Genomic DNA, 115,343 nt, shown 5'->3' with positions numbered 1-115,343 from the left:
CCCTAAAGGGGAATGTGTAATGGATTTTACTAAAAAAAAGAGGATGATAGATGGGTTGATCCGGCTAGCTTTATTGCTGGGTATTGTATATTTCGGTTTTGTATTTCCTGATTCATTTTCGGATCATAACAAGATGGTCCATTTTGCCGCCCATGTGGGCATGAGTTTCCTGGTAGCTTCCTTCATGTATGTAGTCTGTAACCTCAAACTCCGGATCAGTAAAAAGAATTCCTATATTTTATTAGTAATCGTCACCCTTTTCATCGGGGCCGTCTATAAATATTTTGAGATCGCCGGACAGGGTCTCCTGCATACGTATAGCCTGACAACCTTACTGGAACTTACAGGTGTGTATACCTCCATGTCACAGAATACGGCAGGCATCCTGGCCGCCATCCTCCTGATTCAGTATTTTATCGAATATCAGCAATTGCTGTATTCGAAGTGGTTGAAAAGAAATCAGTCCTTTTAATACCTGCTTTTCCGGGTCAATATTTCCTACTCTATAAGAGGTCATTTTGCGGAAAAATTTCCACAATTATGTTTGGATTTCGATTGGTTTAAAATTTGCGAGATTGGTTTACGCAGATATACTGAACCCTGAATCGTTAACACAACATCATTGAAAAATGACAACAACATTACCCAAAACAGCTACCGGAATTTCCGGACTCGATGAGATAACCGGAGGAGGGCTTCCTGCCGGACGCCCTACCCTGGTCTGCGGAGAAGCAGGCAGCGGAAAGACCTTACTGTCGCTTGAATTTATCGTAAGAGGAGCGACGCTGTTCGATGAGCCCGGTGTTTTCATGGCCTTTGAAGAAAAAATGGAAGAACTGACCATGAACGTGGCTTCTATGGGCTTCGATCTGGAGAAATTACAGGACGATAAATTATTAAAGGTCGATCATGTTTATATCGAACGAAGTGAGATAGAAGAAACCGGGGAATATGATCTGGACGGCCTGTTTATCCGCCTGGGTCATGCTATTGACAGTATCGGGGCCAAACGCGTAGTATTAGACACGATCGAAACCCTTTTTGCAGGGCTTAACAATGAAAGTATACTCAGGTCTGAATTAAGAAGGCTTTTTCTCTGGCTGAAAGAAAAAAATGTTACGGCGATCATTACGGCCGAAAGGGGGGAGGGTTCATTGACCAGGCAAGGCCTTGAAGAATATGTTTCGGATTGTGTTATCCTGCTTGACCACCGCGTGAACAACCAGATCTCGACCAGGCGTCTGCGGGTGGTAAAATACAGGGGATCGATGCATGGCACCAATGAATATCCTTTTTTGATCGACGGGGATGGATTTTCCGTATTGCCTGTTACAGCACTGAAATTGGGGAATACGGTATCTTCCAAACGGAAATCGTCGGGTATTCCGGAATTGGATGGAATGTTGGGCGGGAAAGGATACTATGAAGGCAGCAGCATATTGATTTCCGGAACGGCGGGAACCGGTAAAACGAACATCGCTGCCTGTTTTGCCCACGAAGCCTGTCTGAACAACGAAAAATGTATTTTTTTCGCTTTCGAGGAATCTCCCAGCCAGATCATTCGTAATGTCCGCTCCATCGGCATAGATCTGGCAAAGGATGTGGACAATGGTTTGCTGAGGATCTATTCCTCCAGGCCCACCCTTTATGGATTGGAGATGCATCTGGTATCCATTTATAAAGAAGTAAAGAAATTCAAACCCAGAATAGTTATTCTGGATCCCATCACCAATCTTACCACCGTCGGTCAAATGAGCGAGGTAAAATCTATGCTTATGCGCCTGATCGACCTTTTCCAGGAAGAGCAGATCACCGTTTTGTTCACGGCATTGACGCTCAATAACACCGTGAATGAACAGGCGGATGAAGGAATATCTTCCCTGGTGGATACCTGGATAATGGTAAGGGATATGGAATGGAACGGGGAACGCAACAGGGGGTTGTATATCATGAAATCCAGGGGTATGAAACATTCCAACCAGGTAAGGGAATTTATGATAACCAATGCGGGTCTGACCCTTATGGACGTATACCTGGGGCCTGAAGGCGTATTGACGGGATCTGCACGGGAGGCTCAGAAATTGCAGGAGGAAACAGGAAAGGCTTTGCAGCACCAGGCGGTCGATCGTAAAGACAGAGAAATAGAACGCAAGCGTCAGATGCTGGAGAGCAAGATTTCAGGTTTGAAAGTGGAATTTGAATCCATGCAGGAGGAATTAAATAAAACCTACCAGGATGAAGAATTAAAAAGGGACATCATAGATAAGGCTAGGAATAAAATAACCGCATTCCGGAGAAACGTTGATCCGGATGACCGGAAATTAAATAAGTAAAGAAAAAGCGGGGGATTTATGGAAACGACTGAAGAAACCTGGGAATTGCGTTTATATGTTGCCGGCAAAACTGCCAGGTCGGTAACGGCATTACAGAATCTTAAAAAATATTGTGCAACGCATCTGGAAGGTAAATACCGCATCGAAATCGTTGATCTGCTGGTCCATCCCCAATTGGCAGAAGGAGACCAGATCCTGGCTATTCCCACCCTGGTGAGAAAAATGCCGGAGCCTATACGAAAGATAATAGGCGATCTGTCAAACGAAGAGAAAGTACTGGTAGGACTAAATATTCGCCCGGTAAATTAATTGGAAACCTGTAAACTAATTGGAAATGGAATTTGCTCAGAATGCCACTAAAGATTTATTTCCCGGAGATGCGGATGGACAACAACCTGTCAGGTGGGTTCTGCGGCTTTTTGTAACAGGTGCTTCTCCTAACTCGGTAAGGGCAATAAATAACCTGACGCGGATCTGTGAGTCCCATTTAAAAGGACAATATGAACTGGAGATCATCGATGTCTATCAGGAAAAATCAGCTGCGCAGACCGAGCAGGTCATTGCCTTGCCCCTGCTGATAAAAAAATCTCCCAATCCGCAAAAAAGGCTTATTGGCGATATGTCGGATATTCCCAAGGTATTGAAGGGACTTGGTTTAACCAATCGTGCATAACCAATGGAAATGCAAAAGAAAGCAACATATGATCAGCTGATCGGGGAAATCAACAGGTTGAAGCATGAACTGGAAGAAGCGAATGATACCCTTGACGCCATTCGTAACGGACAGGTGGATGCATTAATCGTACAAGGCAGCGCTGGCCCACAGATCTATTCGCTGAAAAATGCAGATCACACTTACCGTGTTTTCATCGAGACGATGAATGAAGGAGCTTTGACGCTTAATGCTGAAGGGATCATTCTCTACAGCAATTCCCGCTTTTCAGAAATAACGGGAATTTCGCTTGGCAAACTGATCGGTCTGCCTTTTTATATTTTCATTTCTCCGGAACAACAGGGCATATGGAGAGATTTATTCCGGAATGGATGGCGGGCAGAGAGCAAGGGTGAATTATTCATTATGGATAGGAACAAAATACCGGTTCCCCATTTACTGTCCATGAAGACCCTTGAATTGGATGAAGGAATTTGTCTGAGTGTCATCCTTACCGATCTGAGTTTACAGAAGGAGACCCAGCGTCAATTAAAACAAAATAATGAAGAATTGGAGCAGGCGCACCTGATCATGGCCGGTTTAAATGATGATTTGGAGGAGAAAGTCAGGCTGCGTACAAAGGACTTGCTGATGAGCCGCGAGTATTTCAAATTTTTAGCCGATAATATTCCGGTTCTGGTCTGGACGGCCGAGCCTGATGGAGGTCTGAATTATTTTAACAAGCGCTGGCAGGAATTTGCAGGTTTGGAACCACAGGAGTCGAAAGGAATGGAATGGTTGCAATATCTGCATCCGGATGATCTTCCTACGTTTTCAGAGGCTTGGGCCAAAGCGGTCAAGGCGGGTGAGCGGGTTGAAATGGAATACCGGATAAGAAGGGTGACAGACGGGAAATACCGTTGGCACATGGGATATGCCCAACCCTTGAAAGATCAGGACGGCAGGATAGCAGCCTGGTTCGGTACGAATATAGATATCGAGGATCAGAAAAAGGCGGTAGAGAAAAAAGACGAATTTATCGGCATCGCCAGTCATGAGTTGAGGACCCCGCTTACCAGCTTAAAGGCTTATATACAATTGATCGCGGTTGAAAAGGATGGTTTGCCCCCTGAAGTCAATCAATATGTAAGGAAGGCCAATGAATCGATCGGCAAACTGCAGAACCTGATCCGGGATCTGCTGGACGTGAGTAAGATCCATTCCGGAAAACTTGAATTCAGCAAAGGTCCTGTTCAACTTACTGAGCTGATCTGTGACTGTATGGAGAATGCAAGGTATATGAACCCTGCTTATAAGATCATCTTTTATGAAAAAGAGGATCTTATCGTGAATGGCAATAGTGAAAGACTGGAACAGGTCATCATGAACCTGCTGAATAATGCAGTAAAATATTCCCCTCATCACCCGGAGGTCCGTCTTGGAGTCAAAAAAGAAGGAAATGCAGCCCGCGTATCGGTTCGTGATTTTGGAATCGGTCTTTCCGAAGAGAATACAAGCCGGATATTCGAACGGTTTTACCGGGTAGATCATAATTTTGTGGCTGGAGGACTCGGAATGGGGCTTTATATCTCTTCTGAGATCATCAAGGCACACCATGGGTACATGGGTGTGAAAAGCAGGATTGGTGAAGGATCTACTTTTTATTTCGATCTGCCCTTAGGTTGATCTTTACATAGGTTGATCTTTAGGCTTCTCTCAAACTTTGATTTGATCTTCGCCGGAAGGATCTTTTGGAAGGGGAGGATCCTCTTTAATTTCTTCTTTTAAGGACTCCGGGTTTTTCTCATCTCTTTCATCCCCCAAAAGCATCCCCCAGGCCTTAAGGCTTTCTATCCTGTCAAAAACGATCTTGGTAATGGCAATGATGGGAATAGCCAGGAACATGCCGATAATACCCCAGATGCTTTCACCGATAATTACCGCCAGGATCGTGATGAGCGCATTGATACGGAGCCTGGATCCAACGATAAGGGGTAACAATACATTTGCGTCTACCAGGTGAATCCCCAGGATGGCAGCAATAACCAGCAGCACTTTTCCCGCAGCGGCTGCAGTGGCGAACGTGATCAGGGTGGAGAGCAGTAAGGCCGTTATAATCCCTATATAGGGGATGATATTAAAAAGACCGGTGAGGATGCCCAGCAGAATGGCATACTTGACACCCAGCAGCCATAAAGCCAGACAGGTTGCTGACGCTACAATAACCATTTCCAGCAGGAGACCCAAAATATAACTACGGATACTGGACTGTACCCTGGCGAGAATATCATAAACCGTAAGAGAGTTCTCTTCTTTAAAGACGGCCACCAGGAAGCGGGTGATCAGGCGCCGGTAGTACAACAGGAAAAAACTAAAAAACATCGTAAAAACGATAAAAATAATAGCGGAAGACAACGAAAGTACCGCGCTTCCGATTACCGAAGGGCCGGTAGTGAGGATGCGGCTGGTCGCACCGCCAAGGTAATCCATCTGTTGTTTGATGCGTACATGGAATTTGGCGGAGATCCAATGTTGCAATTCGTTCAGGGAGGAGGAGACCTGTTCTTTGAATAGCGGCCAGTCTTCCGAAAGCGTACTGATCTGGGAGCCTACCAGGTAGATCAGACCCAGCACCAAAAGCACAAGCAGGATCACAGACAGGGCAGATGCTGCGCTGCGATAAAACCCGAGCTTATTTTCCATGAAATTAGCCAGGGGCAAAAGTAACATGGCAAAAAGCAGGGCAAAGACAAGAGGTGCCAGTATTGTTTTACCCAAAATAGCAATATAGAACAGGGCAATAAGGCTGACAAGTATGGCCGCAAGCCTGAATAGAAAAGAAGAGGAAGGCACTTTTGAATAGTCCATGAACAATATATTTTAATGCGTACAATAATTTTTATTAATAAGCGGCAAAATACGGGATAAGATGGAGAAAAATCGCCCCACTATACCGGTTATTTCAGCCTGAAATCTGTATAAAAAACCGGTATACTATTTGAATAAAGTAATATAAACTATTCATACCATGAAACCAGCAAATTACAGACAATTGAAAACAAACCGGCTTAGTATACGTAAATCTATACTGCCTGTTGTATTAGTCCTGATAGCAACGTTTGGATCCGGCAAGCTAAAAGCCCAGCAATTTTCGTTAGGATTAAAAGCAGGGGCTAATTTCAGCAATTTTACCGGGGGAGATTTTCAACAGGCGAAAAAGTCAACCCTGGTAGGATTTATGGGTGGTGCCTATGTGGGGTTCCAGTTCGGGGATCATCTTTCCTTACAGCCAGAGGTCTTGTTTTCCACACAAGGTGCAAAGTTTGAAAATACCGGAGTGGGAAAACAGGATTACAAACTATCCTACATTAACGTACCGGTAATGGTCAAATACCGTTTTACCGGTGGGTTTTATTTGGAAATCGGTCCACAGGTGGGCTTTAAGGTCAGCGAGAGCACACCGGATAATACCATCAGCCATTTTGCCAAGGATCTTGATCTTTCCGCAGCGGGTGGTATTGGTTACCAGAGCCCGATCGGACTGGGTATCGGTGCACGATATACGGCGGGGCTTACCAAGGTGGGGGATTTCGATGCAAGTACCGCCAGCCCGAATTTTAAAAATGGAGTAGCCCAGGTATTCGTTTTTTATAATATTTTCAACAATAAAAAATAAGAGCGGGCAAAACTGACTTTATCAAAAAAAACGTTCTGCGCAGGGTTAACAAACTGGCAAAAAGCCATGCTAACTCAGCATAGAACGGTTTTTTATTTATTGTGGCAAACAATACTTAGACAGAATGTCCCATAACGCTGGTAAAGACTGCTCCAAAAAAAATCAGGACATATATCGTTTGGCAGTATTTATCAGTAGTTTGCTTTCCAGGAATTTGGCAACTTCTACAACGGCATCATTATCTTTCCTGGGCGCTTCGCGGAATTTGCGGGGGTAGATCGAGATACCTGTATAAATATTATAATGCAGGGTAAGGATGTGCCCTTTGTAATGAAAATCCCACATCAGGGAATCGAAATCATCTGTCTTTTGTGTGAATTTAATATCCAGGTCATCGGAAAGGATATTAGCCACTTCGTAAAAACGTTTAAGGCCGCAATCTTCGTCAATGACAGCTTCGGTGCACCCGAAATCGGTGCGTAATGTTAAGGGACTCATCGGGTTTAGGGTTTAGTTTTATATTAGGGTAAATGATCACTCTTGGTTGGGATTATAAGTTATGCTTGATTATGCTTTGAATTTTGCTGCCTTGGGAACCTTCTCACCACTTAATATTCGTTCGGCGCCCACATTTCTGCCATCAGATGGGCATCCGTATTTCGGTCCGAAAAGATTATGAACTACACCGCAGGAACTTGTGCTGCCGAGGAGGATGGCCAGAATAGCCGTATATAATATTGTTTTGCCTGTCTTCATGGGTTTTTGAGGGTATTAGCTTTTATCTATGCTAAACGTACAAAAACAATCCTGAATTTGCAAGCCGGTACCCCGGAAATCCTGCCCGGTATTTTCAGGAAAAGGATTTCAGGGGTATAAAACATTCATCTTTATTGCTTTCCGAAGGTCCTGTTATTTTCCAATGGCGTTGGAATCCTTGAACCAACCTGCATAAGTTGTATAGTTATGTGCGATCCGGTCGATCTGGCCGGTAATAAGATCTACGGGAATATCCTTTATTTTCCGTGCGGGAATACCGCCATAGATCGTGCCTGCTTCTATTTTGGTGCCTTCCAGGACCACGGCTCCGGCAGCGATGATGGAATTGCTCCCGATTTCGGCATTGTCCATGATAATGGCGCCCATGCCTACCAGGACTTTGTCACAAATCGTACATCCATGTACGATAGCATTATGTCCGATGGATACATTGTTGCCGATGGTCGTCTTCGTTTTCTGGTAAGTGCAATGGATAACGACGCCGTCCTGAATATTCACCTTGTCGCCGATCCGGATGCTATTGACGTCGCCGCGTACGACGGCATTGAACCAAACACTGCAATTATCTCCCATTACCACATCGCCCACAATGGTGGCATTGGGAGCTACAAAACAATCTTTGCCAAATTGGGGAGAAACGCCTTCTACGGGGAGAATGGTAGCCATGGTAAGTCTTTTTAGTTTAGACAAATATCATAAATAAAAGTTTACGACCTTTGCTATTAATGAGTTTTAATCACAATACAAAAAATGCCGCGGGAGGAATGGATGTCCGCAGGCTTTTTCTCCGGCATTTAGCCCAAACCTCCCCAGATCCTCTCGCCATTGAAATTGCCAGAGCTGAAGGAATCTATTTATACGACCCTTCCGGCAAGGAGTATATAGACCTGATCGGAGGCATAAGTGTGTGTAATACCGGGCATCGTCATCCACGGGTGGTACAGGCGATCAGGGATCAGGCTGACAAATACCTGCATGTGCTTGTATACGGGGAACTTATTCAGTCGCCCCAGGTGAACTATGCCACGTTGCTGGCAGAAAACCTCCCGGCTTCCCTGAACAGCATATATTTTACGAATTCAGGTGCCGAGGCAACAGAGGGTGCCATGAAACTGGCTAAAAGAGTAACGGGGCGCACGGAGATCGTTGCGTTCAACCAATCCTATCATGGATCGACACAGGGCGCATTGAGCGTTATGGGGGATGAATACTGGCGGAATGCTTACCGGCCTTTACTTCCGGGAGTGAAACATGTAGAATTTAATTCAATGGCTGCCCTGGAGGCCATTACGGAACGGACGGCTTGTGTAATTGCCGAGACGTTACAGGCCGAACGTGGTGTTTATGTACCTGACGCAGGCTGGCTGCAGGCTTTAAAACAACAGTGTGAAGACAAGGGAGCCCTGCTTATCCTCGATGAGATCCAGGCCGGATTTGGAAGGACCGGCACATTATGGGGGTTCCTGCAATACGGGGTGGTTCCGGATATATTATTATTGGGTAAAGCCCTGGGCGGTGGAATGCCATTAGGCGCGTTTATTGCAGACAGGGAAATGATGTGGGCACTGACCGGCGACCCTGTCCTTGGTCATATAACGACGTTTGGGGGTCATCCTGTTTGTTGTGCGGCAGGGCTGGCATCCCTGGAGGTGCTGCTGGAAGAAGACTGGATCGGTCAGGTGGCCCGTAAGGAGGCTCTTTTTCGCCAAAAGCTGGTGCATCCGGAGATACGTGCCGTTCGAAGCAGCGGATTATTGATGGCCGTAGCCTTCGATAGTTTTGAAAAGAATAAACAGGTGATCGATGCCTGTATCCAAAAAGGATTATTGACCGATTGGTATTTGTTTGCGCCGGAATGTATGCGGATCGCTCCGCCCCTGCTTATTACAGAAGAACAGATCGAAAAAGCCTGTTCGGTTATCCTGTCCTGCCTGGGGTAAACTAACGGAGGACAACCTCCGTGAAAATTTTTCTTTCTCCGGACCAATTAAAAGTAAGTGGTGCGCGTATTCTTATAAATGAATCGTTCAATGGGATCCTTTGTCCGGATCATCCTCCCCATTGGTATCACCTATTATGAAAAGCCACTCCCAAAAAAAAGATCCCGATACTATTTGTGCCCGGCTGCGTGAAGGCGATAGAAAAGCATTTGAAGAAATATACCGTTCTGCATTCAGGCTTATTTACTTTATATGCAAGACCATTGTACGTGATAAAACGGAGGCGGAGGATATAACTTCGAAGACTTTTCTTAAGTTATGGGAAACGAGATGGAAGTTCAGGAGCCAGGACCATATCCATGCCTTTTTGCTGGTTACCTCCCGTAATGCCAGCTTCGATTATTTGCGGGCCAGGCAAAGGCAAATGAAGGCCCGTGAGGAGATCCGGTACCTGTCGAATGAAACGGTGCTGTCCCATGATGAAGAAATAGTCAGGAAAGATCTTATCCGGGAATTGAAATTACGGTTGGAAAAATTATCCCCGAAATCCAGGGAGGTCATTAAATTCCTTTATTTCAAGGAGAAGGAGATCCGGGAGGTGGCAGCAGCACTGGGAATTAGTCCGGTTACCGTTTCGGGTCATAAGACAAATGCATTAAAAAAATTAAGAGAAGCCTTTTCCTTAAACAACCAGCCAGTTAAAATCTCCCCTGAATAGGTCGCTGGGATGAACCTCCAGACCACCTGCCAGTTCCACAAGGGTCGAAAGGGAAATATTAAACCTCCCGTCCTCTATCTTGGCGATCTTGCTGTTATCCAGGTTGCAGTTGGCGGCGAGCCCGCGCAACGTAAGTCCTTTTTCCTCCCTGAGTTTCCGGATCCTTGCGCCAAATCTTTTTTTCAGGATCTCTTTTTCTGCTGTATTCATAACCGGACTCAAAATTAATCCTTTTGGTCCGTTTTTTTTGCACATCTGTATTTCCGGAGTTCAATTTTCCCTACATTCACTCCTGTAATCTTCTCCTTAAGTTCTGTTCCATTTCATTTGGTCAAAGTGGGTAAGTAAAGTGTCCACTCCGGCAACAAAAGACCCTCGTAAAGGAAGGTCATTAGGTTGCTCACGACTTTTTTAAATAGTGTTTTACATCTGTCCTTTTTCGGAAGAAAAAGGAATTCGGCGAAGTGCAGGCAACCTGGTTTGCCTGGAGCGGGCAGCACTATTCACTTTTAAAATGATTGGATATGTCACAATTTTTAAAACAGGCGGAATTTTATGACCAGGTGATATTACTTAGCGGTAAAGAACGAAAGGATCCTTTTTTGGTAATTGAACGATTTTTCAGTGATTACCGTCTGCATGAATGCCGGCATTACTTATGGGCGATGGTGGAAGCCTGTCTTACTACCGACAATACAGGGTTCAGCGACCCTGACGAAAGAGGCGGCCTCTTGCTCCGGTATAAGGACCTGGAGGAATTGCTGGAAGCGGCCTTTCTTTTATTGAAGCATCGTCCGGTGCATCGTCCGGTGCGGACCGTTGCCACACCGAAGCCGGATTCGGATTAAAAGAGCGTAAAAGGTATATTTCTTCCGTTCAAGAACCAATCCGTTAAATATTTCGTATATGTAATTGAATGAGAAGAATAATTTTGGCTGAGAATTTGATTAGTCGTCCCTGCTTGATTCAGTAAGCAGGGTTTTTTTTGTTTATACCTATTTCCTGATATATTGTTCGTTCCTCCGGTTAGATAAGTTTGAATACAAATGCTGCAAGTACCGCTCCGATGAGTGGTCCAATTACGGGTACCCATGCATAACCCCAGTCACTATTCCTTTTTCCCGGGATGGGCAGCAGGGCATGCATGATGCGTGGCCCCAGATCCCTTGCCGGATTGATGGCATAACCGGTTGGTCCGCCCAGGGAAAGACCGATGCCCAACACCAATAAACCAACCGGTAATGCATCGAGTGCTCCGAGGCTGCTTGCCGGCGAGGCGATGAAGAGAACTCCCAGGATCAGGACAAAGGTTCCGATGATCTCTGTAAGGAGATTATTTCCATAACTACGAATAGCAGGACCGGTGCAGAAGACCGCTAATTTTGCTTCGGCATCGTCAGTGGCTGCAAAATGAAGACGATAACTCAACCATGCCAGCAGAGACCCGGCCATAGCCCCGAGCATTTGTCCGGCAAAATATACAGGAATCTGCTGCAGGGGAATTTTTTTAAGAACGGCAAAGGCCAGGGTAACGGCAGGATTCAGATGGGCGCCGCTGGCAACCGCCGAAGAGTAAACGCCTACAAAAACGGCGATAGCCCAGCCAAAGCTGATCACGATCCATCCGCCGTTCTGCCCTTTTGTTCGCTGCAGAACGACATTGGATACAACGCCCTGTCCCAGTATGACCAGCAATCCCGTTCCGATGAATTCGCCAAAAAAAGGCGTCATAGTGTAGTTTTTATTTGTGGAAAATCTGTAATGGAAACTCAATAGTAATAATAGTATGGCAGAACTGCAACCCGTTACGCTAAATACCCTTGTGCAAGTGCAGTGAACTCCTGCACCTGCGTAATTTCCCATTCTTTATTATTCCCCAGTTCCTTCGCCAGCAATTCCGCAACCACAGGTGCACATTCTATTGCGGCCTGTGCGTCCAGGAGCAAAGCGCGTGTCCTCCGGCTCAGTGCATCTTCAACGGTCATGCATAGTTCCTCCCGGGCAGCCCAAATAATCTCAGCCTTTACATAGGGCAGCCGTGGATGAAGATATTCCCCAAGGACCGGCTCCGAAGCGGCAAGTGAGTTTATCGCCATGGCATCGGTTCCGTAATAATAAAGCGGATCCCCGATGGCAACCGGACTGGTTGGCGTTGACCAGGCTTCCTGGCCGGGAAGAGTGGCTCCATGAATGGGCAGCGTAGCCGTTACACAGCTCTTTTTCATCAAACGGGCTCGTGTAATGGCCGTATTTACCGTGTCTTCAGCCATGCGCCGGTAAGTGGTCCATTTGCCGCCGGTAATAGTAATAAGGCCAGCAGCGGATATGGTAATCAGGTGATCCCGGGAAAGCTCGGCTGTTTTTTTGCTGCTGCTTTTAACCAGGGGACGAAGACCGGCAAAAGTACTTCGTATATCTTTCCGCCCGGGTATCTTGGTCAGGTAACGGCCGATCTGCTGCAGAATAAAATCAATCTCTTCCGGCTGGGGCCGGGGTTCAGACGATACCTCCGTTACCGGAGTATCGGTTGTGCCGATAATGATCTTATCATGCCAGGGAACGGCGAATAAAACACGTCCGTCATCGGTATGCGGTACCAGGATGGCTGCTTCACCAGGCAGGAATTCCTTATCCAATACGATATGAACGCCCTGGCTGGGGGCGATGATGGAATCGCTGGCCGGATCATCCATCCGCAATATCGTATCGGAAAAAACGCCGGTCGCATTGATAACCACTTTTGCACGGATCGCGTATTTTTTTCCGCTAATGGAATCGGTTACCTGAAGGCCACGGATCTGCTCATCTTCCCTGATCAAACCGGTTACCGGAAAATAATTCAGTAAGACGCCTCCTTCTGCGGCTGCGGTCTGTGCCAGGTTAATGGCCAGTCTTGCATCATCGAACTGCCCGTCATGGTACAGGACACCGCCCCGTAAGCCTTCTGCATCCAGGGTTGGGGCAAGGTCAAGCGTTTCTTCGCGGGACAGCAGCCGCGAAGGCCCCAGCCCAAGACTGCCGGCCATCCAATCGTAAACTTTCAGACCGATCCCGTAATAGGGGCCTTCCCACCATTTATAATTCGGTACGATAAACGATTGGTTCTTTACCAGGTGGGGGGCGTTCCTGCGAAGGATGCCTCTTTCATGAAGGGCTTCTGTCACCAGTTTGATGTTTCCCTGTTGCAGATAACGGACACCCCCATGTACTAATTTGGTAGATCGGGAGGATGTCCCTTTTGCAAAATCGTATTTTTCCAGCAGGATCGTTTTAAATCCCCTCGAAGCCGCGTCCACAGCCACTCCTAAACCTGTCGCTCCTCCGCCGATGATACAAAGGTCCCATTCGGGCGTGGATTCCAGGGACCGGATCATTTGTTCTCTCTTCATGCTTCTTTTTTATTATTTATCGCCTGCCCGGAATTATTTATCATCTGCCCAGGCAATGGACGCTTTTACCGCCCGTCGCCAGCCTTTTAGCAGCTCTGCTGTCCTTTCTGAAGGCATAGATGGGCTGAACCGTTTGTCTATCTGCCATTGTTGTTGTATGTCTTCCACGGAATTCCAGAAACCTACGCTCAGTCCCGCCAGATAAGCTGCGCCAAGTGCGGTCGTTTCAGTTACCGTCGGCCGGATGACGGGCACCTGTAAAATATCGGACTGGAACTGCATGAGCAGGTCGTTGGCGGTAGCGCCGCCGTCGACCCTTAGTTCTTTAATAAGGATCCCCGAATCGGCTTCCATGGCTTTGAGTACGTCATAGGTCTGATAAGCGATACTTTCTAAGGCAGCCCGCGCAATTTGCGCCTGACCGGTGCCCCTTGTCAAACCGAAAAAACTGCCACGCGCATATTGGTTCCAGTGAGGTGCGCCCAGTCCGGCAAAGGCTGGGATCATATATACCCCTCCCGTATCCTCTGCGGTTGAGGCCAGCGATTCTATTTCACCGGAGGAGCGGATCAGGTGGAGGCCATCCCGAAGCCATTGCACAACCGCCCCGGCAATGAAGATACTTCCTTCAAGGGCATATTCTATCTGTCCGTCGATCTTCCAGGCGATGGTGGTGAGCAGGTTGTTTTGAGAACGTACGGCTTGCCGGCCGGTATGCATCAGCATAAAACATCCGGTTCCGTAGGTATTCTTAACCATTCCCGGTTGTGTGCATAATTGCCCGAAGAGAGCGGCCTGCTGGTCGCCGGCAATACCGGCAATCGGAATTCCCGGACCGGGGGTGATCAGGCTGCCGGTGGTGCCGTAGATTTCACTGGAGCCTTTAACCACAGGGAGAATCGCAGCGGGAATATCGAAAAGACGCAAAAGCTCCGGATCCCATTCTCCCGTGTGAATATTCAACAAGAGCGTGCGGGAGGCATTCGTACTATCGGTGATATGCAATTTTCCCGAAGATAATTTCCAGATAAGCCAGCTATCCACCGTTCCAAAGGCCAATTCTCCTTTTTCGGCTCTTGCTCTTGCTCCGGGGACGTTATCCAGGATCCATTTCAGTTTGGTTGCAGAAAAATACGCGTCGGGGACAAGACCGGTACGCTCCTGTATCAGGCCGGCATGACCCTGAGCTTTCAATTGGTCGCACCAGGCCGCAGTGCGGCGGTCCTGCCAGACTATGGCCGGATGGATCGGCCTTCCGCTGATTTTGTCCCATACGATGGTTGTTTCACGTTGATTGGTAATCCCAATGGCGGCCACCTCCCTTGTTCCGATATTACTTTTTGCCAGTACTTCAGCCAGTACACCATACTGAGAAGACCAGATTTCTTCAGCATCATGTTCCACCCAGCCCGGTTGCGGGTAAAATTGCCGGAACTCTTTTTGCGCTAACTGGATGATCTTACCTGCATGATCGAATAGAATCGCCCTTGAACTGGTTGTGCCCTGGTCAAGGGCAAGAATATAGGAAGATGGCATGGAAACGTTATTTCCGGGAAATTAAGGAAAAATATCAGCTCTCAGCATTCCTCTCTGGAGAGTAACCGGTATCGGTCTTATCGCAATTTATTTTGGCAAACAGGAAATCTTTTATAAATTTACGTAAGTAATTACGTAATTAATATCATTATTTAATACCTAATACGAATTTTATGGATTTTTATGACCGAACTGGAAAAATGGCACTCGGTAGCCGGTTACGCAGGCTTAGCGAGCAAATGACGGAACAGGCTGCCGGGATCTATGAACTTTACCAGGTGGATCTTCAGCCAAAATGGTTTCCGGTTTTTTACTCCCTTTCGGCAGAAGAGGAGAAATCGATCACCGATATCGCCCGGGAGATCGGGCATACACATTCTTCCGTTAGCCAGATCGTCAGGGAAATGGCCGCAAAAGGATACGTGATCGAGAAAAAGGGAGAGACGGACGGACGTAAGAACTTTGTCTTGTTGTCTCAGGAGGGGAAAGAAGTTATGGACAGAATGCAGGTTCAATTGGGCGATGTTACTACTGCTATTGAAAAAGCGATGACCGAAACCCATCACGATCTTTGGCGGGCGATCGGTGAATGGGAATTTCTCCTGGAGCAAAAAAACCTGCTTCGCCGGGTTCAGGAAGCGAGAAAGAGCAGGGAGGCCGGTGAAGTGGAAATCGTTGATTGTTCACCTAATTATTATCCTGCCTTCAAACGATTGAACGAGGAATGGATCAGCCTCCATTTTACTTTGGAAGCGGGAGATTACAAGGTCCTGGACCATCCCAAAGAAAATATTTCCGACAAAGGGGGGCAAATCATGATGGCCCTTTATAGAGGGGAGGCGGTCGGCACCTGCGCTTTATTGCCCAGGGAAGACGGGAGTTTCGAACTGGCTAAAATGGCAGTCGCTCCGTCCGCTAAAGGCAAAGGGATCGGCTTTTTACTCGGTCTGGCCTGTATCGAAAGAGCCAGATCTGCAGGTGCGAAAAGACTCTACCTGGAAAGCAATACAAAGCTCAGACCTGCTATCAGCCTCTATCATAAACTGGGGTTCAAAAAGATTACCGGCCCGCCGTCACCCTATGAACGCTGTAATATCCAGATGGAGTTAAACCTGGGATAAACGTTCTCGGATTTGAATGCGGAACCACCGTATGTCAATCCGGGGGGAGCATTCAGAGGCTAAGCGGTAGCAATAGTTTAAATGTCGCTCCTTCATTGTCTTTGGACGTCGCCGTGATTTCACCATGATGATTTGCCACAATTTTCTTGCATAAGGCCAGCCCAATACCTGTTCCGAAATATTCCGACTGGCCGTGCAGCCGATGAAATACCAGAAAGATCTGATCTGCATACTGCTGCTTAAAACCGATTCCATTATCTTCAATGGCTATTTCACAATACGAAAGTTTAGGGTCAATATTTGCATGTTTTGCCAACTCCTCCATTCCTACTATTCTCGAGGTAATAGTTATAACAGGTGCTCTATCCGGCTTTGAAAATTTGATGGCATTGCTGATCAGGTTATAAAATAGCTGGTTGATTTGAAATGGAATCGCATCTATGATCGGCAACGGTTTCCGAGTTATTGTTACATTCTTTTCTTTTATCAGCAATTCAAAGTCCCCTATAACTAAATTAAGACTTTCGTCTAAGTTGGTCTGCTTAAAAACAGCTTGCCCGTGCAATAATTTTGAAAACTTATGCAGCTCGTTGATTAACGTCGACATGCGCTCCGAAGAATTGCTGATCTTTTTAACCAACAACTGTCCAGCATCGGGCAGATCCTGGTTGAATTTATCCTGAAGTATTCCGGAAAATGTTTTAATCTTACGCAGGGGTTCTTGTAAGTCGTGCGAAGCGATATATGAAAATTGCTCCAAATTTTCATTAGAAACCTTTAAATCGTTATTTGCTTGCTGTAGGGCGAAAGTTTTATCAAAGACTAATTTTTCCAGGTTTTGTGCAAACTGCTTCAGTTCGTTTTCTGCTTTTTTCTTTTCAGTAACATCTTCAATAGCGATCAGGATGGATGGTTCGTCATTATGTTCCGTGATGATCGGGCTGGCATTTAAAATCATAGTACGTTCACCCAATAAAGGGAAAATATGAACTACTTCAAAATCAACAATATTGATCTTTTGCGGAAGTACCTTATCGAGCATTTTTCTAAGGGCTGGCATATCCCATAATTTATCGCCCAGCTCAAATAGCGGTTTTCCTACTATTTCTTCTTCCGGAATCTGGAATTTTTCATAAAACGATTTGTTAACTGTCTTAACGGTCAGTTCTTTAGAAAGGATTATCAGCGGCTCCCGGATGGTAGAAACAATAGATTCTGCCAGCACGCGTGCGACATTTAACTGCTCGTTTCGTTCATACAGTTCGTGGTTCACCACGATTAATTCTTCATTACTCGTCTGCACTTCTTCTTTGGACGTCTCCAATTCTTCATTCACACTTTGCAATTCTTCACTCCCGGAAAGCAGTTCTTCATTGGCGCTTTGCAGTTCTTCGTTGGCCGCTTCCTGGTCTTCCGTTATATTTCTCATGTCTGCCCGCGCCTGTGCTAATTCTTTTTCCAATTGCTGGATACGATTTAGTTCTTTGCGCTGTTTTGAAATTGGTATTACCAGCTGCCCGTCAATTTTTGCCTGCGCTGGGTTTGGGTTTACTATCGTTTGCGTATCTCTGAAAAGCAGCAAAAAATATGGCTCATGGGTATTAGCCAAAGGGTGGACTTCAATTGTAACCAGTTTTTCTTTATCCCCAGATAGCATGGAGATGTTTTCCTTTATAAAACTTTCCTTACTTTTCTTTACCACGTGTAACGCCGACCGCAATTCAAAGGCTAAGCCTTCCCTAACCATTTTCAAGACATTCCGACTTGGTTTGCCGGGAGGTGCTTCCAGCCAGGCTCCCGTTGCTCCTCTGAATTGGACAATTTCCATGGCATCATTTACTATCACACCCGCAGGTACAAATTTTGTCAACAATAGCTCGTCGCCACTTTTCTCAAAGTCATCCTTATCAGATACTTTTTTCCCCGGCTTATCTTGAATCTCCTTAAATATACTTTCTTTTCGATCACTCAGGGCATGCAAAAAATTTCCTTTTACCGACTTCCTGGCATAAATTTTATTGGTTTTGTCCAAAGTATTATATACCTCTAATGCTTGTGCTGCTGTCTCAGATTTCCCCAACAGTAAATAACGGTTCTCCTTTAATGCATAATGAAAAGTAGTCAGTGCCTTCTTTTGTAAAAATGGTTCCAGATAGATGAGCGAGTTTCGGCAACTGATTAAATCTATTTTGGCAAAGGGTGGATCTTTGAGGTAATTGTGGTGGGCGAATATACAAGCGTCCCTTATATTCTTATTTATCCGGAACTTGCCGTCTATCTTGGTGAAGAACTGTTGTAACTGAACTACCGTAAGACCATTTACCTCATTTTTAGAATAAATGCCCATTCTTGCTTTGGTGATGGCAATTTCGGAAATATCTGTCGCAAATACCTGTATTTTCGCACTGGACGCTTTGTCCATTATGTACGCCTGGAAACACATGACCATCGAGTACGCTTCTTCCCCTGTCGAACAACCCGCAATCCAAATGCGAATCGGTTCGTTATCTGTCGCAATATTAACCAGATCAGGCAATACGGTATCCTTTAACCCCACAAAAACTTTCGGGTCCCTAAAAAACTGGGTGACGGGTATTAATAGATCTTGGAACAAAATGTCTTGCTCCCCCTTATTTTCCCTCAGATATAAAATGTACTCAGCCAAACCCGGCTTCATACTCAAAGCCATTCTTCGTTCGATCCATCGGCGAATCGTAGGCTGTTTGTAATAGGTAAAGTCGACGTTTTTCCTCACACGGAGCATGGCAATAATCTGCCTAAACTGTTCATCCTGATTCGGTCTTCCATTTCGATTTAAATGAGCAGGAACAGCCTGATAGGCATCCTTTAAACGTAATAGTTGCTGAGGAATCTGATCAGGCGGCAAGATGAAATCCACGACGCCCGCTTCAATGGCGCTTTTAGGCATTCCATCGTATGCTGCGGACTCTTGACTCTGCGCAATCGTAACGCCCCCATGGTCTTTAATAGCTTTCAATCCAATGGTTCCATCGGACGCAGTTCCCGATAAAACCACTCCAATAGCATGATTTTGATGAACTTCGGCTAACGATGAAAAGAAAAGGTCAATAGGCAGGTTTTTTTGCCCTTTTGGATGGCGTGCACTTAACTGAAGAATTCCGTCAGTCGCAGTCAACAACTTATTGGATGGAATAATATAAATATGATTAGCCTCCACTTTTATATTGTCAGTGATCTCCTGGACAGGAATTTTAGTGACTTTCTGCAATAGCTCCGATAAAATGCTCTCATGGGTAGGATCTAAATGTTGAACGAGGATATATGCCATCCCTGAATCTAATGGAATGGCCGAGACCAGTTTTTTAAAAGCTTCCAATCCACCTGCGGAAGCTCCCACACCGACTACGGGAAAGAGGTTGGTGGAGAGGGCTTTTACCCTGGTTTTATTTAATTTTTTCATTTAGAAATCATTTGGCGCAATGCATCTTATCCAATAATCCATGATTACCGTAATGGTTTTTTCCAACTCAGACATTGAACTTTCTTTTATAAAGAATCCCTGTACAGATAAGCTATAAGCCTCTAAGACTGTTGTATGATTTGCATTGGTTGAAAAAAACAAGTAAGGGATACATTTGGTATGGAGCTCGGAATCACTACGAATCTTATCCCTCAACGCAAAGCCATTTAATCTGGGCATGTTTACGTCAGAAATAATAAGGAAAGGGCTAACATCCGCCCTGTTCAAATAGACAAGTGCTTCTTCACTATCCCCAAAAAAAATGATTTCATTTGTATAGGGTAGTTTTTTAAATATTGCCATAAGTAATTCCTGATCATCTTCATCGTCTTCAATGATAACAACGGGTCCACCCCTATTCATATTCTCTCATATTTTGTGTAAGGTAGTTGAAATGCACAGTAGTAGCGGATTTCCCAGTTTTATTTTTATTTGGGGAACAAATTGCCCAATGCCCTATCACAATTATTTATTGTTCAACGGTAATGCAAAATAAAAAGTACTACCCTTTCCGGATTCGCTTTCTGCCCATAGCTTGCCTTGGTGACGTTGGACAATTTCATAAGCGATATATAACCCGATGCCCATTACATGGAATTGTTCGGCATTTTTCTTTTCTACATGTAATAAAATATTGTACGACTCGGGAGAATATTTGATGGCATTGCTTAGTAGGTTAATAATTACCTGCTCAAGTCGGTCTTTATCCCCGGTTACTTCATCATTTACCTTGCCGGTTCTTATAATTTTATGAGTGTTAGAAGTAAGTTGTATGTTCTCCACCGCACTATCTATCATCGTATCAATGTCATTTCGTGACTGGCGATGCTAATAAATTCGTCCTTTTTCTGTTCCTTCATTTTCTGTTCATGTATGTCTGTATAGGTACCCATCTAAACTGATATATGTCCGTTCTCATCCCTTTGCGCGACTCCCCGGCTTAGATATCACTGGTATAAACCATCGTACCGCAGGAATCTATGTTCCAAAGTGAAATATTCCCTCAATTGAATTGACTCGCTCCAAGTTTGCCGATTTTGGGCCCAATCATCCGGGTGTATAATTTCCTCCCATCTTAAATCCTTCAGCTCTTCAAAACTCTTAAGTGTTTTTATATTTTTTAGCCCAGCTGTTCCGTCCGATCCTGTACCTGATAATACCTTACAGGAATCTTTGTAACTCGTTGAAGAATTTCGGGCAGTGCGCTTTCATGTTCCGGATGCAAATGCTGAACAAGAATATAGGCCATTCCCGAATTTTGAGGGATTACTTTTATTAGTTGTTTAAAGGTTTCCAACCCCTCAGCCGATACGCCAATACCTATGACTGGGAAAAGGTTTTGAGAATGTAAGGTAGGTTTATCGATGTCGCGTTTCGGCATGGCTTATAGGGTGCATTAGTATCATATAGAAATGTTGGCCGTTCTGCCTTCTGGCATGATCGAAAGGAAGCCTTTGGAGATTTGAGCGTTTCTTACCATATCATCCGGCTGATCATGAACAAGGGAATTCCGGTAGAGACCCATATTACCTGGAATTGGGTGGACCTAAAGGACGTTGCCGAAGACTTTGAAATTTCAAAAGCAAGAACGGAATTGGGTTTTGATCTCAAAGACACTGTACTGACAGTCAAAGAAACGATGTTGTATTTACAGGTGCATAAAAAGGCATAGGATAAACCCGGTTTCCCTATCTTCGTCCCAGCTTATACTAATTGAATGGCCCTACCAGGACTCAGGGATGAGAAACAGCTCTTCTGTCAAATATCCGAAGGTGATCAGATTGCCTTCCGTACCTTTTTTGACATGTACCGAACTCGTATTTACGAATTTGTTTGCCGCATGACTAAGTCAGGGGACACTGCCGAAGAGATCACCCAGGAAATTTTTCTCAAGATTTGGACCCATCGCTCAAACCTCCGGGAAGTTCAAAACCCGCCGGGTTACCTTTTCACACTTGCCCGAAATAAGACCATCAATGCATTGAGTAAGATCGCCACCGACGAGAAACTTCGGCAAAACCTCTGGCGTCAGCTCAATGAGGTACAGAACACGCCGGAAGACCAGTTACAGTTTAAGGAAAGTAATCAACTTATCGAATCCGCCCTGGTGGAACTTTCCCCCCGCAAACAACGTATATTCCACATGAGCCGGCACCTGGGCTTGACCCATGAACAGATTGCTGAGGAATTACAGCTTTCAAAAAGCACCGTCAAAAACAATCTCGTCGATACCCTCAAATGGCTCCGGACCAGCCTGAAAGATCATATCGGGATCATCATAATCCTGCTGATGCTGGAAGAATTATATAAATAAACCGGATTTTCCCGGTCCTATTCTTTCACACGCCTGTCATATGGAATATAGACCTTCCTGTAGAACGCATTAAACCATCCTGTTAAGCCGTCTTAAATTTTATAACCATGACAGATCAGTCATCAAGGCTTCATTATTTATTGCAACAATACGCTGACGGCGACTGCACCCTTGAAGAATATGAAGAACTCTTCGACAATATCCGGGAGGCCACTGCCAATGAACCCTTGCAGCAATGGCTGGCTGAAGATTGGGAACGAATGCGTCCAGGTGAGCGCTACCCCTGGGTCCAATGGGATCGGATGTTCGACGAGATCATTGCCTCCACACAGACAGCCGAACCCATCATCACGGGTAATGGAGTCAAAATCTTCAATATGATCTGGTGGCGTATTGCCGCGGTGTTTATAGCAGCTATGCTGATCACCGCCCTGGCCATCAATCTGCACAAGAGCGCCGGAGCCCCCCCTGTTACCCGACCCGAACCCAATTACAATACAGTTATCAGGCCAGGCAGCAATAAAGCTACCCTGATCCTTGCTAATGGCTCGGCAATCCTCCTGGACAGCGCTGACAATGGAACGCTAGCTCAACAAGGCAATATCCGGATCATCAAAATGATCAACGGCCAATTGGCATACCAAACAGACAACGGAGGACCGCAGACAATCAAGGGTGGACCGCAGACAACCAGTTATAATATAGTTAATACTCCCGTGGGAGGGCAGTATCAGTTGCAATTGTCGGATGGTACTAAGGTATGGCTGAACGCCTCCTCTTCCCTGCGTTTCCCCGCCGCTTTCACCGGCAGTGACCGGCAGGTAGTACTCAGCGGCGAAGCTTATTTTGAAGTGGCCAAAGATCCTGCTAAACCATTCCGGGTCTCTATCGCACACAACCCTTCTTCCCTGCTGCCTGGGGATGGGGGAGAAGTGGAAGTATTGGGGACACAATTTAATGTCAATGCCTATGCGGATGAACCCTTTGTCAGGACCACCCTGCGGGAAGGGGCCGTAAGGGTCAGCAAAGGGAAGGAGCAAACGATCCTTCGTCCGGGTGAACAATCACAATTCAGTAAAGAAGGGCTAATAAAGACGATCCCCGATGCGGATGTCCCACAAGCCATCGCCTGGAAAGACGGGATGTTCTCCTTCAACAAGGCTGATCTGCCATCCGTCATGCGCCAGATCGCTCGTTGGTATAATGTGGAAATTACCTATGAAGGGCAGGTCCCTGCGATGCAATTCGGAGGAAAGATCTCCCGTAATAGTAATGTACAGGAAGTGCTCGAGATCCTGGCATTAAGCAAAGTGCATTTTAAAATAGAAGGAAGGAAAATCGTTGTGATGCCATAACGGTTTTTCATCAAAAATATAGATCGGCTGAGCGCAGGTGTAAAAAAACCGGAAGTGTTGATACCACTCCCGGCGAATAGACCCGGATTCGATCCGGACCCTGCCTGGGCTATCACATCAATACAATCACGTTAAGACTGCTTATTGTTTAACCCAAACTAAAACAAAGTTATGCTTTTTAAGGCTCTTTCCAGGCCTCCGTCGCGGAGACGGCAGGCTATTACCAAAACCTGGATGGTTATGAAGTTGACCTGCTTTTTATTATTCGCTGCATTTCTCCACGTCAGTGCACGGGGGCTTGCCCAGGAGATCACGCTTTCCGAAAAGAATGTTCCCCTTGAAAAAATATTCAAGGCCATAGAGAGGCAGACTGGTTATGCATTCTTCTTTAATTATTCCTGGATCGACCAGGCAAGACCGGTGACCATCGAAGCAAAAAAGGTCTCCCTCCGGCAAGCACTCGATCTGTGTTTCCGGGACCAGCCTTTTAGCTACGCGATAGTTGGAAAGACCATTGTAGTGCAACATCTTTTCCCCCCCGGCGCCCCACGGTCCGCTCCCCATCCGGCTCCTTCGCCCATCGATGTACATGGCCGGGTCACCGACAGTACTGGCAAACCTTTGGAAGCAACGACGATCGCCGTTAAGGGGAGCAACAGGATCACGACTACTGCTGGCAACGGAGAATTTTACCTGGCGGGTGTTGATAATAATGCGCTGCTGATCATTACGCATATCGGCTATGAGCGACAGGAAATCAGATTGAAGGGGCAGACGGAATTGAACATTTCCTTAAAGATCAGTACCGATCAATTAGGCGTCGTGTCGGTCATATTAAGTACCGGCTATCAAAACATTCCCAAAGAGCGGGCGACAGGTTCATTCGGGATCGTGACGGACAAAGACCTCGCGCAAAGACCGGATTTTAACCTGGTAGACCGTTTGGAAGGGATGGTTAGCGGAATGCTGGTAAACGCAGGGCCCCAGGATAGAAGCCTCACCTTGAATCATGATCAGTTCACCATTCGTGGAGTATCCACGATCATGTCCGATACCAAACCGCTGATCGTTCTCGATGGATTCCCTACGGAACTGGATCTGGTGAATATCAACCCCGCAGATATTGAGAAAGTGACCGTACTGAAAGATGCGGCCGCAACTTCTATCTGGGGTGTAAGGGCAGCCAATGGCGTATTAGTGATCGATACCAAAAAAGGCGCTTATGGCACGGCCGCCACGGTTAGTTTTTCCAGCACCTTGAAGACGACCGGCCGACCCAGGCTGAATGCCGTACCTTCCGCAAATTCATTACAGTTCCTCAGCCTGGAAAAAGAACTGGTGGATAAAGGGATACTGCCGGCTCCTTCCTCTCCACTGTTCTTGTCCGCACCGCCCACTCCTCAAGGGAGTGCCTTGTATCTTCAGTTCAAAAACGGCCAGATCAACCAGCAGCAGTTGGAGGAGGGGATCAATAGTCTGCAGCATTTAGATGTAAGGGACCAATACCAGCATTATCTGTTAAGATCACCTTTCAGCCAGCAATACAACCTGTCCGTTTCAGGCGGAAGTAATCAGATGCGTAATTTTCTGTCTGCTTCCTATTCCGACGAATATCCCGCGGCGATCGGAGACTACGGCAGACGAATTACCGTCAATTTCAACAATGAGACCAGGTTATCCAGGCAACTCAGTTTTACCGCAGAGAGTTTTCTGTCGCTGCTGCAACAGAAGAACAACGGCATTGGGATCACCGCTCTTCTACCTGGCTACAAGAGCGTGACCCCTTATGATCAGCTCGTTGACGCCACCGGCAAAGGAGTCAACTTTGCCTTTCAATACCCCGGAAAGATATTGGACTCTCTTCAGAATAATGGGTTCATTCCCTGGCGGTATAATTTCCTGGATGAACTCACCAATGCAGACAATACCTACCATTCATGGACTTATCGGCTCAACTTGGGCCTGAAATATGAGATTGTACCGACGCTGAGTGTCCAGGCGAAATATATGCTGGAGAAATCCCATGGTGAAAACCGCATGTATTACAACTCTCAAACCTATATGGCCAGGGAACTTATCAATTTATTTACTACCGTGGATACGCATGTGAATGGTATTCCCAATGGCGGCATACTCACCCTTTCTCCCAGCGAGCAGAACAATAATACACTCCGGGGGCAATTGAATTTTTCCCCGAATTTCAATGCTGATCATCGGTTGGATATCGTTGCGGGGGCCGAGATCAGGGAAACCCTGCTCACCGGCAACTCCTCCCAGGCATATGGGTACGACGATCGGTTGCTGATCGCCGGGACCGTAAACTATACCCAATTGTATAATACGGTAGCTGGTAACCAGACCATTCCCCTCCTCCAAAGCTATACCGATCATCGGGATCGCTATACCTCGCTGTTCGGTAATTTCACCTATACCTTCAGACGGAAATATTCCCTCTCCGGCAGCGCCCGTAAAGACGACTCCAATCTCTTCGGTGCTTCGAAACAATATCATGCGATCCCCCTGTGGTCGGTCGGAGCATTATGGCGCATCCTGGAAGAACCTTTTGTACGGGCCAGCTGGGTATCCCTGCTGAATTTCCGGACCACCTACGGGTATAATGGCAATGTGAACAAACAGACAAGCCCTTACCTGGTCACACAGGCTGGAAACTCCAATAATCCATATAATAACCTGCCATTTGCTTCCGTCTTCAATCCGGCAAACCCCCTGTTGCGTTGGGAGAAAGTCGGGGCCTTCAATGTGGCGCTCGATTATGGCCTGTTCAATAACCGGCTTACAGGAAGCATCGACCTGTACTGGAAGAAAAGCACCGATCTGCTGGGACCTGTAAATATAAATCCTACGTATGGATTCACCAGCCTGCTGACCAACCGCCTGGAAATGACCAATCATGGATTGGATATGGAGATCGCGGGGACAATTATTCCTGGGAAAATATTCAGCTGGAAGGCCACCGCTAATTTTTCCTATAATACCAATAAAGTCACCAAGGCTTATTTTCAGGAGAATACGACATACTATTTCGTGACCGGAGGTAACCCCGTCACCGGTAAACCGCTGAACAGTGTCTATACCTATCGGTTTGCAGGGCTTGATCAGTATGGCACCGCAATGATCTATACCGGTAAGGGAGAAAAGGTGGCTGCCGACCTGAATACCTTCGATGAGACGGATCTGCAATCGGTAGTCTATAAAGGAGTGAGTGTAGCTCCCTGGTTCGGAGGAATGACCCAAATTTTTCAGTACAGGGATTTTGTATTATCCACCCTCTTTACCTGGCAATTCGGCAATAAATTCATACGGCCAACTATATCCGATTATTATACCATTCCATATAGCCGCAATGGACATGCGGATATCGCAAAACGTTGGGAAAAGCCGGGCGATGAAGGGACGACCAATGTGCCTGCCGTCGATCCGGTGCATCTTTCTTATTACCGCTACCAGAAGAGCGATATTTTCGTCGAAAATGCGGGGTATGTGAGATGGAAACTACTCACTTTATCCTATCATCTGCCTGACCGCTTCTTCAGAAATGCCTTTGTCCGGGGAATCAATTGCAGCGCTACCGGGCAAAACCTGGCCATCTGGACCGTTAACAAGAGGGGGATCGATCCTGATTACATCCCCAATAACAATGGCATTTTACCACCTTCCAAATCATTCGTATTTAGCGTGAAGGCCGATTTCTAACCATTTCAAAGCTGTAATTATGTACATGAATAAAATAGGCTATCCAATTTGCCTGGCATCCTTACTCCTCCTGGCCGGCTGTCATAAATATTTGGATATTCAACCCAAAGGCAAGATCATCCCCACCACCCTCAATGACTTCCAGCTACTGATGAACAATAGTGCCGTCTTCAATCTGTGCGGGGGAACCACCGATCTGATGACCGACGACGTGGCTTTTACAGATACCTCGATGTTTACCAGCCTGCGGCCTTTGTCCCTGCTGAATATTTACACCTGGGCTTCCGGCATTTACCAGGCCAACGAAGATGACCCGGAATGGAACCTGTATTACCAGCAAGTTTATTATTGTAACGTCGTTATCACCGGCGTGCCTGACGCCAGTAATGGCACGGATCGGGATAAGGCTGCCCTGATCGCTCAGGCAAAAGTACACCGGGCCTATGCTTATCTGTGCCTGGTGAACCAATACGCCCGGCAATATGACACCGCCACCGCCGCACAGGATCCGGGCTTGCCCTTACTGCTCGAACCCATCTATTCACAATCGCTGAAAAGAGCCAGCGTAAAAGCCATTTACGATCAGATCATGGCAGACCTCCAATCCGCCGTTCCTGCATTACCCGGTCTGCCCCTGTCCAAAACTGCCCCCTCACAGGCGGCGGCTTATGCCATTTTAGCCCGGGCTTCTTTGTATATGGGAAACTATATAAATGCCCGCTTGTATGCGGACAGCAGCTTGAGCTTACAGTATACATTATTTGATCTTCGCCCTTATGCTGCCAGTACTACACCCTTTGATTTCCTGGGTATTCCCACCAGTAATAACAATCCCGAAGTGATCCTCATGAAGGCCGCGTATAATGAAGATGCGCCGATCCTTTTAAGCCAGGAATTGCTCGATCTCCTGGGGCCTGATGACCTGCGCGCCAAAGTATTTGCCATCGGAGGACAGTTATTGTTAAATTACAATGGGTATTTTTTCAGTTATATTTCACCCCTTGAAGGCAGGCACGAAGGACCCAGGGTGGGAGAGATATACCTGATCAAAGCAGAATGCCAGGCCAGGGCAGGCGACGGCCCGGGCGCCATGCAGACAGTGAACCTGTTGCGCCAACAACGTTTCGATCCATCCAAATATATTCCTTTGACCGCTTCTGATCCAACGGATGCCCTGGTAAAAGTATTACAGGAGCGGCGGCGGGAACTGATGGGAAGAGGGTTCCGGTTTATTGATCTGAGGCGCCTTAATAAAGACCCTGCATTTGCCCGGTCCATCGTGCATCCGCTGGCAAATGGCTCCATCACCCTCGATCCTAATAATAATCGATATGTCTATCCCATTGCTCCAAAAGTACTGGGCACTAATCCTGAGATCGGTCAAAACCCGAGATGAGGGATGACAAAAACATCAAATTAAACTTTTAAATACAACGATCATGATAGGCAAAGCATTGACTAACACCTTAGAAAATACAAGTGGTAAGATGGCCCGGGAATTGAAATTGTTTGTACTGGCAGCAGTATGCCTGTGCATATTCAAATCTTCCGTAACGGCGCAGGGAATTGAATTTACACATGGCGATTGGGCCACCATCAAGGCCCTGGCGAAAAAGGAGAATAAACTCATATTCGTCGATTTTTATACCGATTGGTGTGCACCCTGCAAGGTCATGGCCAGAGAAATTTTCCCCAGACAGGAGGTCGGAGATTTCTTTAATAAGAATTTCATCAACCTTAAAATGGACGCTGAGAAGGGGGAAGGACCAGCCATAGCCGCCAGGTATAACGTAGCCGGTTATCCTACCCTGCTATTTGCCAGCCCGGAAGGAGAACTGATCTATAAAGTGCTGGGCTCGACCCAGCCAAAGGAACTGATCGACCAGGGCACTATTGCACTGACCCCCCGTAATGATCTGAAGGAATTGCAGGAGCGATACAATAAGAATGAATTAAATAAGGAGGAGTGGTTTCGTTATCTGAACCTGGTAAAAGCCAAAGGAGATGACGAAGAGACCTTCAAAGTATTCGAAAAATATCTTGCCCTCTACCCGGAAATCAGCGCCGATATGTATAATAAGATTACCAGTTATGTGAATGCTCCCGGTAATCCCGCTTTCCAATATCTTCAGGTGCATAATAAGGAATTTGGAGCCCTGGTAGGGCAGGATACCGTGGACAATTATGTACGTACCATGTTGGTAGCTGACTTCCGGTATAAAAAATTCGCAGACGATCATGCCTATTTTGCGGCTAAAAAAGAGTTGAATGCCATAGTGCCATTGAGCGAAAAGGAAGCGTTAAGTCTTGACACAGACCACTATTGGCGTTTGAAGGACGAAGTTAATTATATGAAATACTCCATTCTTATGGTAGATCGTTACTATCACAATGATGATCATGAGCTCAGTAATTGTATCGGAGGAAGTTTAGGATTTGTATCGGAAAGAAAAAATTGGTTGATTATCCTGCAATGGGCACAGCGCGCCCTTGCGATCAAAGACAATTCACTCAATAATTGCTCCATGGCCTTGGTATATGATAAATTAAAAGACAAACCCGCCGCGCTAAAATATGCCAATACCTCCCTGGCCGTCTCCAAAAGAGACAATGACGGCTATGCCCCCAGAATAGAAATGTTTAAAAAACAAATTGAAGAAGGTAAATATTAGGTCTTTGCAGCCTGGAAAAGCTGCTATAATTTTTCCAAATATCTGGCCAGCATTTCCTATATATGAAGCTCTAGTACACAAGGAAATATCCCATGGAACCCAGGTATCTTTTGAACCTAATCCTCTTCAGCCGCAATTTTGTATATTCGTAATATGAAAACCGCCATTATCAAAACCGCTAATCGGAGATCCTCGCTAAACAGGGCAAAACTCCGCAGGGTTGTAAAAGCTGTCTATGCGAAAAATCCTGTTAGGTATACAGGAAAGGTGGATGCGACTGATTTTATCGATGTTATCGTTACCAGACGAGCTCTTTCAAAAGTTGAAGCAAAAAGGGCGAAAATTTAAAATTCGGAATATAGCCGGTTTCCGGCTTCTTAGTTTGCACGACAAAACTCATCAGATATTATTGCGTAAAAGGCCCAGGACACCGGCCACCTTTATGGGGGCGTCTATTAAGAAATAATCTACCTTCGTTTTAAAATTGAATGAGTTGATGCTATATATAAAAAATATGGTCTGTCCCCGGTGTATTACGGCAGTTGAACAGGTATTCTCGGATTTGAAGGTGGAACCACTGTATGTCAATCTGGGGGAAGTGCGGCTGGAAAAGCCTCTTTCCGCGCTTCAATTGGAGGGTCTTGCCATCCGGTTGAAGGAATTAGGATTTGAGCAACTGGATGATGCTCGAAAGCAACAGATTGAAAAGATAAAATCCGTTATCATTGAGCGGGTACATCATAAGGAGGATGAGAAGTTTTCTTTTTCGGAGATCCTATCCAAAGCGTTGCATAAAGACTATTCGCAATTAAGCAAGTTGTTCTCGGAAACGGAGGGTATAACCATAGAACAGTTTGTGATCCTTCAAAAAATCGAAAAAGTGAAGGAATTGCTGGCCTATAGGGAAATGAATCTCAGTGAGATTGCTGATAAGCTGTGCTATAGCAGTGTCGCTTATCTTTCGGCACAGTTCAAAAAAGTGACAGGCCTAACGCCTTCTCAATTCAAGACGCAGGATATTCATTTGCGCAAACCACTCGACGGTGTCCAAAAGCGATAAACCATAAATTATTTCCATAATTCCATAACAATGGCTTGATCGGTATAATCGACCTTTGTAGTATATAAAAACTACAAGATGACTGATTATATGAAGGAAATAAAGCCGGTGAAGCCCTTATCCAAGGTGGGAAAGCCAACCCGGGATCTAGTCTATAAGGGAGAGACCCTTAAAAAAACCCTTCCTGTTTTGAACATGACTTGCGCCTCCTGTGCCATTAGCGTGCAATCCATTTTACAAAATCAACCCGGAGTGGTGAGCGCAACGGTAAATTATGCCAATGGAACCGCCCAGGTGGAATACGTACCTGCGGCTATAAATGCAGCGGCGCTGAAGACTGCCGTACAGGCGGTCGGTTATGACCTGATGGTGGAAGAAACAGAGGATGCGCAGGAGGCACTAATAGATCTGCAAAGGCAGCAGTTTACTTCCTTAAAAAGAAGAGCGATGTGGGCAGTTCTATTGTCCATTCCGACGATAATCATCGGTATGTTCTTCATGCAAATGTCATATGCAAATTATTTCATGTGGGCTGTAACAACTCCGGTTGTATTATGGTTGGGGAGGCAGTTCTTTGTAAATGCCTGGAAACAGGCCCGGCACCGGGCTGCCAATATGGATACGCTGGTGGCGTTGAGCACGGGAGTTGCTTATTTATTCAGTGTGTTTAATACGTTGTTCCCGGGATTTTGGGAAAGCAGGGGGCTAATGGCGCATGTGTATTTTGAAGCTGCATCGGTAGTGATTGCTTTTATTCTTCTGGGAAAGTTATTGGAAGAAAGGGCGAAAGGGAATACGTCGTCTGCGATTAAAAAACTAATGGGCTTGCAGCCCAAAACTGTGATGGTTATCCGTGAAGGTGGTCCTCCCATGGAGGTGCCCATAACGAGTGTAAGCCCTGGTAATGTTTTGTTGGTAAGGCCGGGGGAAAGGGTCGCCGTGGATGGAACGGTGACTTCCGGTAGTTCTTTTGTGGAGGAAAGTATGCTTAGCGGGGAACCGCTTCCGGTGGAGAAGGGGCTGGGCTCGAACGTATTTGCAGGCACGATGAACGGGAACGGAAGTTTTCAATTCCGGGCGGAAAAAGTAGGCGGGGATACCCTCCTGGGGCAAATCATTAAAATGGTGCAGGAGGCGCAGGGAAGCAGGGCTCCTGTACAACGAATGGTGGACAAGATCGCGGGTATTTTTGTCCCTGTAGTATTAGGGATCGCCTTGCTGAGCTTTGTGATATGGTGGTTGGCAGGTGGCCCCAACGGGTTTACAGAAGGTTTGCTGGCGTTGGTGACGGTGCTGGTAATTGCTTGTCCCTGTGCGCTGGGATTGGCGACTCCTACGGCGATCATGGTAGGAGTGGGCAAGGCAGCGGAGAACGGGATCCTGATTAAGGATGCGGAGGGCCTGGAACTGGCCAGAAAGGTGAATGCTATTGTACTGGATAAGACAGGTACTGTCACGGAAGGAAAACCAGTGGTGACGGATATCCGTTATGTAATGGAGGAACCAAGGCTCCGGGACGTGCTGGCGTCGATAGAAAGGCGGTCGGAGCATCCCTTGGCAGAAGCCGTGGTCCGGTATTTGGGAGACACGTCAGACAGGCCGGTTACGCAATTTGAGAGTGTGCCAGGCGGCGGGGTGAAAGCAACCGTGGAGGGCATTTCCTATTATGTGGGCAATGAGGGGCTGTTAAAGCAATATGGGATCGCTGTTCCTGAGGCGCTGGCAAGCTCAGCGCGAGAGTGGTTGAAAGAGGCGAAGACGGTGGTGTTTTTCGCACAGGGGCGGAAAACATTGGCGGTGTTAGGGATTGCGGATAAAATAAAAGATAGTTCGGTCACTGCGGTGAAACAATTGCAGGCAATGGGGATAGAGGTTCATATGCTGACGGGCGATAATGAGCGTACTGCTCAGGCTATAGCCTCCCAGGCCGGGATTGCTCATTATACTGCAGAGGTTATGCCGGCAGGGAAAGTGGCTTATGTAAAGCAATTACAGCAGCAGGGGAAGGTGGTGGCGATGGTAGGGGATGGCATCAATGACAGCAGTGCACTGGCCCAGGCGGATGTGAGTATTGCCATGGGAAAGGGTTCGGATATTGCCATGGATGTGGCGAAGATGACGATCATTTCTTCGGACCTTATTAAGATACCAGCGGCAATTCGGTTGTCGAAATATACGGTATCGACGATCCGACAAAACCTTTTTTGGGCTTTTATTTATAACATGATCGGCATCCCATTAGCTGCGGGTATCCTTTACCCTGTGAATGGATTTTTATTAAATCCCATGATAGCGGGAGCGGCGATGGCGCTTAGTAGTGTGAGCGTGGTTAGTAACAGTTTACGATTAAAATATAAAAAAATATAAAAAAATATAAAAAACATAACATGGAAAAGTTACGGTTTACTACGAATATTAATTGCGGAGGTTGTGTGGCGAAGGTGACTCCGTTTTTGAATGCCGAAAAGGGAATAAAGGAGTGGGCAGTAGATACGGCTGACCCTAAGAAGATATTGACAGTACAGACTGATCAAATGACTGGCGACGAAGTGATGAAGTTATTGAACAAGGCGGGTTTTAAAGCGGAGAAGGTTTGAGCGGACCTTTGCTGATTCAATGGCATTTTTTTTGAAGAAGGGTGGCGCGACGAAGCTGCTTCCTGTTTTTGTTGAAGATGCCTGTTGCAAATGTGCGTAGGAATGTATGCATATGGCGGTTGCCTAAGGAAATGCTCTCTCGCGGTCGGTTCTGGTAAATTAAATGAAGGAAACGCTAACTGGTTTTTCCTTATTGATGACGCTGTTGTATGTAATTTGCTGAAATTCAAATTAATATAGACCCAATAGCCGCAACAGCGGCACAATTTTATAAAAAATTTCACTAATTCTATAAGGTTTGTCGGTGCAAACTATCTAGTTTTGATTTATCATTCATGAAGAAGTTCATCACAGCCATATTAGCGATTCTTTATCTTGGTACATCCATTGGAGCGCCATTACACCTGCACTATTGCATGGGAAAGTTGGTATCCTGGGGATTGATTGATCATGAAGCTAAGAACTGTGGGAATTGCGGAATGCTCAGAAAAATGAACGCTAAGCAGTGTGCAACGAAGATGAACTGCTGTAAGGATGATCATAAGTTGATCAAGTCTGATAAGGATCAAAAAGTATCGTCATCAGCGTATGAGCTTCTCAAAATCCACCCGGATGCATTGGTTCTCAACTACGGGTCATTGGCTGATACCGCAGTTAATTCTTTTAGCACAGAGCACCCAAATGCGAATGCGCCGCCACAACGCGGCAAAGTTCCCCTTTTCCTGCTTAACCGAAATTTCCGTATTTAATTTATTGCTCTTCTTGTATAGCCTGACGTTCTGTTAGGCTGCAATGCTTTAATTCTATAAAGCGCTCACAGTTTTACATCTTCTTCATTGTTAATAACTAAAAATTTATGTATGAAAACCATTAAAGCGTTATCCGTTATGGCGTTTGCTTTAACGATGACTTTTGCTGCAAAAGCGCAGCGGTATAATGACAAACTGGATGGCCCTTTTGCCGTCACTAAAGCATTTGGCGCTAGTGGCCAGTGCGAAATGTGCAAACACCGCATTGAAAATGCCATCAATCGCTTACCCGGTATCTGGTCTTCCAATTGGAATGTAGATACAAAAACGGTGTTGGTAAAATATGACAGATCAAAAATCAATGTGCAGAAAATTGAACAGGTGGTAGCGGCTGTTGGACATGACACCCACGAATTCAGGGCAAAGGATGAAGTATTTGCTGCGCTTCCTGAATGCTGCCATTATCAAAGAAAAAGTTAATTCCTGCAACTTCCTACCATTTATACTTGCCCTATGCATCCGGATGTAACCAGTAGAAAACAGGGGAAATGCCCAAAGTGCGGCATGAAGTTCCCACCGGCTAAGGAAATGAAGGATTCGAGTATGAGGATGTAATAACGTAATTCTTCTGAAAGTCATTTGTTGAGGCCAGACATGCCAGCCTAAGTGACGGTCAGAGACAATCCGCCTAGTTCCATTATCTTGCCCCGATTGCGGGGATGAAGATGTAGGCACGATAAATGGTATTGTTGTATGGGATATATGAATGAGTAAGCAGAATTATATAAATATTTGCCATAATTGTGTAACTTTTTTGGTGTAGTTTATGCTATATTTATGATAATCAATTAATTGAATAATTATATAAAACTTTAACTTTGTTAGGAAGGTAATGAAAACCACTCGATCCATACGACTCAAGGCAGCGTTCCTGTTGTTGGTATTCACTTTGAATACGGCCATCGGCTTCGCCTGTTCTATGGGGGTGGATATGGGTTTTAACAAACACCACTACGATCACGGGGAGGAAGCTTTACCTGGCGATGTTTCCCAGGAAGTGGAAGGCCATCAAAATGAAGGCCATCACAATGAAGCCAATGAGCATCATGAAGATATTGACCATCACCACGAGGCTGGTGACCATCACCATCTTAAAAAGGAGGGTTGCGGAGATCATGGCTGTTGTAACGATACGGTCGTTAAGTTTCAGCAATTGGACAAGAATCTTATTGCTACGGCCTTTGCTCTGTATGTACCGTTATTTGTGCCTGTTCCTGGCGTCGATTTCCATTGCTTACCTTTCGCTACGTTATCGATAGTATTTCAAAAACGAGTTATACGACACTATTATCCACCTCCTCCGGACATACGTGTGTCTATACAATCCTTCCAGATTTGAATTGATGTAATGCTTCGCATTTTGCATGGTTTATTACCGTGCAGATAGGTTTTTTTTAGACATCACATCAATAAATCTATAATGAAAAAGTCAATTCTCATTTTTGCACTATCGGCAATGGGCTTTGTACAGCCCAGCTTTGCCCAGGATAGTACCCGAACATCCCCGCTTTCCACTTTACTTACTTCTTACTATGCTATTAAAGATGCATTGGTGGCAGGGAATGCGAATGCAGCCTCTTCAAATGCGGCAGTATTTCTGTCAACGGCTAAGGACATGGATGATAAAACGATGCCTTCTGCCAGCCGCGATGCGCTGGTGCAGGACGCGGGTAATATTGCATCAGCCAAAGATCTTAATCGTAAACGGGAGTATTTTGCCCGTTTCAGTACCGATCTATTTGCGGTGGCCAAAACAGTTAAGCTCACGGCTCAACCTGTGTACGAAATGTATTGTCCCATGAAGAAGGCTTATTGGCTCAGCAACGTACAGGCGGTGAAAAACCCATATTTTGGCAATGCCATGCTTACCTGTGGTAAGGTGGTGGAAACCCTTCCATAAATAATAATGATTACAGCGCCTGATTGTAATGTAACCGTTGGTTATATTCATATCAATAATTTTTTTATAAAAAACATACAACAATGAAACAGATATTTTTTGGCCTGGCAATAACCGCTACTTTTCTTACAGCTTGTAACAATACGCCTACTAACGATCAGGATAATAAAACAACTGCTCCGGCAACTGATACGACAGCCACGGCGACAACCTCGGATGTGGTGGGGAAGAAGGGTTCGGTAAAAGAAATTCTGGCAGGCTACCTGCAAATGAAGAACGCTTTTACCAAGGACGATGATAAGGGCGCGGCTGAAGCCGGCAAGGTCATGGTAAAGGCGTTTTCGACCTTCGATACGACGAGGTTGACGGCTGAACAATCTAAGATCTATAAGGACGTGCAGGATGATGCAAAGGAACACGCGGAACATATTGGCACGAATGCGGGCAATATTAAGCATCAGCGCGAACATTTTGATATGTTGAGTAAGGACATGCACCAACTGGTAAAAACATTTGGTGCTGGTCAGGCTTTGTATTATGATCATTGCCCGATGTACAATAATAACAAGGGAGCAGATTGGCTCAGTGAAACGAAGGACATTCAAAACCCGTATTTGGGCAAGGCTATGCCGACTTGCGGTTCTGTTAAGGAAGAATTAAAATGAGATCGCATGAGCCGCTTGAAAATAACATTGTTAGTCATAGGAGTAGGCTTCCTTTTAATACAGCTTTTCCAACCTGCCCGTAATAGCAACGGGCAGGTTTTGCCGGCGGATGTTACGAAAGTTTATACTGTACCGAATAAGGTCCTGGCACTATTTCAAAAGTCCTGTTATGACTGCCATAGCAACAACACTCGCTACCCATGGTACGCACATATTCAACCAGGTGGTTGGTGGCTGGCCTCGCATATCTGGGATGGAAAGGCAGGGCTTAATTTTAGTGAATTCGGCCATTATTTACCACACCGACAGCAAAGTAAATTACAATCTATTATTAACAGCATGAATGACAAGACAATGCCTTTAGGTACCTACACTCTCCTTCACAGGGACGCGAGACTATCAAAGGAGGATATGGTCCTGATAGTGGATTGGGCCCAAAGAACGAAAGACAGTCTTTCTTTAAGAAATTGATTTTATGAAATAAAAATTAAAGGAAATGAAACGATCACTTTTATTGTTCTCTTTATTTTACAATACGGTTTTTGCTCAGCAGGATATGAAAAATATGCCTGGCATGGATAAGTCGACTAAAATCACCAAAGAACAGGACCAGTCCGTGTATTACACCTGTGTTATGCATCCGGAAATTCACGCAAAAAAGCCCGGCAATTGCCCTAAATGCGGAATGAAGCTAATAAAAAAGATGTCCGCTGCAAAAATGCGACCTAACCTCCATCAACAGGATGAAAAGGGAATGGCCGCGGATTCTTCAATGAAGGGGAAAATGGATATGGACAATAAGCCGGCGGATTCCAGTAAAATGGATCATAGCAAGGCGATGGTGATGGCTATGCCAATGAACAATATGAAGGATATTGACACGGCGAAGGCTCACTTAGGTCCGGTGAAAACGATAGCCAGTGAAACGCCTCCCCATACCGTGAGATACGACTTGTATATCAAAGATACCATCGTTACTTACGGAAAAAAGGCAAAAAGGGCTATTGCTGTAAATGGTCAAATACCTATGCCAACCCTTACATTTACGGAAGGTGATACAGCAGAAATTTATGTCCATAACGACTTAAATGAAGAAACCTCCCTTCACTGGCATGGGTTGTTTTTGCCCAACCGGATGGATGGGGTGCCTTTCCTAACGCAAATGCCCATAAAACCGCATTCCACTTATCTCTACAAATTTCCAATTGTTCAGCATGGTACCCATTGGTACCATAGCCATAGTAAATTGCAAGAACAAATTGGGATGTATGGTTCTTTTATTATGAATAAACGAAAGGAGTGGAACATACAGACAATACCTATTCTGTTAAGTGAGTGGACAGATATGAAACCGGAAGAGGTTCACCGCAGCCTTCGTAGTGCCACAGACTGGTTTGCTATTCAGAAGAAAACAACACAAAGTTATGCTGAAGCTATAAAGTCGGGTAATTTCAAAACTAAAGTCACTAATGAATGGAAGCGCATGAATGCTATGGACGTAAGCGATGTTTACTACGACAATTTTTTGATCAATGGTAAAAACCAAAACGAGCAATCTCAGTTTAAAGCGGGTGACAAAGTAAGGCTCCGGATAGCGAACGGAGGGGCATCCGATTATTTTTGGCTAAAATACGCAGGCGGTAAGATAACCGTGGTAGCGACAGATGGCAATGATGTGGAGCCAGTGGAGGTGGACCGATTGATTATTGCCGTTTCTGAAACCTACGATGTGGTAGTAACGATTCCTGAAAATAAGAGTTATGAATTTTTAGTTACCCCTGAAGACCGTACCAAATCGGCTTCGCTGTGGTTGGGCAAAGGAGAAAGAGTGCCTGCAACCCAATTACCTAAGTTAAAATATTTTGCCGGTATGAAAATGATGAATGACATGATGGATATGAAAGGCAATATGATAGAAATGGAAGGGATGCAAATGGCCAACCAGGTTATGGACATGAACACCGTTATGTACCCGGAAATTACTGGTGCGGAAAAGACGGACGGTGAAATGAACAAGCATGACATGAATGATATGCAAATGCCCAATAACAACAGTATGCAGGGAATGAACATGGCGCCTGAAAGTTCCGATATTGTTACGCTTAATTATGGCATGCTGCGTTCTACCGACAAAACAGTCTTGCCGGAGGGTCCATGGCGGGAATTAAAATTTGATTTGACTGGGAACATGAATCGTTACGTTTGGAGTCTCGATAATAAAGTAGTCTCGGAAAGTGATAAGATCCTTATCAAAAGAGGGGAAAAACTTCGAATCATTTTTTTCAACAATAGCATGATGCGACACCCGATGCATCTGCATGGCCATGACTTCAGGGTATTGAATGGGCAAGGTGATTATTCACCCTTGAAAAACATCATTGACATCATGCCTATGGAAAGAGATACGATTGAATTTTATGCCGGTGAGCCGGGGGGCGATTGGTTTTTTCATTGCCATATTTTATACCATATGATGAGTGGAATGGGAAGAGTTTTCAGCTATGAGAATTCGCCGGCAAATCCGGAACTTCCGGATCCAAAAGCGGCTAAAAGGGGTTTAAATGCAGATGATCGAAGGTTTCATCCCATGGGCCGGGTTGGCCTGGAAAGCAACGGCAGTGATGGACAATTTATGTTATCGCAGACACGGTGGATGGCAAGTACAATGTGGCACTTGGGCTTTCACAATATGCACGGGTATGAAAGCGAAACAATGGTAGGTAGATATTTGGGCAGAATGCAATGGTGGTATCCGTATGTAGGATTTGATTATCATTTTAAAAAAGAAGGTGGTCCAAAAAATATTTTCGGAAATGAAAGTAAAACGTGGTTCGGGCAGGTCAGCAATAAACTGGACCGCCATACAGCCGTAGCTGGTATTGCATACACGCTGCCAACATTGACGATTGCGGATTTAAGAATTGATGGGAATGGGAAACTTAGATTTCAATTGTCCCGGCAAGATATCTCTATGACTCCCCGTCTTCGTTTTAGCTGGATGATCAATACGGATAAGGAGTATATGGCGGCCTTCAGATATATTGCTACCAAATATATTTCACTTTCTACCCATTATGATAGTGATATGGGATTAGGAGCAGGGTTGACTTTTACGTATTAAGAATGCTGAACTTTTTTAAATCGGGTGTAATGAAAAGGGGTAATAAAAAGAACGATCCTAAAGATGAAGATATGGATGTTAGCAAAAATGTGGAACAGTTTGTGGCGCTTTTTGATTATGCTACGATCGGGATTATTCTAACGGATGGTAAGGGAAGGATTATCAATTTTAACAAATATGCGGAGCGTCAGTTTGGTTATTCAAAGGAAGAAGTACTTGGGAATACTATAGAAATTCTTTTGCCGGAAAGTGTCCATCGTAAGCATGTCGCCTTAAGAAACGGGTTTTATCAACATGCGGAGAATAGGGAAATGGGGATTGGCAGGGATTTATATGCTAAAAATAAGAATGGGACGGAATTTCCTGTAGAAGTAAGCCTGAGTCATTATAAATTAAATAATGAAGAGTACGTTATCGCTTTTGTGATCGATATCACGCTTCGTAAAAAAAGTCAGGATTTGGTGTTGAGGCAAAAACTTGAATTGGAGCAAATTTCTTCTGAGATGAAACAGCTCAATATAGATCTGGAACAAAAGATCCAGGAGAGAACGCTGGCCCTAAAGGAAACGTTGGTGGAGTTGGAAAATTCCAAAGAGGTGTTAAACGAGGCTTTTCAAAAGGAAAAGGAACTGGGTGATCTGAAGTCCCGTTTTGTGTCTATGGCCTCTCATGAGTTCAGAACCCCGTTGAGTACGATCTTATCATCTACTTACTTAATGGCTCAATACAACGATGCCGGCGACCGGCCAAAACGCGAAAAACATATTGAACGTATTGTATCATCGGTGAACATGCTGACGAACATCCTGAATGACTTTCTTTCTCTTGGTAAAATTGAAGAAGGGAAAATACAAGTTAGGTTTGGCGAATTCGATATCCAGGACCACTTGACATCTATCATCCAGGAAATGAAAAATAATATTAAAAAGGGGCAATCTATTAGGTATGAGCACAAGGGTGCCACTATGATATCGCTGGATCATTCCTTGTTGAAACATATTGTTTTGAATTTATTGTCCAATGCCAGTAAGTTTTCTCCTGTCACGGAAGTTATTCAACTGAGTACAACCGTATCGGATAAAGAAGTTATACTGGTAGTAAGAGATCGGGGGATCGGTATTTCTGAAGAAGACAGGGTGCATTTGTTTGAACGTTTTTTCCGGGCGACTAATGCGGCTAATATTCAAGGGACCGGTCTTGGATTGCACATTGTCGGAAAGTATGTGGAGTTGATGAAGGGCCGGATTGAATGTACGAGTGAATTCAACAATGGAACGGTATTTACGATTACTTTTTTAAAACCAACAGTAAATGAAAACAATTTTAATTATTGAGGATAACGAACATATCCGGGATAATACGGCGGAAATCCTCCAGTTGGCGAAGTATAATGTACTGACTGCCGCTGATGGGCAGCAGGGGGTCGATTTGGCGGTTAGGCACAATCCGGACCTGATCGTCTGCGATATTATGATGCCGGTATTGGATGGGTATGGTGTGTTGAATATTCTGCATAATACCCCGGAAACGCAGCAAATTCCTTTTATTTTCTTAACAGCAAGGACAGAGCGATCCGACTTTAGAAAGGGTATGGAAATGGGGGCGGATGATTTTATCACTAAACCCTTTAACGGTAAAGAATTACTAGCTGCTATCGATAGCCGCCTAAAGAAGGCGGCCTTATTAAGGCAGGTTTTGCCACCGGGGATAATTGGATTCAACAGCCTTTTGGAAACAGTGGGTAATCATCATTTATTACAATCGCTGTCGGAAGGTAGAAATAGTAACCGGTATAAGAAGAAACAGAGTATATATATAGAGGGAACTTATCCGCATTGCTTATATTATGTACAGAAAGGGAAGGTGAAAACTTATAAAAGCAATGAAGAGGGTAAAGAACTCATTATAGGATTGTACAATGCGGGGGATTTTCTCGGGTATATTGCGATGCTGGAAGGATCTGCTTATAAGGAAACGGCGGAGGCGATGGAGGAGTGTGAACTGGCGCTTATTCCAAGGGAAAACTTTGAGGAATTGGTGAACAATAACAAAGAAGTGGCGCATCAGTTTATACGGTTGCTGGCAAAAGATATCACGGAAAAGGAGCAGCAATTATTAGGCTTGGCGTATAACTCCCTTCGTAAAAAGGTGGCGGAAACGATTATTATGTTGAAAAAGAAGTATAAGGCTCCCGACGGGAATTTCTTTAACGATATAAGCCGGGAAAATTTAGCCACGCTGGCTGGCATAGCCACTGAATCATTGATCAGGACATTGAGCGATTTTCGCCGGGAAAAATTAATCGATATAGAAAGGGGTAATTTTACCATTTTAGACGAAAAAAGGCTTGAAAGCCTTGCCAATTGAATCCGACAAAGGAACTTTGAAATTCGGCTGAAATGGGCAATAGCCCAGAACTAGCTATATAAAGACAGGTAGGCATTGAATTCCTTTTTGAGCCAATTATATTCCGCCTCTATGTAATCTATGTTCTTTTTAAGCTGGTCTCTTTTTTTTGCTACTTCTACCGGCAAAACCATACTCCTCTTGCCCTCATTCTTAATTTGCAATTGTATTTCCTGTTCGTGTACATCATGGCGAAGTGTATCTATCGCTTCCTCTTTTTGAATGAACTGGGATTGAAAGTGTTCCATTTGTACGAGCGAACCTTTATCCATATCTTTCTCCTTCAATACGGTGACCAGACGGTGTTTTAGAAAGCTCGTTTCCTGTTTTAAAAATTCCAACATTCGCTCCCATGACTCATTCTCATGCCTGTATTGCTCAATCGTCATTATTATCTCCGTTTAGCTATCCATGAATGTATAAATTACCGCTCAACCCGGGTCAAAATATTGTGGTATTGCCACAAAATTCAAATTCCGCTGGCTTTATTCAATGATTATCGTCAGGAAAAAATATGATTCCCGTCATATATTAAGGTTAGGATGAGTACAATCATAAAATATCCTGATGGCGGTCATACACGCCCATTTTTGGTATCCTTATTTTTAGTGAATATTTATTGATGGTATTTTAAACTTATAATTATGAAACATTCATTGCTTATTACTTCTCTTTTTCTTGCTTTTTTTTCTATGAATGCTATTGCCCAGAAAGATAGTAGCGGAATCTATAAAACGGCGGCTGATTTTGAAAAGGGTAAATTATACCTGGCTATTGATTGCCGGACGGAGTCGCATAAGATAAAACTAAACGAATTCTTTGATAAGGATTTTATAACTGTCAAACATGAAGGCGGCTCTTATGACTTGAAGAAAAACGAAATTTACGCATATAAATTATGTGACGGCAAGATTTATCGATTCCAGGGAAAGGAAAATTACCTGATGCTAAATTCTTCTGAGAAGATCATCCTGTATACAGTGGAAGTTCCCAACATCGGAAAAGGTGCGATCCCTGCAAAGGTAGCGTATTATTATAGTAAGGATCTGGATTCCCCCATCCAGGAGCTTTCAAAAGAAAGCCTAAAGGCAGCATTTCCTACTAATCATAAATTCCATGATGCATTGGATGAAAGTTTCAAAAATGATGCTGATCTCGCATCCTACGATAGTTTTCATAAGATGTATAAGGTGAATCATGTGATGGAAATGAATGGTAATTAGGGTGGCGAAGTCGGTAAACTTTAAAATCTATACTGTATGGCTTGCGGAAACAACTGTTCATGTGCTGGGAATGAGTCGGGGAGTGGAGATGATTCCAGGAGAAGTTTTCTTAAATCATCTGTGGCCACCCTGGCAACGGGACTGCTAGGCGGAACGCTGCTCAGTTCAATAAGTTCCTGCAATGACAAAGCCAAGCCAATAGGAGAAAAGATAAACGTCTTGACACATGATGGCAAACTCGTTAGGGTAGATAAATCACAGGTGGCTGATTTTAAGCCTTTTATCTCAGAGATTGATGTTCGAAAGGGGATACCAGGTAAAAAATTTGTAATGGTGATCGACCTGGCAAAATGCGATGGCTGCGGTAAATGCACAAAAGCCTGCAATAAGATGCATTACCTGCCTTCCAATAAGGAATGGATTGAAGTACTGGAAATGCAAGATACCCCGGAAACGGCTCCCTATTATTTTCCTAAGCCCTGCTATCATTGTGACGAACCACCCTGCGTACCAGTATGCCCCGTCGATGCCACCTTTAAAAGGGAAGACGGCATCGTGGCCATTGATACCGATCGCTGTATAGGGTGCCGTTTCTGTATGGCCGCTTGTCCTTATTCTGTTCGGATTTTTAATTGGACAGAACCAGTCAAACCAACTTTTGTAGAACAGACACCGGCAGCGGAGAATGTCTTTCAAAGTAAAAAAGGGTGCGTGGAAAAATGTGATTTCTGCCCTCATATGGCACGAGAAGGGAAGTTGCCCGCTTGCGTAACCGGATGCCCGATGAACGCCATCTATTTTGGTGATGAAAACGAGGATGCAGTAACATGCATGGACGGGACAACGGAGAAATTATCTCAATTGCTGGAGGATAGGGCCGCCTATCGCTTCATGGAAGAATTAGGTACTAAACCACGGGTCTTTTACTTACCCCCTAACAATCGCACCTATTCCCCCAAAGATATTAAAATAGAAAACCCAGACTCCTAAAAAACCTTTGCGATTATGGAAAAACTTGATCTAAATATCAAGAGCCAAATTCAGGATGAATTGCTAGGTACAGTTGGTCGAAGGTATCGGCAAGAGACTTTCTGGGTGATATTTCTTGCATTGGTTTGCGCCGGGGGTACTATTGCGTGGATCATTCAATTAAGAAAGGGATTAGGTGTAACAGCCATGCGGGATTATGTCTCCTGGGGGCTGTATATCGCATTACTATTTTTCTTTGTTGGAGTAAGTTTAATTGGAGCGTTAGTTTCCTGTGTTTTGCGTTTTACCGGCGCAAAATGGCGTTACCCCCTGATTAGAATTGCTGAAGCGGTGACTGTATCGGCGGTATTTTTCGCAGGATTTATGCCGGTATTGGATATGGGCCGGCCGGAGAGACTGTATTTCCTGGTTACCCATGGGAGAATTCAATCCCCCATTCTTTGGGATGTGCTGGCAATTGCTACTTATTTTTTTGGAAGCCTACTCTTTTTCTACCTGCCTTTAATTCCAGACTTGGCTATCATGCGGGATAAGTTAATTAACGTTCCTCCATGGCGAAAGAAAATTTATCGTCGCTTAGCAATGGGTTGGGAAGATAGTGTAGCCCAAAAGGCCATTTTAAAAAAAGCAATGAGCCTTATGTCTATCATCATTTTACCATTGGCTGTATCGGTGCATACGGTAAGCGCCTGGTTGATTGCTATGACACTACGCGCAGGATGGAATACAAGCATCATGGGCCCTTATTTTGTTTTTGGAGCGCTGGTCGCAGGATGCGCAATTATGATCCTTATTATCGCCATATTACGACATGGTTACAAATTGGAACGGTACTTAACCGCTACGCACTTTAGCAAACTATCGACCTGTCTATTAGCGCTTACCGTGTTTTACTTGTACCTGAATGTCAATAAATACGGCGTGCCTGCCTATAAAATGGCGAATGATGAGAAGTATTTGTTAAATGACTTATTCACGGGCAAGCATGCATTCCTGTTTTGGTTCACCCAGATAGTCGGCTTAGTAATACCCGTTATTCTTTTGTCCTTTAAAGCAATTAGAAACTCTATTCGTGGTGTTGTTATTGTATCTGTAATGGTTTTATTGGGTGCTTTATTAAACCGTTATCTCATTGTAATACCCAATATGCTGCATCCATTTGTCCCTATTCAACATGCTCAGCCAGGATATGCTTCCTATAATCCCACATTAATAGAATGGATGATCACTGCTTCTTCCTTAGCGGGCTTTGTATTACTAATTATTTTGTTATTCAAGCCATTTCCTGTTATTACAATGTGGGAGGTAATCGAGGGGGTAGAAGAGAGCGGGGAAAAAGAAGTGGGCGTGGAAAATTTGTCAAAACTTCAACTCATACAAGGGAATGTCAAGTAAATTATTCATATCAGCGATGATATTGTTGGCTGGAATGGATTCGATCGCCCAACAACCGAAAAAAGACGGAATGATATCTCTTAGGATGAGTGCCAACGATAGCATGCATATCGTGACTGCAACAGTTGCGGATCTCAGCACGAAGGCTCCATTGAAAGGTGTTGAAATTACATTTTATGTTAAGCGGATGTTTGGCATACTGAAAATTGGCAATGGCACTACAGATACGATGGGGATTACTTCTGCGGAGTTTCCGTTGACGATGCCTCCCAGCGATACGCTAAGGGGTCTAATAGTTTTGGCAAAAGTGGAAGATAATGCCATTATCAACGATACTTCGTTTCAGATAATGGCTGTATCAAAAACATCTATTCCCATACATACGCCGGTAAGATTGGGTTTAGGTAGTTCAAATGCGCCTATTTGGCTAAAGATAACCTTTTGGTTAATTGTGGCCGTTGTATGGGGCTCTTTTGCCTATACGCTGTATTTAATATATCTAATTAAATTAAAGTCTTCTCGTAAAGTATTAATTAACCATTAAAAACAAGAAGGTATGGAAACACGTAACCATCGTCTATTCAATTCAAAGCATTTTGTAATTGTCACAGGTTTTTTTTTACTGATTACCGTTTCGTCGTTTATTGTATATCAGCAAACGCCATGGAAAGCCCCTGCGGTTGCGGATGCCAAGAAAAACCCTCTTGCCGCCGATGCTAAGTCCATGGCTGGCGGTAAAACATCCTACGTAAAAGAATGTCAATCTTGCCACGGGAAAAAGGGAAAAGGGGACGGCCCAGCTGCTACCAGCCTGGACATACCTGCTGGAAACTTTTCAACGGCGGCTACTCAAAGTCAAAGCGATGGAGCCCTTTTCTGGAAAATTTCAGAGGGCCGTAAACCGATGCCCTCTTTCAAGAAAAAATTATCCGAAGAAGAGATTTGGCAATCGATCATTTATATGAGGACCCTCAAGCAATAATATATGAATAAAAGGACAAGGATATATTTATTGACGCTGGGTTTAACTGCCTTAGGTGTCCAGGCTTTTGCGCAACAATTCACTGAGGCTTACCTGGATAGCTTAATACAAGTCAAAACACAAGCACTAGTGGCACGTAACAGCAAATTTATGCTGACCGGTTATATGTCTGCAGGCATAACATTTGTCAAAAACGGTAGTTCTTATTCAGGCGTAGGATTAAGCCCTATTTTTTTATGGAAGCCGGCTGATCGCATTTTTTTTGAAGCGGAGTTTGAGACGGGGTTACAGGGGTCACAGACGATGATTAACCTGGAGTATGCGGATGTATCTTTTTATCTGAATAAATACATGACGATCCGGGCGGGGAAATTTTTATCGCCCTTCGGTATTTATGAGGATAGGTTGCATCCCGGATGGATCAATAAATTACCGAGTATTCCTTTGGGCTTGGACCACGATAATTCTCCGGTGGGTCCCACTTCTGAAATAGGGGTGGATGTGGGCGGAGGTATTCCCCTTGGCACGGCTACAATGAATTATAGCGTTTACGTGACGAACGGGCCTACACTGAATACGACGGCGGGTGATCCCACACTGATGGGACAATTAAATTATGCGAATGCAGATGATAATAATAAGAGCAAGTCCACGGGTGGGCGAATTGGCCTGCTGCCTTTTTCAAACTCCTCTCTTGAAATCGGTGCCTCTGCGCAGTTTGGAAAAGTGGGCGATAAGGGAACGCAATACGAAAATGTGGGAACCCATCAATATGCACTGGACCTAAGTTACGGCAAGCAATTGGAATTTATCAAAGGATATATCGATTTTAAAGGACAATGGAATTGGGTGAATGTTGACAACGCTGTTTATAAAGACCCGAGTGATTCGACCGGTAATTCTACCCTTTCATTTAGTAATAAGCGGAATGCCGTTTTTGGCCAGGTGGCCTATAGGCCAAGCATGTCTCAAAATAAATTATTAAAGAAGACGGAACTTGTGTTCCGGTATTCAGGGTTCAATCCACCAAAGGCGATGGCGGGAACGGAAAAGCAAATGCAATATACCTATGGTCTGACGTATTGGTATACCTGGAGGACTGCTTTTAAATTGGCCTGGCAGTCACAGTCTAACAACAATGCATTTTACATGCAGGTAGCTGTGGGATTCTGATGAATCGCTTTTAAAATATATTCGTATGAAAAGGAATACAATCATTATCGTATTGGCGTTTATGCTATTCTTGGGAGCATTTATTCAGAGTTGTGTATCGGCAAAAATTGCGGATAAGGGCGGAAGCCAGCTTTGGACGGAGAATTGTCAACGATGCCATAATGCACCATCGTCTGCGGCGTTTTCGAATATGCAATGGGAATTGGTGATGGCTCATATGAAGACGAGGGCAACGCTGACGGACGATCAGTATAAGAAAATTCTGGAATTTTTGAAGGCGGGCGATTGAGTATGTTTTCTTTCTCTTAAACGGCCATTCTGTCATCTACCGGGCCACTGCAACGATTGCTGGGTTATGAAATACAATCTCCATTTTAAAATTCGGCAGAATGTATAGGAGGCGAATGGCATCTGACCGCCTCATTTTCATTTTCCTGAAAATATTAAAATTACGGCTACTGCTGCTTTCACTGACCCACAGAAAGCGGTGGCTTCCTTTTCAAGGCATTCCTTGTCGAAATATTCTACGAGTGTTTTTACTGGAACATTTCTGATCAGTAATTCGTTTTAATCTTAACAAGAGACGATCATGGTAGAAAAGTTAATTGAGTTTTCGCTGCGTAACCGGTTTATTGTGCTCGTAATCGCCGTAGGTTTGTTGATATGGGGATGGTTCTCTATACAAAGAAATCCAATCGACGCGATTCCCGATCTGTCGGAGAACCAGGTCATTGTCTTTAGCGAGTGGATGGGCCGGAGCCCGCAATTAATAGAGGACCAGATTACCTATCCGCTGGTATCCAACCTACAGGGCATCCCGAAGGTGAATCGGGTCCGAGGGACTTCGATGTTCGGAATGAGCTTCGTGTATGTGATCTTTGATGATAAAGTAGATACGTATTGGGCCCGGACCCGGGTGTTAGAGCGGCTGAATTATGCGCAGCGTTTGCTGCCACAAGGGGTGACACCAGCTCTTGGCCCGGATGGCACCGGGGTCGGTCATGTTTTCTGGTACACACTGGATGCTAAAAATATGGACTTGGGCGAGCAACGGGCTTTGCAGGACTGGTATATAAAATTTGCTTTGCAGACGGTATCGGGCGTGGCAGAGGTGGCCTCTTTCGGGGGTTTTGAAAAACAATACCAGCTGGTAGTGGACCCGATGAAGTTGCAATACTATAATGTTTCCCTGATGGACATTATGAATAAGGTGAAGGCTAACAACAATGATGTGGGAGGGCGTAAATTTGAGATGAGCGACATGGGCTATATTATCCGGGGGCTGGGTTATGTACAGAAAAAAGAAGACCTCGAAGAGATCTCCCTGGGCGTGTACAACGGCATTCCGGTAAGAGTCAAAGATGTGGCGTATGTACAGATGGGCGGCGATCTGCGATTGGGTATTGTAGACCAGAATGGGGAGGGTGAAGTAGTAGGCGGAATTATAGTGATGCGATACGGGGAAAATGCGGATAAGGTGATAAAGGCAGTAAAAGAAAAAATGGGGGATGTTCAGAAGGGCTTGCCGGGTGGAGTCACTTTCAAAATGGCGTATGATCGCAGTACGTTAATAGAAGCCACGCTCGAAACCATTAAAGGAAAGTTAAAAGAGGAAATTATTGTGGTATGCATCATCGTACTGATTTTTCTCTTTCATTGGCGCAGCGCATTAAGTATCATCATTCAATTACCCATCACCATCGCCATCAGCTTCATTCTGCTGGATTCATTCGGTCTTTCGTCCAATCTCATGTCGCTGACCGGTATTGCGTTGGCAATTGGGGTGGTGGTTGATAACGGTATCATCATGTCGGAAAACTCTTACCGTAATTTATCGGAGTGGCAAAACAAACCGGATCCGGGAACATAAACTATTCAATCATGAAGCGGTTATTCTCATTTATAGGCCGATTGTTCAAAAAAAAGGCAGCCCCGGAAAAGAGCGGAAAAAAAGGATACCGGAAAATACCGGAGGATGTCCGTCTGGCCATTATTGAAAAGGCATCCAAGCAGGTATCGCGGGGCGTGTTTTTTTCAACGATTATTATTATTTCCTCTTTTTTGCCGGTTTTCCTGCTGACGGGTCAGGAAGGGAAGTTGTTTGGCCCGCTGGCATGGACGAAATCATTTATCCTGGCGGTGGACGCGATATTGGTGGTGACCCTGGCGCCGGTGCTGATCTCTTTTTTTATGAAGGGCCGTTTTCTGCCGGATACGGCCAATCCTGTGAACCGGGTGCTGGAAAGGATATACGAGCCGTTGATACGTATCTGTCTGAAATGGCGTAAAACGACGATCGGGATCAATTTAATAGCATTGGCCATCGGGGTGGTATTGGTTACCCGGTTAGGGTCTGAATTTATGCCGCCGTTGGACGAAGGCTCCTTATTGTTTATGCCAATCGCCATGCCGGACATTTCCAATTCAGAAGTGAAAAACCTGTTGCAGGTGCAGGATAAGATCATTAAATCGCTACCCGAAGTGGATAATGTGTTGGGGAAAGCGGGCCGGGCATATACGGCCACTGATAATTCCCCCATCAGTATGATTGAAACGGTGGTATTACTGAAACCCCAAAAACAATGGCGGCACGGGTTTACAAAAGACAGCATTATTAAGGAGCTAAATGATAAACTGCAGATTCCCGGTATTACCAATGCGTGGACCCAGCCAATCATCAACCGGATCAATATGCTGTCAACCGGCATCCGCACAGACGTGGGGCTAAAATTATATGGGCAGAATCTGGATACCATTTATGCTTTTGCCCAAATGCTGAAAAAAGAATTGGAGGGTGTTCCCGGGGTAAAGGATCTTTATGTAGAGCCTATTACAGGGGGGAAATACGTCGATATTGTCATTAAGAGAGACGAAATAAGCCGGTATGGATTAAGCATTGATGACGTGAATGCTGTCGTGGAAAGTGCTTTGGGGGGAATGCAGCTGACGACTACTATTGAAGGGCGCCGACGCTTTTCCGTGAATGCACGTTTCGGACAGGATTTTCGCAATAACCTGGCCGCACTTAGGCGTTTGCAGGTACAAACCATGAATTACGGGCCTATTCCTCTGGAAGCAGTAGCGGATGTCCGCTTAAGTGATGGGCCGCCCATGATCAATTCGGAAAACGCCATGCTTCGGGGAACTGTATTGTTCAATGTCAGGGACCGGGATCTGGCGAGCACGGTCCAAGCTGCCAAGGTAAAATTGGATAAAATGCTGGCAACGATGCCGAAGGGGTATTTCCTGGAATGGAGCGGGCAGTATGAAAACCTCGTCCGGAGCGAAAAGACGTTGAAGATGATTTTACCGGTAGTATTGATCATTATTTTTATGTGTATGTACTTTGCCTTCCATTCAGCCAAAGAGGCGCTGATCAGTCTCATATCTATTCCTTTTGCTTTGATTGGAGGCGCCTTTATCGTTTATTTCTGGGGGGTGAATCTTTCCGTAGCGGTGTCAGTAGGTTTTATCGCTTTATTTGGCCTGGCGGTGGAAACCAATATCGTAATGGTCATTTATTTGAACGATGCGATGCAGCAATTGGTGGCAGCAAAAGGTAATTCGAAAGAAACCATAACCAAGGACGATCTCAAAGAATATGTTATCCAAGGAGCGGCCAAACGGTTAAGGCCAAAATTGATGACGGTAAGCGTGTCTCTTTTCGGACTGGTTCCGATTTTATGGAGCACGGGTGTGGGGAGTGATGTGATGATCCCTATTGTACTGCCGATGGTAGGGGGTGTATTAACATCTTCTACTTATATTCTATTGGTTACGCCACTGACTTTCCTGATTACAAAAGAACATGAACTCAGAAAAAAGGGTAAAATCGAAGTGCTGGAGGCTAAACAATAATACTATGAGCCGGATATTAATAGTTATCGCAATTGTTATTGGTCCTCTTTCAGTGGAAGCGCAACGCCTTGGGTTGGACAGTATTTTGAATAACATTCAAAGGGCCAATCCCCTCGGGAAAATGTACGATAATGACATCCGTTCTATGGATGAGACTGCTAAAGGCGCCCGAAGCTGGATGGCCCCCGAATTAGGCACAGGTTTTTGGATGACGCCGTATAATCCTTCTTTATGGAAAAAAGCACCGGATGGCACAAGCGGAATGGGGCAGTATATGGTCTCGGCGCAGCAGATGTTCCCCAATCGGAAAAGGCAGGATGCCGATGCTGCGTATATGGGGGCGATGTCGTCCGTGGAAAAAGAAAAAAAGAAGGCCTCACTAAATGAATTGTATGCGGTCGCCAAAAGAAATTATTATGACTGGATGACTCTGCGAAGGAAATTGGGCGTCATAGACCGGGACGAGCACCTGCTGGAGTTTATGATCCAAAATGCCGAGATCCGGTATAAGAATGGCATGGGAAAACTCAGTGCCTATTACAAGGCTAAAGCTGCCTTAGCCAATCTCGGGAATATGCGGAGTATGCTGGAAAATGAAATAAAACAAAAACGGATTGCACTGAATACCCTGATGAACCGGGATAAGTTACGTGAATTCGATATAGATACCTCCTATACGATCAGGGATTATACTGCACTCCGTTTTGATAGCACGCTGCTGGCCGGAGCTCGTAGCGATATAAAAGCCATCGATAGAAATATTACCCTGACACAACTGCAGCGAAACGCGGAGTTAGCCAAACTGAAGCCGGAATATGGGGTTCGCTATGAGCACATGTTCGGGTTTGGCGGGTTACCTATGCAATTCACCTTAATGGGTATGGTAAAGATTCCGTTTGCCAGATGGTCGTCGAAAATGTATAGAGCCAATGCGGAAAGCCTGAAATGGAAGACAGAATCACTGGTCCAGCAAAAGCAAATGATGATCAATGAGGCCTCTGGCATGGCGTATGGAATGCAGACGGATATCGAGACAAAAAAGAAGCAGGTGGGCATGTTCCAAAACAATATTATCCCGGCCCTGGAAAGAAATTACCAGGCCATGCAATTGGGATATGAGCAGAATACCGAGGAATTGTTTATGCTGCTGGACGCATGGGAGACTTTGAATATGACACAGTTGGAATACCTGAATCAGTTGCAGGAGTTATTGGAAATGCAGGTGGAATTGGAAAGGATACTGGAAATAAAATAAAAAATTGGTTACTATGATGAGCTATAAAAGTCGTCTATTGTTAATCCTATTTTTGCTGGCGATGGGAGGGCCCATTGCCCTGAATTCCTGTAAAGAAAAGAAATCCGGCGAAAAGACCGCAGCGGCCGTTTATACCTGCGCGATGCACCCGCAAATTATCAGAGATCAACCCGGTAAATGCCCTATTTGCGGGATGGAATTGATCAAAAAAGGGGCTGAAAATAAAAAGATTGACAGCATGGATCTGGGTACGCTATTGAAACCAACGAATGCTTTCGTTATTTCATCCCTTCCGGTGACAACCCTACAGAGAAATACGGAGAATATGGAAGTGAATGCGTTGGGTTTTGTTACCTATGACACCCGTGAGGTAGGGACGGTGGCGGCGAGGGTATCCGGCCGTATTGAAAAATTATATGTTCGTTTCCGTTTCCAGAAGGTAAAGGCGGGGCAGAAGATCATGGATATTTACAGCCCCGAATTGTTGACTGCCGAGCAAAACCTGCTGTTCCTTTTACGGAGTGACCCTACTAATATGGGTATTATCACCGCGGCAAAGGAAAAATTACTATTGCTGGGCATGAGTAATGAACAGTTGCTGCAGGTAATCAGCACGAAAAAGCCCTCCTTTACTATTTCGGTAAATAGCCGCTACAGCGGGCATATTCATGAGGCCGGGGGGATGGGAAATAACTCCGGCAGCAGTTCCGCAGGTATGAAAGACATCGCGGTAGTAACGGAAGAATTGCCGTTAAAAGAAGGAATGTATGTGCAAAAAGGGCAAACCGTTTTCTATGTATACAATCCATCCAGGGTATGGGCATTATTGAACATCTACGCTGATAAGGAAGAGTTGGTAAAGAACGGAACCAGGGTGGAACTGACCTCGGAAATGGCTCCCGGTAAGTCCTTTAGCGGAAAGGTTGATTTTATTGAACCTTTTTTCCGGAAGGAAAATAAGACACTTTCCGTAAGGGTGTATTTTGATAACTCCAAAATGCAATTGCCGGTAGGCAGCCAGGTAAAGGCAAAGGTGTTAGTGGCTCCTCAGGCGGTTGATGTGTTACCGGATGAGTCTATTGTTTCCCTGGGTTTGGATAAAGTGGTTTTTGTAAAAGTACAGGGTGGCTTTATACCGCATATTGTCGAAACGGGATTTACCAATAACGGAAAAACACAAATCCTGAAAGGACTCGCCACAACGGATACCGTTGCACAGAATCCACAGTTCCTGATGGATAGTGAAAGCTTTATAAAGGTTAAATAATATGGTATGAGAATAACTTGGATAACAATGATTGCCTTCTTTTTGGCTTGCAATGGTAAAAAGCAGCCATCGGGCGGGGCTACCGATACGATGAAAGATATGAAGATGGATAAAAACAGCGCGGAGCAAGGTACGGATAGCATGAAAGGTATGGATATGACCACTGGCACGGACACCATGAAGGGCATGCGCAATCCGGAGAAGTCGACCATTAATAAAAAAGGGAATCTGGACACAACCGGAATCAAACTGAGTGAGCAGCAGATACAATTGGGAAATATACAGACAGACACGATCAACTTCGGTATGATGGGAGATAGGATTGTTTTAACTGCCACTATCAACATGGATGAGAGGAAGACCACTTCCGTTAGCGCCCGGGTAATGGGAAGAGTTGAAAAATTATATTTTAAAAATACGGGCGACTATGTAAAAAAGGGAGAGAAACTGTATGATCTGTACAGCGAGGATCTGAACAATGCCAAACAGGAATTGATAGCGACTTTGCAACAAAAGCAGGTGCTGGATAGTGCCCTCATTGACTTTGATCGGCTTATTGAAAGTGCGAAATATAAATTGAAGTTATGGGGTATGAGCGAGGTCCAGATTGGGGAATTGGTGAAAACGCAGACAACATCGCCGTTGACGGCTTTTTACAGCGGAACAAGCGGGTACATCACAACGCTGGACATAAAGGAAGGGGGTTATACGATGGAAGGGGGCACCCTGATGCGTCTGGCAGATCTATCTACCGTGTGGGCGGAGGCCCAGGTATATGCCTCCCAACTAGCTCAGGTTGACAGGAATGGAATGGCCGAGGTGCAGATACCCGATTTGGGCGGAAAACGGGTAACCGGTAAAATAGAATTTGTCAATCCTGAAATCAATCCGGACACCCGGATCAACCTGGTCCGGGTAAGCATTCCTAATCCGGGCAACCAGTTAAAACCCGGTATGCCGGCCTATGTATTCCTGCGTAACCCCAGACACGATATGTTTTCATTACCCATTGATGCCGTATTGCGCGACGGTAAAGGCGCCACAGTATGGTTACAAAGCGGTAAAAATAGGTTTATCAGCAGGATGGTGGAGGTAGGTATGGAAACCGGCGACCGGATAGCGATAAAATCCGGCCTTACGGCTGGCGATATAGTGGTGATAAGAGGGGCTTACCTGATAAATAGTGAATATATATTTAAACAAGGTGCCAGTCCGATGGGTGGGATGAAGATGTAGAATCAAATGATTTTTTATTAATCAACGTTGCCAGAGGATTCGATTATTTTCCAGAGGCACGGAAATACCTTCATGATCCGGTATTATCCTCGCTGTAAAATCTGTTTCAGGCCGCGACGAGGAAACTTTTCCGGTGTATATAACACTTCCAGAAGGCGCTTTAGAATGATTATTGACTTGCAGGCGCTCACATGCAGGAGTTGATCCATTGATGCCATCAGCATAGAGTTCTACTGACACAGTTTTGGGATCAAGATCATTAAGAAATACTTGAACGGTAAAAATATGGTGCGTCCCGTCTGTTTCATTTCTTATTTCTTCAAAACGCAGCCCAGCCCATTTCTGATCAATGCCATGCAACCAATTAACGATTTGAATACCTGCTAATCCGTTTTCAGCGGCCCGCTTCCGGTAGGCAATTACGGCAGGCAGATAATATAATTCCGTATATTCTGTGATGCTACGGTTGGTGGAAAACATTGGCGTTAGCTTAGCCATGCTTCTGCGCATTTTGGACGTCCAGGCCACCGGTATTCCTTTCTCGTCAGGGCTATAGAATTCAGGTATCAATTCATCTTCAAGTAACGTGTAAAGTTGATTGGCTTCTACGGCATCCCATGCCACATTGTCTTCATGTTCCTTGCCATCCCCCAATGCCCATCCGACACCCGGTTCATAAGCTTCAGCCCACCAGCCATCCAACTCTGAAAAATTGATCCCCCCATTTACCAGCGTTTTCATCCCGCTTGTTCCGGAAGCCTCCCATGGACGCCTGGGAGTGTTTAACCAAACATCAACGCCCTGCACCATTTGCTCTGATAAAAACATATCATAGTCGCTCAAAAAAACGACCCTTGATTTTATTTCAGGCCTTCTGCTGAAGTTAACCCATTCCTTGACGATGGCCTGCCCTTCCAAGTCTGCCGGGTGGGCTTTACCGGCTATAGCAAGTTGTACTGGCCACGGGGAATTGTTCAATATACGGATCAGTCGGTCTTTGTCATGCAACAGTAGGCCGGGTCTTTTATAGGTGGCAAAACGGCGGGCAAAACCCAATGTTAGTGTGTTTGGATCAAAAAGGTATTTTGCATGTTCAACGTCTTCCGCGGAAGCACCTGAAGCAGCTAAATCAAAGGGAACACGTTTGCGGATATATTCGATAAAAGTCTTTCGGGCAGAAGTACGCATTTCCCATAGCTTTTTATCCGATACAGCTTGTATATGTTCATCAAGTGCTGCTATAGCACCCATCCAACGATCCTTTCCGCAGGCCTCCGTCCATAAATCATCTGCTGCTTTCGAGTCCCAGCTGCGCATATGAACACCATTCGTAACATGTCCTATCGGTATTTCAGTTTTTGGCCAGCGTGGGAAAAGTGGTTGAAATAACTCCCGGCTCACCTCCCTATGTAAACGACTCACCCCGTTCACAGCTCCTGAGCCACGAACAGCGAGATAAGCCATGTTGAAAGGCTCCGAGGCATCTAATGAATTTATACGTCCAAGTGCCAGAAGCCCATCTAAAGAAATCCCCAATTCGTTTTCCGCATATTTTTTTAAATATTGCGCTACCAGGTCAGGAGGGAAACGATCAAATCCTGCTGATACTGCCGTATGTGTGGTGAAAAGGTTACCCACTCTGGTTACAGCTAATGCTACGTCGAAAGATTGACCGGTTTGCAGCATAAAATGGCGGGCGCGTTCAAGTACCGCGAAAGCTGCGTGCCCTTCATTGAGATGACAGACTTCAGGTTCAATATTCAATTCTTTCAGAAGCCGCCATCCACCTATACCAAGTATCAATTCTTGTTGAAGCCGCAGTTCAGGACCACCCCCATATAATTCGCTGGTAATCCCTCTATGAGCCGGATAGTTGGCCGCATCATTACTGTCCAAAAGGTATAATTTTACATTGCCAACCCTTACTTCCCAGGCGCGCAGCCAAACTGAATATCCGGGTAACCCAATCTGCAATCGCAACCATTCGCCATTTGGTTTTCTGAGTGGCGTAATCGGCAACTGCCCGGGATCGTTGTAGGGATAAAGCGCTTCCTGTCCTCCGTCCTTGCCTATTACCTGGCGGAAATATCCTTGTTGGTATAACAATCCTACAGCAACTACCGGAACACCCATATCATTGGCACCTTTGAGTTGGTCCCCGGCTACATTGCCCAGACCACCGGAATAGATAGGAAGGCCTTCACTTAACATATATTCCATGCTGAAATAAGCTATTCGGATAAGGGAAGCGTCAGAATATTTCTCCTGAAACCAATTGCTTGCGCCAGGCCTTGCTTTTTTTGACTGCAATTCGTCCATTTTACTTTTCACAGCAGGGTCAGCTAATAAAAGTTTAATTTTATCAAATGAAACGGTTTGCAGAACGATCCACGGATTATGCGTCAGCTCCCAAAGAGGCATATCTAATTTTTTCCATATTTCATCAACGGCATGGTTCCATGACCAGCTTAAATCAAGGGTAAGTTCTATTAGAAATTTTAATCCTGGCAGATCTGATTCAGGGAATCTGTTTATCAATTCTTCAATTTCTGTTTTTTTCTCCATGATTGTTTATTGTTCTTTCAATATTACTTTTTTTGAATCTTGCCATGCTCTTGCCTTTCCATCATGGGGCTGTATTCACCACGACGGGCAGCTTGGTCGCATCTTGCCCGACAATATAGCGCATGCTGTGCCGCCGGAACATTAGCCTCTTTCCCCTGCCAAATCTCCAATGCCGGTTGCTGGATGGCGCGGGCAAACGAAAATGCCAAAGCCCAGGGCAGTCGCGATTTGAATCTAACATTCATAGCATTCAAACGAGCTGAAGCCAATTCGCCGGTTTGGCCGCCCGATAAGAATGCAATTCCCGGAACGGCAGCAGGGACGGCTCGCAGGAGACACCGCACCGTCGCGTCGGCTACCTCGTCCACCGTTTGTTGCTTGGGGCTGGCCGACCCCGGGAGAACCATATTGGGTTTCAGGAGCATGCCCTCCAATGACACCTTTTGCGTGTAAAGCTCGTTGAAAACCGTTTTCAGTACTTTCTCACTTACTTCGAAGCATCGCTCCAGGGTATGATCGCCGTCCATGAGTACCTCCGGCTCGACGACGGGTACCAATCCACCCTCCTGGCACAATGCGGCATATCTGGCCAATGCCTGTGCGTTGGCCTCGATGCAACCCCTGCTCGGAATGCCATCGCCTATGACAATCACCGCGCGCCACTTGGCAAAACGGGCGCCCATTTGAGCGTATTCAGCCAAGCGCTCCCGCAGGCCGTCCAGTCCTTCGGTTATTTTCTCTCCGGGATAGTTCGCCATAAACTTTGCACCGGCATCCACTTTGATGCCGGGAATGATTCCCGCGTCGGTGATGGCTTTGACGAAGGGCGTTCCATCTTTGGTATGCTGACGGATCGTCTCGTCATAGAGGATCGCTCCACTAATGCACTCGCCGAGACCGGGCGTGGTTACAATCATCTCCCGATAGGCTCTCCGGGCCTCTTCTGTCAGGGGAATGCCCACTTTGGCAAATCGTTTATTGCAAGTTGGATTACTTTCATCCATTGCCAACAGGCCCTTATCACCCGCGACCAGCATTTTCGCTGTATCAATTAACTCTTGTACTTTCATTTGGATTTACCCCATTTCCAGTTCCGGATTTCCGGCATATCCTCGCCGTATTTGTCAATGTACTGCTTGTGTTCGATGAGTTTCTCATTGAGCTGCCGCTTCAGGTAAATGCCCTTGTCGCCAGTCTGCGGTAGACGGTCGATGGCGTCCATCACGAGGTGGAACCGGTCCAGATCATTCAGCACTGTCATATCGAAGGGCGTGGTGATGGTGCCCTCTTCCTTGTACCCACGGACATGGATGTTGCCGTGATTGGTGCGGCGGTAGGTCAGTCGGTGAATCAACCAGGGGTAGCCATGAAAAGCGAAGATGACCGGCTTATTTTTGGTGAACAATTCGTCGAAATCTACGTCGCTTAACCCGTGAGGGTGCTCGGAGGCCGGCTGCAGTTTGAAAAGGTCGATCACGTTGACCACCCGGATTTTAAGATCAGGTAAATACTCGTGCATGATGGAAACGGCAGCGAGCATCTCCAGCGTAGGTACGTCGCCACTACAGGCCATAATTACATCGGGGGAAACGTCCTGGTCGTTGCTGGCCCACTGCCAGATGCCGATGCCCGCAGTACAATGCTTGACAGCAGCGTCCATCGTCAGCCATTGTGGCGCCGGGTGCTTGCCTGCGATCACGACGTTTACGTAATGCCGACTTCGCAAACAGTGATCCATTACTGAGAGAAGGCAGTTTGCATCCGGAGGAAGATACACGCGCACAATCTCTGCCTTTTTATTGACAACCAGGTCGATGAAACCGGGATCCTGATGCGTAAAACCGTTATGATCCTGTCGCCAGACATGGGACGCCAATAAGTAGTTGAGCGAGGCGATCTTCCTGCGCCATGGCAGGTGTGAAGTGACCTTAAGCCATTTGGCGTGCTGGTTGAACATCGAATCGATGATATGGATGAACGCTTCGTAGCAGTTGAATACCCCGTGACGACCAGTGAGGAGATACCCCTCCAGCCAGCCTTCGCATTGGTGCTCGCTGAGCATCTCTAAGACCCTTCCGGCTGGAGCCAGGAATTCGTCATTTGGCAGGGTTCGGCCGTCCCATTGGCGTTTGGTAACCTCAAAGAGGGCTTCCAGACCGTTGGAGAGCGTCTCGTCAGGGCCAAAGACCCGAAAATTCCGCTGCTCACTGTTTAACTTCGCCACATCGCGCAAGAAACGCCCGAGTACGTGTGTGTCGCCGATGCCTTTTATCCCAGGCGAAGGGACGTCAGCGGCGTAGTCACGAAAATCCGGCATCCTTAGATCACGGAGCAGCATACCGCCGTTGGCGTGCGGATTCGCACCCATGCGTCGTTCACCTTTGGGTGCCAGTTCAGCCAGTTCCGGTTTCAGGCGACCCTGGTCATCGAAGAGTTCTTCAGGCCGGTAGCTCCTGAGCCAGTCTTCCAGCAGTTGGAGGTGCTCGGGATGGGTAGCCGGGTCAGAAAGCGGCACCTGATGAGACCGGAAGTTGCCTTCAATAGGCAGGCCATCGACGACTTTAGGTCCGGTCCAGCCTTTTGGCGACTTGAGGACGATCATGGGCCAGCGGGGCCGCGTGGTGTCGCTGTTATTCCGGGCATTTCGCTGGATGTGCCGGATATTCTCTATGACCAAGTCCAGGGTCGCAGCCATGAGCTGGTGCATCTCAATCGGATTGTCTCCCTCGACGAAATAGGGTGTCCAACCGCAGCCGCGCAGAAATTGCTCCAGTTCCTCAGGCTCAATACGAGCTAGAATGGTCGGATTGCTGATCTTGTAGCCATTCAGGTGCAGCACCGGCAGCACGGCGCCGTCACTGATCGGGTTTAAGAACTTATTGGATTGCCATGCAGTAGCCAGCGGACCCGTTTCCGCTTCACCGTCTCCCACCACACAGGCGACGATAAGATTAGGATTGTCGAATACAGCCCCAAACGAATGGCTGAGCGAATAACCTAATTCACCGCCCTCGTGGATGGATCCCGGGCATTCCGGTGATGCATGGCTTGGGATGCCTCCGGGAAACGAAAACTGGCAAAAGAGCTTTTGAAGGCCTGCCTCATCCTGGCTGATATTGGGATATACCTCGCTGTAAGTGCCCTCGAGATAAGTATTGCCCACGACTGCTGGGCCGCCGTGCCCCGGGCCGGAGACGTAAATCATATCCAAGTCGTATTTCTTGATGACCCGGTTCAGGTGCGCGTAAATGAAGTTCTGACCTGGAGTCGTGCCCCAGTGTCCCAACAGCATTTTTTTTATATCCGCGATCCTCAGCGGCCGTTTTAACAGTGGATTGTCGTAGAGATAGATTTGTCCGACTGATATGTAATTTGCGGCGCGCCAATAGGCATCGATCTTTCGCAACAGTTCCGGGTTGAGAGTTTGCTTAATCTGAAGTTCCGGAACAAGTGTATTCATGTTCATAATTTTCGCTTTTTGAATTGCTATGACTTATTTCCATTTTTTTTTAACAACTGAGCGTTTATTGCTACTATTTTTGTACTTAAACTCATAAACACAGCCCCGACAGCAGGGCCTAAAAACACCCGGATTTATATATTGGCGCTGGAAACGTGATTGTTATCAGCAAGTCGGATATTTCTCGGCCCCTTACTTTATAGCCAACCCCCTCTAAACTGCGCTCGCCGCAAGCCTGCAGTGATATATGGGCAGTTGCGCATCAATTGCCACAACATGCCTGTACGGTAGTTCTCAATCATCAAAACAATTGGACCTTGATTGAGCCCGAAGTGCCACGGCGATACCCACCATCCATAAGGATTGCCCGATGCTCCCGGGTGATTCGGATTAAAGGACGCCTTAAAGCCGTAGGAATTGAACGCTGTCAACTTGGCCTGGTAAATGCAATACTCAAGGGCGGACAACACGATCTCTGGTGCGAACGGCAGGGATGCTACGACAGCCCAAGGGGCAAGAGTTCCGTCATCTGGGCCATATGGCACGCCGCGCCCTGCATAATCGAAAAACTGGCGCTCAATGCCTTGAATTTTAATGGTCTCAGGACCGGGACCTTCGCTCGCAGTAAGTCCCCAACAATGGGGCCCATAGGCCTCAAACTTGAGCGGATTGTCGATCGCATACCTTTGTTGCACATAGGTAGCGCGGCGACTGTTCTCGAAATAGTCGATGCCCTTGGCGCGCATGAAGTCATCCTGAATACCACGAAAGTCGATCCATACATGCGATAGTTGATGTGTGAACAATGGCCCGGCGTATAAATATTCATATCCATAAGATTTTTCCCATCGGTAAGATGAAGCCCACGCTGTATAGCTGCTCTCAGGCAAGGGATAGGTCGATGAGCCAAGTCCCAACATATACAGCAGCATCGCCTCATCATAGCCTTCCCATCTGTATTTTAAAAATCCGCTTTCCGGCTTCCAGCCGTGTGTTACAGTCTCGGCTTGGTTCTGAGCCCACTGCCAGTCAGCGCGGCGATAGAGCGCGTCTGCCAGAGTCCGTATTTCATGTTCGTCCGCAGTGTCGGCGTCGAAATAGAGCCCGGCAGTTAGGGCTCCCGCCAGCAGAAAAGCGCTATCAATCGTGGACAATTCACATTCCCAAGCACGCCGACCAGTCTGGATATCAAGAAAATGATAATAGAAACCTTTGTAGCCGGTTGCATCGGGCCCAGTACCTTGCGGGCTGTTCCAGAAAAAACGCAGTGTATTCAGCGTTCGTTCTACCGCGGCGGAACGTGACATATATCCCCGCTCAACACCTACCGGATACACCGCTAATGCAAGACCAGTGGCTGCAATACTTGCCGGCCAATCCGCCGCAGTTTTGTCGATTACCAATCCGTTAGCTGGATTCGATTCGTACAAAAAGTAGTTGAAAGATTCATGTTGAAGCTTTATTAGTTCCTCATCTGTCGATAGTTTTTTACTGTTCATGAATTTTAATTTTATTTCCTTTGCGCGCTAACAACCTCTATACTTATTATGCTGCGGGAAATATATATCAATTTTCTTTTTTGTTTTCATCTTTTTTAGCAACCGATTTCACTTTCAACAATTTCGCATTGATGGCAACTACGATTGTACTTATACTCATGAACACCGCACCAACTGCAGGAGTTAACAGAATCCCCCATTTGTAAAGCACACCAGCAGCAAGGGGTATTGCCACTACATTGTAACCGGTTGCCCAAATTAAATTCTGAATCATTTTGCGATACGTTGCTTTGCCGAATAAAATCAAACTAGCGATGTCTTTTGGGTTGCTGTTTACTAAAATTATTCCTGCTGTTTCGGCTGCTATGTCGCTTCCGCTTCCTACTGCAATTCCAATATCGGCTTGTGCCAAAGCGGGTGCATCGTTTACACCGTCACCGGTCATGGCAATAAATTCTCCTTTCGCTTGCAGTTCTTTGATCTTTTCTAATTTTTGTTCCGGTAACACTTCCGCAAAGTATCCATCCATCTTTAATTCATCACTTACACTTTTTGCAACGTTTTCATTATCACCAGTGAGCAAAATGGATTTTATTTTATTATCGTGAAGCGTTTGGATTGCCTCAGCAGATTCGGGTCTTATTTTATCTCCCAATGAAATGAACCCTGCCAATTTACCATCCACGATAATGAAAACAATTGTTTCGGCATTATTTCCTGCATAATTTTCGGGTAATGAGATATTATTTTCTTTGAGATAACCGGGGCTTACTACTTTGATATTTTTTCCTTCTACTTCTGCTTCAATTCCCTTTCCGGTAATGGCTTTGAAATTGGTTGCAGTAGGACTTGTAACAGAAAGTTCTTTCGCTTTTGCAAGTATTCCGGTTGCAATTGGATGTTCGGAATTTTGTTCCAGTGCCGATGCAATTCGAATGATTTCCTTTTCATCAAAACCCGATTGCAGGGATTTAATTTTTGACACTTCAAATTTTCCAATGGTGAGTGTTCCTGTTTTATCAAAGATGATGGTGGTTATTTTTCGGGAGTTCTCAAATGCCGTTCTGTTCTTAATGAGCAATCCGTTTTTGGCCGATAACGCTGTGGAGATAGCAACCACTAGTGGCACAGCTAACCCAAGTGCATGAGGACAACTTATAATAATCACTGTTACCATTCTTTCCAATGCAAATTGCAGAGTCTCCCCGTATATCAGCCAAAACGCAAATGTTCCAAAGCCGAGCGTTAATGCAACGATGGTAAGAACGAGTGCTGCTCTATCAGCAAGCAGTTGTGTTTTCGATTTTGATTTTTGTGCATCATCCACCAGCTTGATTACTTTGGAGAGATAAGAATCTTTTGCAGCATGTGTAACGGTAACTTTTATGGAGCCATTGCCATTGATAGCACCTGCTATTACTTTCTGGCCTTTTGTTTTTTTTACCGGAACTGATTCACCGGTGAGCATTGATTCGTTTAAATAACTTTCTCCTTCAGCAATTAATCCATCGGCTGCAATTTTTTCTCCAGGCTTTATAAGAATGATGTCTGCTTCTTTAAGTGAATCTGTTTTTACATCAGTAATTTTATCGCCGGCTACAAGATGCGCCTGGTCGGGCATTAACTGGACAAGCAATTCCAGTTCACGGGATGCACCTGCAATGGATTTCATTTCGAGCCAATGGCCAAGCAGCATGATAGTAATTAATGTTGCCAGCTCCCAAAAAAAATCTTCTCCCTTTAAACCAAACACAGTTGCTGCACTGTATATGTACGCAGTTGAAATGGCCACTGCAATGAGTATCATCATTCCCGGGGCACGGTTTTTTATTTCATTCCAAAATCCTTTCAGAAAAGGAAATCCACCATAGAAAAAAACAGCAGTGGACAGTGCAAAGGCAACATATTGCGAACCCGGAAATTGCCAGTTTATGCCAACGAGCTTTTGAAGCATTGGAGATAATATCATTATCGGAATGGAAATCCCAAGACAAATAAAGAACCTTAGCCTAAAATCTGCAATCATTTTGTGATGGTCGTGCCCCTGCATTCCCATAGGTGCATTGCCGTGTTGCATTTTTGCATGCTCATCTTCAGTCATGTCCATTTTTTTCGAGTCGTCTTTATCAGAAGATTTATCCTTGGTGGATTCTTTTCCCGAAGTAGTTTCTTCTTTCTTTTCTTCCTTCGGAGATTCCTCTTTTGAGGTTGCTTCCTTCGGATGCTCGTTCGGAATATCCTCTTTTGGCGGCTCTGCTTTTGGAATATCAGCGTTAGGATTTTCCGTTGTAGCCGTAACCTTCGGCTCGTCGCCTTCCGTATCGATATTGATGGTAATCTTTGTCATAATGGTCAATTTTATTCAGTTTAGACTTTTTGGAGAACCATTTTTTTTGAACCAGATATTTCTTTTTTTTAAATATCTTAATGATTTATTTTTACTATCCATCGGAAATCACATTTCTCGGCTCCACCTGCAATGCTTCCAGTTCTTTTTAATTGTCCGCCCCATTCTTCGGCTAAAGGAAAATCCAGCTTGCACCAGGTATGAGAGCAAACATCTCCAAGTTCAAATTTTTTAAAATATTCAGCGACATGGCAGCGTGTACAATTGAATGCAATTATGTTTTTATCTGAACTTATTTCTTCCCAGCCATAATCAGGAGAGGTAAAAGGGAACATCCTGAATACTTGCGTAGCCAACTCCATTTTTTTATTTGGATTATCAGAAAATATTCCTGCAATCACCATTGGTATTTTAGCCATTTTGGTATATATTTATCATGCAATTTTATAAATTAATGGGGTTGCTTCTTCTTTGGTTTTTCCTGACTTAATCAGCGTATTATACAACGAAAGAGTAGCGCATGCAAGATGTATGGTGATTGTAGCTCCAAGAGTTTGTTGTTTAGGTAAATCAATTTCTAACCTCGAATATTCCTGCCATGTTTCTTCTAATAGTTTCCTTGTTGTGTTTTCATTAAATTCTTTTCCTAAAACTTCTTGTGCCGATGGATTAGTTATAGCTTTAAAAGCACCGGCATTTGTTTCCCACTTTGTTAAGTTCCGGATGATTTGATCATAAACAGCTTTCCAGATATGAGGATTGTTTGCAATTCCCTGCAAGGATGATGGAATTATTTCCCCTGTAAGTAAAAATTCGGGTAATGCTTTTTCTATTCTTTTTTTTATTTGTTCACCATTGAAGGTTAAATTGGCAAACTCTCTTGCTATAATCGGTTTGGTAATTTCTTCAAACCGTGCATCCGGAGCAAGTCGAAATGTCAGGGCTTCAGCAGTAGTAAGAGCCTTGGCGTGTAATAATAAGTTCTCAGGAAAAATGTATCCGTACCTGTAACCGGCACTGATCATATTTAAATACACCTTCGTAATGGAAACATCTTTTAACCTGCTTTTATAAAAATCATCAGCTAAGTTTTTAAATACTTCATAAAAAACTTTTTCATTTGCTTTAGGTAACTCTTTACACTGCTTTTTAAAATGGTAAAATGCCCGTTTAATATCATTTTGCACCACAGCTAACCAGTAAAGTACAAACCGGTTCCTTTCTTCTTTTGTTAATTCGCCATACATTCCAAAATCAAGCAGTTCAATCTCTCCGCTTTCTTTAAAAAATATATTTCCCGGATGAAGATCAGCATGGAATAATCCGTCTGAGATGAACATTTTTAATTCCATTTCTACAAGCCTGATGTTCATTTTTTCTTTTTCATTCTTCGATAGGTTTTGCTCAACTTCTTTTAGGCGAAGACCTGAAACCCGTTCCATGGTAAGCAGTTTCTCACTACTATAATCCAAATAGACCCTTGGAAATATTATATCATTCCAACCCTTGAAGTTATTCCTGAAACGCTCTATGGTTTCTCCTTCATGCGCAAAGTCCAACTCTTGTATTGTGTATCTTTTAAATTCCCGGAATCCATTGATTAAATTCGCTCTTTTTACCTTTCGGGAAAATAAGAAGTTCAATATTGATATAATCCCATCTAATGCATGCAGATCATCTAAAATTCTAGACTTTACATCAGGCCGTTGAACTTTTAGGGCAACTTGTTCGCCTGATTTTAGTATTGCAAAGTGAACCTGGGATATAGAGGCGGATGCTACCGGTTTTTCTTCAATGGATTGGAAAAGCTCCTGCAAGGATTGTCCTAACTCCGCTTCAATGATTTGCTTTGCTATATAAAAATCAAATGGGGGAACATTCTCCTGAAGCTTTTCAAGAGCAGTAATATATTGTGCTGGCAACAAATCAGGCCTGGTACTTATTATCTGTCCAAGTTTAATAAACGCAGGCCCCAAAGCAAGAATATCCGCTACCAATTGTTCTGGCAGCAGTGAATTATTTTTTTTGAGGTCACTTAGGCGTGAAAACCTTTTAAAATTCCTATATTGCCTAATGCCTTTTTTAAATATATTCCACTTTGTGTTCATACTAATTTATTGTTCTTAAATTGTCAGTGGTTATTTTTTAGACCCCATTTTTGCATGCTCCTCTTCAGTCATGTCCATTTTTTTTGAGTCACCTTTCTTTACAATTTCGTCCTTTGGAGTTTCATTTTCCGAAGTAATTTCTTCCTTCGTTTCTTTCTTCGGAGTTTCCACCTTTGGCGATTCTACTTTTGGAACAACAGTCGTAGCTTTGTCTGTAGTAGTTGTAATCTTCGGTTCGCTATTCTCCGAACCGGTTTTAATGTTGATAGTGATGTCTGTCATGATCGCAAATTTTATTGTTTAAAATTTATTTCGGATACTTTATCTCTTTATTTGTATCTGACTTTTTAATATTGTCAGGGGCATTCGTTGATATGTAGTTTATGGTTTTCAATTTTATTATTTGTGTATTTGGTATAAAATTAAAGAGACTATCCACGGAATTGTAAAAGCCAGCAACAGCCACCTAAAATCTGACTGAAGAATAAAATTTACAATCGCCATAGAACTAATTGAGGTGATTCCTGCAATTGATACTATGATATATGTTCCTTGTGTTCTTGTGCGAAAAGATGTTTGGGCAATATACATAGTAAGCAGCCCTGCGGTAAAAATATAGCACCCCATTACCCAAAAAACCTTTTGAATCCATCCAGATAAAGCAGGAATATTATTTTGAATAGCCGATATGGATAAACCAATGTATTTTGAATCTTCGGGTAATAAAGGTGGCCGAAAAAAAACAAAATAAATTCCCATTCCTGCGAGGAGAAATCCTTCAAGTGTGAGAAATGATGCAGAGTATGGTTTTAATTTTATCATTTAATATTTTTATTTGCTTCACCTGGGGCGGATGAAATACCAAGGCGGATTTGATACCTGCCGGGAATAATCATTCATCTGTATGATAATTTCCTTTTGAAGATTTTTCAATTCCTAATATTTTTCAAATGAAGAAATTTTAATCTGAATGAAGGAACCGCTATACAAGCTGTGAGTAATAATAGGATTGAAATAATAAAATAAGGAAGATGAACAAAACTAATCATCATTACTGAACCAATTACTACGCCCAAAACCTGCCCCAAACTATTTACAGAACTAAAAATGCCTAAGGCAGTTCCGTAATTTTTACCGGATTCTTTTGTAACCAATGAAGCGAGGCAAGGAGTAAGGATAGCCATTCCAACAGAAATAATGGAAACAAAGAATAAAATGAATTCCATCTTATTTGACAGCATTAGCAATGACATGCCAATGCTTAAAATGACAAGCCCATAAGGGAGCAAGGCATTTTCTCCTTCTTTTTTAATTAACCATGCAACAGGCCCTAATTGCAATAAGCCCATCACTGAACCGCATACAATAAATACAATACTCATTTGCTTTGGGCCAAATGAAAAAAGGCGTTGTGAGTGTAATGCGAAAGTGCCCTCGAACATTGCTAACGAAAGCTGGCTTATAAAGGAAAGAAAGAGTAGGAGCAGAAATGTTTTATTGAGTTTTTTTACAAATACAAATACTTTTTCAGTTGTCTTGAGTTTAATAATTTCAGCAGCATTGTCTTTTTTTGATTCTGATAATGCAAATACTAAAAAGAAAAAAACCATCAACACCAAAACTGCTGATATAGAAAAAGGTATAGAGAATTTGTCTAACGTAAATTGACCTATCGTGATATTGACCTTAGAAAATAAATTACCAACCAATGGCCCTGCCACTGCACCAAGACCTGCAACACTCACTAATAATGCCATGCCGCCACCTCTTTTCTTTTCAGTTGAATTGTCGGCTATGTAAGCACTGGAAGCCGTTAAAATTGCTGCGGAAAATAAACCTGCCAACAAACGAAAGACATAAAGGAATAATAAACTTCCGCTTATGGAAAACAAAAACATAGTAATTGAATATCCTGCAAGACCGTATAATATAAGCGGCCTTCTGCCAATTTTATCAGACAATGAACCGAGGAATGGTGAAAACAAAAATTGCATGAGTGGATAACTGCCTGTTATCAAGCCAACATGCAACCACAGCTTCTCTGGAGAAATACCTTTGGCCAAAGAAAGTTTTTGAATATAAAAGGGAAGTACAGGAAGTGTTATACCAAACCCTATCATTACTAAAAACAGTCCCACTAATAATACTGCTATGTTTTTATTAAACGGCATTATTCAAATTATTTTGTGTTGAGCCTTCAGTAATTTTATTCTTAAAGTATCCGTAGATTATTATGCTCAATTTGACACATGTGGCTGCAACGTAAAAACCCATTACAGTATAAATGTAAAAATGCGGGGAAAAATAAACAATATGTTGATTTGGCCACAGTACGTGAGAGAAGACAGAATATATGAATGTCATAACTATCTTTAACTCCGGTGTATTATTGTGGAACGTGAGCCAAATTATTCCTTCCCCAATTTGCTGGATACCGAACAGCAATGGAATAGAAGCAAAAGGAAATCCTGATTTTTTTTCAGTTTTCTTTATTAATAGTACTCCTACTGCGGAAAGTACCCCTCCGGATATAAAACTTGCTGTTGCTGAAAAGCACATATCCTTTCTATTTTAAAACAAGTATGTACTACTTAATTTCTTTACTCATTTTGTCAATGGATGCCTGATATATTAATGCAAACGTTTCATCCTTCAAAAACTCAGTAAGTTCCGGTTTAAAACCTTCTGCCTTTTTTGATAATAGCATTATTAATTTTTGATGTTCGCGGTTACCCGGTTTAACCTGCTTTTTTCGTATAACATCAATAAAATCATCCATCCATTTTCCATAACGAAGCATAAACTCCTTCTGTTTTGGATTTAACTTACGAACTTCTGCCTGATTAATAAATTCAGAAAACGCATTGGTACTTACCAAACCAGCACCAGCAGTTGCGGCAGTAATGATTCCTGATTTGAGGAACTTTCTTCGGGAGTTTTTTTCTTCTTTTTCCATTTTTAAATTGTGAGTAAAATAATTTTCTTTGTTTTTCATTCCGTTACATTTCTAGGTAGCATTTCTAAGGCACAATTAATCATAAGAAATAATGGTTCCTGTATTTGCTAGTTTACTGGAGCCTCTTACATCTTTTGAAGATGTAGCTTTCACCTGATTTACAGCACTACGTTCCACAGAAGCAGGATCGAATGCAGATGATTTCTTCGATTGTGTTTTTTTCTTTTTTTCCTCAACCTTACTTGGCGCGATACTTTTTTTGTTAACTTGATTCACACCTGATTTACTTTCCTTATTGCTTTCTTTTTTAATTACTGTTTTGTTTGTCATTTTTTAAAATTTAAATTGTTATTTAATTTTAATTATTTAATTTTTATTGCTGTACCAAGTACCCTTAACTTATTTTAACGTTAAGCTCTGAAATGGTATAATTTGTATTACTGAAAGCACTCCGGAGCATATCTGTTTTAATCTCTTCAGATGAAGTGATTTCCGCTTCTTTCTTTTCCAAGTTAACTGTTACGGATGTTACACCAGGCACACTAGATAATTTCTGTTTAACTGTTGAAACACAGCCGCCGCAGCTCATGCCACCGATATGATAAGTATGTGCAATTGATTTTTCCATAACTCTTTATTTCTAATTGGTAATAATTTTTTATTCAACTCTTCTCTTGCCTCGGTTAGATGTTTTTTTTTACTAAAACCATTCCGTATTTTGGGCATTTACCTGCTTTATTACTGATAGCTTCGGGGAGCATTGGGCAAGTGTAAACAATTGCCGGATTTTAGCTTTTCTTCGGCGTTGAGCTTTTCATGCTTTTATTCATCATCGAACATTTACCCATTTTTCCACTCATTTCCATACAATCACCTTCTTTCATCATCATCTTTTTACCATCTTTCATAGTACACTCACCATTAGTCATACATTTTGTACCGTTTTTCATCGTCATTTCTTTATCCATGGGCATTGATTTACCGTCCTTCATTAACATCATTTTACCGTCTTTCTTCATACAGCAATCTTTAATTATTGCTTGTTTTGTTTTAGTTTGTCCAAAAGAATTAATTACTGTAAAGCATAATACCAGCATTAGCATTGAAGCAAATACTTTTGCAATTGTTTTTTGAATTTTCATTTTTATTATTTTTTAAATTTTCGTCAGATGCGCTGTTGCCCGTTCTTCAGTTTCTCTGTTGCCCGATTTATTTTTTTTCATTCCTTACAATTTATACAGAACATTTTGCATGTAGCGCCACAGCCTGAGAGACCGAACCAAGCAGAAAACTGGCGACAGCTCCATGGCCATGGGAACCCACAACTATTAAATCGGCATTGAATTGTTTTGCTTGTTCCAGGATAATGCTTTTGGGAGAACCTTCTATGGCAGCAGTAGATATTGAAAGCTTGGGATGGTTTTTATGCACCATCATCGCTGCATTTTCAATTGCTTTCTCTGCTAATTTTAATGAATATTTTAAGGAAATACCATAATAGTCATTTGATATTCCTACTGGATCAAGATACATTACAGTCGAAGGCTTTTCATAGGCAGAGATAATTCTTAATTTAGTGTTGGACGCTAACGTTCTGATCGCAAATTTTTTAACCATTGCTTTGCTATGCGTTGACCCATCGGTAGCTAGTAATATTTTCATAAATTCTATTCTTTTTAACGAAAAGAGAACTCGTAATTTACTTTGTAAATATCTAATGATATTACCTCCATTCCAATGATGACCGTCAGGGAAAAATATGATTGTCATCAGTAAACCTCAATTCAAGAAGAAATTTAACTGCCATGAGATAATTGGAGTTGAATGCTTGTGGGAGTCTAATAAGCTTAAATTCAACGTACTAGGTATTCGGGTTTACACGAAATGAAAGTTAGTACAAGTTAAGTCCCTCATTACCTACTCTGATGCATATTTGATTACCGGTATTCAGTTGAAAACCTTTTATAGTAAATATAATTATTTAATTGTTAAATTATGGCTTATAATGACTTTCATTGCTTTTTCTTTGAGGCGTTACCAAATACCTGGTAAGCGCGAAGGATGTCATTAAATTTAGAATGATGAGAGATCAATTCCTGGAGATTCAAATGCCCGGATAAAACTGTTTTAATAGCTTAGAAGTGGTATTGGTATTTATCAACCCCATGGTTATAGTGATATTGCGAGTCCACAGATCCTGGATTTGCAGATCTACGGGATGCCTATGAACGCCGATGTTGGCAATGTGGCCTCCTCCGGGGCGGACGATTTTCTGGCATGTTTCGAAGGTCGCGGGAAGACCCACTGCTTCAATGGCGACATCAACCCCGTCCTTCGTTTCTGAAAACACTCTTTTTACAACATTTTCTCTGGCGTATAGGTGGCGCCGAATTTTTACCCAGTGCCAGGCGGTTTTCATCGCTGTCGATGAGAAAATTACAGATTTATAAATGTGAAGGAAACTTTGTATTTTAATGCTCTTTTTGGTATTTTAAAACTAATCTGAGCTCGTAAAGATGAACAATAATCTCCCCCAAATTATTCGGCAATACAAAGAGGATAACCAATCCGTATTCAATACATGGTTTATTAACAATGAAGACCGTTTAAAAGCCTTCCGGTCTATAAGAAGAGGCGTAATGCAGGTGGTAGATGACATAAAGAATAAAAGATACCCCAACGACTTTAAAGGTTCATCTCTTGAGTTTGTTTTAACTTGTATCACAGAACAAAAACAGGTATTCGAAGGTGCATCACATCCCTTTTACTGGAAACCTAAATTGCGAATACCGGACATTTATGAGAACGAGGCCAACAAACAATATTTTGGACAATTCTTGGAAAACTGCCTTAACGCAAAAGCGGAAGATCAGGTTATAAAAAAAATTTTTAAGTTAGATGGTTACAAGATAAAAGGGCTTGGGCCCGCTGTAGCCAATATTCTCTATTTTCTGCATCCTACCATCATCCCACCTTTTAATACCGCCATTATTAACGGATTCAATTTCTTATTTAGGGACAAGAAAAAGTTGGGAAGTTGGAGTGAGTATTTAAAAATAAGAGAAGTGGTGATAGACATAAATGGTCAGCACCGTTCTCAGCTTTCATTAGATCTGGGCGCTATTGCAGGATTGTTGTTTGAAATTGGAACACAAAAATTGATTTTAGGAACTGATGTATATTTATCAGAGCCGGAACGGAAGAAATTAGCAAAGCTTATTGAAAGGCGGCGTGAAGATTTACACCAGGAAAAGCAGGAAGACAATTTGCATACCAAAATGCAATATCATTTATTGAAAATAGGAGATGCGTTAGGATATGATATTATTGCGGCATCAAACGATCGCTCCAAATCATATTGCGGAAACAGTTTTTCATTTATGAGTTTACAAGTATTCCCACAAATTAATGTAGACAAGGAAATATTGAATACAATAAAATTGATTGATGTATTGTGGTTTCTAAAAGGAACCAATACGGTAATTGCGGCATTTGAAGTTGAAAAAAGCACAAGTATTTATTCTGGGATATTAAGATTAACTGATTTAAGTTGTACAATAGCCGATGATAATAAAGTCTTTTACCTCGCAGTTCCGGATAGCAGAGAAAAGGATGTCATATTGCAGTTGTCGCGTCCTGCAATAAGGAAAAATAATATACTTATCAAGTATATATTATTCTCTGAATTAAGGCAGCACTGTGATGCCCTCTGTAAATTTGGGGAAAGCCATCATATTATGGAAAAGATTGCGAAAACGGTATAATTTTATCAACGGATGAACTAAATAACTTTAAAAAAATGAAGATATGAAGGATATGTATATTTTAACACTCATTTTTGTAGTCAGTCTATTTGTCGCTTGTAAAGGCAAGGAGACGGGTCCCATCCCTGCTACGGTGATTGGACATGGACAAATGCCAGCCATTGTAACGGATGGTAGCCATACGATTCATCTGGTGTACGGTAAGGGGGACAGTATACTATATATGTATTCAACTGATAAAGGTCGAACTTTTTCTGATCCTTTATTGGTAGATACGATGGGAAAATTGTATGCTTTTTCCATGCGGGGGCCTCAAATTGCCTTGACTGATCAGGGCGTTGCGATCGTTGCTGTCAATCAACAAGGCAACATCTTTTCTTATGTAAAGGAAGCATCTGGAAAATGGGCGCAAACTGCTCGTCTTAATGACGCGGATTCGGTGGCTAAAGAAGGGTTTTTGGGCGTTTGCGGGGATGGGAAGAATAACCTTTTTGCCATATGGCTGGATCTTCGTGCCGATAAGCACAACAAAATATACGGCTCCCGGTCCATGGACGGTGGCAAAACATGGTCGAAGAATACGATGATCTATACGTCTCCTGATGGAACAGTTTGCGAATGTTGCAAGCCGTCCGTTGCGATGCACGGAAACAATGTATATGTCATGTTTAGAAATTGGCTGAAGGGAAATCGTGATCTCTACCTTTTACAATCCACTGACGGCGGGAACACCTTTAACCAGGCGCAGGAATTAGGGAATGGCCATTGGCAGTTGAACGGCTGTCCGATGGATGGAGGAGGGTTGGCTATTAACGATAAAGGGACTCCGCAAACTATCTGGCGGAGAAAGGGGATGCTTTATACGTGTGAGCCGGGCAAGGATGAAACCGAAATCGCAGAAGGGAAAAGCTGCTCGATGGAAACGATAAAGGGTAAGAATATATATACCTGGACGGATAAGGGGAATGTCATCTGTTTATTGCCGGATGGCAAAAAACTGGTGATAGGTCAGGGGAATCTTCCCATAGTGAAGGCTATAAATGAGGAGGAAGCGATTTGTATTTGGGAGCAGGATACGGAAATTAAACGTTCCATATTACACTTATAAGAACCGATAACCTTGTATAATGCCTGGTAATTTAGCTGATACTGAGCGCCGCCAGTTTTCTTTTAATCCTGGTTTAACGAGGGGCATGGCGGAGGCTGTTTTCTGGGAGAAGTATTTGGAGTACGTAGGAGACAAGATTCAATGTGTCGATGCTCCCGGACTGTTCGCCTTTTTCAAAGTCGCCTGCTGTCTGGGCCATGGAATTGGTAAGGTGTGCAAAACAAATGATGTCGTATTGTTTTGCTGATGCGAGGGCGTATAGTGCGGCGGCTTCCATTTCTACACAGGTAATATGCTGCTGTTTCATGACTTCGATGGCGGAGAGGGTTTCCCGGTAGGGGGCGTCGGTTGTCCAGCTTATTCCGTTGAAATAGGGGCAATCTGGCTGGCCTTCTGTTGCGTTAAGGGATTGAAACAAGGTCGGGTGTAACCGGGAGGATTGGTCGGGGGGTAAATAATGGTAGCTGGTGCCTTCGTCGCGGATGGCGGAGGTTATTAAGGCAAATTTTTTGTGGGTATCTGGCGGATTAATGATGCCGGCGGATGTTACGCTGATTAAAAACTGACAGCCGGAGACAAATAATTGTTCGGCAACGAGCACGGCGTAGGATGATCCTACGACGAATGGGATAATACCTATTTCGTGATCGTCTGAGCGGAAGGTATATAGTGAAGAATGATAGCAGGCCCAGCAATCGCTTTTTTGAGATATATTTTCTCTTAAAAGATAGTTTGTTAAATCACCATCGGGATCAAGCAGGCAAATGGAGGGGATATTGCATTCCGGTTTATTCAGTTGTCGCCTTGCTTCTCTTAAAAGATTTTCGGGAAGGAATACGGATTTTTCGTCGAAGAATTTGTTGGAAAGAATATAGGCCATTGGTTGGGCTTTGGGGCGTTTATTTTGTTACCGGGAAACCTTTGTCTATCCAGTCTGTCTTGATGTTGTGGGGGAGGTTTAAGAGTTGTGGATGGGTAAATTTCATTTCATTGAGTAAGGTAAATGCGGGTCGGATGTTTGGGCAATGCTCGAACGGGCAGCAACCGCAATAGATAACGATAGGGGCGTCTTTTGGGAGGGTACTGAGTTGCTGGCTGAACTTGTTAAGGTTTTCTTTTTCTTTTCCAGGGCCGATGTCAATGGAGCCTTTGATGATGCTTCCAGGGCCGACGCAAAAAATATACGGCTGTTTGGCCTGAGGGTTGGTAATGGTATTGGCTAGTGCTGCGGGGTCGAGTAGTTGTTTTTCGGTCCAGGGTTCACCGGTGGTTTCCTGTTTAAAACTGCTAACGGCAAGGGCAATCAGGGCAAGGGGTACAAGGAAAGCGAAAAGAGGTTTGATTGTCATGTTGTTGGTGTTTTTGTTGGGTGTAATGATCGTGTAAATGGTTGAAGATATGGCGCTCTCGCCTGTTACTAGTGATGGTCGGTTTATGTGGCATACCATTATTGATTAAATTAGTTCAATGACTGTCTCAACGGGGCGACCCTTGTGTTATAGGAAGCAGCAGTGGATCGAAACAATACATCAATGTAAGCTCTTCAGCGGTTTTCTTCCGGGTCTCTTCCAAGAATAATAGTGTCTCTTTTTACCATGATCCTTTTTTACAAAATATATCTTTCAATAACTTCTTTAAATGAGGCAATGTCAAATGGCTTTTCTATAAATCCGTCAGCTTTGGATCTTTTGGAAATCTCCTTTATTTCCGCAATAGCGGAAAATAGAATAATTGGAATATGCTTGGTTTCTGGATTTCCCTTCACCAAAACAGTGGCCTTCTCTCCTCCAGTCTGAGGTATCCATAGATCCATCAAAATAATATGGGGTTTAATGATATCAATATCACTTAAAATATTATCACAAGTTGAAATGGTTTCTATTAAATATTTGCTTTCCTTTAAAATTGCCCGGCAAAGCAATAGCATCTCCTGATCATCATCATAAATTATAATGGTTTTACTCATTTTAAAATTATTGCATAAAAAAACACTGAAAACATGCTCACTTTAAGGTTTAGCAAATTCTTCATACTGGTAATGAGAAATAAAAGATACTCCCTTTTCCCAGGTCACTTTCTACCCAAATTTTACCATGATGCCGTTGTATGATTTCGAAGGAAATAAACAAACCGATACCTAAACCCTGAGATTGGTTGGCATGGTTTTCAACTCTATAATACTTATCAAATATTTTCCCAATATTTTGCTTGGAAATTCCTACCCCGCTATCTTTTATCGATACTAGAATCTCGTCCTTATTTTCCATTACATGTATAAATACCTTTTCTCCCAGCGGCGAGTACTTTATGGCATTAGATACCAGATTAATTACCACTTGCCCTAATCTGTCTCTATCTCCTTTAACTTCCTGCTTTACCTGGCCTGTTTTTATTATGGGATGCTGTGGAGAAGAATATTGCATGTTTTCAATGGTACTGTCCAGTAAATCATTGAAATTAAAAGTAGTAATATTATAATTTAATTTACCATATTGAATTTTACTAACATCTAATAATTCATTTATCAGATTATTAAGTCTGTTAACTGATTCACTCGCCTTCTTTGTATAGATATTTGAATCGGTATCGTTCTTGTCAAGGCACCGTTCAAGCAATTGAAGGTAGGCTTTAGCAATAGAAAGAGGGGTTTTCATTTCATGGCTTGCAATGCTAATAAATTCATCCTTAGTCTGTTCTTTCACTTTCTGTTCATTAATGTCCGTGTTGGTTCCTATCCACATCATTAATTTTCCATTTCCATCCCGTTGTGGTAAACCACGGCTTAAATGCCAGCGGTATACTCCGTCATGTCGGAGTAATCGATGTTCCAATTGAAAATCATCGCCAGTATTAATGGAGTGTTGCCATATTTTCAAATTGGCCTCCCAATCCTCTGGATGGATGATCCCCTTCCATCCCCAGCCCCTCAATTCCTCAAAGCTCCAATGTGTATATTCCAGCCACTGATTATTAAAATAGTCCATATTTCCATTCTCATCTGCCGTCCAAACTTTCTGCGGCATTGCTTCAGCGATAAAACGAAAATGTTTGGCACTATCTTCTGTCTGCTTATTAATTTTTATATTTTTTTCCTTTACTTCTTCGAAAGCTAATTCTAGTTTTTTTTCTGCTGTTTTTCTTTCCGTAATATCTTCAATAGCCAATAGGATTAAGGGTGCCTTATTTCTTTCATTAAGAATTTGCCTTGCGTTTAAAAGCATCGTTCGCTCACCCTGTGGATAAAATGGAAGAATAATTTCAAAGTCGTTTAAGTGAGTTCGTTGAGGAAGCACCTTTTCCAAAAGTGCCCGCAATACATTATCATCCCACTGATGATTTTGTAATTCATAGAGTAGCTTCCCTTCAGTTTCCCGCTCGGAAATATTAAATTGTTTATAAAAAGCAGGGTTAGCTGATTTTATGCGCAACGCTTTATCAAGAACCAGCAGTGGCCCCCGAATCGTAGCTACAATGCTTTCAGAATAGAGGCGTTCTGCATACAGTTGATCCTGCTTGTCTAATAATTCCTGATTTACAATAATCAATTCTTCGTTAGTAGATTGCAACTCTTCCTTGGATGTTTCCATCTCCTCATTTAGGCTTTGCAATTCTTCACCACTACTAAGTAGTTCTTCATTCGCACTTTGCAATTCCTCATTGTTTGCTTCCTGTTCTTCGGTGATACTGCGCATGTCTTCCCGTGTTTGGGCCATTTCCATTTCTAAATCTTGAATTCGCTGCAGGGCTTCCTTCAATTTTAGTTGAGCTGGTGACTCATCTCCTTCTGGTTCAATAACATCTTCAACATTGGGAAGAATAAACTCCCGAAAAAGAATTAAAAAATGTGGCTCAGGAATGTTCCTAAGGGGAATAATTTCAATGGTTACGGAAGTTGGCTTTCCATTACTCTTAATAGGGATTCCTTCTTTAATAACTGTGACATTACCCTCCTTCGCTTTGTGCAACGCATTACGCAATTCGAAACCTAATCCTTCATGGGCCATTTTAAGAAGGTTGAAAGTAGGCTTTCCAGGAGAAGGTTCAAGAAAGGGAGCTACAGTTCTATGAATATGAACGATATCCATTTGTTCATTCACGATCACACCGGCAGGAGTGTATTTAGACAGTAAAACACTTTCGGCATTCTTTCGAAAATCGGATATCAATATTTCAGGTTTTGAAGTCGATTTTATTTTTCCTGCGACCGCCATTTTTTCATTTTCGCCTTCAGAAAACATATGTCGTCCAGCCACCGATTTTCGGGAATAAATTTTTTCATGTTTGAATATTGGCGAATATATTTCCGAAACAACGCCAATGGTCTCAGATTTGCCCAGTAAAAGAAATCTATTTTCCTTAAGGGCATAATGGAAGGTGGTAAGTGCTTTCTTCTGCAAAAATGAATCCATGTAAATAAGCACATTACGACAGCTTATCAAATCCAGCCGGGGAAATGGGGGGTCTTTTAAGAAATTCTGGACTGCAAAAACACACTTATCCCGAATCACTTTATTAATCTGATAACTGCCATTGGTTTTTGTAAAATACTTTAGTAACCGTGCTTCTGAAAGGGATAGTACATCTCCTTTAGTGTAAATGCCTGCTCTCGCCTTCGCAATAGCATTCTCGGATATATCTGTAGCGAATATTTGAATTTGATTTCCTGAAAACCTGTCTCCTAAATATTCGTGCAAGCAAATAGCGATAGAATAGGCTTCTTCCCCCGTAGAGCAACCTGCAACCCAAATTCGAATGGGTTCAGTACTGAATGTATTTCTGAAAAGCTCCGGCAAAACACTTTCACATATTATTTTGAAAGTTTTTGGGTCACGGAAGAAAGAAGTTACAGGAATAAGCACATCTTTAAATAGGGCATCTTGTTCGGATAAATCACTTTTTAGCAGTTTTAAATAGCTTGAAAGGTTTTCACTTTTGCGCAATCCAATTCTTCTTGCAATACGCCTTCGAATGGTAGGTTGTTTGTAATAGGAAAAATCAACCCCGTTTCTCTGACGAAGCAGCGAAAGAATTTGCCTGAAAATGAATTCTTCGTCTTTATTTACATTTTCTTCATGAACTTGTGTATCGGTGATTCTGAAGTTATTTTTAATTTGGAGTAAATGTTCCGTTATTTTTTCCGGAGGTAAAACAAAGTCAACCAATCCGGCATTGATTGCACTTTGTGGCATGTCTCCATAAGCCGCCGATTCCTGATCCTGCACATAAGTAATTCCTCCATGCTCCTTAATGGCCTTTAATCCTAATGTTCCATCGGAACCAATACCTGAAAGCACTACACCCACCGCAAAACTCCGATGGACTTCAGCCAGCGAAATAAAGAAAACATCAATGGCATGATTGGCTATTGTTTTATTTCGGGGAGCGAGCTTAAGAACCCCATCCACCGCAGTAAGAATTTTATTTTCTGGAATGATATAGATTATATCGGGAGCCAGATTAATATTATCTGTAATCTCATAAACGGGTATATTCGTTACCCTGGAAAGAATATCAGGTAAAAGGCTGTCATGCGAAGGGTTCAAATGCTGTACTAGTACATAGGCCATTCCAGTGTATTCCGGGATAGCCTTCAGGAACCTTTTGAAAGCTTCAAGCCCTCCTGCTGATCCTCCTATTCCTACAACGGGGAAATCCTGAGCAAAGGTTGAAGGAACCTTATCTTTTTTTTTGGGTGATAGCATAATTTATAAAGTCACTAAATATACTGAAATTTTATTGAAAATTAGGGGATGCCTCCTTACACATAGTAAATAATAATATATATAATTAATTTATTTATATAATATTATCTGCTTCACCACCTAACTTATCCTTTCGATTCTTTCCGCCAATCCCATAATCAGGGTTACACAGATAAAAAACGAATTGCCCGAACATTTCCATTCGATTAATATAGTCGGATTAAAAAAGTTATTTGATTCAACAAAATTGTTAATCATTCGGGATTCGTCTATGAATAAGAGTACTTCCTTGGTCATAGCATAATAATTTATCTTATATGAAGGAATATATAATTTACTACCTCATTTAAACAGCATTTAACGATGTTCCAAGAATAACCTTCCCCAATCCGGGAATTTAATGGGATGTAAGGCGCCTACCTTTCATTATTTGAGAAGACTATTGCCGGACCCTTTATCAAACCTTAATTTTTTATTGTTTCCTTACTACTTAATGCCGGAATTTTTGCGCAGGACAACAAAATGGACTCGATGGCCCATAAAATGAAAGATTGTGTGATGATGAAGGATGGTATGATGATGGAAATGAAAGCCGGAAAAACAAAGGTTATGGATCATGACATGACCATGACAAATGGCACGATGGTCATGAAAGATGGCACTTGTAAAATGAAATACAACCATTCAACCAATAATTCCTAATGATACAGAAGCAAAAACTTAGACAACTATAGATTTTAAACAAAGAAAGATCGGAAAACAGTAATGCTAAAAAAAGGAGAGTTGCAGTTGCAAAAATGAAAGTAAAAAAACAGGTATAAAACGAATTACTAAGGGCAGGTATGGTTTGGTTTTAATAGAGGAAAAGAAAAGTCTTCAGCGTAATCTGGAGGCTTTCTTTTTTGAAGAATCTATTTAAATGATTTGAAATAGGTTATAATATGTAAAAGTAGGAATCAAATGTAAAAAGTGCCCACGGGGTCTGTAAAATGAATTTTGTCAGATCATAATTTCATTTTGTAATCAATTATACATTGATAATACAATCCAAAGAGCAAAAATAAAACTAAGCTATAAGCTAGTGAATAAACAAATCCCCTATATATTTCAAGCCTGCTATGTCGCTTAGAGATTACGATTCCTTTTGTAGTTAGAATGTCCAGCATTACTGTATGTGTTCCCAGGAATATCGGGAAGAATTTAATACTTACTCCCATGTCGATAAGAGCGTCACCGTCATGTATTTTTTCTTCTCAATCTGCGGTATTGAATAGGAAAATACTTCCAAAGTCAGTCGGAAAAAAAAGGCTAAAAGCTCTTAAAATTTTTCAGGACCTTTGACAACAAGGAGGTTAGGTTTTGAAGTTCATTAGCAGTAAGGATGCTGCCAATTTGCAAGGTCACATATTTTTTTATGGTCTTTAGCACTTTAAATTATGCAAGACTCTGGTGGCAACGGGCGATCACCATAAAAATTGAAACGGGTTACAAAGTAAAAATCTAGGAACATGTCAACTATTGACGTTAATTTGAATTCAGTGATTACCTGCCCAATCTGCGGATATAAAAAGGAAGAAACTATGCCTGCGGATGCATGTCAATACTTTTATGAATGTGAAAACTGTCATCAGCTCTTGAAACCAAAACAAGGGGACTGTTGTGTATATTGTAGCTATGGAACGATAAAATGCCCGCCGATTCAGCAAGGTAATTGTCACTGTTAAAATCATCAATATACTCGACCAGGAATGGCACCCTGTAATCGTACCATGTTTAAAAAAATCCCTGACGACGGAACGAGTGCTTCAAAAGCACCTTTTGGAACGATTTTTCAAATTTTATGGGACTATAAAGATTCGTACCTTTAAGCCCGTCAATGACAAGGAAGTATGTATCCATAGCATTCGTATTTGTAGCCTACAGTATTTTACTGTTGCACAGTGTCGTTCCGCATCACCATCACGGGGAAGGAACTCCTGCCGGTTTACATCGCAATGCCGACCAGGATGATGATGACGACGATCATGATGACCATAACGCTGTAGACCATAATTTTCTAAGTCATGCGTTTGCACATTTTCACCATGGTCAGGGCATTATAATAACCTATACCCATTTTTCTCCTGAGAAGTTCGGAACAACCATAAATTGGGCGGTGGAGTATACCCCTTCTTCTGCTCATTTCATATTACTTCCGCTTCCACTTCCGCCCCTGATTCCGCCGCTTTCCCGATCATTGTTGTTTGTTCCTATTCCCATTCCCCTACATCATTCTTTACGGGGTCCTCCCACTGTTGTTGCTTAAATAAGCATTCCCTTCCTGTCTAATTGCTTTCGGATACCCATTCTGCCGTAATGCCTCGGTAGCATTGCTATTCTTTATGTTATCATATCCTCTTTATGTTAGATAAGATTATTCATTTTTCCATCCGAAATAAGTTCATCATTGGCCTGTTTACGTTGGCGCTTGTTATCTGGGGTATTTATTCCTTGCGAAAATTGCCCATCGATGCCGTGCCGGATATTACCGACAATCAGGTCATGGTAATTACTATTACTCCAACGTTAGCGGCCCAGGAGTGTGAGCGACTGATCACTTTTCCGGTGGAACAGACCATGGCCAGTATCCCGGATATTGAACAGATACGCTCTTTTTCCCGCTTTGGGCTTTCCATTGTCACCATCGTTTTCAAAGAAAGTGTGGATATTTATTGGGCACGTCAGCAAATCAGCGAACGCCTTGCGCTTGCCGCCAAACAAATCCCGCAGGGGGTAGGCACCCCGGAAATGGCGCCGGTAACCACCGGTCTGGGAGAAATCTATCAATATGTGCTTCATCCTAAAAAAGGGTACGAAACCAAATACGATGCCATGCAACTGCGCACCATCCAGGATTGGATCATCCGAAGGCAGTTAATGGGTACGCCCGGAGTGGCAGAGGTAAGCGGTTTCGGGGGGTATGTGAAGCAATACGAGATCGCTGTGGACCCCGATAGGCTTCACAGCATGGATATTAGTATTTCAGATGTTTTTAATGCCCTCGAAAAAAACAACCAGAATACCGGAGGCGCCTATATTGAAAAAAGCCCTAATGCCTATTTTATCCGTAGTGAGGGATTGGTTAAAAACCTGGAAGACCTGGAAAAGATCGTTGTAAAGATCAATAAAGCTAAAGTGCCTGTACTGATCCGCGATATTGCTAAAGTGCAGTTCGGATCAGCGATCCGGTATGGGGCATCCACCCGCAATGGGCAGGGCGAGGTGGTTTCTGGCATCGTTATGATGCTGAAAGGAGCCAATTCTTCGGAAGTGATCAATAATGTCAAGGCCCGCATGGAACAGATCAAGAAGACCCTGCCGGAAGGAGTGGAGGTCGAGCCTTTCCTGGATCGGAAAAAGCTGGTGGACAACGCCATCGATACGGTCGCTCATAACTTGCTGGAAGGGGCTTTGATCGTACTTTTCATCTTGGTACTGTTTTTAGGCAATCTGCGGGCCGGACTAGTAGTAGCTTCCGTCATCCCGTTGTCCATGCTTTTTGCCATTTGCATGATGAACCTTTTCGGGGTCTCCGGCAACCTGATGAGCCTGGGAGCCATTGACTTCGGGTTGATCGTAGACGGGGCTGTCATCATTGTAGAAGCGGTATTACACCATATCGGCGCATCCAAACAATTGGCGGAAACGCCGGAGCTGTCCAAAGAACAGATGGATGGTGAGGTCTATCAGGCGGCGGCAGCCATCCGGAGTTCAGCCGCGTTTGGGGAGATCATCATTTTGATTGTTTACCTGCCCATCCTGACCCTGGTAGGCATTGAAGGAAAAATGTTCCGGCCAATGGCGCAAACGGTATCTTTTGCCATTTTAGGTGCCTTTCTCTTGTCTTTGACCTACGTGCCCATGATGTCAGCGTTAGCACTTAGCCGGAAAACACAACATAAACGGAACATTTCTGACCGTATGATGGATTTCTTTCACCGGCTTTATACTCCTGTCATTAAAGTTGCCCTTCATCAAAAATTATTAGTGGTCGCCATCGCAGTGGGGCTCTTTGTCATCAGCTTATTTACCTTTTCCCGGCTAGGTGGTGAATTTATCCCTCAACTCGACGAAGGCGATTTTGCCGTGGAGACCAGGGTACTTGCTGGCAGTTCTATGGACCAGATTATCGATGTGTCTACGAAAGCGCAAAAAATTCTTTTACAAAAATTTCCGGAAGTGAAACAAATCGTCAATAAGGTCGGCTCCGGGGAAGTCCCGACTGACCCCATGCCATTGGAGGCCAGTGACATGATGGTCATTCTAAAAAATAAAAAGGAATGGACCAGTGCCCATACCCGGGAAGAGCTGGCCGAAAAAATGCAGCAAGCCTTATCCGTCATCCCGAATGCTACCTTCGGATTTCAACAGCCTATCCAGATGCGGTTCAATGAACTGATCACCGGCGCCAAACAGGACGTCGTAATTAAGGTGTATGGAGAAGACCTTGACGCTTTATCGGATATCGCTTCAGATATTGGCAGACGCATACGATCCATTCCCGGAGTGCAAGACCTGTACATAGAAAAAATAACGGGTCTTCCCCAAATACAAATAGACTTTGTCCGGGACAAGATCGCTCAATATGGTCTGGATATTTCTGCCATCAACCAGGCCATTGAGACTGCATTTGCAGGTCAAACCACGGGCCTTGTTTATGAAGGAGAGAAGAGATTTGAACTGGTAGTACGCCTGGAAAAAGGGAATCGAAAAGGCCTGGATGACGTTCGCAATTTATATATCAGCACCCCTACAGGCCAGCAGATTCCTTTACAGGAAGTCGCCAATGTAAATTATAAGATAGGCCCCAATCAGATACAGCGCGATGATGCTAAGCGCCGTATTATGGTGGGGTTTAATGTCCGTAGCCGGGATGTCGAAAGCATTGTAAAAGATATTCAGCAGGTCATTAACAACAAAATCAAGCTGCCAGTAGGTTATTATGCCACCTATGGCGGGCAGTTTGAAAACCTGGTGGCAGCCAAACAACGATTAGCAGTGGCCGTGCCTGCAGCCTTATTGCTGATCCTCCTGTTATTGTATTTCACGTTTGGTTCTATCAAGCAAAGCTTGCTCATCTTTACCGCAATCCCTTTATCGGCAATCGGAGGAATATATGCCCTCTATTTCAGAGATATGCCTTTTAGTATCTCCGCCGGCGTGGGTTTTATAGCGTTGTTCGGCGTCGCCGTTTTAAATGGGATTGTACTCATCGGCGAATTTAACCGGTTGGAAAAACAAGGCATTACCGATATTTATCAACGTGTTTTACAAGGCACGATGGTGCGGTTGAGGCCCGTGCTGATGACGGCAACTGTAGCTTCCCTTGGCTTTCTACCCATGGCTTTATCCAATAGTTCCGGGGCAGAAGTGCAACGTCCTTTGGCGACGGTAGTGATTGGGGGCCTGATCACTGCCACCTTGCTGACCCTGGTGGTTCTGCCGGTCTTGTACATTTTCTTTGGCTCCCTGAAAAAAACAAAAATGACAACGAAAACCCTCATTTCGGGAGCGTTTATTACAATTTTCCTGATAGGCAGTTCGCCTTTGAAGGCCCAGGTTAGTACACATGCAGCTGTAACAACCCTTACCTTGGAGCAGGCTTTGGAGAAGGCGCTTAAAAATAACGGCAGCATCGAGATTGCCCGCCAGGACATCCGTTTACAACAGCAATTAAAGAAGGGTTCCTGGAATATGCCCAAAACTGAATTATTATTTGCGGATGGCCAGATCAGCAGCCTTGAAACCGACAACTCCTTTACCATCATGCAGAGAATGGAGTTTCCAACCGTATATTATAGTCAATCGAAACTCGCAGACGCCCGTATCAATAGCAGCATGCAGCAACTGGCAGTCAGGCAGAACGACCTTATCCGCAATGTAAAACTTGCCTATCTTCAAAATGTTTATTTGCTGGCCAAACGTCAATTATTACTGCATCAGGATAGTTTATACCGGAACCTGCAAAAATCAAGCGCGGCGCGGTATAAGACCGGCGAAACCAATAAACTGGAAAGCGTGACCTCCGAAGCGCAGGCCATGGAGGTTAATAATCAATTGGTACAAAACAGGGCAGATATTTTCATAGCAGAACAACAGTTACAAACTTTGTTACATACAAAAGATTCCGTTGAAGTCAGTGATAAGGATCTGCATAAAAACGTTTTGAGTTTGCCAACGGATAGTACTGCCAAGCGTAATAATCCTTACCTCAAATATCTCCAACAACAAATTACTGTCAACCAACGGCAAATTGAGGTGCAGAAACAAAAACGACTGCCTGATATTATGGCAGGATATGTCAATCAATCTTTTAAGGGATTCCAGGGGGTAAGCGGCACAGAAAAGTATTTTAGCGGAAGCGATCGTTTTTCCAGTTTTCAGATTGGGATTGCCGTACCCATTGCTCCCGGAAGTTATCGTTCAAGCATAAAAGCTGCCCTGATCAGCGAACAAATGGCCCGGAGCCAATTGGATTATGTGCAAACCAATTTAACCGGGGAATTACAAACACGCTTGCAGCAGTTGTATAAGCACCTGGCTTCGGTAGATTATTATGAGAAGACGGCATTGCCGCAAGCGGCACTAATAGCAGTAAATGCGACAAAAGGTTTTCAAGGTGGCGATACTTCCTATATGCAGTATCTTCAAAGTCTGGCCTTAGCCGTCAAAATTCAGTCCGATTACCTGGACAATCTGTATTTATACAACCAAACCATTATTGAAATAGAAACCCTTGCCGGTATCAAATAATTTTTAAAATAACAATATGCGTTCCATCTATAAAATTCTATTGAGTTGCATGGTAACTTCCCTTGTGCTGCTCTCCTGTAAAGACAATAAGGAGGAAAAAAAGGTTGAAACAGCCTCCACCTCAAAACAGAGCGCCGATACGGTATTTTTTACGAACGATCAGTTCAGGTTATCCGGCATAGAAATCGGATTGATAGAAAAGCGTACCATGAACGGCTTGATTAAGGTAAATGGGCAGCTCGATGTAGAACCGCATAACCTGGTTACTATTTCGGCGCCATTGGGCGGCTATATCAAAACAGCCGGTTTATTACCAGGTCAGCGTATCCAAAAGGGGCAGTTGATCGCCTCCCTGGAGAATCCTGAATTTATTACGCTGCAACAGGATTACCTGGAAACCAAAAGTAAACTGGAATACCTGGAACAGGAGTATAAGCGCCAGCAGGAACTCAGAAAGGAAGAGGTGAATTCAGCTAAGACCTTCCAACAGGTAACCGCAGATTACCATTCCATGCAGGCCCGGATCAGTGCCCTGGATCAAAAGCTGCATATGGCCGGTATAAATATGAATCAGTTAGAATCAGGCCAAATCAGCCGTTCCGGTAATCTGTACGCTCCCATTAGCGGCTATGTCAAGACAAGCAATGTGAATATGGGCAAATATGTTAATCCAACCGATGTATTATTTGAACTGACCAATACCAATGATATTCACCTGGCCCTGAATGTCTTTGAAAAGGACGTTGCTCAACTCCAGGTTGGCCAGATCGTAAAATTCTCCTTAGCCAATGAAACGGGGTTTAACCGCACTGCAACTGTCTTCCTGATTGGCAAGGCTACCGGGGAGGATCGCACGGTACCTGTTCATTGTCACCTGTCAAATGGAAAAGATAGCAAGCTGTTACCCGGCATGTACGTGAAAGCTTTCATTGAAACTAACCCGCAACAAGTGCCTGTTTTACCGGTGGATGCCGTGGTACAGTCAGAAGGGAAAGACTATATCCTTATAAAGGTTAGTAAAAATGATAAAGGATTTAAGTTTAGATTAGAACCCGTTAAAAAAGGCATGGAAAAAGAAGGCTATACGGAGATAACCCTTCCTGCCGGAATCGACGCAACCACCATCCAGGTTGTTTTTAAAGGAGCTTATACCTTGCTTTCGGCCTTAAAGAACACGGGAGAGGAGTAATCTTCTAAAAAATCAAGGCATGTCCATACAAAAAACAGTACATACGGCTTTTGTGCCATTTTACACTTTAAAGAATAGGGTGTTTGCAAAATTATATCTGGCGGAAACCATCAGTCTGCTGGGGGATGCTTTTACCTGGGTAGGATTGGCATTATTAGCCTACCAGTTTGGAAAGGGGCGTTCTGCTATCATTTTATCCACTGCATTAACCTTACGTGTAGTCGCTTTTATAATTTTCTCACCCTTTGCTGGTGTTTTGGCAGATAAAGTAGATCGCAAGAAGATCCTGTATATTACCCATTTTTTCAGAATGGCCATCGTCGCTTGTTTTCCTTTTATAACCGCTGAATGGCAAATTTTTGTACTGGTGTTTTTCTTAAATGTCTTTAATGCTTTTTTTACGCCTACTTATCGTGCAGTGATTCCCCAGGTAGTTGATAGAGCCATTTACCGGCAGGCCATTGGCCTATCGAATGCCACTTACCAGCTATTGGGCGTATTGGGTCCGGGCCTGGCGGGTATTCTGGCAGTGTGGCTTGGTGCCAGAGAAATATTTTTTGTGGATGCGGCTTCTTTTGTAATTGCTGCCATTCTCATTTTATTGCTGCCGGGCAAATTAATAACACCGGAAAGAAAACAGGAAAAAGGGCCAGAAAAATCCACCTGGATGGATGTAGCCAAAGGAGCTAAGTTGCTATTTGGAAATAAATATGTTCGCTTTTCCTTAGCCATTGAATTTGTGTCCGCCATAGCAGGCGCCCAAATCCTTGTCAATACAGTCGGTCATATTAAAGCGGGATTTGGGCAGGGTGACAGGCAGTATGGTTGGGCTATGTCCGCTTTTGCCATAGGGGCTGCTATTTCTGCTTTCATATCCGGTGCCATTGACAAAACGAAAAGCAGAAGAAAATCCTTGATTATTGGAGCGCTGCTGCTTGGCCTGGCCATAAGCGGCGCTAATTATGTCAATTATATTGGATTATTAGCGCTTTGGATGCTAGCTGGGTTGGGGCAAAGCCTGGCGGAAATCCCTTCCGAAACACTGATCGGTGAAAATATTTCTAGTGAGGAACAGGGTAAAGTATATGGCTCTCATTTTGCTTTTTCGCACTTGTGGTGGGCCATTGGCTATCCAATAGCGGGTTTTACGGGGGCACAATTTAACAATAATACTTTTTTAATCGGAGGAGTGATATCCTTATTACTACTCGTTATTATTTTACTTATGAACAGACGATGGTGAAGGCTAATGGTCAATTTTCGGTGCCTCCGCAAAATAAGAATGCAGGGAATGGCAATGCTGGAAAATTGCGATTCAGGAAAACGGAGGTAGTCACTAAGGGTGCCTTTTATCTGCAATCGAAAGGAGTAGGAAGTACCTGAAGAACAATAAGGTTGCTAGAAGCGCAGGTCGTTGGAAAAACAGAAACATTTAATAATATTGACAATTGTAACTATGGAAAATTAAAGAAAATCTACGGGACCGACAAAGCCGGAGCTGAATGATGATAAGGAAGAGAAAACCTTAGATTTGGACAGGTCGGAGGAGGATGCCACCTGGCAGACCCATTGGTCTTTACTCACTTCGCTGGCTATATTAGTGGTGATGCTGGTTTTAGAGTTTGGATTTAAATTGCAACCTCTCTTTCCTGTCAACCTATGTATTTTCTTGATTGCTTTTCTGTTAGCCGGATATAAGGTGGTAGGGATGGCCTTTTTGCGCTTTGGCCGAATCGAAGACGAACCGCAGGGCTCTATATAGATCTTTTATCATCAGACTATGGATCTACGGCTTCCCTTTGGGGGTGAGATCCTCGTCCAGGAGCAGTTGAGTCTCCGTATCCATAAATGTTGTCCCCTCTATGCTGGCCGCATTATATAAAACTGAAAATTCATTGAATTTGTCGTAATGGAGCACTTCCTGCAATTTCACCTCCTCATAACGAGTACGCAATTTGGAGAGATCATGCGACATTGACTCGTTGGTAATTTTTGTACAATTTAATGATTGAACAGGCTGCATCGGAAATTAAAAGTACTCGCTTTCTGCAATTAAATACTTTTCAACAATCTAATCAATTGTTAATCAATTTGGTATAGCATGATGAGGATTTAAGTAGGGCCTGCTTTATAAAATTTGGTTGCACAAGATCTCCTATGTGGCAGAGGGTTACAGATCTCTTTATTGGTATAGTCGGAATAATGGGTCGGCATTAAAAAACTTTATTATTCTTTGACCCAATTCTTGGAGGAAAGAGAAAAATACTATTACTTTGTACTTCAAAGTGCTTTTTATGGATAGCCCGAGCCAGACCCAACAATCATTAGAAACACTGCAGGATATCCGGCGTATGATGGACCGTTCCTCCCGGTTTATATCGCTTAGCGGGTTGAGCGGGTTGAGTGCCGGGATCTGTGCTTTAGCCGGGGCCTGGATTGCCTACGGCTGGTTGCAGGAGTATTATGCCAGCAGTGGGTATATGGGCAGGCATGGTTATATGACCGCTCAGGATCATGATCTGAAATGGAGATTGATTGCGCTGGCTGGAGTGGTTTTGATCGCGGCCCTTGTTTCTTCCACCTGGTTCACCTGGAGAAAGGCACGCAAAAGCAATCTGCCCGTATGGGATCATACGTCGAAAAAATTGCTGATCAATGTAGCCATTCCAATGACAGCAGGGGGTTTGTTCGTCCTGGGTCTGATCTACCGTTCCCAATGGGATATTGTGGCACCGGCCTGCCTGGTTTTCTACGGATTGGCGCTGGTGAATGCCAGTAAATATACCCTGAGCGATATCCGTTATCTGGGCCTGTTTGAAGTATTACTGGGTTGTATCAATATGTATTATGGAGAATGGGGCCTGTATTTCTGGGCCATTGGATTTGGTCTCCTGCATATTGTATACGGGTTGATCATGTGGTGGAAATATGAAAAGAACGGGTAAAAATAAATCAAGGGTTAACCCTGAACGGAATGAAGAATCCCATTGGAAATCTCAATAAAGTGTTCGACAGCCGCATCCGGATGGGGGTGATGAGCATCCTGTTGGTGAATGAGGAGATCAGCTTTAACGACCTGAAACAATTATTGGAGCTCACGGATGGTAATCTGGCCTCCCACCTGATCAACCTGGAAGAGAATGGATTCATAAAGGTGCACAAGGGGTTTATCGGAAGGAAAACGAATACGACCTATTCGATCACCAGGGCAGGCGAAAAGGCGTTCAAGGAACATATAGAGGCCTTGGAAAAAATGATAAGAGGAGTAAAATAATTTTTTTTGCCCTAACACTTTGAAATACAAAGCACTTTTATAAAATTAATACAGACAAAAGAAAAAAACAAACCACATGCAACAAGCAAACTCTGAAAGGAGAACGGCACCCTTCTCTCCCTTTTTATCCGGTTTATTAGGCATCACCCTGCTGTTACCCGGAACCTATTTTATCCTGGCTCTGCTGGTCAGGATCTGTTTTGGTTCCACCACGCTGTATTATACCATGGCCCCTTCCTTTCTCCAATCCCCCTTTAACCTTTTTGCCTGGCATAAGGCCCAGGTAATATTTGGCAGCCTGCTACTGGCCATTCTGCTCAATGTATTGGCTATCCTGCGTTTCCGGCTTCAACGCGGGAATAAAGGAATGGAGGTGCAGGTGTCGTACAAACGTAACTGGCTGAATACGGCCATTGCCCTGCAAAGCGGGTTGCTTTTATTGGTGCTGGTGATCTATATGCTGATACAGCATGTGCGGTATTAGGTTTGCCATGCTTTAGGGTGAAAATGTCGCATGTCAAACCTAATACTTTATGCGTCGCGGAACAGCCGGAAGATGCAGTGAGTTTTCTTAAATTGGTCAACTTTCCGTCGTTACCAGCGATAGTCTAAAATAAACAAATTATTGCCAAATATGAAGCAGCAAAAATTTTCAATAAACAGCCGTGCAAAAAGTTTCACCTATGCCGGAGCGGGCATCGTCCAATTTCTTCGCATGGAACATAATGCCTGGATCCATCTGGCGGCTACGATATTGGTGGCGATCGCCGCCTGGTTTTTTAAAGTGACGGGTTTGGAAGCAATAGCGCTTGTTTTCGCGGTGGGCCTGGTTTGGGTGACAGAGATGCTGAATACCTGCCTGGAGAAAATGGCTGACCTCATTACGGCAGAAGAACGACCCGAAATAAAATTTATAAAGGATCTTGCTGCCGGTGCTGTACTGGTCGCAGCAATCACCTCGGTGATCATAGGCCTTATCATATTTATTCCCAGGATGGCGGAATTTTTAAGCAAGCTCCGTTGAAAATAAATCATCCATATAAACCATCCGTTGAGACTAAAATAACGAAATCTAAAAAACAGATCCTATGCGTACTGCAGGCAGTTTATCCTTAAAATCCCTTAAAGAAAAAAAGCTGGTTTTGTTCCGCACGGAAATGGATCGCCTGCTGGCCCTCTCCATTTTATTCAGCTGTCTGCTGGTGGCTGCCAGGATGATACATACGGGAAGATCAAATTTTTTATTCCTGACCTGGAATCTTTTTTTGGCTTATGTGCCTTATTTTATTTCCACACGTCTTTCCTATTGGAATTTTACAAAGAAAGGCAAACCGCTGCTGGCCTTTTTCTTCCTGGTCTGGCTTTTGTTTATTCCTAATTCTTTTTACATTACTACCGATCTTTTTCATCTGGCCGATCATCTCAATGACCGGCAGGCTCCCCAATGGTTTGATCTCGCGCTAATCCTTTCCTTTGTCTGGAATGGCCTCTTCCTGGGTATTTTGTCCATCCGGCAAATGGAGAAAATCGTGCATCCTACCCTGCCTGCTCACAATGAATTATTTTTTCTATATCCGGTCATGTGGCTGAATGCCCTCGGGATTTATATCGGCAGATATCTTCGGTATAACAGCTGGGATGTGATCACGAGCCCATTCCAATTGTTCGGCGATATCACCCAGCTCATTTTACATCCGTTGCGCAATCAATATGCCTGGGACATGATCTTTTGTTTTTCCATATTGATGACCATCATGTATCTGATGCTTAGAAAGATAAGCAAGGCACTTGCCTGAAAGGCAAGCATGAGGCCGATTTGCTATCCTAACCAACGCCTCAAACCTGATCCATAAATAGGTAACTCCAATTCTTAAACTCTTACACCTTAACCGACATGGAAAATATACTCACTAACTTCTGGGACCGCAACAAGATCATCCTGAAAAGCTTTTTGATCGGGTTCCTGATTCTGTTATTGCTGATACCCACTTTTTTTATTCAAAGCCTGGTTTCTGAAAGACGGGACAGACAACGGGAGGCTGTAAATGATATCAGCTCCAAATGGGGAGCTGCTCAAACCATCACCGGACCGGTGATCGGCATCCCGTATACCGAACCGGTTACTGAACTGGGAAATACCAAAGAAGTAAAGAAATGGGCTTATATCCTTCCTGAAAAATTAGGAATCCATGCCCATATTGTTCCGGAAAGACGATACCGCGGGATTTACCAGGTGATCGTCTATTCGACGGAATTGGAGATCAAAGGCGCATTCGACAGTCTCCGGTTGGGCGAATTAAATATTCCTGCCGACCATCTGTTATGGAATGAAGCGGCGTTGTTCTTCGATATCAGCGATGTCCAGGGATTAAAAGAGGACATGACCCTGCATCTTTCAGGGGCCGATCTGGACATGATGCCCGGTAAATTTGCCAATGACCAGTTTAAGAACGCTCTCAGTGCTTCACTGCCTGCTTTTGTGGCCAGTTTTCACGATCGGCTGGAATTTTCCGCTACCGTAAAATTAAAAGGATCTGGCAATCTTTTATTCGTCCCTTCCGGTAAAGAAACCAGGGTTGAAGCTTCCTCCTCCTGGCCCGATCCCAGTTTTTCCGGAAGTTATCTGCCTGATGTCAGGACTGTGCGGGATAGCGGTTTTGTGGCAGATTGGAAAGTGTTATACCTGAACCGGAAATTTCCACAGCAATGGAAGGACAGGACCTATGACCTGACCGAGGCAGCTTTTGGGGTAAGCCTGATCCTGCCCGTAGATTCCTATCAACAGATCACCCGGAGCGTGAAATATGCCATACTGCTCATACTGCTGACCTTTACTGCTTTCCTCCTTATCGAGTGGATCTACAAGCGGACGATTCATTCGCTCCAATATGTACTTGTGGGTTTTGCATTATGCCTGTTTTACACCTTGTTATTGTCTTTTTCGGAATATGTTGGTTTTAACAATGCCTACGGTATCGCTGCACTGGCCACGATCCTGCTGATTGCCTGGTATGTGAAAAGTATTTTACGATCGACCAGGATGTCAGCGTTCATACTGTGTTTATTAGCGGTCCAGTACGGGTTCATTTTTACCCTAATCCAATTACAGGATTATGCCTTGTTGCTGGGAAGCATCGGTCTTTTTGCCACATTGGCCATCGTCATGTATTTTTCGAGAAAGATCCAGTGGGACTGATCCTTTTCATTATAATGTCGGATTAATTCAATGACTGACTGGACTACCGTTTTTTTCACGCCTGGACGACAATAGGAATTGGGAAATGTAGCAAATTTGAAAAAAAGAAATTATGGCTAAGCCCCAATCACCCTTAATTCCCAGCCGCCTGGCAAAACGGGCACATTTCGATCAGGATACGATCCATTCCATTCTGGACGAAGCACTCTTTTGTGTGGTCAGTTATGCAGTGGATAACAAACCGTATAGTATTCCAACGGCATTTGTACGCTATGGCGATAAGATTTATATACATGGTTCTGTGGGGAGTCATTTTATGAGGGAGCTGGAAAAAGAAATACCCGTTTGTATCACTGTTACTCAAATGGATGCCCTGGTCGTTGCGAAATCTGCCTTTCACCATTCCATGAATTACCGATCCGTGGTGCTCTTTGCCCAAGGAGAAAAGATCGATGACCCCATCGTAAAAACAGAGATGTTCCAATGGCTTACCGACAAAATGGTCCCGGGCAGCTGGAATTATCTCCGGCCCATCAAGGCAGGTGAAGTTGCCAAAACAATGGTTTTAGCCTTTAATATAACAGAGGCTTCTGCCAAAGTCCGTTCAGGAATGCCTGTAGATGAAGAAGAAGACCTTTCGCTTCCGATATGGTCGGGTATCCTACCGCTGGAGACCAAACGGGCTACACCCCAACCGGATGAATACAGCCGGGATATTACATTGCCGGTTCACCTTTCAGAAAATATGGACAGATAAATAGGAACCTTCCTTAAATAGAAGCGATCTCTTTCACGAATAGGCCTTCAATCTGCCCGATCTCCTGGGCAAACATGGTTTTTTTCCGTTTGCCGAAGTATAAAGTGTTTTCAATGACATTATTTCCTTCCCACGCAAGCATTAATTCCCCGGTCTGTAACTCCTTCCTGCATAAAAAATCCGGGATGATGGCAAAGCCTTTTCCGTCGGTCATACATCGTACGATGGAGCATTTATTGGGTACGATATAATTTGGTTTGAAATCAGGATGTTTATTAAAATTCAGGTGCCAGAACCGCCGGAGGTTTTCCATATCTGCGGCGGTGCTATACCATATCTGCTCTTTAAGCCAGGATTCCGCTTCCGCGATTTTATTCTTTTTTATTAATGCTGAGAATATCGAATAGTCCTGTTCGCCCCCGGCTACCAGGACTATTTTTTCTTTTGAAAAGGGATCGTATTCAAGATTGGGTTGATTTCCTTTTTTGGGCGTAACGATCAGATCCAGTAACCCGTTATCCAGGTCTTCCTGCATTTCCGGATACTCTCCGAATTTTATGCTCAGGTTAAAGGGCAGAGAAGAGATATGCTGCTCCAGCGTAAATTGAAAAGTTTCGAGACACATCCCGATCGTAATAGTGGATTTATTGGTGTCGGAGCTTTTATGAAAATGATCCTCTGCCTCCCCCAGTTTGTTAATGGCTTCTAAAATAAAATTGTAGAGCATTTTCGCTCTTTCAGTAGGTACCATTTTTCGCGCAGCCCTGTCAAATAATTTATACCCAACGTAGGCTTCCAGGGAATTTAAATGAAGACTTACCCCGGGTTGTGAAATGAACAGCGTTCGGGCGGTGACCGTCAGAGAGCCGGTCTCATAAATCGTTTTAAAAGTACGGAACCACTCCAAATTAACCATTTTACTATCATTTTAATGATGTAAAACTACTATTTATATAATTATGATTATAGTTAACGTCGGTATAAATTTGCAGTCTATAAAACCAATAATAACATGCATTACGGAAATACAGAGCTGGAGGCAGGGATCGGAACAGTCGCCATACCAGTTAAAAGAGGGTTGCCTGCAGCCCTATGGGCATTGACAATCAGCGCATTCGCTATTGGAACCACGGAATTTGTCATGGTAGGGATATTACCTACCGTCGCACAAAGCCTGAATATCAGTGTATCTGCAGCGGGGCTGCTGGTCACCTTATATGCTTTGGGTGTGGCCATCGGTGGGCCGGTCCTGACAGCCCTCACCAGCAAGGTCCCCAGAAAGCCCTTGTTGATCTTTTTAATGGGATTATTCATAGCCGGGCATATCGCTTCCGCCCTGGCGCCCACTTTTATTACCCTGCTCATTGCCCGTTTTGTTTCAGGCTTTGCTCATGGAGTATTTTTTGGAGTAGGGGCCACTATCGCAGCCACCCTGGTTGCTCCTGACAAAAAGGCAACGGCTATCGCTATCATGTTTGCCGGACTGACGGTTGCCATCATTGTGGGTGTTCCCTTAGGAACCTTTATCGGTCAGCATTTCGGATGGCGGTCAACGTTTGTAGCCGTAGCCATATTAGGCACGATTGGTTTTATTGCCAATCTTATCCTGCTTCCCAATACCATTAAAAATGAGAAAACGGTAAAGATCCGCGATCAGTTGAAAGTGCTTAAGAGCAGACCTATCCTGGTTGTGCTGGGTATTACTGCATTTGGTTATGGGGGTACCTTTGTAACCTTTACCTACCTGGCCACCATGCTGGAAAAAATTACCGGTTTTTCTTCCGGTTCGATAAGTTGGCTACTGCTGGTATATGGCGTGGCAATAGCCCTGGGAAATATAGTAGGAGGAAAAATTGCCAACCGTGATCCGGACAAAGCCCTGGCGCGGATATTAATCCTGCAGGTGCTGGTTCTCTTCCTGTTTACTTTTACCGTTCATTTTAAACTGGCGGCCCTCATCACCTTATTCTTTATGGGTGGATTATCATTTTCATCCGTCCCGGGATTACAATTGTATATCGTTCAGCTGGCGCAAAAATACCTGCCGGGTACGGAAGATGTGACTTCCGCATTAAATATAGCCTCCTTTAATGTCGGTGTTGCTGTAGGAGCCTCGGTTGGAGGGCTTGTAGTTGATTCGGCGCTGGGCCTGGAAGCAACGCCCTGGATCGGAGCGTTGCTGGTCCTGTTAGGTTTTGGCCTTGCCGTTTACAGCGGCCGGATGGAAAGAAAAGGTCATGCAGCCGTAGCGGAATAATGTTTAATATTATTAAGTTCTGCTTCGCTGGAGATTTTTTCTTCCTCCAAATCAAAATCATCTTGCAAACCAAGCCAGAATTTTGCGGTGGTTCCGAAATAAACCGATAACCTTAAGGCCGTTCCAGCGGTAATCCTTCTGTTTCCTTTCACGATTTCCGATATACGGGTCTGAGGTATGCCTGTATCTTTTGCAAGACGATAGGCCGTAATTTGTAAAGGGATGAGGAATTCTTCCTGTAAGATCTCCCCTGGGTGAATGTTTTTTAATCTTTTCATAATGCTAAATTAATGGTAATCTATGATGGCTACTTCGAACGAGTTGTTATCTTTCCATTTAAAAATAACTCTCCATTGGTCATTGATTCTTATGGAATAATAATCTTTCAGATTCCCACTTAGTTTTTCGAGCCGGCTGGATGGCGGAATTTTCAAGTCACTTATGTTTTGGGAGTTGTTTAGCATTCTCAATTTCCTTCTGCCAGTTTGCTGAATTTCATTTGGTAGTTTATTGATTCTCACCCCTTGCCATATTTTCTCTGTATCTTTTAATCCCCATGATAAAATAATACTAACGTTTTGCGTTACTGATGCCAAAGATCAGTATTTGCCTGCATATCCATTTAAAAAATAAAAGAATAATTTAAATTCCTGTAACTTAATGATATTCAATAGTCATTGCAGGCATAGCCTTTGCAGGTATAAAAGAAAAAAATAGCATGTTTACCAATACAAAAGCATTCAGCGGATTTTCCGTCGACAGCATTGAAAAAGCTAAGCAATTTTATGGCCAGGTACTTCAATTGAAAATTACCGAACAAATGATGGGTGTGATACAACTAAATATTGTCGGGGGAGCAAATATCGTTATTTATCCAAAACCAAATCATACCCCTGCCACCTTTACGATCCTCAACTTTCCCGTGGACAATATCGATACGGCAGTGGATGAACTGAACAAGCGGGGAGTTGTCTTTGAACAATACGATTACGAGAGTTTAAAGACTGATGCAAAGGGCATTTCCCGAAATGGAGGACCTTTGATTGCCTGGTTCAAAGATCCGGCCGGTAATATTTTGTCCGTAATAGAAGAGAAGGGTAAATAGGTCACAATTTCATATGGCCGGTATTTTGTTCATATAGATGGTGTTTTGGTTAGATTACCTTAATAGTCGGTTAAAAAGAAAGCAAAGTTGCTGGATTAAAAACGATTACTTTAAGGACTCTTATAATGTAAACGATTATGCCAAAGCTCCTTCTTAACATTTCAAGACCCTTGCTGCACTTTTCAAGACCTCTGCTACTCAGTTTTTTGGTTGGATCTTTATCAGCCGGAACCTTTAGCGGTGTTTTTGCGCAAAAGAATGCAACCGATCCAAACACAATGATCGGTGCGGGCAGCACCAGCCATTCAAAAAATCTTCAGCTATGGTACACTCGTCCTGCCGAAACCTGGACGGAAGCGCTGCCGGTGGGTAATGGCCGTCTGGGCGCCATGGTTTTTGGGAAGGTGAGCGAGGAACTGATCCAGTTGAATGAAAGTACACTATGGTCGGGTGGGCCTGCAAGAACCAATGTCAATCCGGCAGCGCCAGGTTTTCTCCCGCAAATAAGGGAAGCTTTATTGCAAACGGAAGATTATCAAAAGGCGATAGAACTGGCCAAAAAAATGCAGGGACCGTTTACGGAATCTTATATGCCACTTGGCGATCTGTTGATTAAACAGGATTTCCAGGACAGCTCCTGTTCGGCATATTACAGGGACTTGAATATACGTGATGCAATTACGACGACCCGGTTCACCATCGATGGAACGGAATATACCCGGGAGATTTTTATTTCTGCACCGGACCAGGTGATACTTATCCGCTTATTGTCCGGAACGTCCGGCAAACTGAATTTCCTGTTGACGACCAGGAGCCAGTTACCTTTTCAAAACAGTGCATCCGGCAAGGATGAATGGATCATGGACGGCAAGGCTCCCGTGCATGCCGATCCCAGCTATTATGGGGGTAACAAAGAGCCCATCCTGTATCAGGACCCGTCCGGCTGTAATGGCATGCGTTTTCAATTACGGGTAAAGGCTTTGTTGAAAGACGGTACTACTGCAGCTGAACCTTCGGGGATCCGTATCAAAAATGCATCGGAAGTTATTTTACTTTTATCAGCAGCAACCAGTTTCAACGGTTATGATAAATGCCCGGATAAGGAGGGTAAAGATGAGAAGGCATTGACCGCAAACTACCTGGAGAAGGCGATGAAGAAATCTTTTCCGACTTTGCTCAACGACCATCTTGCCGATTTTCATTCTTTTTTCGACCGGGTCTCGTTTGAGCTGAAGGATAGTACAATACGTACAGATAAAGTTGTTCTTCCCTCCGATCAACGTTTAAAATCATATTCGGATGGCGCCTATGATCCGGGTGTTGAAACCTTATATTTTCAGTATGGTCGGTATTTATTGATATCCAGTTCCCGTCCCGGCGGTACTCCTGCTAATCTGCAGGGCATCTGGAACAAGGAATTAAGGGCGCCATGGAGCTCGAATTTTACGATCAATATCAATACGCAAATGAATTACTGGCCCGCAGAGGTGACGAATCTGCCGGAAATGCACGCCCCCCTTTTCGACCTGATCAAAGAACTCTCGGTGACCGGAAAGACCACTGCGGCGCAGTATTACAATATGAAAGGATGGGTGGCACATCACAATACGGATATCTGGGCTCTCTCCAATCCTGTCGGTGATGGAAGACAACGTATCGGAAACGGAAACGGGAGCGGTTCGGTTACCGGTGATCAGGAATCGGGAGGTCATGGAGATCCCAGGTGGGCGAACTGGGCGCAAGGGGGTAATTGGTTATGCCGGCATTTGTGGGAACATTATGCTTACACGGGGGATAAACAATTTTTACGGGAAACAGCCTATCCCCTGATGAAAGGGGCGGCAACGTTTTGTATGGCCTGGCTGGTCACGGATAAAAACGGCTGGCTGGTTGTAGCGCCTTCCGTCTCTCCTGAAAATGTATTCAGTTACGCAAAGGATAAAGTATCCGATATCTCGGTGGCAACCACAATGGATATGTCGATTGTCTGGGATCTGTTCACCAATCTTATAGAGGCTTCCTCGGTATTGGGAACGGACTCGGCCTTCCGCAATCTATTAATCGCTAAAAGAAAAAAACTGTATCCGCTGCATATCGGGAAAAAGGGAAATCTGCAGGAATGGAATAAGGACTGGGACGATGTGGAAGTGCATCACCGGCATGTATCCCATTTATTCGGTCTCTATCCGGGACGTCAGATCGCACCGCTTACCACTCCGGATTTTGCAGCTGCCGCCCGAAAGGCGTTGGAGATCAGGGGGGATGATGGTACAGGCTGGAGCAAGGCATGGAAGATCAATTTCTGGGCAAGGCTATTGGATGGAAATCATGCGTATCTGTTGTTACGGCAGTTGCTGCATGCCACCAGCGAAAGCGGATATGATTATGCGCATGGCGGAGGTACTTATCCAAATTTTTTTGATGCCCATCCGCCTTTCCAGATCGATGGAAATTTTGGAGGTACGTCAGGCATGGCGGAAATGCTTCTGCAAAGCCACCTGGGATCTGTGCAGTTGTTGCCTGCACTACCCGATGCCTGGAAGGAAGGGCATGTCATTGGCCTGAAAGCAAGAGGTAATTTTGAAGTGAGCATGGACTGGAAGGATCACAAGCTGAAAACTGCGACCATCCGGTCACTCATAGGAGGAAATTGCAAGATAAGGACCACCCTTCCGGTTCAGATAGAGGGGAAAAAAATAAAATCGATCCCGGACGGAAAAGACTTTCTGTTGATATTGCCAACCCAAAAAGGAGAAAAATATACCCTGACCGCCTTGTAAAAAAATTATTTTTCGAATGTTGTAAAATCACACAACCGATTGAGAAACCATCTCAATCGGTTGTGTTGCGTTAGGACCTGCCCACGGCATTCTCCTCTCTTTTTTTATATCGTAATTGTTCTAACCTTTAGTATAAAATTGAAAAACCCATGTTAATTATCGATGCACATCTTGATCTGGCTATGAATGCACTGGAATGGAACAGGGATCTGACCAGGCCGGTGCAGGATATCCGTTTGCGCGAAAAGGGGATGACCGATAAGCTGGACAGGGGCAAAGGCACCGTTTCCCTGCCCGAACTGAGAAGGGGAGGAATTGGGTTGGTGGTAGCTACTCAAATCGCCCGTTTTGTGGAAAAGGGTAGCCATTTACCGGGATGGCATTCTCCTGAACAGGCCTGGGCACAGACCCAGGGACAGCTTGCCTGGTACAGGGCAATGGAAGAAGCAGGTGAAATGGTACAGATTACCGGACTTGCCGGGTTGGAACAGCATATACAATTATGGAATGATTCCTTTCAGCCGGATTATACAAAGAAGATCGGCTATATCCTTAGCCTGGAAGGTGCCGATTCCCTGATTGATCTTTCTTATCTCGAAAAAGCATACCGGTATGGGTTAAGGGCTCTTGGTCCTGCTCACTACGGAGCAGGGCGCTATTCTCCTGGTACGGGAATGACCGGACCTTTTACGCATAAGGGGATTGATCTATTGAAGGAGATGGACAGGCTGAATATGATCCTGGATATTACCCATCTGACCGATGAGGCATTCCGGCAGGGCCTGGATCTGTATAAAGGCCCTGTCTGGGCCAGTCATCATAACTGCAGAGCTCTTGTTCAGCACCAGCGGCAATTATCCGATGATCAGCTGAAGGCCCTCATTGAAAGAGGTGGGGTAATTGGCGGAGTTCTGGACGTATGGATGTTAGGCAATGGCTGGGTTCGGGGAGAATCGGATCCCCGGGAGTCAGGGCTGTCACTGGAAATATTGCTGGATCACTACGACCATATTTGCCAGATTGCGGGGAACAGTAATCATATAGCTATTGGAAGTGATCTGGACGGGATGTTTGGCAAAGAACAATCACCTTATGATCTGGAAACCATTGCCGATCTGCGGGGTTTGGAGCCGCTACTTCAAAAACGCGGTTATGGCCACTCCGATATAGAAAATATATTTCACGGCAATTGGCTTCGTTTTCTACGTAAGGCCTGGAGGTGAGAAGGAATAATTCATGGGATAGATAATCAAAGTGTGAGCGGTATTATGGCATGACAATTCTTTAGGGAGTCCGGAACAGGACGGTATTGTATCGTTTCCGGTCAGTAGCATTCGTCGATCCGGTATTTTTAATAGTGATTATCAATAGTTTATTAATTTGGTCTGTCCTTGGCTATAAAAGATGAGGACCGTAAAAATGTAAACTATGTTACGTAGTTATCTCCGGATTACAGGGCGTTACCTGTCCAGAAATAAGATCTATACTTCCATTAATGTCCTGGGTCTGGCGCTGGGTATCTGTTCGTGCCTGGTTATCTTCCTGATTACCCGGTTCGAGTTTGGTTATGACCGGTTTCATCCCGATAAGGAACGGATATACCGGATCGTGGGTGATCATCTGGGGGACGGAGGAGAACATCACAAGTTCGGTTATGTGACCGATCCTATGGCGATGGCAGCAAGAGCGGAATTGTCAGGTTTCGAAACGGTGGCCGGTTTTTATAATTATTATGCGAAAGTTACGATTCGCAATAATCAAATAACTGTCAAACAATTCGAGGCGCCCAAATGGGGAACTCCGTCGGATATTGTTGTGGCAGAACCGCAATACTTTGAACTTTTTAAATACCGGTGGCTGGCAGGAAATCCGGCCACCGCCCTCAACGAACCATTTAAAGTGGTCCTTACCGAAAAAGAAGCCCAAAAATATTTTGGCGAGGGGTCCCCCGATCAGTTTGTCGGCAGGCAGATAGCCTATAATGATTCTTTATTGATGACCGTTTCCGGTATTGTAAAAGACTGGACCCAAAATACGGATCTGAATTTTAAGGATTTTATTTCTGTCAGCACGGTTGCGCATAGTTCCCTTAAAAATGACATCGATCTCTCGGCCTGGGGTATGTGGAATTCAACCACGCAGGTCTTCGTCAAACTGGCAAAGGGCGTTTCACCTGCACAGGTTGAACGTCAGTTCCCGAAATTCCTGGCGGGGCATTCGAAAAAGGAGTGGGGTAATAAGACGAAATTGGCTTTGCAGCCTTTGTCCGATCTGCATTTCAACGCAGATTATACGGACGAATATGCCAGGAAGGCCCATTTGCCTACTCTTTATATGTTGTTAGGTATAGCCGGATTTATCCTCGTCATTGCTGCGATCAATTTTATCAATCTCTCTACCGCTCAGTCTATTCAACGGATCAGGGAGATCGGCGTGCGTAAAGTTTTAGGCAGCAGCCGGGGTTTGCTGATCGTTCAATTTCTGGGCGAAACGTTTATCCTGACCTGTCTGGCCGTATTTATTTCTATTTTATTGGTAAACCCGGTACTGACCGCCTTTCGTGCCTATATCCCGGACGGAGTTTATTTCTACATGAGTGATCCTTATACGTTGATTTTCCTGTTAGGCCTGACCTTGTTTACTTCTTTACTGGCCGGTTTTTATCCGGCAAAAGTCCTGTCTTCTTATTTACCGGCCCTAAGTTTAAAGGGGCAAGGCCTGGCAGCCATTAACCAGAAAAGTTACCTGCGCAGATCCCTGATCGTTTTCCAATTCACGGTATCCCTGCTTTTTATCATCGCAACACTGATCGTCGGAGACCAGATCCATTTTATGTTGAATAAGGATATGGGGTTTAAAAAAGATGCCATTATTAATCTGCAGACAGGATGGAAAAACCCGGATAAAAAGAAGGTCCTGGAAGAAAAGATCAGCGCATTGCCAGAAGTCTCCCTGGTATGTACCAGTGAGGGTACTCCGGCAGCTACCGGCCATAGAGGCACTGACCTTGTTTATCAGGGAAAGACCCAGGTCAAACTTAAATCCGAGATGCATATTGCCGATGAAAATTTTGTGCCGCTTTATGAACTCAGGCTGATGGCTGGCCGCAACCTGCATCATAGTGATACGATGACCGAAGTGCTCCTGAATGAGGCCAGTGTTCGTGGCCTTGGTTTTAAGAAACCGGAGGATGCTATCGGGCAGATGGTGGAGAGTGGCCAGAAGGATCGAATGGGGCAAGGTAAATTACCGATCGTAGGGATCGTGGCGGATTTCCATTCAAAATCCCTGCATGAGCGGGTCAGTCCGGTCTTTATTACCTCTAATTCGGAGGGTTCCCGGGTCATTAGTGTGAAACTGGCAACCCGGAACAAGGGAGCGGCTGATTTTAAGACCGCCCTTGAGAAGATTGAAAAATTCTGGAAGGAGGTTTACCCCGACGAAAAATTCGAATATAGTTTTTTTGATGAGACCATCGCCACTTTTTATTCCAAAGAGCAGAAGACCGTCCGCATCATAGATACCGCTATGTTTATTTCCATTTTTATTTCCTGTATGGGATTGTTCGGGCTGATCACCTTTACTGCCAAACAAAGAACCCGTGAGATCGGGATCAGAAAAGTCATGGGAGCCAGTGTTTCGGGCATCGTATACCTGCTCTCCAGGGATTTTGTCAAATTGGTGGTCATTGCGATCCTGATCGCCTCTCCCCTCGCTTATTATTTTATGCAAAAATGGCTGCAGGATTTTGCCTACCGGGTGACTGTCAGCTTGTGGACCTTTGTAATGGCAGGGATGGCTGCCCTGTTTATCGCACTGGTTACCGTGAGTTTTCAGGCCATTAAGACGGCGAGATCCAATCCGGTTAATAGTCTGAGGGCGGATTAGAAACAGGCCTTCAAATAGTAGCTATTAAAGAGAATGCATTATCTCAAAAGCCCTTTTTTAGCTTATATTCATGTACAAAACTATTGCACATGAGAACCCTCTTTTTATGCTTAGGCCTTTTGGGCCTGCTCCAAACCGGATTTGGGCAAACCGCTGCCGGCAAATCAACCATCAAAGTCATTAAGGCAGGCAGGCTCCTGGATACGGAACACGGTACCGTATCGGAAAATGTCATGATCCTGATCGATCATGACACCATCAGGGCCGTAGGAAAAAATCTTCCGGTCCCTGATTCAGCCCTTGTAATAGATCTTAGCCAGTTCAGCGTTCTCCCCGGTCTTATCGACTGCCATACGCATATAACGGGACAGCCAACAGGAGATTATTATGGAGATATTTTCCGCCGCACGGCGGTGGACGATGCCATTACTGCCCATATATACGCCTTGCGTACCCTGCAGGCCGGGTTTACCTCCTGCAGGGACGTAGGCGCCAGGGGCTTGGTTGATATTGCCTTACGGGATGCGATCAACAGGGGAGATGTTCCCGGGCCCCGTCTTTTCGTAGCAACCCTTTTTATCGGTTCTACCGGCAGTCATGGTGATCTGAATGGATTCTCTCCCTATATCAGCTGGAATGAAGGACCTAAAGAACTGAGCGGAGTGGCCAATGGAGTGGAAGGGGTTCGCAAACAGGTGAGGTTCAATATCAAATATGGTGCGGATGTAATAAAATTCGGCGCGAGCGCAGGCGTTTTATCGGAGGAAGAAAGCGTGGGAGCGCCTCAGTATACCCAGGAAGAAATGAACGCCATCGTGGATGAAGCGCATCTTTGGGGAAGAAAGGCCTGCGCACATGCCCACGGAACCGAAGCGATCAAGATGGCCGTTAAAGCCGGTGTAGCCTCCGTCGAACATGGCAGCCTGCTTGACGATGAGGCTATTCAATTGATGAAACAACGGGGCACCTACCTGGTAGCCGATATTTATAATGATGATTATATAATCAGCGAATACGGACGATTAGGGTTTCCCGAAAAGATCCTGAATAAGGAAAAACTGGTAGGAAAAGCCCAGCGGGAAAGTTTTCACCGGGCAGTGCTCGCCGGTGTAAAGATCGCTTTCGGGACGGACGCCGGCGTATACCCGCACGGTTGGAATGCCAAACAATTTTTTTATATGGTGAAATTCGGGCTTACGCCTATGCAGGCTATTCAGGCGGCAACGGTGAACGCCGCTGATCTGATCGGTAATCGCAGGATCGGTTGTATCCGCCCGGGTAATTATGCGGATATCGTTGCCGTAAAAGGCGATGTGTTAAAGGATGTGACCGCCCTCGAAATTATTCCCTTTGTTATGAAAGGCGGGATCATTTACAAGAACATCCAGTAATTCTCCACCTTAAAAATCCACACCCATCGACACATTCATCACTGGTTTATTTCCGAAGAAGGTATTCATCTGCCATCCTGCGTCAAACCGAAGGAAGTAGCCCAACAAAGTACTGCGGGCGCCGAAACCGTAACCGCCGGCAAAGGGACCAATTCCCCCGGCCCTGATATTGACGATCAGGTTAGGGCTGTTCTGCTGATCCTGGTAACTTGCGGTGGGACGGGAAAGGCCTCCTGCTTTACCATTCCAGGCAGTGCCCAGATCGACGAACTGGACCAGTTGAAAATTGCGCAGGAAGGCATTATTGATAGGCTTATTGAATAAAGTGGAAAAGACGGGTAACCTCAATTCGCTGTTGATGATCAGGGCATTATTTCCATTGGCCACATTTTGATTGAATCCTCTCAGGTTGACTGCCAGGGATTGATAGGCATAACCGGAGTTTTGATCAGGCGTTGGTAATTGGTTGGCTTTTGGGAACAGCCATCCATCTGTACCTCCAAGATAATAAAGAACCTTGTGATTACCCCAGGAAAAATCACCCGCCGCCCGGACAGCCCAGATAAAATTCCTGTAAATGGGCAAATAATTTCTGGCGTCGAAACCAAAATTGTAAGTGTATTTTCCTTCTCCTGTTCCCTTGGTCGTGTTCAACTGGGTATTCCAGTCCATGTAGGCTTTATAACGCAATCCATTAAAGATATTCGTCGCCTTCATGATCGAATTATCGTAAACATATTCCAGATGCAGCAAACCATAGGTCTGTTTGTTCTGCGGCGGCTGAACAAGGGCAAAGGAATCTGCCGTGGTCCCGTCAGGTCTCAATATTACCTTATCCGTACGTATACCGAAGCTCATCCGCAGGCTTTTCACTTTGTCAAAAGGATATTTTACGATGGCCTGCCAGAGATTGGTGTAGGATTTTGCATCGAATTGATAGCCATTTCCCAGTTTTTCATCCGAATAGGAGCCGGTTTCGGTCTCTCGGTAATAAACAAAGGAATAGTCGAATAATTTTTTCAGATAATCCACACGGGCGAACCATTCACCGCTGCCGTCAAAAAAGGATCCGCTTCCCGGAGTGAAAATGGCGGTTCCCTGAGGTGCGATCCCGGATGGGCTCGACCCGCCTCCGAAAAAGGGCAGACGCATCGCGCCGGTAAAACGGATATCTTCGAACAAGTCGAAGATCGATGCTTTGAGCATGCCGCTGAAGGCATCGGCCCCGCCCATATTGATCGGAAGGGACCCGGTATAGGCCTGGTAGCGGCTTACCAATACGTCATTATTAAAGCCGGCGGAAAAATTATCCACCGAGAACTTTAATTTATAATCAAAGAGTTTTGCTTTTTTCAGGACGGGTTCTTCTTCCCTGGCTCCCTGGGGTGGCCTTATCTCAAAAGGGTTGGCGTCCGGGTGACGATTGCCAGCGGTAGTGGTGTCTTTCCGGTCTTTGTCGAATTCGCTCTCGAAGAAATCACCGGACTGTTGTTTCCTGGCAGAGTCCGAAACAGCCCGCTGTTTGGGCGGCAGCGTCCCTGCGCCCGCAACCAATGCTTCGGAAACAGTCCTTTTCCGGTAGTCGGTCATCCGTGCCGTTAGATTACGTTTTTTCAGCGCGGCATCATCCACTTTCAGTTTATACAGGAATTTAAGATCCCCTTCTTCCCTTACTTCGCTGACCTGGCCGTTATCACCGGCGCTCTTGGTTTCAGTAAGACCGCTCTCGTAATTGGTGATCGGGAAAATATAAGAGGAATCATTGGTGATCGAAAAGGTATATACGGTATCAGGGTCCTGTTTATGTGCGGCCCTCAGCGTGGAATCCAGGTCTTTGGGTTCCGGATTATGCAGAAGGTCGTCCCCTACTTTATAAACCGTATCGATGCCTGCTCTTTTGGTGGTAAAAAAACCGGCATAACGGTTGGCGATTCCATTCTCATCGCTGACAAAGGTGAAATGGTTGTTATTATATTGGGTGGCATAACGCGCATTTCCGTACTTCAGAAAGGTCAGCTGAGAGATTTGTTTGGCCTCGCTGTTATTCCAGTTGTCCACCAGGAATACATTATAATGGTAATTGGACGGCAGAACGGTATCGCCTGTCTTTGCACGGCCCGATGGCCGGTTGGAGGAATAGAGGATCCCGGTTTTGTTGGGGAAGGCCACAAAAGAGGGGTCGAGATCGTCATAGACATCATTGGTGATCTGCTGGTATTCCTGTTTGTCCAGTTTATAGGTATAGATATCCGATTGCCCGTTCCTTACCGCGCTCATCAGCAGCGTATTGTTATCCAGCATATATTTCATATCCTGTACCTGGTCGAAATCCGGGAGGTCCTGGGTAATGACTTTATACTTTTTGATAATATCATAGACAAAGAACTTCACTTTGCCCCGGTCCCAGTACATGACGGTAAGCCGGGTGCCTTTATTATCCCAGGCCAAAAGGGGATAGCGGGGATTGATGTGATTATCATACGACCGTACCCCATTGCGCAGAAGAACCTTTTTGTAAATGAAATTTTCGTAGAGAGTCACGGTGTAAATCCCGCGTTTGTACTCCACAACTGAATAAGTCTGGCTTTTGGGGGCCGGGTTGGGGGAGAAATGAAAGAAATCCTTGTGATCGTTGATATCTTCCACCACCGATACCGTTCCTTTGGGAAAGTTCCGGCGGCCCCGGATATCCTTATCGAATTTTTCTTCTTCCTCTGCCATAAAATCCTTCAGTACCTCTTTGAATTTCTTTTTGCAGATCCGCAGAGAGGCATTATTGAGATTCCGGTAGACTCTAGACAGGTAGAGGAAATAGGTGACATTCTCTTTTTTATACTTGTTCGCCAGGTAATACCAAAAGGCATGACCGGCCAGATTGGGCTTTTCAAAGGCGAATTGATAGAAATTCTTATAACGCCCGGAAAGGATGGCTGATTTCAGCTGATCGTCCAGCAAGGTATTCCAGTTCTCACCGGCATATTCGATATACCCGTCTGTCAGCCATTGAGGAAGATCCAGGAGTGCCTGGTTGGTAGCGAATTCACCCAGATCATCCCCGAAAAGGATGTTTTCCACCAGGATTCGGGCAAGACCCTGTCTGATCTGGATACGGAGGTTGTTATGGTCACCGTTAAAATAGACCACCATCTTGTTATTGACCAGTTTGGTAATACCTCCGGTGGTTTGCCAGTCAAGGCTGAGTCCGATATTGGATTGTTCCAGGTCATTGAATGAATTGTAAATGACGATATTTGCCCTGCGTTGCAAGCCATATTCCACGAATTGTTCGATGCCCGGAAGTTCCTTTTCTGCCAGCTGGCAAACATATTTTCCAAGAGCCTGTCCGCCCTGATTGAAATAAGCGTTAAAATTGGGAGTTTGGTAGTATTTCCACTTGAAATTTTTAAACTGAAGCCGGTTTTTACCGAATTCCACCGTATTCACCTGGGAGAATCCCTGCTTGGTGAAAAAGAAAAGTCCTAGTAAAACCCAAAAAAAATATTGTGACTTCAACCTGATCTTGTGAACTTGCATACCCATTCTTTAGAGTTTTAAAGTTATAACAATCCCTAATACCGGTGAAATTGATTTTAATCGCAAAACCAGGCTCTCCAAATACTTAATGTATCACTAAAATCAATCCGCATGTTTACCATAAAATCTTTCGAATTCAACCCTGTACAGGAAAACACATACGTGCTATCCGATGAAAAGGATGCCTGCTGTATCATCGATCCGGGCTGTTATTTTGGCAATGAACGTGCCGGATTACAGGAATATATCGAACAGCAGGGGCTAAAGCCTGAAATACTCCTGAATACCCATTGCCACCTCGACCATGTGTTTGGTAACAAGTTTGTCTATGATACCTGGAGCTTACCGCTTCACCTCCACGAAAAGGAGAAACCTGTTTTGGAAAGTGCTCCCGAATGGGGCCTGAGATGGGGCCTTCCCTTCGAGAACTACCGGGGAGAGCTGATCTTTCTGGAGGAAGGGCAGCAGGTGGCCCTGGGAGTCAATGAATTAAAAGTCATTTTTCTCCCCGGCCATTCGCCGGGCAGCATCGGGTTTTACAGTGAGGCGGACCGGTTTATCATTGGCGGGGATGTACTTTTCCGGGGGGGTATCGGGCGAACGGACCTGCCCGGTGGCAATCCGGATACTCTTCTACGCAGTATCCGGGAACAATTATGGATTTTACCCGATGAAGTGGTCGTCTACCCCGGACATGGGGAACCTACGACCATCGGATGGGAAAAAAGGAACAATCCGTTCCTTCGGGCATAACCCGGAATTAGCTTGCAGTTCTTGTCTCACCGCACAAACCTCCCGATATAGGGCATTCGCTGGAATTCCTTCTTTTCGATCCGGATAATGAAAAGGGTATACGCGGCCGTAAGCAGGGTGGCCAACCCGATACTCAGGGTATTATTATGCCAGATCCCGGTGATGGAATGATGAAGGAAATAGACCAGGGCGGCAATCACCATATAAGACACCAGCTTTTTCCAGGCGTAGGGGATGCGGTAGACCTTTTGGCCCCAGGTGAAGGAGATCACCATCATAATCCCATAACACAGAAAAGTCGCCCAGGCCGAGGCCATATATCCCCAACGGGGAATGAACAGATAATTGATGACCAGGGTGATGGCGGCTCCGATTAGGGTAATATAGGCTCCCGGCATCGTTTTTTGTGAAAGTTTGTACCAGATGGACAGGTTGTAATAGATCCCAAGGAACATATTGGCAAACAATAAAATGGGAACCACTTTCAGCCCTTCCCACATTCGGGGATCCCTGATGAATTGTTTCCAGATATCCAGGTACAGGGCTACGAAAAGGAACATCAGGCAGATGGTGATCACAAAGAACTTCATTACCCGGGCATAGGTCCGGGGGGCATCCTGCTCCAATGACTGTTTAAAGAAAAAGGGTTCGGCGCCCATCCTGAAAGCCTGTACGAAGAGAGAAATGAGTATGGACAGTTTATAACAGGCGCTGTAAATGCCTACCTGGAAATTGGCATCGTTCATGGATAACGGCAGGCGTTTGGCCAGCATGATCCGGTCAAAGACCTCATTGATCATTCCCCCGAAACCGGCAACGGTCAGGGGAAGGGTGTAGATCATGATCTCCTGCCATAATTTTTTATTTAAGGTCCAGTGAAACTGCCTGAGCTGGCCGAACAGGGCAAACACCTGGAAGAGGCATTGGGCCAGGTTGGCAATCAATACATACCCCACGCCGAAATGAGGGTTGTAGAACAGCAAAATGCTGCTGTTAGGGTTCGCCTTTACCAGTTTTGGACAGACAGACAGGAAAAAATAGGCAAAGGCTATATTCAACAGGATGCCGACGATCCGGACCATGGCGAATTTCCTGGGACGGTTCTCTTGCCGGAGTTTGGCGAAGGGAAGGGCGGACAGGGCATCGGAGGCTATAATAAATGCACTGATGGTAATATATTCCGGATGATCGTGGATATTGATAAAAGTGGCTATCTGACGGCGAAAGACCAGGATCAGCAGGGTGATCAGGGCGGTACTGATCAGCAGCGAACTGGTTAGCGTGTCATAAACGTCCTTTTCATATTCCTTTTTCTGGATAAAACGGAAATAGGCCGTTTCGAACCCGAATAAGATGAGCATATTCAAAAAAGGAATCACAGAATACACCAGGCTCATTTCCCCGTACCCGGAAGTTCCGATGAATTTCAGGGTCAGGTAAGGGGTCATTAAATAATAGAGGAAACGAGCAAAGATCGAACTTGCTCCGTACCAGATGGTTTGCCCGGCTAATTTTTTTATTCCACTCAATTCTACCCTTAGTTTTAATTCAGTTATTGACAAAAATAATCCTGTTAAGGGGATATTGGAACGTGGGAAAAGAATATTTTGTAATTTAATTCTTTTCCCACGTTCGTTAATGTCATTCGAACTCCGTTCGTTATTAACGATGAAATTTCAAAATAATGTATATTGAGAGTAGTTATCGGACCGGACAAATCAATTACGCGGCCTTGCCCTCCTGACAAAATAGCTAAATGGATACATTCGGACATATCAAATCGGTCATTGTTATTATTTTGGGTCTCAGCATCGCCAAACTGTTGCAGGGCGCCGTCAGGCTCATCCAGCATCCAGGAAGGACCCGTTCTTACTGGGTGCACCTGCTATGGGCATTATATATATTTTTATTGCTGATCCATTTCTGGTGGTGGGAGTACAGGCTAAAGACCGTATCCGAATGGTCCTTCCAGGCTTATTCTTTTGTCATCCTGTACATCACTCTTTATTATACTCTTTGCGCCCTCTTATTCCCGGATGACGTCAAAGATTACAATAATGATTATGAAGCATATTTCTATTCGCGGAAAAAATGGTTCTTTGGGGTGCTGGCGGTTACTTTTTTGGCCGATGTCATCGATACCATCTTAAAGGGGAAGGACTATTTCCTGCAGGCGACCTGGGAATATCCCATACGGAATACGGTCCATTTTCTGTTTTGCGTGACGGCGATGTGGGTTTCCAATAAACGGTTCCATGCGGCATTGGTGATCTTCTTCATCTTATATGAACTTTCCTATATCCTGCGGTTATTCGATACGGTATCCTGAAGCCGATCTTATTTGATATCCAGCTCGTTGATTAAGTTATTCTTTAACGCAAAAACGACAACCCCTGCAGTATTTTTTACGTCCATCTTTTCCAGGATCCTGGTTCTGTACCCTTCTACGGTGCGTTTACTGAGGAAAAGCAATTCTCCGATCTCCTGGGCGGTGTTTTGTCTGCAAATAAGCCGGATGATCTCCCTTTCCCTTTCCGTGAAAGGGGAACCCGTTTTTTTCTTCTGAGGATCGAACTTGCTTTTGACGATGAGGGAGGCGAGACGGGCCGTGGTATGTCTGCAATAAAATATATTGCCTTCATAGACGGTATGGATTGCTTCCAGGATCTCTTTTTTGTCTGCGTTCTTTAGCAAATATCCTTTTGCGCCGGCTTCCAGCATTTCTACAATGAGGTTTTCTTCTTCGAACATGGAAAGGGCGATGATCTTCAGATTGGGATTGTCCTTCAACAGGAGCTTGGAGGCGGCAATACCGTCGAGCAGGGGCATCTTGATATCCGTAAGAACGACATCCGGCTTTTTTTCTTCGACCAGCCGGAGTAATTCTTTTCCATCCCCAGCCTGACCTACCAGGACAATGGCGTCCTGTTTGGACAACATAAGGGCGAGACCGTCCCGAAAGATTTCATGGTCGTCTGCGATTATCAGGCTGATACTATTTTTCATGAAGGAAGGGTGCCGGCATTTTCAAAGGTGATTACCCCTGAAAGGCAGCAGATCAAAAATAGTATTTATTTTGGGCCGGGGGACAAATTTTAACAATGGATCCAGGCACACCTAAACGGATCACAGATCCGTTAGCCGAAGGCTCATCAAACAGATAGTTGGTGTTCCGGGTATAAATTTTGGGAAAATACCCGGACACCACCTAAACGGATCACAGATCCGTTAGCCGAAGGCTCATCAAACAGATAGTTGGTGTTCCGGGTATAAATTTTGGGA

General features: G+C 44.3%; 108 protein-coding genes (1 of these 108 running past the window's edge). 65 read left to right on the top strand and 43 right to left on the bottom strand.

What is annotated here, in order from left to right:
- From ACX0G9_RS07450 to ACX0G9_RS07430, 5 genes are all read left to right on the top strand, one after another.
- Positions 1 to 472 carry the 3' portion of a hypothetical protein gene (locus tag ACX0G9_RS07450; protein WP_459064243.1) on the top strand. It extends 47 nt beyond the left edge of the window, so 472 of the gene's 519 nt are visible here — the last part of the coding sequence; its start codon lies off the left edge, out of view; its stop codon occupies positions 470 to 472.
- A 157-nt stretch (positions 473 to 629) separates the two neighbouring features.
- Entirely contained in the window at positions 630 to 2,333 is a 1,704-nt protein-coding gene (kaiC, locus tag ACX0G9_RS07445) for a circadian clock protein KaiC (RefSeq protein ID WP_459064242.1), read from the top strand.
- A gap of 18 nt (positions 2,334 to 2,351) precedes the next feature.
- Positions 2,352 to 2,642 (top strand): circadian clock KaiB family protein, encoded by a 291-nt coding sequence (locus ACX0G9_RS07440; RefSeq protein ID WP_459064241.1) that lies wholly within the window; start codon positions 2,352 to 2,354, stop codon positions 2,640 to 2,642.
- A gap of 25 nt (positions 2,643 to 2,667) precedes the next feature.
- Positions 2,668 to 3,006 carry a circadian clock KaiB family protein gene (locus ACX0G9_RS07435; RefSeq protein WP_459064240.1) on the top strand — a complete coding sequence of 113 codons (339 nt, stop codon included), beginning with the start codon at positions 2,668 to 2,670 and terminating at the stop codon, positions 3,004 to 3,006.
- A gap of 9 nt (positions 3,007 to 3,015) precedes the next feature.
- On the top strand, positions 3,016 to 4,671 hold the full coding sequence (locus ACX0G9_RS07430) for a PAS domain-containing sensor histidine kinase (RefSeq protein ID WP_459064239.1): 1,656 nt from the start codon (positions 3,016 to 3,018) through the stop codon (positions 4,669 to 4,671).
- A gap of 30 nt (positions 4,672 to 4,701) precedes the next feature.
- Here ACX0G9_RS07430 and ACX0G9_RS07425 read toward each other — a convergent pair whose 3' ends face one another.
- The gene (locus ACX0G9_RS07425) at positions 4,702 to 5,853 is read right to left on the bottom strand and encodes an AI-2E family transporter (RefSeq protein ID WP_459064238.1); all 1,152 of its coding nucleotides are present in this window, start codon (positions 5,851 to 5,853) and stop codon (positions 4,702 to 4,704) included.
- Between the two features lie 160 nt (positions 5,854 to 6,013).
- Here ACX0G9_RS07425 and ACX0G9_RS07420 point away from each other — a divergent pair, with 160 nt between their 5' ends.
- Positions 6,014 to 6,661, top strand: a complete 648-nt coding sequence (locus tag ACX0G9_RS07420) for a porin family protein (RefSeq protein WP_459064237.1) — start codon at positions 6,014 to 6,016, stop codon at positions 6,659 to 6,661.
- Positions 6,662 to 6,823: 162 nt separating this feature from the next.
- On the opposite strand, the gene ACX0G9_RS07415 is transcribed toward ACX0G9_RS07420, so the two are convergent.
- From ACX0G9_RS07415 to ACX0G9_RS07405, 3 genes are all read right to left on the bottom strand, one after another.
- Positions 6,824 to 7,159, bottom strand: a complete 336-nt coding sequence (locus ACX0G9_RS07415) for a DUF3630 family protein (protein ID WP_459064236.1) — start codon at positions 7,157 to 7,159, stop codon at positions 6,824 to 6,826.
- Positions 7,160 to 7,228: 69 nt separating this feature from the next.
- Positions 7,229 to 7,417, bottom strand: a complete 189-nt coding sequence (locus ACX0G9_RS07410; protein ID WP_459064235.1) for a hypothetical protein — start codon at positions 7,415 to 7,417, stop codon at positions 7,229 to 7,231.
- 153 nt (positions 7,418 to 7,570) lie between these two features.
- On the bottom strand, positions 7,571 to 8,104 hold the full coding sequence (locus ACX0G9_RS07405) for a gamma carbonic anhydrase family protein (protein WP_459064234.1): 534 nt from the start codon (positions 8,102 to 8,104) through the stop codon (positions 7,571 to 7,573).
- 59 nt (positions 8,105 to 8,163) lie between these two features.
- On the opposite strand from ACX0G9_RS07405, the gene ACX0G9_RS07400 reads away from it, so the two are divergent.
- The gene (locus ACX0G9_RS07400; RefSeq protein WP_459064233.1) at positions 8,164 to 9,378 is read left to right on the top strand and encodes an aspartate aminotransferase family protein; all 1,215 of its coding nucleotides are present in this window, start codon (positions 8,164 to 8,166) and stop codon (positions 9,376 to 9,378) included.
- Positions 9,379 to 9,514: 136 nt separating this feature from the next.
- Positions 9,515 to 10,096 carry an RNA polymerase sigma factor gene (locus ACX0G9_RS07395; RefSeq protein ID WP_459064232.1) on the top strand — a complete coding sequence of 194 codons (582 nt, stop codon included), beginning with the start codon at positions 9,515 to 9,517 and terminating at the stop codon, positions 10,094 to 10,096.
- On the opposite strand, the gene ACX0G9_RS07390 is transcribed toward ACX0G9_RS07395, so the two are convergent.
- Positions 10,061 to 10,306, bottom strand: a complete 246-nt coding sequence (locus ACX0G9_RS07390; RefSeq protein ID WP_459064231.1) for a helix-turn-helix domain-containing protein — start codon at positions 10,304 to 10,306, stop codon at positions 10,061 to 10,063. The genes ACX0G9_RS07395 and ACX0G9_RS07390 overlap by 36 nt on opposite strands.
- A 314-nt stretch (positions 10,307 to 10,620) precedes the next feature.
- Here ACX0G9_RS07390 and ACX0G9_RS07385 point away from each other — a divergent pair, with 314 nt between their 5' ends.
- Positions 10,621 to 10,944, top strand: a complete 324-nt coding sequence (locus ACX0G9_RS07385; protein WP_459064230.1) for a hypothetical protein — start codon at positions 10,621 to 10,623, stop codon at positions 10,942 to 10,944.
- Between the two features lie 178 nt (positions 10,945 to 11,122).
- On the opposite strand, the gene ACX0G9_RS07380 is transcribed toward ACX0G9_RS07385, so the two are convergent.
- From ACX0G9_RS07380 to glpK, 3 genes are all read right to left on the bottom strand, one after another.
- The gene (locus ACX0G9_RS07380; protein ID WP_459064229.1) at positions 11,123 to 11,827 is read right to left on the bottom strand and encodes an MIP/aquaporin family protein; all 705 of its coding nucleotides are present in this window, start codon (positions 11,825 to 11,827) and stop codon (positions 11,123 to 11,125) included.
- 74 nt (positions 11,828 to 11,901) lie between these two features.
- Positions 11,902 to 13,485: a glycerol-3-phosphate dehydrogenase/oxidase gene (locus tag ACX0G9_RS07375; RefSeq protein WP_459064228.1), complete on the bottom strand. Its 1,584-nt coding sequence runs from the start codon at positions 13,483 to 13,485 to the stop codon at positions 11,902 to 11,904.
- Positions 13,486 to 13,518: 33 nt separating this feature from the next.
- Positions 13,519 to 15,021: a glycerol kinase GlpK gene (gene glpK / locus ACX0G9_RS07370; protein ID WP_459064227.1), complete on the bottom strand. Its 1,503-nt coding sequence runs from the start codon at positions 15,019 to 15,021 to the stop codon at positions 13,519 to 13,521.
- A 173-nt stretch (positions 15,022 to 15,194) separates the two neighbouring features.
- Between glpK and ACX0G9_RS07365 the strand changes: the two genes are divergently transcribed.
- The gene (locus ACX0G9_RS07365; protein ID WP_459064226.1) at positions 15,195 to 16,142 is read left to right on the top strand and encodes a bifunctional helix-turn-helix transcriptional regulator/GNAT family N-acetyltransferase; all 948 of its coding nucleotides are present in this window, start codon (positions 15,195 to 15,197) and stop codon (positions 16,140 to 16,142) included.
- Positions 16,143 to 16,194: 52 nt separating this feature from the next.
- Here ACX0G9_RS07365 and ACX0G9_RS07360 read toward each other — a convergent pair whose 3' ends face one another.
- The 5 genes from ACX0G9_RS07360 to ACX0G9_RS07340 form a co-directional block, all read right to left on the bottom strand.
- On the bottom strand, positions 16,195 to 19,584 hold the full coding sequence (locus ACX0G9_RS07360) for a chemotaxis protein CheB (protein ID WP_459064225.1): 3,390 nt from the start codon (positions 19,582 to 19,584) through the stop codon (positions 16,195 to 16,197).
- Positions 19,585 to 20,007 (bottom strand): response regulator, encoded by a 423-nt coding sequence (locus tag ACX0G9_RS07355; protein ID WP_459064224.1) that lies wholly within the window; start codon positions 20,005 to 20,007, stop codon positions 19,585 to 19,587.
- Positions 20,008 to 20,109: 102 nt separating this feature from the next.
- Complete coding sequence (locus ACX0G9_RS07350; protein ID WP_459064223.1) at positions 20,110 to 20,442, bottom strand: sensor histidine kinase; 333 nt, start codon at positions 20,440 to 20,442, stop codon at positions 20,110 to 20,112.
- Positions 20,443 to 20,591: 149 nt separating this feature from the next.
- Positions 20,592 to 20,732, bottom strand: a complete 141-nt coding sequence (locus ACX0G9_RS07345; RefSeq protein WP_459064356.1) for a PAS domain-containing protein — start codon at positions 20,730 to 20,732, stop codon at positions 20,592 to 20,594.
- A gap of 32 nt (positions 20,733 to 20,764) precedes the next feature.
- Positions 20,765 to 21,025, bottom strand: a complete 261-nt coding sequence (locus ACX0G9_RS07340) for a chemotaxis protein CheB (protein WP_459064222.1) — start codon at positions 21,023 to 21,025, stop codon at positions 20,765 to 20,767.
- 114 nt (positions 21,026 to 21,139) lie between these two features.
- Here ACX0G9_RS07340 and ACX0G9_RS07335 point away from each other — a divergent pair, with 114 nt between their 5' ends.
- The 19 genes from ACX0G9_RS07335 to ACX0G9_RS07245 all read left to right on the top strand — a co-directional run bounded on the left by ACX0G9_RS07335 (position 21,140) and on the right by ACX0G9_RS07245 (position 42,218).
- Positions 21,140 to 21,316, top strand: a complete 177-nt coding sequence (locus ACX0G9_RS07335; RefSeq protein ID WP_459064221.1) for a hypothetical protein — start codon at positions 21,140 to 21,142, stop codon at positions 21,314 to 21,316.
- Between the two features lie 45 nt (positions 21,317 to 21,361).
- On the top strand, positions 21,362 to 21,958 hold the full coding sequence (locus ACX0G9_RS07330; protein ID WP_459064220.1) for an RNA polymerase sigma factor: 597 nt from the start codon (positions 21,362 to 21,364) through the stop codon (positions 21,956 to 21,958).
- A 107-nt stretch (positions 21,959 to 22,065) separates the two neighbouring features.
- The gene (locus ACX0G9_RS07325) at positions 22,066 to 23,313 is read left to right on the top strand and encodes a FecR family protein (RefSeq protein ID WP_459064219.1); all 1,248 of its coding nucleotides are present in this window, start codon (positions 22,066 to 22,068) and stop codon (positions 23,311 to 23,313) included.
- 240 nt (positions 23,314 to 23,553) lie between these two features.
- On the top strand, positions 23,554 to 27,027 hold the full coding sequence (locus ACX0G9_RS07320) for a SusC/RagA family TonB-linked outer membrane protein (RefSeq protein WP_459064218.1): 3,474 nt from the start codon (positions 23,554 to 23,556) through the stop codon (positions 27,025 to 27,027).
- Between the two features lie 19 nt (positions 27,028 to 27,046).
- Complete coding sequence (locus ACX0G9_RS07315; protein WP_459064217.1) at positions 27,047 to 28,423, top strand: RagB/SusD family nutrient uptake outer membrane protein; 1,377 nt, start codon at positions 27,047 to 27,049, stop codon at positions 28,421 to 28,423.
- 43 nt (positions 28,424 to 28,466) lie between these two features.
- Complete coding sequence (locus ACX0G9_RS07310; protein WP_459064216.1) at positions 28,467 to 29,699, top strand: thioredoxin family protein; 1,233 nt, start codon at positions 28,467 to 28,469, stop codon at positions 29,697 to 29,699.
- A 496-nt stretch (positions 29,700 to 30,195) separates the two neighbouring features.
- Complete coding sequence (locus ACX0G9_RS07305; RefSeq protein ID WP_459064215.1) at positions 30,196 to 30,759, top strand: helix-turn-helix domain-containing protein; 564 nt, start codon at positions 30,196 to 30,198, stop codon at positions 30,757 to 30,759.
- A gap of 78 nt (positions 30,760 to 30,837) precedes the next feature.
- Positions 30,838 to 33,126, top strand: coding sequence for a heavy metal translocating P-type ATPase (locus ACX0G9_RS07300; RefSeq protein WP_459064214.1), 2,289 nt, complete (start codon positions 30,838 to 30,840; stop codon positions 33,124 to 33,126).
- 20 nt (positions 33,127 to 33,146) lie between these two features.
- Positions 33,147 to 33,356 carry a heavy-metal-associated domain-containing protein gene (locus tag ACX0G9_RS07295; RefSeq protein WP_459064213.1) on the top strand — a complete coding sequence of 70 codons (210 nt, stop codon included), beginning with the start codon at positions 33,147 to 33,149 and terminating at the stop codon, positions 33,354 to 33,356.
- A gap of 335 nt (positions 33,357 to 33,691) precedes the next feature.
- On the top strand, positions 33,692 to 34,105 hold the full coding sequence (locus ACX0G9_RS07290) for an HYC_CC_PP family protein (RefSeq protein WP_459064212.1): 414 nt from the start codon (positions 33,692 to 33,694) through the stop codon (positions 34,103 to 34,105).
- 111 nt (positions 34,106 to 34,216) lie between these two features.
- Positions 34,217 to 34,585 carry a heavy-metal-associated domain-containing protein gene (locus ACX0G9_RS07285; RefSeq protein ID WP_459064211.1) on the top strand — a complete coding sequence of 123 codons (369 nt, stop codon included), beginning with the start codon at positions 34,217 to 34,219 and terminating at the stop codon, positions 34,583 to 34,585.
- Between the two features lie 3 nt (positions 34,586 to 34,588).
- Complete coding sequence (locus ACX0G9_RS07280) at positions 34,589 to 34,720, top strand: heavy metal-binding domain-containing protein (protein ID WP_459064355.1); 132 nt, start codon at positions 34,589 to 34,591, stop codon at positions 34,718 to 34,720.
- A gap of 277 nt (positions 34,721 to 34,997) precedes the next feature.
- Positions 34,998 to 35,504, top strand: a complete 507-nt coding sequence (locus tag ACX0G9_RS07275) for a hypothetical protein (protein ID WP_459064210.1) — start codon at positions 34,998 to 35,000, stop codon at positions 35,502 to 35,504.
- 81 nt (positions 35,505 to 35,585) lie between these two features.
- Positions 35,586 to 36,065 carry a DUF3347 domain-containing protein gene (locus tag ACX0G9_RS07270; RefSeq protein ID WP_459064209.1) on the top strand — a complete coding sequence of 160 codons (480 nt, stop codon included), beginning with the start codon at positions 35,586 to 35,588 and terminating at the stop codon, positions 36,063 to 36,065.
- Positions 36,066 to 36,148: 83 nt separating this feature from the next.
- The gene (locus tag ACX0G9_RS07265) at positions 36,149 to 36,730 is read left to right on the top strand and encodes a DUF3347 domain-containing protein (RefSeq protein WP_459064208.1); all 582 of its coding nucleotides are present in this window, start codon (positions 36,149 to 36,151) and stop codon (positions 36,728 to 36,730) included.
- 6 nt (positions 36,731 to 36,736) lie between these two features.
- Positions 36,737 to 37,201 (top strand): heme-binding domain-containing protein, encoded by a 465-nt coding sequence (locus tag ACX0G9_RS07260; protein WP_459064207.1) that lies wholly within the window; start codon positions 36,737 to 36,739, stop codon positions 37,199 to 37,201.
- Between the two features lie 25 nt (positions 37,202 to 37,226).
- Positions 37,227 to 39,851: a multicopper oxidase domain-containing protein gene (locus tag ACX0G9_RS07255; protein ID WP_459064206.1), complete on the top strand. Its 2,625-nt coding sequence runs from the start codon at positions 37,227 to 37,229 to the stop codon at positions 39,849 to 39,851.
- 29 nt (positions 39,852 to 39,880) lie between these two features.
- The gene (locus ACX0G9_RS07250) at positions 39,881 to 41,185 is read left to right on the top strand and encodes a PAS domain-containing sensor histidine kinase (protein ID WP_459064205.1); all 1,305 of its coding nucleotides are present in this window, start codon (positions 39,881 to 39,883) and stop codon (positions 41,183 to 41,185) included.
- Positions 41,163 to 42,218 carry a response regulator gene (locus ACX0G9_RS07245; RefSeq protein WP_459064204.1) on the top strand — a complete coding sequence of 352 codons (1,056 nt, stop codon included), beginning with the start codon at positions 41,163 to 41,165 and terminating at the stop codon, positions 42,216 to 42,218. The genes ACX0G9_RS07250 and ACX0G9_RS07245 overlap by 23 nt, the downstream gene beginning before the upstream one ends.
- A 50-nt stretch (positions 42,219 to 42,268) precedes the next feature.
- Here ACX0G9_RS07245 and ACX0G9_RS07240 read toward each other — a convergent pair whose 3' ends face one another.
- Positions 42,269 to 42,646, bottom strand: coding sequence for a hypothetical protein (locus tag ACX0G9_RS07240; protein ID WP_459064203.1), 378 nt, complete (start codon positions 42,644 to 42,646; stop codon positions 42,269 to 42,271).
- A gap of 255 nt (positions 42,647 to 42,901) precedes the next feature.
- Between ACX0G9_RS07240 and ACX0G9_RS07235 the strand changes: the two genes are divergently transcribed.
- From ACX0G9_RS07235 to ACX0G9_RS07180, 12 genes are all read left to right on the top strand, one after another.
- The gene (locus ACX0G9_RS07235) at positions 42,902 to 43,480 is read left to right on the top strand and encodes a hypothetical protein (protein WP_459064202.1); all 579 of its coding nucleotides are present in this window, start codon (positions 42,902 to 42,904) and stop codon (positions 43,478 to 43,480) included.
- A 36-nt stretch (positions 43,481 to 43,516) separates the two neighbouring features.
- Positions 43,517 to 44,470: a 4Fe-4S dicluster domain-containing protein gene (locus ACX0G9_RS07230; protein WP_459064201.1), complete on the top strand. Its 954-nt coding sequence runs from the start codon at positions 43,517 to 43,519 to the stop codon at positions 44,468 to 44,470.
- A 15-nt stretch (positions 44,471 to 44,485) separates the two neighbouring features.
- Positions 44,486 to 45,865: an NrfD/PsrC family molybdoenzyme membrane anchor subunit gene (gene nrfD, locus ACX0G9_RS07225; protein WP_459064200.1), complete on the top strand. Its 1,380-nt coding sequence runs from the start codon at positions 44,486 to 44,488 to the stop codon at positions 45,863 to 45,865.
- A complete protein-coding gene (locus ACX0G9_RS07220; RefSeq protein ID WP_459064199.1) occupies positions 45,855 to 46,409 on the top strand; it encodes a hypothetical protein in 555 nt (184 codons plus the stop codon). Before nrfD ends, ACX0G9_RS07220 begins: the two co-directional genes overlap by 11 nt.
- 12 nt (positions 46,410 to 46,421) lie before the next feature.
- On the top strand, positions 46,422 to 46,847 hold the full coding sequence (locus ACX0G9_RS07215; RefSeq protein WP_459064198.1) for a c-type cytochrome: 426 nt from the start codon (positions 46,422 to 46,424) through the stop codon (positions 46,845 to 46,847).
- 3 nt (positions 46,848 to 46,850) lie between these two features.
- Positions 46,851 to 48,020 carry a hypothetical protein gene (locus ACX0G9_RS07210; protein WP_459064197.1) on the top strand — a complete coding sequence of 390 codons (1,170 nt, stop codon included), beginning with the start codon at positions 46,851 to 46,853 and terminating at the stop codon, positions 48,018 to 48,020.
- A 25-nt stretch (positions 48,021 to 48,045) separates the two neighbouring features.
- Positions 48,046 to 48,309, top strand: a complete 264-nt coding sequence (locus tag ACX0G9_RS07205; RefSeq protein ID WP_459064196.1) for a cytochrome c — start codon at positions 48,046 to 48,048, stop codon at positions 48,307 to 48,309.
- 300 nt (positions 48,310 to 48,609) lie between these two features.
- Complete coding sequence (locus ACX0G9_RS07200; protein WP_459064195.1) at positions 48,610 to 49,890, top strand: efflux RND transporter permease subunit; 1,281 nt, start codon at positions 48,610 to 48,612, stop codon at positions 49,888 to 49,890.
- 11 nt (positions 49,891 to 49,901) lie between these two features.
- Complete coding sequence (locus ACX0G9_RS07195) at positions 49,902 to 51,878, top strand: efflux RND transporter permease subunit (RefSeq protein WP_459064194.1); 1,977 nt, start codon at positions 49,902 to 49,904, stop codon at positions 51,876 to 51,878.
- A 4-nt stretch (positions 51,879 to 51,882) separates the two neighbouring features.
- Complete coding sequence (locus tag ACX0G9_RS07190) at positions 51,883 to 53,133, top strand: TolC family protein (RefSeq protein ID WP_459064193.1); 1,251 nt, start codon at positions 51,883 to 51,885, stop codon at positions 53,131 to 53,133.
- A 37-nt stretch (positions 53,134 to 53,170) separates the two neighbouring features.
- Entirely contained in the window at positions 53,171 to 54,400 is a 1,230-nt protein-coding gene (locus ACX0G9_RS07185; protein WP_459064192.1) for an efflux RND transporter periplasmic adaptor subunit, read from the top strand.
- A 6-nt stretch (positions 54,401 to 54,406) separates the two neighbouring features.
- On the top strand, positions 54,407 to 55,636 hold the full coding sequence (locus tag ACX0G9_RS07180; RefSeq protein ID WP_459064191.1) for an efflux RND transporter periplasmic adaptor subunit: 1,230 nt from the start codon (positions 54,407 to 54,409) through the stop codon (positions 55,634 to 55,636).
- Between the two features lie 21 nt (positions 55,637 to 55,657).
- Here ACX0G9_RS07180 and glgP read toward each other — a convergent pair whose 3' ends face one another.
- The 18 genes from glgP to ACX0G9_RS07090 all read right to left on the bottom strand — a co-directional run bounded on the left by glgP (position 55,658) and on the right by ACX0G9_RS07090 (position 72,990).
- Positions 55,658 to 58,201 (bottom strand): alpha-glucan family phosphorylase, encoded by a 2,544-nt coding sequence (gene glgP, locus ACX0G9_RS07175; protein ID WP_459064190.1) that lies wholly within the window; start codon positions 58,199 to 58,201, stop codon positions 55,658 to 55,660.
- 23 nt (positions 58,202 to 58,224) lie between these two features.
- Positions 58,225 to 59,271 (bottom strand): class I fructose-bisphosphate aldolase, encoded by a 1,047-nt coding sequence (locus ACX0G9_RS07170; RefSeq protein ID WP_459064189.1) that lies wholly within the window; start codon positions 59,269 to 59,271, stop codon positions 58,225 to 58,227.
- Entirely contained in the window at positions 59,268 to 61,667 is a 2,400-nt protein-coding gene (locus tag ACX0G9_RS07165; protein ID WP_459064188.1) for a phosphoketolase family protein, read from the bottom strand. The genes ACX0G9_RS07170 and ACX0G9_RS07165 overlap by 4 nt, the downstream gene beginning before the upstream one ends.
- A gap of 191 nt (positions 61,668 to 61,858) precedes the next feature.
- Entirely contained in the window at positions 61,859 to 63,160 is a 1,302-nt protein-coding gene (locus tag ACX0G9_RS07160) for a glucoamylase family protein (protein WP_459064187.1), read from the bottom strand.
- Positions 63,161 to 63,227: 67 nt separating this feature from the next.
- The gene (locus ACX0G9_RS07155) at positions 63,228 to 65,507 is read right to left on the bottom strand and encodes a copper-translocating P-type ATPase (RefSeq protein ID WP_459064186.1); all 2,280 of its coding nucleotides are present in this window, start codon (positions 65,505 to 65,507) and stop codon (positions 63,228 to 63,230) included.
- A 77-nt stretch (positions 65,508 to 65,584) separates the two neighbouring features.
- A complete protein-coding gene (locus tag ACX0G9_RS07150; RefSeq protein WP_459064185.1) occupies positions 65,585 to 65,926 on the bottom strand; it encodes an L-2-amino-thiazoline-4-carboxylic acid hydrolase in 342 nt (113 codons plus the stop codon).
- A gap of 15 nt (positions 65,927 to 65,941) precedes the next feature.
- Entirely contained in the window at positions 65,942 to 67,615 is a 1,674-nt protein-coding gene (locus ACX0G9_RS07145) for an ABC1 kinase family protein (RefSeq protein WP_459064184.1), read from the bottom strand.
- A 30-nt stretch (positions 67,616 to 67,645) separates the two neighbouring features.
- On the bottom strand, positions 67,646 to 67,897 hold the full coding sequence (locus tag ACX0G9_RS07140) for a hypothetical protein (protein ID WP_459064183.1): 252 nt from the start codon (positions 67,895 to 67,897) through the stop codon (positions 67,646 to 67,648).
- A gap of 117 nt (positions 67,898 to 68,014) precedes the next feature.
- Positions 68,015 to 68,437 (bottom strand): hypothetical protein, encoded by a 423-nt coding sequence (locus ACX0G9_RS07135; protein ID WP_459064182.1) that lies wholly within the window; start codon positions 68,435 to 68,437, stop codon positions 68,015 to 68,017.
- Between the two features lie 107 nt (positions 68,438 to 68,544).
- Entirely contained in the window at positions 68,545 to 69,786 is a 1,242-nt protein-coding gene (locus ACX0G9_RS07130; RefSeq protein WP_459064181.1) for an MFS transporter, read from the bottom strand.
- A complete protein-coding gene (locus ACX0G9_RS07125; protein WP_459064180.1) occupies positions 69,776 to 70,174 on the bottom strand; it encodes a DUF6629 family protein in 399 nt (132 codons plus the stop codon). The genes ACX0G9_RS07130 and ACX0G9_RS07125 overlap by 11 nt, the downstream gene beginning before the upstream one ends.
- A gap of 28 nt (positions 70,175 to 70,202) precedes the next feature.
- Positions 70,203 to 70,610, bottom strand: a complete 408-nt coding sequence (locus tag ACX0G9_RS07120; RefSeq protein WP_459064179.1) for a hypothetical protein — start codon at positions 70,608 to 70,610, stop codon at positions 70,203 to 70,205.
- Positions 70,611 to 70,646: 36 nt separating this feature from the next.
- Positions 70,647 to 70,901 (bottom strand): hypothetical protein, encoded by a 255-nt coding sequence (locus ACX0G9_RS07115; RefSeq protein WP_459064178.1) that lies wholly within the window; start codon positions 70,899 to 70,901, stop codon positions 70,647 to 70,649.
- Between the two features lie 64 nt (positions 70,902 to 70,965).
- Entirely contained in the window at positions 70,966 to 71,199 is a 234-nt protein-coding gene (locus tag ACX0G9_RS07110; protein WP_459064177.1) for a heavy-metal-associated domain-containing protein, read from the bottom strand.
- Between the two features lie 55 nt (positions 71,200 to 71,254).
- Positions 71,255 to 71,350: a heavy metal-binding domain-containing protein gene (locus ACX0G9_RS07105; RefSeq protein ID WP_459064354.1), complete on the bottom strand. Its 96-nt coding sequence runs from the start codon at positions 71,348 to 71,350 to the stop codon at positions 71,255 to 71,257.
- 9 nt (positions 71,351 to 71,359) lie between these two features.
- Positions 71,360 to 71,713 (bottom strand): DUF6799 domain-containing protein, encoded by a 354-nt coding sequence (locus ACX0G9_RS07100; protein WP_459064176.1) that lies wholly within the window; start codon positions 71,711 to 71,713, stop codon positions 71,360 to 71,362.
- A gap of 91 nt (positions 71,714 to 71,804) precedes the next feature.
- Positions 71,805 to 72,341, bottom strand: coding sequence for a universal stress protein (locus tag ACX0G9_RS07095; protein ID WP_459064175.1), 537 nt, complete (start codon positions 72,339 to 72,341; stop codon positions 71,805 to 71,807).
- Positions 72,342 to 72,675: 334 nt separating this feature from the next.
- Positions 72,676 to 72,990 (bottom strand): zinc-binding dehydrogenase, encoded by a 315-nt coding sequence (locus ACX0G9_RS07090; RefSeq protein WP_459064174.1) that lies wholly within the window; start codon positions 72,988 to 72,990, stop codon positions 72,676 to 72,678.
- 97 nt (positions 72,991 to 73,087) lie between these two features.
- On the opposite strand from ACX0G9_RS07090, the gene ACX0G9_RS07085 reads away from it, so the two are divergent.
- Both ACX0G9_RS07085 and ACX0G9_RS07080 read left to right on the top strand, forming a co-directional pair.
- Positions 73,088 to 74,335, top strand: a complete 1,248-nt coding sequence (locus tag ACX0G9_RS07085; protein ID WP_459064173.1) for a hypothetical protein — start codon at positions 73,088 to 73,090, stop codon at positions 74,333 to 74,335.
- Positions 74,336 to 74,378: 43 nt separating this feature from the next.
- Entirely contained in the window at positions 74,379 to 75,443 is a 1,065-nt protein-coding gene (locus ACX0G9_RS07080) for a hypothetical protein (protein WP_459064172.1), read from the top strand.
- A 73-nt stretch (positions 75,444 to 75,516) separates the two neighbouring features.
- Here the strand turns inward: ACX0G9_RS07080 and ACX0G9_RS07075 are convergent, their stop codons facing one another.
- The 4 genes from ACX0G9_RS07075 to ACX0G9_RS07060 form a co-directional block, all read right to left on the bottom strand.
- Positions 75,517 to 76,323, bottom strand: coding sequence for a nucleoside phosphorylase (locus ACX0G9_RS07075; RefSeq protein ID WP_459064171.1), 807 nt, complete (start codon positions 76,321 to 76,323; stop codon positions 75,517 to 75,519).
- Between the two features lie 19 nt (positions 76,324 to 76,342).
- Positions 76,343 to 76,792 (bottom strand): rhodanese-like domain-containing protein, encoded by a 450-nt coding sequence (locus ACX0G9_RS07070; RefSeq protein ID WP_459064170.1) that lies wholly within the window; start codon positions 76,790 to 76,792, stop codon positions 76,343 to 76,345.
- 257 nt (positions 76,793 to 77,049) lie between these two features.
- Complete coding sequence (locus ACX0G9_RS07065; protein WP_459064169.1) at positions 77,050 to 77,409, bottom strand: response regulator; 360 nt, start codon at positions 77,407 to 77,409, stop codon at positions 77,050 to 77,052.
- 61 nt (positions 77,410 to 77,470) lie between these two features.
- Positions 77,471 to 81,145, bottom strand: a complete 3,675-nt coding sequence (locus tag ACX0G9_RS07060; protein WP_459064168.1) for a chemotaxis protein CheB — start codon at positions 81,143 to 81,145, stop codon at positions 77,471 to 77,473.
- Positions 81,146 to 81,676: 531 nt separating this feature from the next.
- On the opposite strand from ACX0G9_RS07060, the gene ACX0G9_RS07055 reads away from it, so the two are divergent.
- The 7 genes from ACX0G9_RS07055 (at position 81,677) to ACX0G9_RS07025 (ending at position 90,888) form a co-directional block, all read left to right on the top strand.
- Positions 81,677 to 81,847, top strand: a complete 171-nt coding sequence (locus tag ACX0G9_RS07055; protein WP_459064167.1) for a DUF6799 domain-containing protein — start codon at positions 81,677 to 81,679, stop codon at positions 81,845 to 81,847.
- Positions 81,848 to 82,653: 806 nt separating this feature from the next.
- On the top strand, positions 82,654 to 82,869 hold the full coding sequence (locus tag ACX0G9_RS07050) for a GDCCVxC domain-containing (seleno)protein (RefSeq protein ID WP_459064166.1): 216 nt from the start codon (positions 82,654 to 82,656) through the stop codon (positions 82,867 to 82,869).
- Between the two features lie 152 nt (positions 82,870 to 83,021).
- Complete coding sequence (locus ACX0G9_RS07045) at positions 83,022 to 83,450, top strand: hypothetical protein (RefSeq protein WP_459064165.1); 429 nt, start codon at positions 83,022 to 83,024, stop codon at positions 83,448 to 83,450.
- Positions 83,451 to 83,545: 95 nt separating this feature from the next.
- On the top strand, positions 83,546 to 87,937 hold the full coding sequence (locus ACX0G9_RS07040) for a CusA/CzcA family heavy metal efflux RND transporter (protein ID WP_459064164.1): 4,392 nt from the start codon (positions 83,546 to 83,548) through the stop codon (positions 87,935 to 87,937).
- A gap of 49 nt (positions 87,938 to 87,986) precedes the next feature.
- Complete coding sequence (locus ACX0G9_RS07035) at positions 87,987 to 89,126, top strand: efflux RND transporter periplasmic adaptor subunit (RefSeq protein ID WP_459064163.1); 1,140 nt, start codon at positions 87,987 to 87,989, stop codon at positions 89,124 to 89,126.
- Between the two features lie 19 nt (positions 89,127 to 89,145).
- Positions 89,146 to 90,369 carry an MFS transporter gene (locus ACX0G9_RS07030; RefSeq protein ID WP_459064162.1) on the top strand — a complete coding sequence of 408 codons (1,224 nt, stop codon included), beginning with the start codon at positions 89,146 to 89,148 and terminating at the stop codon, positions 90,367 to 90,369.
- A gap of 288 nt (positions 90,370 to 90,657) precedes the next feature.
- Positions 90,658 to 90,888, top strand: a complete 231-nt coding sequence (locus ACX0G9_RS07025) for a hypothetical protein (protein ID WP_459064161.1) — start codon at positions 90,658 to 90,660, stop codon at positions 90,886 to 90,888.
- Between the two features lie 24 nt (positions 90,889 to 90,912).
- Here the strand turns inward: ACX0G9_RS07025 and ACX0G9_RS07020 are convergent, their stop codons facing one another.
- The gene (locus tag ACX0G9_RS07020) at positions 90,913 to 91,101 is read right to left on the bottom strand and encodes a hypothetical protein (protein WP_459064160.1); all 189 of its coding nucleotides are present in this window, start codon (positions 91,099 to 91,101) and stop codon (positions 90,913 to 90,915) included.
- 319 nt (positions 91,102 to 91,420) lie between these two features.
- Here ACX0G9_RS07020 and ACX0G9_RS07015 point away from each other — a divergent pair, with 319 nt between their 5' ends.
- From ACX0G9_RS07015 to ACX0G9_RS06985, 7 genes are all read left to right on the top strand, one after another.
- Positions 91,421 to 92,071: a hypothetical protein gene (locus ACX0G9_RS07015; protein ID WP_459064159.1), complete on the top strand. Its 651-nt coding sequence runs from the start codon at positions 91,421 to 91,423 to the stop codon at positions 92,069 to 92,071.
- Between the two features lie 29 nt (positions 92,072 to 92,100).
- The gene (locus ACX0G9_RS07010; RefSeq protein WP_459064158.1) at positions 92,101 to 92,400 is read left to right on the top strand and encodes a winged helix-turn-helix domain-containing protein; all 300 of its coding nucleotides are present in this window, start codon (positions 92,101 to 92,103) and stop codon (positions 92,398 to 92,400) included.
- A 76-nt stretch (positions 92,401 to 92,476) separates the two neighbouring features.
- Positions 92,477 to 92,884 (top strand): hypothetical protein, encoded by a 408-nt coding sequence (locus ACX0G9_RS07005; protein ID WP_459064157.1) that lies wholly within the window; start codon positions 92,477 to 92,479, stop codon positions 92,882 to 92,884.
- Positions 92,885 to 93,034: 150 nt separating this feature from the next.
- The gene (locus tag ACX0G9_RS07000; RefSeq protein ID WP_459064156.1) at positions 93,035 to 93,424 is read left to right on the top strand and encodes a diacylglycerol kinase family protein; all 390 of its coding nucleotides are present in this window, start codon (positions 93,035 to 93,037) and stop codon (positions 93,422 to 93,424) included.
- Between the two features lie 64 nt (positions 93,425 to 93,488).
- Positions 93,489 to 94,196 (top strand): DUF1361 domain-containing protein, encoded by a 708-nt coding sequence (locus ACX0G9_RS06995; protein WP_459064155.1) that lies wholly within the window; start codon positions 93,489 to 93,491, stop codon positions 94,194 to 94,196.
- 98 nt (positions 94,197 to 94,294) lie between these two features.
- A complete protein-coding gene (creD, locus tag ACX0G9_RS06990; RefSeq protein WP_459064154.1) occupies positions 94,295 to 95,596 on the top strand; it encodes a cell envelope integrity protein CreD in 1,302 nt (433 codons plus the stop codon).
- A gap of 112 nt (positions 95,597 to 95,708) precedes the next feature.
- The gene (locus ACX0G9_RS06985; protein WP_459064153.1) at positions 95,709 to 96,353 is read left to right on the top strand and encodes a pyridoxamine 5'-phosphate oxidase family protein; all 645 of its coding nucleotides are present in this window, start codon (positions 95,709 to 95,711) and stop codon (positions 96,351 to 96,353) included.
- Between the two features lie 13 nt (positions 96,354 to 96,366).
- Here the strand turns inward: ACX0G9_RS06985 and ACX0G9_RS06980 are convergent, their stop codons facing one another.
- Positions 96,367 to 97,269 (bottom strand): LysR family transcriptional regulator, encoded by a 903-nt coding sequence (locus tag ACX0G9_RS06980; RefSeq protein WP_459064152.1) that lies wholly within the window; start codon positions 97,267 to 97,269, stop codon positions 96,367 to 96,369.
- Between the two features lie 96 nt (positions 97,270 to 97,365).
- On the opposite strand from ACX0G9_RS06980, the gene ACX0G9_RS06975 reads away from it, so the two are divergent.
- A complete protein-coding gene (locus ACX0G9_RS06975; RefSeq protein ID WP_459064151.1) occupies positions 97,366 to 98,610 on the top strand; it encodes an MFS transporter in 1,245 nt (414 codons plus the stop codon).
- Here the strand turns inward: ACX0G9_RS06975 and ACX0G9_RS06970 are convergent.
- A complete protein-coding gene (locus tag ACX0G9_RS06970; protein WP_459064150.1) occupies positions 98,589 to 98,888 on the bottom strand; it encodes a HigA family addiction module antitoxin in 300 nt (99 codons plus the stop codon). The two genes, ACX0G9_RS06975 and ACX0G9_RS06970, sit on opposite strands and share 22 nt — an antisense overlap.
- Before the next feature lie 9 nt (positions 98,889 to 98,897).
- A complete protein-coding gene (locus tag ACX0G9_RS06965; protein ID WP_459064353.1) occupies positions 98,898 to 99,131 on the bottom strand; it encodes a type II toxin-antitoxin system RelE/ParE family toxin in 234 nt (77 codons plus the stop codon).
- A 197-nt stretch (positions 99,132 to 99,328) separates the two neighbouring features.
- On the opposite strand from ACX0G9_RS06965, the gene ACX0G9_RS06960 reads away from it, so the two are divergent.
- The 5 genes from ACX0G9_RS06960 (at position 99,329) to ACX0G9_RS06940 (ending at position 107,774) form a co-directional block, all read left to right on the top strand.
- On the top strand, positions 99,329 to 99,715 hold the full coding sequence (locus ACX0G9_RS06960; protein ID WP_459064149.1) for a VOC family protein: 387 nt from the start codon (positions 99,329 to 99,331) through the stop codon (positions 99,713 to 99,715).
- Positions 99,716 to 99,852: 137 nt separating this feature from the next.
- Positions 99,853 to 102,495 carry a glycoside hydrolase family 95 protein gene (locus ACX0G9_RS06955; RefSeq protein WP_459064148.1) on the top strand — a complete coding sequence of 881 codons (2,643 nt, stop codon included), beginning with the start codon at positions 99,853 to 99,855 and terminating at the stop codon, positions 102,493 to 102,495.
- A 149-nt stretch (positions 102,496 to 102,644) separates the two neighbouring features.
- Positions 102,645 to 103,718, top strand: a complete 1,074-nt coding sequence (locus ACX0G9_RS06950) for a dipeptidase (RefSeq protein ID WP_459064147.1) — start codon at positions 102,645 to 102,647, stop codon at positions 103,716 to 103,718.
- A 205-nt stretch (positions 103,719 to 103,923) separates the two neighbouring features.
- A complete protein-coding gene (locus ACX0G9_RS06945; RefSeq protein WP_459064146.1) occupies positions 103,924 to 106,383 on the top strand; it encodes an ABC transporter permease in 2,460 nt (819 codons plus the stop codon).
- An 89-nt stretch (positions 106,384 to 106,472) separates the two neighbouring features.
- Positions 106,473 to 107,774, top strand: a complete 1,302-nt coding sequence (locus ACX0G9_RS06940) for a Xaa-Pro dipeptidase (RefSeq protein WP_459064145.1) — start codon at positions 106,473 to 106,475, stop codon at positions 107,772 to 107,774.
- A gap of 9 nt (positions 107,775 to 107,783) precedes the next feature.
- Here ACX0G9_RS06940 and ACX0G9_RS06935 read toward each other — a convergent pair whose 3' ends face one another.
- Positions 107,784 to 111,308, bottom strand: coding sequence for a hypothetical protein (locus tag ACX0G9_RS06935; protein ID WP_459064144.1), 3,525 nt, complete (start codon positions 111,306 to 111,308; stop codon positions 107,784 to 107,786).
- Positions 111,309 to 111,419: 111 nt separating this feature from the next.
- Here ACX0G9_RS06935 and ACX0G9_RS06930 point away from each other — a divergent pair, with 111 nt between their 5' ends.
- Positions 111,420 to 112,061: an MBL fold metallo-hydrolase gene (locus tag ACX0G9_RS06930; protein ID WP_459064143.1), complete on the top strand. Its 642-nt coding sequence runs from the start codon at positions 111,420 to 111,422 to the stop codon at positions 112,059 to 112,061.
- A 26-nt stretch (positions 112,062 to 112,087) separates the two neighbouring features.
- Here ACX0G9_RS06930 and ACX0G9_RS06925 read toward each other — a convergent pair whose 3' ends face one another.
- A complete protein-coding gene (locus tag ACX0G9_RS06925; RefSeq protein WP_459064142.1) occupies positions 112,088 to 113,623 on the bottom strand; it encodes an oligosaccharide flippase family protein in 1,536 nt (511 codons plus the stop codon).
- Positions 113,624 to 113,817: 194 nt separating this feature from the next.
- Here ACX0G9_RS06925 and ACX0G9_RS06920 point away from each other — a divergent pair, with 194 nt between their 5' ends.
- Positions 113,818 to 114,390 carry a hypothetical protein gene (locus ACX0G9_RS06920; RefSeq protein ID WP_459064141.1) on the top strand — a complete coding sequence of 191 codons (573 nt, stop codon included), beginning with the start codon at positions 113,818 to 113,820 and terminating at the stop codon, positions 114,388 to 114,390.
- Positions 114,391 to 114,398: 8 nt separating this feature from the next.
- Here the strand turns inward: ACX0G9_RS06920 and ACX0G9_RS06915 are convergent, their stop codons facing one another.
- Complete coding sequence (locus ACX0G9_RS06915) at positions 114,399 to 115,067, bottom strand: response regulator transcription factor (RefSeq protein WP_459064140.1); 669 nt, start codon at positions 115,065 to 115,067, stop codon at positions 114,399 to 114,401.
- Between the last annotated feature and the right edge of the window lie 276 nt (positions 115,068 to 115,343).

The organism is Flavitalea flava (assembly GCF_054461575.1).
Note: the sequence above shows the minus strand (reverse complement) of the source record. Positions and strands in the feature narration are given on the sequence as shown.

Coding starts and splice junctions, on each gene's coding strand:
- kaiC (WP_459064242.1), top strand. CDS start 630: ATGACAACAACATTACCCAAAACAGCTACCGGAATTTCCGGACTCGAT.
- ACX0G9_RS07440 (WP_459064241.1), top strand. CDS start 2,352: ATGGAAACGACTGAAGAAACCTGGGAATTGCGTTTATATGTTGCCGGC.
- ACX0G9_RS07435 (WP_459064240.1), top strand. CDS start 2,668: ATGGAATTTGCTCAGAATGCCACTAAAGATTTATTTCCCGGAGATGCG.
- ACX0G9_RS07430 (WP_459064239.1), top strand. CDS start 3,016: ATGCAAAAGAAAGCAACATATGATCAGCTGATCGGGGAAATCAACAGG.
- ACX0G9_RS07425 (WP_459064238.1), bottom strand. CDS start 5,853: ATGGACTATTCAAAAGTGCCTTCCTCTTCTTTTCTATTCAGGCTTGCG.
- ACX0G9_RS07420 (WP_459064237.1), top strand. CDS start 6,014: ATGAAACCAGCAAATTACAGACAATTGAAAACAAACCGGCTTAGTATA.
- ACX0G9_RS07415 (WP_459064236.1), bottom strand. CDS start 7,159: ATGAGTCCCTTAACATTACGCACCGATTTCGGGTGCACCGAAGCTGTC.
- ACX0G9_RS07410 (WP_459064235.1), bottom strand. CDS start 7,417: ATGAAGACAGGCAAAACAATATTATATACGGCTATTCTGGCCATCCTC.
- ACX0G9_RS07405 (WP_459064234.1), bottom strand. CDS start 8,104: ATGGCTACCATTCTCCCCGTAGAAGGCGTTTCTCCCCAATTTGGCAAA.
- ACX0G9_RS07400 (WP_459064233.1), top strand. CDS start 8,164: ATGAGTTTTAATCACAATACAAAAAATGCCGCGGGAGGAATGGATGTC.
- ACX0G9_RS07395 (WP_459064232.1), top strand. CDS start 9,515: ATGAAAAGCCACTCCCAAAAAAAAGATCCCGATACTATTTGTGCCCGG.
- ACX0G9_RS07390 (WP_459064231.1), bottom strand. CDS start 10,306: ATGAATACAGCAGAAAAAGAGATCCTGAAAAAAAGATTTGGCGCAAGG.
- ACX0G9_RS07385 (WP_459064230.1), top strand. CDS start 10,621: ATGTCACAATTTTTAAAACAGGCGGAATTTTATGACCAGGTGATATTA.
- ACX0G9_RS07380 (WP_459064229.1), bottom strand. CDS start 11,827: ATGACGCCTTTTTTTGGCGAATTCATCGGAACGGGATTGCTGGTCATA.
- ACX0G9_RS07375 (WP_459064228.1), bottom strand. CDS start 13,485: ATGAAGAGAGAACAAATGATCCGGTCCCTGGAATCCACGCCCGAATGG.
- glpK (WP_459064227.1), bottom strand. CDS start 15,021: ATGCCATCTTCCTATATTCTTGCCCTTGACCAGGGCACAACCAGTTCA.
- ACX0G9_RS07365 (WP_459064226.1), top strand. CDS start 15,195: ATGGATTTTTATGACCGAACTGGAAAAATGGCACTCGGTAGCCGGTTA.
- ACX0G9_RS07360 (WP_459064225.1), bottom strand. CDS start 19,584: ATGAAAAAATTAAATAAAACCAGGGTAAAAGCCCTCTCCACCAACCTC.
- ACX0G9_RS07355 (WP_459064224.1), bottom strand. CDS start 20,007: ATGAATAGGGGTGGACCCGTTGTTATCATTGAAGACGATGAAGATGAT.
- ACX0G9_RS07350 (WP_459064223.1), bottom strand. CDS start 20,442: ATGATAGATAGTGCGGTGGAGAACATACAACTTACTTCTAACACTCAT.
- ACX0G9_RS07340 (WP_459064222.1), bottom strand. CDS start 21,025: ATGCCGAAACGCGACATCGATAAACCTACCTTACATTCTCAAAACCTT.
- ACX0G9_RS07335 (WP_459064221.1), top strand. CDS start 21,140: ATGAACAAGGGAATTCCGGTAGAGACCCATATTACCTGGAATTGGGTG.
- ACX0G9_RS07330 (WP_459064220.1), top strand. CDS start 21,362: ATGGCCCTACCAGGACTCAGGGATGAGAAACAGCTCTTCTGTCAAATA.
- ACX0G9_RS07325 (WP_459064219.1), top strand. CDS start 22,066: ATGACAGATCAGTCATCAAGGCTTCATTATTTATTGCAACAATACGCT.
- ACX0G9_RS07320 (WP_459064218.1), top strand. CDS start 23,554: ATGAAGTTGACCTGCTTTTTATTATTCGCTGCATTTCTCCACGTCAGT.
- ACX0G9_RS07315 (WP_459064217.1), top strand. CDS start 27,047: ATGTACATGAATAAAATAGGCTATCCAATTTGCCTGGCATCCTTACTC.
- ACX0G9_RS07310 (WP_459064216.1), top strand. CDS start 28,467: ATGATAGGCAAAGCATTGACTAACACCTTAGAAAATACAAGTGGTAAG.
- ACX0G9_RS07305 (WP_459064215.1), top strand. CDS start 30,196: ATGCTATATATAAAAAATATGGTCTGTCCCCGGTGTATTACGGCAGTT.
- ACX0G9_RS07300 (WP_459064214.1), top strand. CDS start 30,838: ATGACTGATTATATGAAGGAAATAAAGCCGGTGAAGCCCTTATCCAAG.
- ACX0G9_RS07295 (WP_459064213.1), top strand. CDS start 33,147: ATGGAAAAGTTACGGTTTACTACGAATATTAATTGCGGAGGTTGTGTG.
- ACX0G9_RS07290 (WP_459064212.1), top strand. CDS start 33,692: ATGAAGAAGTTCATCACAGCCATATTAGCGATTCTTTATCTTGGTACA.
- ACX0G9_RS07285 (WP_459064211.1), top strand. CDS start 34,217: ATGAAAACCATTAAAGCGTTATCCGTTATGGCGTTTGCTTTAACGATG.
- ACX0G9_RS07275 (WP_459064210.1), top strand. CDS start 34,998: ATGAAAACCACTCGATCCATACGACTCAAGGCAGCGTTCCTGTTGTTG.
- ACX0G9_RS07270 (WP_459064209.1), top strand. CDS start 35,586: ATGAAAAAGTCAATTCTCATTTTTGCACTATCGGCAATGGGCTTTGTA.
- ACX0G9_RS07265 (WP_459064208.1), top strand. CDS start 36,149: ATGAAACAGATATTTTTTGGCCTGGCAATAACCGCTACTTTTCTTACA.
- ACX0G9_RS07260 (WP_459064207.1), top strand. CDS start 36,737: ATGAGCCGCTTGAAAATAACATTGTTAGTCATAGGAGTAGGCTTCCTT.
- ACX0G9_RS07255 (WP_459064206.1), top strand. CDS start 37,227: ATGAAACGATCACTTTTATTGTTCTCTTTATTTTACAATACGGTTTTT.
- ACX0G9_RS07250 (WP_459064205.1), top strand. CDS start 39,881: ATGAAAAGGGGTAATAAAAAGAACGATCCTAAAGATGAAGATATGGAT.
- ACX0G9_RS07245 (WP_459064204.1), top strand. CDS start 41,163: ATGAAAACAATTTTAATTATTGAGGATAACGAACATATCCGGGATAAT.
- ACX0G9_RS07240 (WP_459064203.1), bottom strand. CDS start 42,646: ATGACGATTGAGCAATACAGGCATGAGAATGAGTCATGGGAGCGAATG.
- ACX0G9_RS07235 (WP_459064202.1), top strand. CDS start 42,902: ATGAAACATTCATTGCTTATTACTTCTCTTTTTCTTGCTTTTTTTTCT.
- ACX0G9_RS07230 (WP_459064201.1), top strand. CDS start 43,517: ATGGCTTGCGGAAACAACTGTTCATGTGCTGGGAATGAGTCGGGGAGT.
- nrfD (WP_459064200.1), top strand. CDS start 44,486: ATGGAAAAACTTGATCTAAATATCAAGAGCCAAATTCAGGATGAATTG.
- ACX0G9_RS07220 (WP_459064199.1), top strand. CDS start 45,855: ATGTCAAGTAAATTATTCATATCAGCGATGATATTGTTGGCTGGAATG.
- ACX0G9_RS07215 (WP_459064198.1), top strand. CDS start 46,422: ATGGAAACACGTAACCATCGTCTATTCAATTCAAAGCATTTTGTAATT.
- ACX0G9_RS07210 (WP_459064197.1), top strand. CDS start 46,851: ATGAATAAAAGGACAAGGATATATTTATTGACGCTGGGTTTAACTGCC.
- ACX0G9_RS07205 (WP_459064196.1), top strand. CDS start 48,046: ATGAAAAGGAATACAATCATTATCGTATTGGCGTTTATGCTATTCTTG.
- ACX0G9_RS07200 (WP_459064195.1), top strand. CDS start 48,610: ATGGTAGAAAAGTTAATTGAGTTTTCGCTGCGTAACCGGTTTATTGTG.
- ACX0G9_RS07195 (WP_459064194.1), top strand. CDS start 49,902: ATGAAGCGGTTATTCTCATTTATAGGCCGATTGTTCAAAAAAAAGGCA.
- ACX0G9_RS07190 (WP_459064193.1), top strand. CDS start 51,883: ATGAGCCGGATATTAATAGTTATCGCAATTGTTATTGGTCCTCTTTCA.
- ACX0G9_RS07180 (WP_459064191.1), top strand. CDS start 54,407: ATGAGAATAACTTGGATAACAATGATTGCCTTCTTTTTGGCTTGCAAT.
- glgP (WP_459064190.1), bottom strand. CDS start 58,201: ATGGAGAAAAAAACAGAAATTGAAGAATTGATAAACAGATTCCCTGAA.
- ACX0G9_RS07170 (WP_459064189.1), bottom strand. CDS start 59,271: ATGAAAGTACAAGAGTTAATTGATACAGCGAAAATGCTGGTCGCGGGT.
- ACX0G9_RS07165 (WP_459064188.1), bottom strand. CDS start 61,667: ATGAACATGAATACACTTGTTCCGGAACTTCAGATTAAGCAAACTCTC.
- ACX0G9_RS07160 (WP_459064187.1), bottom strand. CDS start 63,160: ATGAACAGTAAAAAACTATCGACAGATGAGGAACTAATAAAGCTTCAA.
- ACX0G9_RS07155 (WP_459064186.1), bottom strand. CDS start 65,507: ATGACAAAGATTACCATCAATATCGATACGGAAGGCGACGAGCCGAAG.
- ACX0G9_RS07150 (WP_459064185.1), bottom strand. CDS start 65,926: ATGGCTAAAATACCAATGGTGATTGCAGGAATATTTTCTGATAATCCA.
- ACX0G9_RS07145 (WP_459064184.1), bottom strand. CDS start 67,615: ATGAACACAAAGTGGAATATATTTAAAAAAGGCATTAGGCAATATAGG.
- ACX0G9_RS07140 (WP_459064183.1), bottom strand. CDS start 67,897: ATGACAGACATCACTATCAACATTAAAACCGGTTCGGAGAATAGCGAA.
- ACX0G9_RS07135 (WP_459064182.1), bottom strand. CDS start 68,437: ATGATAAAATTAAAACCATACTCTGCATCATTTCTCACACTTGAAGGA.
- ACX0G9_RS07130 (WP_459064181.1), bottom strand. CDS start 69,786: ATGCCGTTTAATAAAAACATAGCAGTATTATTAGTGGGACTGTTTTTA.
- ACX0G9_RS07125 (WP_459064180.1), bottom strand. CDS start 70,174: ATGTGCTTTTCAGCAACAGCAAGTTTTATATCCGGAGGGGTACTTTCC.
- ACX0G9_RS07120 (WP_459064179.1), bottom strand. CDS start 70,610: ATGAAAAACAAAGAAAATTATTTTACTCACAATTTAAAAATGGAAAAA.
- ACX0G9_RS07115 (WP_459064178.1), bottom strand. CDS start 70,901: ATGACAAACAAAACAGTAATTAAAAAAGAAAGCAATAAGGAAAGTAAA.
- ACX0G9_RS07110 (WP_459064177.1), bottom strand. CDS start 71,199: ATGGAAAAATCAATTGCACATACTTATCATATCGGTGGCATGAGCTGC.
- ACX0G9_RS07100 (WP_459064176.1), bottom strand. CDS start 71,713: ATGAAAATTCAAAAAACAATTGCAAAAGTATTTGCTTCAATGCTAATG.
- ACX0G9_RS07095 (WP_459064175.1), bottom strand. CDS start 72,341: ATGACAATCATATTTTTCCCTGACGGTCATCATTGGAATGGAGGTAAT.
- ACX0G9_RS07090 (WP_459064174.1), bottom strand. CDS start 72,990: ATGAAAACCGCCTGGCACTGGGTAAAAATTCGGCGCCACCTATACGCC.
- ACX0G9_RS07085 (WP_459064173.1), top strand. CDS start 73,088: ATGAACAATAATCTCCCCCAAATTATTCGGCAATACAAAGAGGATAAC.
- ACX0G9_RS07080 (WP_459064172.1), top strand. CDS start 74,379: ATGAAGGATATGTATATTTTAACACTCATTTTTGTAGTCAGTCTATTT.
- ACX0G9_RS07075 (WP_459064171.1), bottom strand. CDS start 76,323: ATGGCCTATATTCTTTCCAACAAATTCTTCGACGAAAAATCCGTATTC.
- ACX0G9_RS07070 (WP_459064170.1), bottom strand. CDS start 76,792: ATGACAATCAAACCTCTTTTCGCTTTCCTTGTACCCCTTGCCCTGATT.
- ACX0G9_RS07065 (WP_459064169.1), bottom strand. CDS start 77,409: ATGAGTAAAACCATTATAATTTATGATGATGATCAGGAGATGCTATTG.
- ACX0G9_RS07060 (WP_459064168.1), bottom strand. CDS start 81,145: ATGCTATCACCCAAAAAAAAAGATAAGGTTCCTTCAACCTTTGCTCAG.
- ACX0G9_RS07055 (WP_459064167.1), top strand. CDS start 81,677: ATGGCCCATAAAATGAAAGATTGTGTGATGATGAAGGATGGTATGATG.
- ACX0G9_RS07050 (WP_459064166.1), top strand. CDS start 82,654: ATGTCAACTATTGACGTTAATTTGAATTCAGTGATTACCTGCCCAATC.
- ACX0G9_RS07045 (WP_459064165.1), top strand. CDS start 83,022: ATGACAAGGAAGTATGTATCCATAGCATTCGTATTTGTAGCCTACAGT.
- ACX0G9_RS07040 (WP_459064164.1), top strand. CDS start 83,546: ATGTTAGATAAGATTATTCATTTTTCCATCCGAAATAAGTTCATCATT.
- ACX0G9_RS07035 (WP_459064163.1), top strand. CDS start 87,987: ATGGTAACTTCCCTTGTGCTGCTCTCCTGTAAAGACAATAAGGAGGAA.
- ACX0G9_RS07030 (WP_459064162.1), top strand. CDS start 89,146: ATGTCCATACAAAAAACAGTACATACGGCTTTTGTGCCATTTTACACT.
- ACX0G9_RS07020 (WP_459064160.1), bottom strand. CDS start 91,101: ATGTCGCATGATCTCTCCAAATTGCGTACTCGTTATGAGGAGGTGAAA.
- ACX0G9_RS07015 (WP_459064159.1), top strand. CDS start 91,421: ATGGATAGCCCGAGCCAGACCCAACAATCATTAGAAACACTGCAGGAT.
- ACX0G9_RS07010 (WP_459064158.1), top strand. CDS start 92,101: ATGAAGAATCCCATTGGAAATCTCAATAAAGTGTTCGACAGCCGCATC.
- ACX0G9_RS07005 (WP_459064157.1), top strand. CDS start 92,477: ATGCAACAAGCAAACTCTGAAAGGAGAACGGCACCCTTCTCTCCCTTT.
- ACX0G9_RS07000 (WP_459064156.1), top strand. CDS start 93,035: ATGAAGCAGCAAAAATTTTCAATAAACAGCCGTGCAAAAAGTTTCACC.
- ACX0G9_RS06995 (WP_459064155.1), top strand. CDS start 93,489: ATGCGTACTGCAGGCAGTTTATCCTTAAAATCCCTTAAAGAAAAAAAG.
- creD (WP_459064154.1), top strand. CDS start 94,295: ATGGAAAATATACTCACTAACTTCTGGGACCGCAACAAGATCATCCTG.
- ACX0G9_RS06985 (WP_459064153.1), top strand. CDS start 95,709: ATGGCTAAGCCCCAATCACCCTTAATTCCCAGCCGCCTGGCAAAACGG.
- ACX0G9_RS06980 (WP_459064152.1), bottom strand. CDS start 97,269: ATGGTTAATTTGGAGTGGTTCCGTACTTTTAAAACGATTTATGAGACC.
- ACX0G9_RS06975 (WP_459064151.1), top strand. CDS start 97,366: ATGCATTACGGAAATACAGAGCTGGAGGCAGGGATCGGAACAGTCGCC.
- ACX0G9_RS06970 (WP_459064150.1), bottom strand. CDS start 98,888: ATGAAAAGATTAAAAAACATTCACCCAGGGGAGATCTTACAGGAAGAA.
- ACX0G9_RS06960 (WP_459064149.1), top strand. CDS start 99,329: ATGTTTACCAATACAAAAGCATTCAGCGGATTTTCCGTCGACAGCATT.
- ACX0G9_RS06955 (WP_459064148.1), top strand. CDS start 99,853: ATGCCAAAGCTCCTTCTTAACATTTCAAGACCCTTGCTGCACTTTTCA.
- ACX0G9_RS06950 (WP_459064147.1), top strand. CDS start 102,645: ATGTTAATTATCGATGCACATCTTGATCTGGCTATGAATGCACTGGAA.
- ACX0G9_RS06945 (WP_459064146.1), top strand. CDS start 103,924: ATGTTACGTAGTTATCTCCGGATTACAGGGCGTTACCTGTCCAGAAAT.
- ACX0G9_RS06940 (WP_459064145.1), top strand. CDS start 106,473: ATGAGAACCCTCTTTTTATGCTTAGGCCTTTTGGGCCTGCTCCAAACC.
- ACX0G9_RS06935 (WP_459064144.1), bottom strand. CDS start 111,308: ATGCAAGTTCACAAGATCAGGTTGAAGTCACAATATTTTTTTTGGGTT.
- ACX0G9_RS06930 (WP_459064143.1), top strand. CDS start 111,420: ATGTTTACCATAAAATCTTTCGAATTCAACCCTGTACAGGAAAACACA.
- ACX0G9_RS06920 (WP_459064141.1), top strand. CDS start 113,818: ATGGATACATTCGGACATATCAAATCGGTCATTGTTATTATTTTGGGT.
- ACX0G9_RS06915 (WP_459064140.1), bottom strand. CDS start 115,067: ATGAAAAATAGTATCAGCCTGATAATCGCAGACGACCATGAAATCTTT.